Below are 115,343 nucleotides of genomic sequence, written 5' to 3'. Positions count from 1 at the left end.
CTACTGTGCAAAAAGTGGAAGATTACACAGAAACGAATCCTGAATTTGCACCCAGCTATATGGATCAACCGGAGTTTCACAAAGATGTGGCCGTGGTCAATGGTCTTTCCCCACTTCGCAATTTGGCAAACCAGTTGGAATCAGATCTCAGTGACACTATTATGCTGGCAGGAAATGAAGCTCTTCTCTCTGCTCTCCTATATTACGGGTCTGTAAAAGAAGCATCCAGCAAAGGTGTTGCGACGGCAAAACCAATCTACGAAGACCTCAGCAAGAGATTTTCACGAAAAGGCAACAGACCAGCGCCGAAAGAGTAATCATTTTAAGCTTCAAATTTCAAAAACGATCCTTTTAGGCTCAAAAACCAGCCAAAAAGGGTCGTTTGTCATGCAAAAAGGGTGGATTTCCAGCCCAAAAGGCTCACCAACAAACCAAAAAGGATGGAAAACGATGCAAAAAGGGTGGTTTTTGATGCTAATTGGATGGATGGTGATGCAAAAAGTTGGTTTGTGAGAGTTTTGGGGTGGATTAGTAAATTAAGTAAATGTTATATATAAGAAAATAATCAATGTTTGATTACTAATGTTAAGTAAATTACTAATAATATGCAGTAATTTTAATATGTTAGCTTGAAATTAAATAACTATGTCTATAAAAGAGATAATTGATTTATTTGGTAAAGAAAAAATTTCAGAATGGGTATTAGAGATGCCAAAATTCTACATCTCTCCATCGTCATTTTTTAAAAAGCTATTTGGAAAAAATGACGATGAAAAATTATCGATTTCAATTTTTTACATTTTAATTACAATTGGATTAACATATATATTCTCGAATGACACTTTTAAAAATGTTACGAAAGTTATCATTTTAGAAGTATCAATATTAGTCATTACTTTATTAATTTTAAACACCTCAAGCTATTTAGTATCCAAAATATTTAATTATAGAGTCAAAACATTAAACATTTTTTTATTCTTATTAATTACTAAATTATTCACACTCCCACTTCAAATAACTTTTATCTATTTATTTGAAAAGACAGAAATGTATGAATTACTTTTTATTCATAACACTATACTATCATTATTAATCTTTTTTCTATTCGTATATTCACCTAAATTCTTTTACCCCAATCTTAAGCAAATTATTACAGCGGTGGTAATAAACTTACTCTTATATAATCTTTTTATAATAAGCATCAGCATTTTAAAATTCGACAAGTATCAATATCAATTTGAAAATCCAATTTTTTCAGATAAAATATTCAATGAATTTGACGAAAAACTTGCTCCCCTAGACAGTTTAACTCTTGACATTCCCAAAACAAAATACTTAATTATATTAAGAAATGAGCCTACAATTGTATATTCATTTAGTAATGATTCCTTATCATCAATTTTTTCTAATGCCGTTAGTGAACATAGAAAAAGCATTATGTACGAGACACGCCTGATAGAAAAACTAGCAAAACATAAAGATATTAGAAAGAATTTACGTTTTAAAAGAAACAAAATGCTTTGTGACACTTTGGTTGCATATCTGAAAACGATGGAAAATGATTTTCGTAATCCAGTTGACACTTCTTACACATATATAGTAGACAAAATAACATTAACAACTGAAAATAATAGATATGCTGGGGAAATAAAGCAATTAACAATTAATCCAAAATTGAATACCACATATATTTCTTATTTGAAGAACAAAAATGATTATTATAATTCTGTTACAATATCAAATTACCCCACATATATTGTACAACTAATGTTATTCCCAGCGTTAAAATTAATTCAATAAAGCTATATCCAAACTTACCTCACCGATATCGCGGATTTGCAATCCGTGACTGATACAAAAGCACACATTATAAATCCGCGCTACCCAGTTGCTCGCTACCATTTTATAAACAACCATTATGAATACAAAACTCATTTTTCTTTTCATCCTTTTTAGTCAGACAGTGTTTGGTCAGTTTAGGACTTTTTCGGGTAAAAGCATTAGCAATAAAAAGTTTGACACACTGATAGGCAAAGCGATGGATTCCCTGGGCGTTCACGGGATGTCTATAGCAGTTATCAACAATGGAAAAATTGTTTACTGTAAAGGTTATGGTTTTTCAAACGTAGCGCAATCCGAGAGAGTGGACAATCGAACTTTTTTTGAAGCAGCTTCTTTATCAAAACCTGTATTCGCTTCTTTTGTTTTGACATTAGCCAACGAAAACAAAATTGATTTGAATAAACCTTTGTATGAATATCTGCCACCAACCAATATGATAGATGAACGGTATAAGAAAATAAATGCTGCAATGGTGTTAAGCCATACTACGGGTTTACCAAACTGGAGCGAGTCTGACACCATCAACTTTTTATACAATCCGGGTGAAAAATTTTCTTACTCCGGAGAAGCTTACACCTATCTGGCTAAAGTAATTGCGAAGCAAAACAATTTGACGCTGGAAACACTGGACAATTATTTCCAAAGTGAGCTGGCTAAAAAATTTGGCTTAAAAGATTTTCATTTTATACTCACTCCAACAATTAAAAATAAACTTGCTACAGGATACCAAGATAGTTCTGTGGTTTATGATGACAGAGACAGAAATCGTTTTGACTCTGCCGGCGGTCTTTACGCTAACGCTTCAACGTATGCAAAATTCCTTACTCAACTCATGAAACGAGAGGACCTGTTCAACGATATGTTTGTGCCGAGAATTGATTTAGAAAGCAACGATATAGTAAAAGAAATATTTGGTATTGAAGCCTGGACATCAGGACTTGCAGTGATAAAAATTAAAAACTCAGTCAATTTTTGGCATGGCGGAAATAATCTGGGATTTACATCGTCGTTCATGATTAATCCCGAAAAGAAATTCGGTTACGTCTTTTTTACAAATGCAGACCAATGTAATGGAATGAAAAAAATATTAGAAGATATACTTTGGCAATAAAAACGTTACACCGATGTCGCGGATTTGAAATCCAAGACTTTCATTCTTAACATTAAAATGATAGACAAAAAGAAGTACAAGCTAACGGTTGGTAATACAACCTCTGCAATTGGTTTAATCATCGGTATTTATTTTGTCCTCAATCCTGGCTATGAAGGATGGGGCTACGCCTTTGCTTACGTCATATTTATCGCCTGTACACTTTATTTTTTACTTGACTGGCTACTGCAAAATGTTGTTCCAAAGCATTTTTACATTAATATAACGGAGGTAATCATTGACATATTTATTCTCATCTGGTACTTCAATATGTAAAAAACGCTACGCAAAGTCTCCCGACTTTGTATAAACATCGCCAATCATAGTTTGGACCTCCTCCTTTTTTGCCAAATGACAAATAATTAAAAGGCAACGATTTTTAACTTTGCCTAATGGACACATTTATTGACTATATTTTACAATTTGGCAATCTGAACCAACAACAAATTGACCTGATTACAAGCAAGGCGACAGAGATAGAACTTTGCAAAGACGACTATTATTGGGAAGCAGGAAAAGCAGTTAAACAAATTGGTTTTCTTACGGACGGTGTTCTTCGGGTCTATTATTACAACAACAAAGGCGAAGAAATCACACGCTACTTTATTGACAATAAGCATTTGATTTTATCTGGGAACAACGTTGATGAACTGTATACGCCCTCCGAGTATCTACAAGCAATCACAGATTGCAAAATGGTGGTCTTTAAAAAACAAGACTGGAAAGAGATTTCAGAAACCATTATCGGTTGGGAAACTATTATTCAGAAAATAATCGCCAGACACCACACCGAAAAACTTAAAAGAAGAAGTGATTTAGTTTCACAAGACGCTACCGAACGCTATCTTGACTTTATTGAAAAATTTCCGACGCTTGCCAACCGTATTCCGTTGTCATACATCGCTTCTTATTTAGGTATGACAGCATCATCTTTGAGCAGAATAAGAAAAAATATCCGCTAAATTACTTTTTGCCATTTGGCAAGTGCTTTCGTTTTTTATTGAACAACCTTTGCAGTGTCAAATTTTAAAATCAATAAAAATGAATACAAGAAAATTAGGAAACGGACTGGAAGTATCTGCACTGGGATTTGGATGTATGGGATTAAGTTTTCCCAATGCACCGACAAAAGAAGAAAATATAAAGTTGATCCGTACGGCAGTTGAACAAGGCATCACTTTTTTTGATACGGCACAAGCTTATGGCGAAAACGAACTGCTGGTTGGCGAAGCACTTGAACCATTACGCAAAGAGGTGGCAATCGCAACAAAGTTTGGTTTCAAGGACGGCAACGTAAGAGCTGGCTTGGACAGTCGTCCTGAAAATATAAAAGCAACTGCCGAAGCCTCTTTGAAACGATTGAGAACAGATACAATTGATCTGTTTTATCAGCACAGACCCGACCCGAATGTTCCGATAGAAGATGTTGCAGGAGCGGTAAAAGATTTGATTCAACAAGGAAAGGTAAAACATTTCGGACTTTCAGAAGCCAATGCGGAAACCATTCGCAAAGCTCACGCTGTTTTACCTGTAACAGCTTTGCAAAGCGAGTACTCTATGTTTTGGCGTGAACCTGAAAACGGAATCATTCAGACACTGGAAGAATTGGGCATTGGTTTGGTTTCTTTCAGTCCGTTGGGCAAAGGATTTTTGACAGGAACACTAAAAGAAACGGAATTGAAAATGGGATTTCCCCGCTTCAGCGAAGAAAACAGAGCCACCAATCAGCCATTGGTCGATTTCGTTGCTTCCATTGCGAAAGACAAAAACGTTACACCTGCACAAATTGCATTAAGTTGGTTGCTGGCTCAAAAACCTTTCATTGTTCCGATTCCAGGGACATCAAAATTGCACCGCTTACAAGAAAACATTGGCGCGACAAACATTTCATTGACAAATGACGAATTGAACACAATTAATTCCGCACTGGCGACAATCAAAATCGTAGGCGAACGCTATCCTGCTCAAATACAAAACACTGCAGAAACAAAATAACCTCCAGACAACAGACAGAAAATTGCTTTTACATTGGTTTTGCGCCATACGGGTGACGTGAGGAATCTGTACGGTATAGATCTCTGCCGAATAATAAATAGTAATAGTATGATTGTTGCGGTTCAAATCCAAAAGCAACACAAAAAACCCTTTCAGAGTTTTAAAACTCTGAAAGGGTTAAATATTTATAACAATTAGTTTACTTCTTCTTCGCCGGCGCCTTCTTCGCAGCAGGCTTTTTAGCAGTTGCTGTTTTCTTGGCGACAGGTTTCTTTTTCTCCGCAAAAGCTTTCGGATCTTGGGCGCTGATCCACTTTTTCACCTCATCCAGGGAGATGTCTTTCAATTCGTCGGCTTCATATTTAGAATCATCTTTCTTTTTCGGAATCTTGAAATTCGCTTTTCCAAACTTGATGAATGGTCCCCAACGTCCGTTTTCAATGGCAATTTTTTCTTTTTCCCATTGCTGGATGTAACGGTTGGCTTCTTTGTCCAGCTTGGCATCAATCAGTTCATTGATATCACTTTGGGAAAGATTATCGAAGTCATATCGCTTTGGCACATTCACAAAGATGCTTTGGTATTTGATAAACGGCCCGAATCTTCCCGTTCCTTTGGTCACAGGTTCACCTTTATAAGTCGCGATTGGTGCGTCTGCTTTTTTCTTTTCGTTGATGATCTCTTCTGCTCTTTCCTGGTTCACAGACAATGGATCCTCGCCTTTTGGGATGCTGATAAATGTTTCGCCCCACTTCACATATGGCCCGAATCTTCCCACACCCACAGAAACCGGCTGACCGTCAAACTCCTGAAGGTCAAAAGGCAGCTTGAACAGCTCCAAAGCCTCTTCCAGCGTAATAGTTGCGATATTTTGGTTGGACATCAGTGATGCAAATGTCGGTTTCTCCTCATCATCCTGTTCCCCAATCTGGATCATCGGCCCGAATCTTCCGATTCTGGCGTGGACATTCTTGCCTGTTTTCGGGTCTACACCCAGGATTCGCTCGCCGGTAGCGCGGTCTGCGTTCTCCTCCACATCCTCGATTCTCGGGTGGAACTTGGAGTAGAAATCCGTCATCATCTCCTTCCACTTCTGGTCGCCGTTGGCAATCTCGTCAAAGCCTTCCTCAACGCGTGCCGTGAAGCCGTAGTCCAAGATTTCGGCAAAGTTATCCGTCAGGAAGTCGTTAACTACCTCGCCGATATCCGTCGGCACAAATTTATTCTTATCGCCACCAAACTTCTCTTCGAGGACTTCTTTCTTAACACCGGATTTGCCCAATGTCATCTTGACAATCTCTCTCGTTTGCGGCTCTATTTCTCTTTTATCTACATACTCACGGTTCTGAATAGTCTGGATCGTAGGAGCGTATGTCGAAGGACGGCCGATTCCCAATTCTTCCAATTTCTTGACCAATCCTGCTTCGGTAAATCTCGCAGACGGTCTTGTGAACTTTTCTGTAGCTGTGATTGTTTTATAGTCAAGGATTTCACCAACTTTTACTTTTGGCAACAGCTTTTCGTTGCTTTCATCGTCGTCATCTTCTGTTTTGACAATGCCGTAAGCTTTTAGGAAACCATCAAAAATAATGACTTCTCCCTGCGCTTCAAAATGCTGTGGTAATTTCGGATTCCCGATCTCGATCACTGTTTTCTCGATTTTCGCATTCTCCATTTGAGATGCCAGAGTTCTTCTGTAGATCAGCTGATATAGCTTGTTCAACTGCGCATCACCGATTGATTTTACTGAGAAATCTGTCGGACGGATCGCCTCGTGTGCTTCCTGTGCGGAAGAAGATTTTGTGGTATAATTTCTCGGCTTGGAATAGTTCTCGCCGTATTCTGAAATAATTTGCGCTTTTGCACCATTGATTGCTTCCTGAGAAAGATTCACAGAGTCCGTTCTCATATAAGTGATAAATCCTTCTTCATAAAGTCGCTGTGCCAAACGCATTGTAGTCGTTACGTTGTAACCCAATCTGGAAGAAGCTTCCTGCTGCAAAGTAGACGTTGTAAAAGGTGCAGATGCTGTGCGGGTCCCCGGTTTGGTTTCCACGTTTAGAACTTTGAAGTCTGTCGTTTTGGATTCTTCCAGGAACTTCTCGGCGTCCGATTCTTTTTCGAAATCCTTTTTAAGCTTGGCCGCAATCTCCTGTTTCCCGTCATTCAGGAAAATCCCTTCCACTTTGAAGCTTGGCTTCGGTACAAATTCACGGATCTCTTTTTCTCTCTCTACAATTAATCTCACCGCCACCGACTGGACTCTACCTGCCGACAATCCGGTTTTTACTTTTTTCCAAAGCACCGGCGACATCTCGAAACCAACAATTCTGTCCAAAACTCTTCTGGCCTGTTGTGCGTTAACCAAGTTTTGATCAATATCTCTCGGATTTTCAATCGCTTTGAGGATCGCATTTTTGGTAATCTCGTGGAAGACAATTCTTTTTCTGTTCTCGGGCTTCAGCTTTAATTCCTCTGCCAAATGCCAAGCAATCGCTTCTCCCTCGCGGTCTTCATCGGAAGCCAGCCAAACCATTTCAGCCCCTTTGACAGCGCTCTTTAGTTCCGCTACCAGCTTCTTTTTGTCAGCAGAAACTTCATAGTCGGGCGTGAAATTGGATAAATCAATTCCCATCCCTTTTTTAGGCAAATCGCGGATGTGTCCAAAGCTGGACTTGACCTCGTAATCCTTACCTAAATACTTCTGAATCGTTTTTGCTTTTGCCGGAGACTCGACGATGACTAAATTTTTTGGCATCCTAGAAAAATTTTTGCAAAAGTAGCAGTTTTTTTATTACCAATCATTTTAAGAATCATTTCTCTTGTCTATACCTTATATATATTATTGATTTTATAATATTTTTTAAACTCAGGATTCTAACTTTTTTACTAAATTCGCAGACTCAATTTGACAAAAACATCAGTTTTATCTATTGAAAATGAATAAGTTCTAAGAATAACAAAAAAAACTTTAACCTTATCAAACTGCAGAACTATTGCAGTCTAATCAAAATGCATCGTCTTTTCATTTATTTATATTATCTGATTGTCAAGAACCGGCTCATTTCCATCGCAGCAGCATTGGGAATCCTTGTCATTTGTGGATTTTTTGCTTCTAAAATTAATTTTGAAGAAGACATCAATCAGATTATTCCGAAAAACGACAAATCTGATTTGACAGCAAAAGTTCTAAAGCAATTGAACTTTTCAGACAAAATCATTGTCATCATTGAGAACAAATCGAAAGATGATAATTTCCAGCTTTCAGAAACTGCAGATACTTTTTTACATAAAATCGAACCTTTACAAAAATACATCAGTTCGGTTCAGGGAAAAGTAAATGACAACGAAATTTCCGAAACTTTTGATTTTGTCAATCAGAATCTGCCTTTATTTCTGGATGAAAACGATTATCAGGAAATTGAAAGAAAACTTAACAAAGACAGTATTGCAAAACAGGTAGAGAACAATTATGTTTCGCTGGTTTCGCCAACAAGTTTAGTCACCAAAGAATTTATCAAAAAAGATCCTCTCGGAATCACTTTTCTCGGAATCAAAAAACTCAACGCTCTAAATATCGGTAAAGATTTCAAGCTGGAAGACAATTACATTGTTACCAAAGACGGCAAAAACCTCCTGCTCTTCATCGATCCTAAAAATAAAAGCAACGACACGAAAAACAACGAAGTTTTCGTCAATCATTTAAATGAAATTAAAGACAACCTCAACAAAGAATTCAAAGGAAAAACTGAAATCAGCTATTTTGGTTCGCCGGTAATTGCGGTTGCCAATGCCCAACAAATCAAAAAAGATATTCAGAATACGGTTATTATTTCGATGACGGTTCTGTTGATTTTGCTGATGTATTACTTCAGGAATTTCTTTACACCACTCATTGTTTTTTTACCGACTGTTTTTGCCGTTTTCATTTCACTGATGATTTTATACTTTATTAAAGATAAAATCTCAGCAATTTCACTCAGCGTCGGAGCAATTTTAATTGGAATTACCATCGATTATGCCCTTCATATTTTAACGCATTACAAGCACAATAACAATATTGAAGAGCTTTACAAGGAAATTACACAACCGATTATTCTGAGCAGCGCAACAACGGCGGTTTCATTTTTGTGCTTGGTTTTCGTCCGCTCAGAAGCGTTGAAAGATCTCGGACTTTTCGCTGCGATTACAGTTTTCCTGTCGTCTTTTACCGCTTTGATCATTGTTCCACAACTGTATCATCCGAAAGAACAATCCGATAAAGTTAGCACGAATTTCATCGATAAAATCGGAAATTACCCTTACGAAAAGAACAAACCGTTGATTATTGGTTGTTCAATTATGATAATTGCGTGTCTTTTTGGTTTCCGTCACGTTGGTTTTAATGAAGACATTGGTGATTTAAATTACATTCCAAAAGATTTGAAAATCAGCGAAGCGAAACTTGAAAAATTATCAGACCTTACTTCAAAATCGATTTACACGATTTCTTATGGAAATTCTGAAAATGAAGCTTTGGCGAGAAACTCTCAGCTGAGCCGGTTTTTGGAAAAAGAAAAGCAGGAAGGAAAAATCCTAAGCTATAATTCGCTTGGAAATGTTGTTTTATCGAAAGAAGACCAACAAAAAAAGTTTGAAAAATGGAATCAGTTCTGGAATCAGAACAAAAAAAATCAGACAATCTCTGAATTGGCTCAAAATGGGAATAAATTCGGATTCAATGCTTCTGCTTTCGATCAGTTTAATGAAAATTTAAATAAATCATATTCAACTTTAAGTTTAAGAGATTACGAAAAAATTAAAGCACTTCAAATCTCAGAATTCCTAAGCAACGAAAATGGATTTTACACCGTTTCGAATGTGGTGAAAGTGGACGAAAAGAAACGCGATGCTTTCATCAAAGATGTTGAAAAAAATCACGATGCTTTGGCAATCGACCGCCAACAGATGAACGAGAACTTTTTAGGTTTACTTAAAAATGATTTTAATACGCTAATCAATTACTCACTTTTAGCCATTATTCTTACGATTATTGTTTTCTTCAGAAATTTCGAATTGTCTGTTTTAACGATGTTTCCGATTGTTTTAACGGGAGTTGTGACTGCAGGAATTTTGTATTTTCTTGGATTAGAATTAAATATTTTCAGCACCGTTGTCTGCACTTTGGTTTTCGGAGTCGGAGATGATTTCAGCATTTTCCTTACAAAAGCAATGCAGAAAGAACATACAACCGGTAAAAACGAACTTCCAACATACAGAATTTCGATTATTTTGGCAGTTTTCACAACGATTTTATCCATCGGTTCTTTGATTTTTGCGAAACATCCGGCTTTACATTCTTTGGCTTTAGTCGCTTTAATCGGAATGTTTTCTGTGATTGTGATTACCTCAACCTTATATCCGTTTTGGTTTAGATTTTTAATTATCAACCGACAGAAAAAAGGTTTGTCGCCGATTACTTTCAGATTGTTTTTAAATTCTGTGCTATCATTTATATATTACGGCTTAGGCGGATTTTTATTTTCGGTCTTCGGAAGTATTTTTGTGAAGAATGCAAAAGGCAACACTTTGATTTTCATTAAAAAATTCATTGCAAAGTTTCTTGCTTCGGTTTTATACACCAATCCTTTTGTTAAGAAAACTGTTATCAGAAATCCGAATGAAGACTTTAGCAAACCTTCTATTATTATTGCTAATCACACATCGTTTCTTGACACATTAGCAATGGCAATGACGACTCACAAAATCGTTTACCTTGTTAATGATTGGGTTTATGAATCTCCAGTTTTCGGAAAATTGGTGAAGGCTTTAGGCTTCTATCCCGTTTCTCAAGGCATCGAAAATGGAATGGATAAACTGAAGGAAAAAGTGAAAAATGGCTATTCACTAATGGTTTTTCCGGAAGCGAAACGCTCTTTCGACAATGATGTTAAAAGATTTCACAAAGGCGCTTTTTATCTTGCAGAGCAATTTGATTTGGACATTGTTCCGGTCTACATTCACGGAAATTCCGAAGTGCTTCCGAAAGGAGATTTCATCATTTATGACGGCGCTATTACGATAAAAGTTGGTGATAGAATTAGTAAAAATGATTTGAGTTTTGGGAAAAATTATTCTGAAAGAACGAAGAAAATCAACGCATTGTTCAGAGAAAAATTTTCTGAATTGAGAACAGATTTGGAAGATGAAAATTACTTCAGAAAGAAATTATTTTTAAGTTTCCTTTACAAAGAAAATGAAGTTGTAAAGGAAATCAAACGAGATTTTGAAGCGAATAAATCGGTTTATTTTGAACTGGACAAACATATTTCAAAAGAAGCAGTGATTCTACACATTTCAGATGACTTTGGTCAAAAAGATGTTCTTTTAAGTCTTTATCATGCAAGCAGAAAGATTTTCAGCTTTATCAGTAATGAGGAAAAGCGAGAAGTTGCCGAACAGAGTTATGTTGTCAAAACAAGAAAAATCAATTACATCAAAAACATTTCTGAGGTCAATAAAAACATTGATGTACTTTTGATTTCCGATGACCACTTCGATCTTTCAAAAATTGTTGATTTTCCGGAAACTGTTATTTTATTAAAAACAAAAGCATTATTGTTCTCTAATGAGAATTATTCTTTAATATTTGACTCAAACACCATAAAAGTTTACAAAAAAAATGAGAATAAGGGCTAAATATCATAGTTTTGTATAAAACCATTTTTTTAATGCCTAAAAAAATTCTTGTCATATACTATTCACAAACCGGACAACTGAAGGATATTGTGAAGAATATAGCTCAGCCTTTTGAGGAAAAAAAAGACGAATACAGTGTCACTTATTACAACATCCAGCTCAAAAAGGATTTCCCTTTTCCGTGGCCAAGTGATGTTTTTTTCAATACATTTCCGGAGTCTTATCTGCAAATCCCAAGCGAAATCCTTCCACCACCCGAAGATGTTATTAATCAAAAATTTGATTTGATTCTTTTCGGCTATCAGGTTTGGTATTTAACACCTTCTATTCCGATTATTTCGTTTCTGAAAAGCGGTTATGCAGAAAACATCCTGAAAGATACTCCTGTTGTTACAATCTCAGGAACCAGGAATATGTGGATGCTTTCTCAGGAAAAACTGAAAGTCTATCTGCGTGATTTAAAGGCTCAACTGGTCGGAAATATTGCATTAGTTGACAGACACGACAACTACACAAGCGTTCTTACAATCTTGCGTTGGCTAACAACTGGACAAAAAGAAAAATCCGGAATTTTACCTGCTGCGGGAATTTCTGACGAAGAAATTGCCGGTTCTGTAAAGTATGGTAAGATTATTGAAGGGCATTTGCGCGAAAATAACTTTAAGGATCTTCAGCCCGATCTGGTCAAAAACGGAGCGGTAGAAATAAGACCTTTTTTGGTAAGAGTAGAGAAAGTCGGTAACAAAATTTTCACCGTATGGTCCAATCTGATTATCAAGAAAAAAGAAAAGCGTCCTTTGCTGATAAAATTCTTTAAGGTATATTTGATGGCAGCGATCTGGATTATTTCACCCATAGTTTTGGTCCCACATATCCTTATGACACCAATATTGTGGTTTAAAAGAAAAAAACAAAGAGAATATTTACAAGGAATTAATTTAAAATAAAAAATGAGTAACGTTTATATCACCAAATCTTCTACATACCTACCAAACGAACCGATAGTCAATGACGATATGGAAAGCTATCTTGGTTTGGTAAACAATACACCTTCTAAAGCAAGGGCACTGATTTTGAGAAATAATCAAATCAAAACCAGATATTATGCGCTTGACAAAAACGGACAACCCACTCATACCAATGCTCAGATTACAGCTAATGCAATTAACGGACTTTTTGATGAGAATTTCAAAAAAGAAGATATGGAACTGTTATCTTGCGGAACAACGTCTGCAGACCAAATACAGCCGTCTCACGCATCTATGGTTCACGGTGAATTGGGTATGAACAAATCCGTTGAGATCAATACATCAATGGGACTTTGCAACTCTGGGATGAACGCGCTTAATTACGGTTTCCTGTCTGTAAAAGCAGGTGTTAAAAATAACGCTGTTTGCGTAGGCTCTGAGAGATTTTCTTCTTGGATGACAGCGGACAAATTTGATCACGAAGCAGAAAACCTGAAGCTTTTGGAAGAAAGACCAATCGTAGCATTCAAAAGAGAGTTTCTGAGATGGATGCTTTCTGACGGTGCTGGTGCATTCTTATTAGAAAACAAACCAAGAGAAAACCAGACTTCTTTAAGAATCGAATGGATCGATTTCTATTCTTACGCTCACGAGATCGAAGCTTGTATGTACTCCGGGTGTGAAAAACAGGAAGATGGAAGTCTAAAATCTTGGGCAGATTATCCTTCTGACGAGTGGTTAAAGCAATCAATTTTCGCTTTGAAACAAGACACAAAAATTTTGGATCAATATATTCTTGTAAAAGGAGCGCAAAGTTTGAGAACGTCTTTTGATAAACACGAGTTGGATCCGGAATCTGTAGATCACGTATTGGCGCACATTTCTTCCGGTTATTTTAAAGACGGATTGAAGCAAGAATTTGCCAATGTAGGTTTAGATTTTCCTTGGGAAAAATGGTTCTATAATCTTTCTGAAGTTGGAAACATCGGTGCTGGATCCATCTTTATTGCTGTAGAACAATTGATGAATTCCGGAAAACTGAAAAAAGGAGAAAAAATCCTTCTTTGTGTTCCGGAAAGTGGAAGATTTGCTTATTCTTGTGCATTATTGACGGTTTGTTAATGGAAATCAAGTTACCAAACTCTGACAAAGATTTTATAGAAAGTCTGATTCCGCAAAAGTTTCCTTTTGTAATGGTAAGCGGACTCTTGGAATATTCGGAAAATCATTTGATTTCCGAATTTGTCATTAAAGAAGACAATATTTTTGTTAATGAAAACACATTTCAAGCCTCTGGTTTGATTGAACATCAGGCGCAGAGTGTTGCTTTGCATACAGGTTACAAATATTTTCTTTTAGGCAAAGAATCTCCGACAGGTTACATCGGCGCTATCAAATCTTTTGAAGCTGAAAGTTTACCTCAAACTGGAGATGTATTGAAATCAGAAGTAACTATCATTAATGAAATGATGGGCGTAACTCTGGTAGAGATCATTACAAAAATCAATGATAAAGTGATTGCAAAATCGCAGATGAAAACCGTTGTGAAATAATTAAAAAATAAACCACAAAAGTCACAAAAGAAAAAGTAATTATCTAGGTTCAGAAAAAATAGTTTTAAGATGATAATCTTTTTGAACTTTTTGAAATAAAAAAATGGCTAAAACTTTTGTGACTTTTGTGGTTAAAATAAAATATGGAACTGAAGACTGAAAACTTAATCAACATCCACAATTTTCTGCCGCATCGCAAACCAATGCTGATGACAGATTACATTTTGGAATTGACGGAAGAAAAAGTCATCACATCATTTAAAATTACCGAAGACAATATTTTTGTTTCTGATAATGACTTTGTTGAAGCTGGATTAATAGAAAACTTGGCGCAAACGTGTTCATCGATCCTCGGACAAAGTTTTTTCCAGAATCCGAATATTGAGACAAAAGTAATCGGTTTCATTACGAATATCAAAAAAATAGAGATTTTCGCATTGCCAAAAGTGGATGATATCATCATCTCAAAAGCATCATTAATCTCTCAATTTGAAAACATCTGCAACATTTTTTGCGAAACTTTTCTTGATGATGAAATATTAATCAGAGCTGAAATTAATTTGTTTATTCAGGAAATAAAACAATAACGATGAAAAAACAGGATATTCCCCAGGACGAAAGTAATTTGCAGTCTGCAAATATGACCGAAGTGTTATATGTGACGGATGAAAATAACAATTACACCACAGCTCAAAGCATTGGTTGGGAAGCTAAAAAAGCGGCGTTGGACGAATCAATGGAATTGATTTACGAGCGTATCGCAGAAGCTAAACAGAATGTTGCAAATGGAATCGTAAGTCCCATCATCTATTTTATGGAACTTAATAAAATGGATCTACAGGTTCTTGCAGCCTATGTTGACAAATGGCAATGGACTGTGAAAAGACACGCAAAACCAAACATTTTTAAAAAACTCAGCGATTCTACCCTGAAAAAATATGCAGATGCATTCGGAATTTCAGTAGACGAACTAAAAAACTTCGACGGTAAATAACAATGAAGATCAACTTTGAACACCATCAGACCGCACATTGCGAAAACGGTGTTGCCTCCAATCTATTACTCAACAAAGGTTTAAAACTCAGCGAACCAATGATTTTCGGAATCGGTTCAGGATTGTTTTTCGTGTATTTACCTTTCCTGAAAGTGAATTTTGCGCCGGGATTCAGCTACCGTCCAATGCCGGGTGCGATTTTCAGCAAAGCCGCAAAAAGACTGGGAATTAAAATCAAGAGACAAAAATTCTCCAATCCAAAAGATGCGCAAACTGCTTTAGAGAAAAATTTAGAACAAAATATCCCGACAGGTTTACAAGTTGGCGTTTTCAACCTGACTTATTTCCCTGAAGAATATAAATTCCATTTTAACGCTCATAATCTTGTCGTTTACGGAAAAGAAAACGGAAGATTTTTAATCAGCGATCCTGTAATGGATTTCGCAACTTCCCTTTCAGAAGCCGAATTGGAAAAAGTTCGATACGCAAAAGGCGCACTTCCACCGAAAGGTCATATGTATTTCCCGACGTACATTCCAGAAACTGTAAATTTGGAAGAAGCGATAAAAAAAGGAATTAAAGACACCTGCACAAATATGTTAGCTCCCGTTCCTTTAATCGGAGTAAAAGCAATGCGTTGGGTGGCAAAAAGCATCCCGAAATGGGCGGATAAAAAGGGAACAAAAGTGACCAACCATTATCTTGGACAACTCATCAGAATGCAGGAAGAGATTGGAACTGGCGGTGGCGGATTCAGATTTATTTACGGCGCTTTTTTACAGGAAGCTGCTGTGATTCTAAAAAATGACGAGTTGAAAGAATTATCCAAAGAAATTACCGCAATTGGTGACCTTTGGAGAGATTTTGCCGTGGATATTGCAAGAGTTTATAAAAACAGAAATTCGAAAAGCGACATTTACAATCAGCTTTCAAAATCGATGTTACATATTGCTGATTTGGAAGAGGCTTTTTATAAAAAACTGAGAAAAGCAATCTAGTTTGGAGAATATAATAGAAATAAAAAATCTTTATAAGAAATATAAAAATGCAGAAGAATTTTCTGTAAACGATATTTCTTTAAATATATCTAAAAACGAAATCTACGGAATTCTTGGACCAAACGGAGCCGGAAAAACCACATTGATTTCTATGCTTTCAGGTTTAATTAAACCAACTTTGGGAAGTTTTACCATCAACGGACTTTCGCCTCAGAAAAACAGTTCAAAATTGAAACAGATTATTGGAGTTGTTCCACAGGAATATGCATTGTATCCGACTTTAACGGCCAAAGAAAACCTGATGTTTTTCGGAAGTTTGTATGGTTTAAGCCACAAAAAATTGAGAGACACCATTGATGAATCTTTAGAATTGATGGGCTTGTCAAAATTCGCAGGTAAAAAAGTCGACCAGTTTTCGGGAGGAATGAAACGCCGTTGCAATCTGATTGCCGGAACACTTCACAATCCGAAAGTATTGTTTCTGGACGAACCTACTGTTGGCGTTGATGTTCAGTCTAAAAAAGCGATTATCGATTATCTCTTAGATTTAAATAAAAAAGGAACTTGTATCATTTATACTTCGCATCATTTATCGGAAGCTGAAGAATTTTGTACCCAAATCGCCATTATCGACCACGGAAAAATTCACGCAACCGGAACACCTGACGAACTGGTGCAAAGAGTTGCCAACGCAGAAAACCTGGAAGACGTTTTCATATCATTAACCGGAAAAGAACTGAGAGATGTTGTATAAACTGTGGAGAAGTTTTTTTAAGGAAATCCTTTTACTGAAGCGTGATATCGGAGGAATTGTCATTATATTTTTAATGCCTTTGCTACTGATAATTACCATTACATTGATTCAGGATTCGACATTTAAAAATCTGGAAGGTTCAAAAATCCCGATTATTTTCATCGACAACGACCATTCTGAAATTTCAAAAAGAATAGAATCTGAACTGAAAGCCAGCAAAAGTTTTCAGCTTTTGACAGATTACAACGAAAACTCGGCTAAAGAAGCTGTGTTTTCTGGCGAATATCAAATGGCGATTGTCATTCCTCAAAATTTGACGAAAGATATTAATTCAAATATTGATTCAAAGGTTCAGACGATTGTCAGTTCATTTGGATTAGAATCCGATTCGACCGCAACAAAAGTTGTAGCCTCCAAAGCGAAAGATATCCATTTATATTTTGATCCCGCAACCAATGCCGGATTTAAAAATTCGGTGATGAATGCCATCAATAAAATGGTTTTCGAGATTGAGAATAAAAAAATCTACAAAGCATTCCAGGACCAATTGGGAACAACGGAGGATTTGGACAACAAAAGTTTGATTACTTTTAAGGAAATCGTTCCGAAATCTGCTTTGGAAGCCAAACCAAATTCCGTTCAGCACAATGTTCCAGCTTGGGCATTGTTTGCGATTTTCTTTATTGTGGTGCCTTTGTCGATTAATTTAGTTAAAGAAAAAAGTCAGGGAACGAGCGTGAGAGTTCGTGTGAGCCCGACTCCGTATTACATTCATATTTTAGGAAAAACATTTACGTATCTGATTATTTGCGTCATTCAGTTTTTATTGATGGTTGTCGTAGGTGTGTGGCTTTTCCCCTATATGGATTTGCCACAATTTGATGTGACCGGGAAAATGTTTAATCTTATCATTGTCACTTTGTTTGCAGGATTAGCCGCCATCGGATTCGGAGTTTTATTGGGAACAATTGCCGACACTCAGGAACAGTCTGCTCCGTTTGGTGCAACCTCTGTTGTTGTTTTGGCAGCAGTCGGTGGAATTTGGGTTCCGGTATTTCTGATGCCTGAATTTATGCAGAAAATCGCCGCATTTTCTCCGATGAATTGGGGATTAAATGCTTATTACGACATTATTTTAAGAAACAGCGGAATCGGTGAAATTGCCAAAGAATTGATTTTCTTATTTTTATTTTATGTAGCGATGGTTGCCATTGCATTATTTTACGAAAGAAAACAAAATGCAGTCTAAAAATTTAACTTGTACCGAAGAAGTACGTGTAAGATTCAACGAAACAGACCCGTTAGGAATTGTTTGGCACGGTCATTACATCGTGTATTTTGAAGACGGAAGAGAAGCTTTTGGAAGACAGCACGGTTTGACTTATCTTGACATTCAGAAAGCGGGATTTGTAACACCTATTGTAAAAAGTACCTGCGAACATTTTCTGCCTTTAAAATATGGAGAAACTTTTAAAATTGTAACCACTTTCGTGAATTCAAATTCAGCGAAATTGATCTATAAATACGAGCTTTTTAACGAAGAAAATAAATTGGTCTGCTCAGGAGAAACCATTCAGGTTTTCCTGGATTCTGACAATAATTTATGTTTGTATAATCCTGAGTTTTTTCAGGCTTGGAAAGATAAAATGGGATTATAGTGAGGAAGGAAATTTATATTACAGATTACAATTGCGTCACACCTTTAGGCTTCGATGTTTCTTCGAATTGGAATGCTCTTTTGGAAGGAAAATCCGGCGTAGCTTTACATAAAATCATAGAAAATCAGGAGCCTTTTTATGCTTCAATGGTTGATTCTGAAAAGTTAAACGAAGAATTCAATAAAAACTTCGACAATCAGAATTTCACACGACTGGAAAAAATGTTTTTGCTGAGTTTAAAACCTTTAATTGAAAAACATCAGATTTCAGACGAAACGGCTTTTATTTTATCAACCACAAAAGGAAATATCAGTTTATTAAAAAACCAGAAAACTTTACCGGAAGGCGTTTTTCTTTCCAGCTTAGCTCAAAAAATTGCTGACTTCTTCAGATTTAAAACAAAACCGATTGTTGTTTCCAATGCCTGTGTTTCTGGAGTGATGGCAATTGCTGTTGCCAAAAATATGATTCAGGCTGGAAAATACAAAGATGCTTTTGTAGTTGCCGGAGATGAAATTTCAGAGTTTGTGATTTCAGGTTTTAATTCTTTCCAAGCGATTGGAACGGAAATCTGTAAGCCTTACGACAAAAACCGTGACGGAATCAACATTGGGGATGCGACGGCTGCAGTTTATGTTACAAGTCATTGCGAGGAACAAAGTGACGAAGCAATCTCAAACGAAAAATTTAGTTTTAAAATTTTAGGAGATTCTGCCATCAATGATGCCAACCATATTTCCGGACCTTCAAGAACCGGTGACGGATTATTTGCAAGCATTAAAAATGCAATGGCAGAGGCCAATATCCCAACAGAAAAAATTGATTTTATTTCTGCACACGGAACGGCAACAATATATAATGACGAAATGGAAGCCATCGCTTTCAACAGAATGGGATTACAGAATGTTCCTTTAAATAGTTTGAAAGGGTATTACGGACATTGTTTGGGAGCTTCAGGATTGCTGGAAACTATTATTTCAATGGAAAGCGCTTTACAAAACACTTTAATTTCGTCTAAAAATTTTGAAGAAACGGGAACTTCCCAACCTTTGAGTATTATTAAAGAAAACCAATCTGCGGAAATCAAATATATTTTGAAAACAGCTTCAGGTTTTGGAGGGTGCAATGCAGCAATCGTTTTGGAAAAATGCTAAAATAATTTTGTAATTTTATAGAATTAAAGTTTAGGAAATGGAATCTACCATAGACATTAGAAAAAGAATTCACGAGTTTATCGATATTGCAGATGAAAGGATTTTACGCATCATCAACGGAATCATAGATGTTGAGGAACAGGAAGACAACTATCCTGCTGTTCCCGATTGGTATTACGAAAAGCTTGAACTTGAAAGGGAGAAACATTTAAAAGGTGAGACTCCTTCATATACCTGGGAAGAAGTGAAGCAAAGGCTGATGAAGGATTATGACTTATAAATTAATTTTAAAGTCAAGAGCTCACAAAGATTTAGCAGAAGCAATTGAATATTATCAACGTAAAAGAAAAGGTTTAGATAATGAATTTCTGAAATGTGTCCACAAGTTTTTTGATAGAATTGCCAAAAATCCGCTTCATTATCCTTTGAAAAGTGGTCAGTTTCGTGAAGCATATATCCAAAAATTTCCGTACGTCATTATTTACGAAATTATAGACAACGAAATTGTGGTGTTTTCTGTTTTCAACACGCATCAAAATCCAACGAAAAAGCCTTAAACTTTAGTAATGAAGAAAACAGATATTTGTACCATACAAAACTCAAAAATCATTCTCAACAACGAGGCTATTTTTGAAACCCCAACCGAAAATTTTTCAGATTTTGCGAAAGAAGCTTATAAAAGTTTAGAATTAAATTATCCTAAATTTCATAAAATGGATAACTTAAGCAAACTCGCTTTTCTTGCTTCTGAAATGATTTTAAAAGACGAAGACCATAGCAGAACAGCTTTAGTTTTTGCCAACAGATCATCAAGTTTAGATACCGATTTCAAATATCAGGAAAGCATCAATTCTCAGGAAAATTATTTTCCAAGTCCTGCCGTTTTTGTTTATACCTTACCGAATATTTGTGTAGGCGAAATCAGCATCAAGCATAAAATGCAGACAGAGAATGCTTTTTTTGTGTTGGACGAATTTGATGAAGAATTTTTAAACAATTACTCGGAACAGATTTTGCAGTCTGGGAAAGCCGAAAAAGTATTGTGCGGATGGGTAGAGCTCTATCAGGAAAGTTATAATGCTTTCGTATATTTGCTAAACAAGTAAAAATTAAACTATAATATAAGTGTATCAGACAAGCATTTATACACTGACAAATAAAAAATTATGAGCGACTTAAAATTAGAATTAAAAAACAAAATCGTAGATGTTCTTAACCTGGAAGATGTTGCTGTAGAAGACATCAAAGACAACGATCCGCTTTTCGGAGGTGGTCTTGGATTGGATTCTATCGACGCTTTGGAATTAATCGTTCTTCTTGAAAAGGAATACGGAATCAAATTATCTGACCCGAAAAAAGGGAAAGAAATCTTCCAATCTATTGAAGTAATGGCGAAATTCATTGAAGAAAATCGTACAAAATAATTTAATATACCAATGTATCAATTTAGCAGTCTAGCAATTGGTAAACTGTTATATCGATACAATGTTACATTTTGTAGAAGATGGGTCAAAAAATTGCCATAACAGGAATGGGCATCATCTCCGCGATTGGAAACAATGTGGAGGAAAATTTGAGGTCGCTGACAAACGGAAAACACGGAATTTCAAACATTAGTCTGTTTGAAACGCGCCATTCCGGGAAAATAAAAACCGGCGAAATCAAATTGTCTAATGATGAATTGGTGCAAAAACTTCAGTTAAATGAAGATAATAATGCGACAAGAACATCTTTATTAGGAATGATGGCTGCCAAAGAAGCTGTAGAAAGTGCCGGAATTTCCGACATTAATGAGTATAAAACTGGATTCATTTCTTCAACAAGCGTTGCAGGAATGGATGTTACCGAAAAATATTTCTACTCTTACGAAGACTTTCCTGAAAAGCAAAAATATATTGACGCACACGATGCCGGAAATTCATCTTTGGTGATTGCGGATTATCTGGGTTTGAAAGGTATGGTTTCGACCATCAGTACAGCTTGTTCATCTGCAGCCAATGCTATTATGATGGGCGCAAAATTGATTAAAAGCGGCATTTTGGATCGCGTAATTGTCGGCGGAACAGATTCTCTTTCAAAATTTACTTTAAATGGTTTCAACACATTGATGATTCTGACGGATTCCTACAACACGCCTTTTGACAACAATAGAAAAGGTTTGAATTTAGGAGAAGCGGCGGCTTTTCTGGTTCTTGAATCTGATGAAATTGTGAAAAAAGAAAACAAAAAAGTTCTGGGCTATCTTTCTGGATACGGAAATGCCAACGATGCACATCATCAAACGGCTTCTTCGGAAAACGGACAAGGTGCTTTTTTGGCGATGGAAAAAGCATTGAAAATTTCTGGCTTAGATAAAGAAAACATTGATTACATCAACGTCCACGGAACAGCAACTCCGAATAATGATTTGTCAGAAGGTATTGCAATGATCCGAATTTTTGGAGAAAATAAAGTTCCGGAATTCAGTTCTACTAAAGCTTTTACAGGTCATACTTTGGCTGCAGCGGCGGGAATTGAAGCGGTTTATTCGTTATTGGTCATTCAAAATAATCTTATTTTTCCGAATCTAAATTTTAAAAATAAAATGGAAGAATTTGATTTAACACCTGTAACTGAGCTCAAAGAGAAAAAGATTAACCACGTTCTTTCCAATTCGTTTGGCTTTGGAGGAAATTGTTCAACTTTAATTTTCTCAAAATCGTGAGTGCCGTTTACATCAACAGTGTAGCCTGCATATCTGCTCAGGACACTTTAAACGAAAATTTTTTCCAAAATCTTAAGCCTGAAAATTCATCTCAGGTTTTAAAAGCGATCGAACCCAATTACAAGGAATTCATTCCACCCGCAGCAAGCAGAAGAATGTCTAAAACTGTAAAGATGAGTTCTGTAGCTTCACAATATGCTTTAAAAGAAGCGGGAATTGAAAATCCTGATGCCATTATTGTTGGAACAGGAATGGGTTGCTCTCAGGATTCTGAAAAGTTTTTGAAAAACGTGATTGAAAATAATGAAGAGTTTTTGACGCCGACATTTTTTATTCAATCCACACATAATACGGTTGCGGGACAAATTGCGTTAGGTCTGCAATGTCACGCTTACAATTTCACGTATGTAAACACTTCTTCGTCCTTAGAATTTTCTATGTTAGATGCGAAGCTTCAAATCAATGATGGCGAAGCGGACAATGTTTTGGTAGGTTCAACAGACGAACAAACTGAAAGAACGATGGAATTGTACAAACTGAACAATACCATTAAAAAAGTAGAAAATCTTCCGGCCGATTATCTGAATTCGACAACAGAAGGTGTGATTTGGGGCGAAGGTTCGAGCTTTTTTGTTCTAGGAAAAGAAAAAACGGAAACGTCTTATGCTCAGCTGACGGATATTAAAATCTGTAATAAATTAGAATTAACAGAAACCCGACAATTCATTGAAGATTTTTTAGTTAAAAATAATTTGAAAAATGATGAAATTGATACTGTGATTTTAGGTTTCAGTGGAGATTCTGAATCTGATAGTTATTACAAAAATGCTTCTGAATTATTCCAAAATTCATCACAACTATATTACAAACATTTGAGCGGAGAATTCAATACAGCAAGTGGATTTTCAACATTTATGGCTTGTCATATTCTTAAAAATCAAGAGATTCCGGAAGTGATGATGATTAATTCTGTGAAGAAGAAAGAACTGAAAAATATTTTGCTTTATAATCATCTTGGTGGGAACGACCATAGTCTGGTTTTGCTGGAGAAAGCTTAAACAATGCTTAGATGAAACATTATTCATTCATCCTACTTTATCTTTTTTGGAACATCTTCGTTTATGTTTTCAATGGAAGTATCTGGATGTACGTTTTCTGTTTCATTCTCTTTTCAGCAACGGTTGTTTGGGGTTCTTTTGATATTCAATTAAAATATTTCATTAATTCTATCACTCAAAAAAGAACAAAAATCAAAGAAGTGGCTCTGACCTTTGACGATGGACCAACAGAATTTACTCCGAAATTTTTAGATATTCTGAAAAAGAATAATGTAAAAGCCACCTTTTTCTGTATCGGAAAACAGATTGAAAAATTTCCGGAAACATTTCAAAGAATCATTGCGGAAGGTCATATAATAGGAAATCACACTTATTCCCATTCCAATAACACTGGATTTTTATCAAGTCCAAAAATGATTGAGGAAATTGAAAAATGTGATGAAGTAATTTCTAAAATCGGGAATATTAAAACCGATTTGTATCGTCCGCCCTTCGGAGTAACCAATCCGAATATTGCAAAAGCCATCAGCAAAACTCAGAAAAAAAGTATCGGCTGGAATGTCCGCTCTCTTGATACTGTGATGGATAATGAGAAAAAGATTTATAACAGAATTATTAAGAATCTGAAACCCGGAAGTATCATTCTTCTGCACGACACATCTGAGAAAACCTACCTCGTTTTGGTCGAATTATTGCTATTTTTGAAGCGCGAAAATTATTCAACTTTTACGGTTGATTCAATGATTAATTCTACAAATAATGATTAAGAATATAGCTTTAGGCACATTTTTATTGATTTCAGGCTTCTTTTTTGGCCAAAATACAACAATGTCCGCAGCAGAATCAAAAGCGTTCGTTTCCAAAGTTTCTTCTGAAACCAGAAATATAAAGACATTACAAAGTGATTTTACACAAACCAAAAAGATGGATTTCTTAGACAAAAGTATCGTGACTTACGGTAAAATGTCTCTGAAATCTCCGAACACTCTGAGCTGGAAATACACAAAACCTTATCAATACAGCATTATTTTCAAGGACAACAAAATCTTCATCAACGACCAAGGAAAAAAATCTTCGGTTGATGCCAAGAGCAAAACCTTTGAAAAAATCAACAAGCTGATTGTTGGAAGTTCGAACGGGCAAATGTTCAACGATCCGGAATTTTCTGTAAGCTATTTCAAAAATACGAATTACAATATCGCCAAATTCACCCCGAAATCTGCTCAGTTATTGAAATACATCAAACAAATTGAACTCCAGTTTCCAAAAGATGAATCCACAGTTTCGCAAGTGAATATGACAGAAGCTTCCGGTGACACAACCAACATTGTTTTCAAAAACACCAAAATCAATGCGCCGATTTCTGCTTCAGAGTTTTCTTTATAGTCTGATTTTTTTATGGTTTGTTTCGTGCAAAACCTATAAGCTGACAGACATAAAATCTGTTCCAAATTCTGAAACAAAGGTTGAAAATCTCTATTTTTCGTCGAACGAAGATTATGTTTATAAATGTCAAATGGATATTTATAATAATCACGTCAGCGGAATTTTAATTATTAAAAAGATCAGCCAAACAACACATCGCGTCGTGATGACGTCGGATTTTGGTAATAAACTGATAGATTTTGAGATTGCTGATCAAGATTTTAAACTCAATTACGTTCTTCCAGATCTGGATAAAAAATTGGTGATTAATTTCCTTAAAAATGATTTTCAAAGATTATTGAAAAGAGAATATCCTGTCGCAGAAAGTTTTGAAGACGACAATTCTAAAATTTATCTCTCCAAAATCGACAATCAATCTTTTTATTTGTTCTATAACAAGAATAATTCTCTATTGAAAAAAGTGGTTTATACGAAGAACAATAAGGAAAAAATCGATTTTACTTTTGATGCGAAAAAACATATCTTCGCAGATAGTATTGATTTGCAACACAAAGATTTCAATATCAACATCAAACTATTTCAAATCACGGATACCGAATAATTATGCAGAGCATTCTTAATGATTTTTATGCTGTTACCTCTCACGAAAAAACTGAAAAAGGTTTTACGGCTAATATTACTTTAAACAAAGACCACCAAATTTTCAATGGCCATTTCCCTGGAAATCCGGTGACTCCAGGTGTTTGTATGATGCAGATTGTGAAAGATTTGACAGAAGAATTTACCAATTCTAAACTGTTCCTGAAATCGGCTTCTAACGTGAAGTTTATGGCCATCATCAATCCATTTGAAACGCCGGATTTGGTTTTAGAAATGGACATCAACGAGAACGAAGACGAAATAAAAGTAAAAAATACCACCACTTTTGGCGAAACTATTGCATTGAAATTGTCAGTTACCTATAAAAAAATATAGTTATGAAACTGATGCTATCCTTACTGGCAGCTTTCGTGATGTTCTTTCAATCTTCGGATTTGGAAGCTTTGAGAGACAGTTACGCTGTTGCCAATCAATCCAAAGAAAATGCTAAAAACTTCATAGAAATTGCTGACAAAAAAACATCTTCTGATCCTGTGGTTTCCGGTTACAAAGCAGCGGCAAAAGTTTTGGAGGCTAAAGTGTCTACAGAGGGCAAAAGAAAAGCGCTCGTAAAATCCGGAGCAACTAGTTTGGAAAGCCTAATAAAAAGTAATCCTAACAATACGGAATTAAGATTAATAAGATTAAGTGTTCAGGAAAATGTGCCTAAAATTGTAGGTTATCATAAGAACTTGAAGGAAGATAAAGAATTCGTCCTCAACAATTACAGCAAGCAAAATGCTGCACTGAAAAGCTATATCAAAAAATTTGCTGCACAATCCAAAACAATGACGGCAGCAGAAAAAGCGACCTTAAAATAAAACAATGACCATCTCCGAAGTACAAAACGCCATTTCTGAAAAGAAAATATGTGTTTTAATACCGACTTACAATAACGAAAAGACTCTGAAGAGAGTGATTGACGGTGTTTTGGATTACACCGGAAATATTATTGTAATTAATGATGGTTCGACAGATTCTACGCCGAAAATCCTTAAAAATTATCCTCAAATTACAGTTGTTTCTTTACCCGAAAACAAAGGGAAAGGAAACGGTCTGAAAATCGGTTTCAGAAAAGCTCAGGAATTGGGTTATCATTATGCGATAACCATTGATTCTGATGGGCAGCATTATCCTGATGATATTCCTGTTTTTGTAGAAGCTTTGCTTAGCGAAAAAGAAGATGTTCTGCTGATTGGAAACCGAAATATGTCTCAGGACGGAATTCCCAGAAAAAGTAGTTTCGGGAATAACTTTTCTAATTTTTGGTTTTGGTTTGAGACTGGAATTAAGTTACAAGATACACAATCCGGCTACCGCCTTTATCCTTTAAAAAAGATTCCAAAAAAATTTTTCACACCCAAATTTGAGTTCGAAATCGAAATCATCGTGAGAACAGCCTGGAAGCATGTTCCTGTCAAAAATGTTCCTGTAAAAGTACTTTATGATCCTGCGGAAAGAGTCTCACATTTTCGGCCATTTCGCGACTTTACAAGAATCAGTATTCTGAATACTATTTTGGTTTTCATTACCATTTTCTACATTATTCCGAGAAATTTTTTCAGGAATTTCAAAAAAAAAAGTCTTAGAAAATTTATAAAAGAAGATGTGCTGGAAAGCGACGGCAGCAACCGAATCAAAGCGTTTTCCATTGCGCTTGGAACCTTCATTGGTTTATCTCCGTTTTGGGGATTTCAGACGTTGATTGTCATTTCTTTAGCAGTCGTTTTTAAACTGAATAAAGTATTGGCTTTTGTATTTTCAAATATCAGTTTGCCACCTTTTATTCCGTTTATTATTGCAGCTTCTTTGTTTATCGGAGCGCCGTTTGTGAGTGGAGAAAGCGATTTTCTGAATCACGATTTAGATTTCGAATTGGTAAAAAACAATCTGCTGCAATATGTAATTGGGAGTTTTATTCTTGCGACTACTGTTGCCACAATTTTCGGATTGGGATTTTATTTTTTCCTGAATAAAGTGAATCCTAAACAGGGATAGAATATTTTAGGCAACTTATCCGCCTTCCACTCCCAATCTTTTTTGCAGAATTTTTCAATTTGAATAGAACTTTAGCCAAAGCAAAAAAGGATTTCCGTTCAAGTCGGGTTGCAAGATTCAACATAAAACAAAGTACGTTTACAACCACGAAGTTTGTCATTTTACTTCAATTTCTTCAAAGTTTTCTTCAAGTATTTTTCTACATTTTCTTTATCTGGAACTGTTGTGATTTCCTTTGTCAATGCCATTTCAAATTCAACTTTAGCTTTAGAATATTCTTTTTGTTTGAAATAATATTTTCCGGCTAAATAATATCCCAACCAAAAATCAGGATTCAAAGATTGGTATTCTTTTGTAAAATCTTCACTCAACAAAACATCATCTTTTTCAATTGCTGAAATAATCTCTGATTGCATTAATTTATAAATCTCATAATTTTCAAATTCCTGAGAATCGACAAAAGGATCTTTTGCGATATTCAGTTCTGACTTGGCAAATTTTCCATTTTGCAAACGTTTATCAGTAAAGATTTCATTCAAATCATAACAGACAAATTCTCCCAACTGATAAGGATTTGAGGAAACCCAAACCAGTTTTTTCTGAGGTGAAAAAATTACAGCGTGATGTGCTAAAAGCTGATTAAGCGCTTTCTCATTTCCATAACCAATTTTCTCTCCTTTAAGACCCGATTTATCTCTTAAAATCGCAGCCATTTTTTTAGGATTAAGCTTTTGATTTTCCTGCAGAAGTTCCTGTAATTTTTCATAGCGGTATTCCGAATGGCTTTCTACAATATGTTTTTGATTTCTTTTATCTTCTTTATAAGCTTCAGATTGAAAATGATTCGTACAGAAAATTTTACTTGAGTTTTCAACTTTATAAACACCAAAATTATCCGGAGAAACTTCAATAATCACAGCATTTTTATCATTCGCACTTCCAACTAAAATCGATTCGGAAACAAAAACTCTCCGCTTATTTGCAATCGCAATAGCTTCATCAATATTTCTAGCATATTGAAGAATTTCTCTAGTCACCAGAGAAATCGGTGTTTTTGCCGTCAACGGAATTTTTGATTTTCCTGCATTGATTGTCACTGTAATTCCTTCTTTATTCATTCCGGAGACTACACCAATCATTCCGGGCCAGCTAACTGACATATAAGGAATTCCGTTTTCTGGTTCTACAAATTCGATGAGTTTATTTTTAGCAAATTCATCGCCCACATAGAAATCGAAGTTCCGTCCAATCAACAGATCGCCATCTTCTGAGTTTTCATTCCAAACGGCAAGAGAAGAGCATCCAACCATCATCAAATCCTGCATCGCGTGGCCGATATCGTGCGCGCCGTGCAGATACATACTTCTCAAGAATTTGGGCGCAATAAAATCATATTTATCCGATGAATATTGAGATAATCCGTACAATTCAGCCTGATAATCATCACGGACATTCAGGTACATTTTCCGGTTATACCATTTTAAAAAACCCCGTAATAATTTTTGTTTGAATTTTGACGGCACAAAACCTTCAACCTTGGAAAAGAAAATCTCTTCCTGTTTCTGCATCAGATCTTGTGTCAATGCACCATTATTGTAACCTAACTGCAAAGGATTTCCTTTGATGTAAAGCTCCCAAAGCTGTTGTTTATTTTTTGTTAAATAATTTTGACTGAAGCTAAAAGTTGAATCGTTGATTTTGTTAACCTTCGGAATTTCAAGAGAATATTGTTTTACATCCGGAATGTAACGAACAGACTTGGAAGTTCCACAGGAAGTGAGATTCAGAATTAATAAAAAATATAGTAATGCTTTTTTCATCAATTCTTATTTAGAGCTTGCATCAAACGTTCGTCTAAAACTTCTTTCCCAATAATCTCCGAACAAGTTACAAATGCGCCAATGGTTACGCCCAAAATGCCGTGCATATTAACGGTTTGACCTGTCAATAGAAGATTCGGAATTTTTGTTTTGGCAGAGAAAACGGTTTTCAACGGATTGTGAGAATCTTTTACATAACCGTAGATTCCGCCTTCGTAACAGCCGATATAATCACGATATGATAATGGACTTGAAGTATAAATCTCTTCTACCGAATCTAAAATATAAGGATGCTTTTCTGCCATTTTCTGAATCAGAATTTTAGCTTTTTCACTTTTAAATTCTTCGTATGCTTTACCTCTATCTTCGCTTTCAGCAAAGGTATTTTGTGTTTTTTCCCATTCTTTAACCTCATCAAAATTCATATAAGCAAGAGCAGTAAGACTTTCGGCAAAATCTGGATTATGCTTGGATTGTGTGGCGGAAAGCATATACCATTCCGGCCAATTTTTAGTTGATGGAGAACTGGCATTCCAGACTTTTTCTATGGAAGAATAATTATAAAAGTTGCAATTGAAATAAGGTAATGAATTATCTTTCAATTTAATATAAACCGAAAAACAAGACACAACCGGTTCCAAATCATTGACACGATTGAGGTAAGATTTTTTCAGCTTATCTTCTCCAATAAGCTCGACAGTTCTTCGTATGTCGATATTAGAAATAAACTGTTTTGCGAAGAATCGTTTCCTACATTTGGTTTCAACAGCTTTCAGATGATTTTCTTCGTTATAAATAAATTGGCAAACTTCAGAATGTCTATAAACTTCAGCACCGTGTTTTCTGAGTTCTCTGATTAATAATTTTGTGATCTGACTTCCGCCATTGATGCATTTGAAAGCACTTTCGATATAAGAATTGACCGTGAGTGCGTGAACATACAAAGGCGTTTTCTCTCCAACTCCTGCATATAGAAAATTAGAACCTGCCAAAACAGCTCTCAACTTTTCGTTTGAAGTGACAGAATCTATAAAATCTTTAGCATTAGTGTAAAGAATTTCGTCACTATACTTTTCTTTTCTGTAAAGGCTGTAACGTGGAAATTGAGCGCAAACTTCCTGAATTCCATCACAATACTTGATGATATTTTCTTTTTCTTCAGGGAAAAATTTGGAAAGTTGCTCCACGAAATTGTCATAATCTTGAGAGTGTGGATACTCTAAATCGTCATTATCAAAAGTGATTTTATCAAAGCCATTTTCGTCTAATTTTTTCAGACTCAGCCCTTCCATTATTCCAAGATAAGTGAAATATTGATTAAGGTTTTGACCTTGTGACAATCCGCCTAAATAATGAACACCTGTATCAAAAATGAGTTTGTCTCTGGAAAAAGTCTGCAAGTTACCTCCGTATTGATTATTCTTTTCCAACACGCACACTTTCAGACCTTCTTTCGCCAAAATAAGCGCCGAAACAAGACCTCCTAAACCGCTTCCGATAACCAATATGTCGTATTCTTTTTCCAATTTAGCTTTTTCTGGTTATTAATTTTTAGCGTTGAATCGCGCGCAGCCCGACTTGAGCGGAAATCCTTTTTGTTTTTTTGCTAAAAAATAAAAAGATTGGGAGCGGAAGGCGGATTAAGCTGCCATAAAAATATTGAAAATTAATCAATATCGTCCCAAAAGTCAAAGTAATTGAACCACTGGAGCGGATATTTTTTGAGCATCGTTTCCAGATTTTGAACATATGAATTGAGCAAGCCCTGAGAATCGCGGTTTTTGATGTTCTGAGCCACTCTTGCGTACAAGTGATAATGAAGATTTTTTTCCTTCATCACATAAACATAAACAACGGGAACACCCAGTCTGGATGCAATGAGAAATGGTCCGGTGGGAAATTTGGCGGTTTTACCTAGCAATTCTGCTTCAAGAAATTTGGAACCTTCGAAATAGCGATCGCCCGTGAAACAAATCAATTCGTTGTTTGACAAAGCCTGATTGATGTCGAAAATGTGCGACATATCGTCTTTGACATTGATGAATTTGATATTGCTTTTTTTAATTGCAACGCTATCCAAGTATTCTTTTATGATGGTAACTTCCTGATCTGTAGTAACTAAATTAATCTGCGCATCAAAATCGATATCTGCAAAAAAGTGTTCTGCAATCTCAAAATTACCGATATGTGCACTAATCAAAACGCCTCCCTTTTTTTCGTTAAGAAGGTTTTTGAGATTTTCTATTCCGTCAAATTCATAAGTAAATCGGTTTCGTAAACCTACTGAAATGGCCGTTTTGTCAATCAAAACTTTTCCAAAAACAAAGTAGCTTTTGAAAACCGACAACTTCGATTTCCAAAAACTATAACCTAATCTTTTTGTGAAATAATAAGAAATGTATTGGTTGCTCTTCTTAAGAAACAAGAAGTAATAAGTGGCTACAAAATACAACACAAAATATGAACTACGGACGCCAAGATTCTTGATGCTCCAAACGAAAATCCTGTAACCGAGTATCGTTCCTTTGGATTTACCTTTCCACTTGTTCATATAATGATGTTTACCAATTTATCCTAAATATTGGTATATCGTTGAATTTATTAATTATGCTACTTTTTCAGAAATTTTGGTTTCTATTGTATCATAAAAATCATCGAAAGTAACAACTTTTTTGAAGTCGGCTTCGCCTAATTTCACACCAAAATTAGACTCAATTACAACAACCATATCGATATAATCCAGACTGTCTAAGCCCAGTGTTTCCTTAAAATTGGCATCGTTAACGATATCATCGCGATCGACCTCAAACTCATTGACAAGAAAATCATTAACAACCGTAACAATTTTTTCTCTTTCCATAGTGTTTTTAAACAAATTTTTTAACAATTAGTGACGAATTGGTTCCTCCAAAACCAAAAGAATTCGACAAAAATACGTCAATTTTTTGATTTTTTGTTTCTGAGATCAAATTTATCTTTTTTGCGTCATCGTCCGGATTTTCGAGATTGATATTCGGAGCGATAAAATCATTCTGCATCATTAGAATTGAATAAATAATCTCACTTGCACCAGCCATCCAACATTCGTGACCTGTCATAGATTTGGTAGAACTTACAGGAATTTCATTACCGAAAATTTCATAAATCGCTTTGGCCTCGTTCGCATCGCCTAAGGGTGTAGATGTTGCGTGAGCGTTGATATAATCGATATCTTTTGCTGTTAATCCAGCTTGATTCAGAGACCTTTCCATTGCCAAAGCTGGCCCGTCCACATTAGGTGTAGAGATATGTCCGCCGTTGGATGAGAAACCGTAACCGACAATTTCTGCAATGATGTTTGCGCCTCGTCTTTGCGCAGATTCCAGACTTTCTACAATCAAAGTTGCTGCACCGCCACTCGGAATCAATCCATCTCTTCCGGAATCAAATGGTCTTGAGGCTTTTGCAGGTTCATCTTCTCTTACCGAAAAAACGCCTAATCCGTCAAAACTCGCCATTGAATATTTGTTGGTTTCCTGAGCTCCTCCACAAACCACAACATCTTGCATTCCGTTCTTAATCAATAGATAAGCCAATCCTAAAGAATGCGAGCCACTGGCACAAGCTGCACTGATGGTCAGGTTGATTCCTCTTAATTTAAAAATCGTGGAGAGGTTCATTGTAACGGTGGAATTCATAGATTTGAAAATCGCACCAGAACCCATTAATGTTGTATCTTTTTTCTCTCTTACAATATCAGTCGCCTCGACAACTGCCTGAGAAACGCTATCATTACCATAAAGAATGCCTACTTCATTAGCATCCAGAAAATCCTGCTCAATCCCAGCTTGTTTCAACGCATCGATGGTTGCCAGATAAGCATATTCGCTTTCCTCGCCCATGCTGATACGCTGTCTCCTGTTGAGAAGACTTTTGAGATCCGGCTTCGGAACACTTCCTGTCAAACCTGATCTATATCCAAACTCTTTTCTATCCTGATCCAGAACAATTCCGGATTTACCCTCATAGAGTGACTTCTTTACCTCTTCCAAAGAAATCCCAATACAGGAATAAATTCCCATTCCGGTAATCACAACTCTATTTTCCATTCTTTTATTTTTAATAACGTAATCGGATTACATTATTTTATGAGTAGATACCTCCGTTGATGTTAATGACTTCCCCAGTGATGTAAGACGATTTTTTTGATGCTAAGAATGCTACCAAATCAGCCACCTCTTCTGCTTCTCCAAACCGGTTAGCTGGAATCATTGCTTTCAATTCATTCTCATTAAAATCCTGAGTCATATCGGTTTTGATAAAGCCTGGCGCCACGGCATTAACTGTAATATTTCTCTTAGCAATCTCTTGAGCCAAAGCTTTCGTCGCACCAATTACCGCTGCTTTTGCTGCAGAATAATTGGTTTGCCCTGCTGTTCCCTTCACTCCGGAAACAGAAACCATATTGATGATTCTGCCATATTTGTTACGCAACAATTTCTGAATAAAGAAATTAGTCACATTGAAAAACCCATTTAAACTGGTGTTGACAACATTGTTCCAGTCCTCGTGTTTCATCCACATAAACAACCCGTCTCTTGTGATTCCTGCATTATTGACAATAACTTCAACTACAGAATCCGGATTTTTTTCCTGCCAATTTCCAAGAACCGATTGTACTTCTTCTGCATTTCCTACATCAAATTTAAGAATTTCTCCAGTAGAACCCAATTCTTTAACCCTTTGTAGAGTTTCCTCTGCAGCAGCCTGATTGGAAGTGTAATTGATCAAAATATGATAATTCTTTTCTTCTGCCAGTTTCAAACAGATTGCTCTACCAATTCCTCTGGAACCTCCAGTTACAATTGCACATTTCATAATCTTCTTTTATTATTTGATTATTGATGTAACGCTTCGGTTTTCATCAGATATTCTTTTACTTTTTGCAAGTATGGATACATTACCATATCATCAGAAAAAGCCGGAATTATTTTTCTAATCTCATCATACAATTCTTTTGTTGAAGATGAAATCCTGTCTTGAAAACCAAGATATTCAATAGCTTGAACAATGGTAATTAACTCAATTGATAATACTTCGAAAGCATTTTCTATCACTTTTCTACAGATCACTGCCGCATTGGTTCCCATACTTACAATATCCTGATTATCATTATTGTTAGGAATACTATGAACGTACATTGGATTCGACAACATCTGGCTTTCCGCCGTTGTAGAAGTTGCCGTGAACTGAACACCCTGCATCCCGAAGTTGAAACCTAATTTCCCCAAATTTACAAACGGAGGAAAGATTTCATTGATTTTAGAATTCAAAAGATAGTTCAATTGTCTTTCTGCTAACATTGTCAACTTTGTAACAACGATTTTCAGCTTGTCCATTTCCAACGAAATATAATCCCCGTGGAAATTACCGCCGTGATAAACGTGTTGATCTTCAACATTGATAATAGGATTATCATTAGCAGAATTGATCTCGTTTTCAAGTACATTTTCTGTGTATTCCAATGTATCTAGAACTGGCCCCAAGATCTGAGGAACACATCTTAATGAATAATATTCCTGAACTTTTTCTTTGAAAACTTTATCTTGCTCCTCAAAGCTTGTATATAAGTGGTCTTCTCTTTTTCTTATCAATTGACTATCAGACAAATAAGCTCTCATTTTCTCTGCAACCTTTTGTTGTCCGAGATGTTTTTTAGTCGCATTCAAAGATTCTGAAAAATGGTCATCATAAGCCTGAACCAGTTCATTGATTGCACAAGATAATTTAATAGAAATGTCAGTTAGTTGATTGACTTTATATGCATTTACGATCCCGATTCCTGACATCACAGAAGTTCCGTTCATCAAAGCCAAACCCTCACGGATCTCGACTTTTATCGGTTCTAGTCCTAGCTCAGTAAAAACATCTTTTGTTGATCTTCTTTCGTCGTTATAAAAAACCTCACCTTCACCAATAAGAACTAAAGCCAAGTGTGCCAACTGAACCAAATCACCACTTGCACCAACACCGCCGTGCTCGAAAATCAAGGGTGTAATATCTCTATTGATCAATTCTTTAAGCAAATTCACAACGGAATCGTGAACGCCGGAATGTCCTAATGACAAAACATTCAGTCTTGCCAACATACAAGCCTTAACTTCATCCGCTGGCAAAGCATTTCCGATACCTGAAGAATGGCTTCTTATCAAATTGTACTGAAGCTGATGCGTATCACTATCGTTGATTTTGAACTGTGCCATTGGTCCAAAACCAGTATTGACACCATAAATGACTTTGTTCTTTGAAAACTCTTTTAGAAATTGGAAACTGGCATTAACTCTTTGCAAAAGTGAATCATCCAACTCAACATTTTCATTTTCAATAATCACCCTTTGGAAATCCCGAATGCTTAAATGGTTGCTAATTTTCATTAATTATAGGAATAAAAGACAAATTTGGAATATAATTAAATATTTGTCATTAATTTTGCGCAAAGATAAAAGTTTTATTAAACAAATGAGTAAAGAATTTGTTGATGTTCTCGTAATTGGCGCAGGACCTTCGGGTTGTGTTTCCTCTGCATATCTGAAAAATAACAACATCAACGTTAAAGTTGTTGAAAAAACAAAATTCCCAAGACTGGTTGTTGGCGAGAGTTTGATTCCCCGCGTGATGGATCATTTTGAAGAAGCTAGACTGTTTCCTGCCTTGGACAAAATGGGATTTGAGAAGAAATTGGGCGCTCGTTTTATGCGAGGTGATGAAGTTTGTATTTTCGATTTCAGCAACAAGTTCGGAGAAGGTTGGGACTGGACCTGGCAGGTTCCGAGAGCCGATTTTGACAATACCTTAGCTCAGGAAGTTATTAAAAAAGGAATCGATCTTGAATTCGAAACCGAAGTTGTTGGAATAGAATTTAACGGAACTGATTCTATTACAACAGTCAAGAATAAAGACGGCGAAACCAAGGAAATTCACGCTAAATTTGTTATTGATTCCAGTGGTTATGGACGGGTTTTACCGAGACTTTTAGATTTAGAAAAACCTTCGAAACTGTCTCCACACTCAGCGATATTTTCTCACGTTGACGATATTAATAGAGAAGAAGGTGTTGAAGGCACTTTGATTTCTTTTGACATTATTGAAACTGAAGTCTGGCTTTGGGTAATCCCTTTCTCAAACGGCAACACAAGTTTGGGAATTGTTGGACCAACTGAATACATTGAAAATTTAATCGAAAACGGAGACACAGCAGCTGCATTAAGAAAAGCAATTTCCCTTTCTGACTATTATGTGAAGCGCTTTGGTGATGTTGAATTTATTTTTGAGCCGAGACATTTGAAAGATTATTCCTGCTCTGTAAAAAGTTTGTTTGGAGACGGATTTGCTTTAACTGGAAATGCGTCAGAATTCCTGGATCCGGTTTTCTCATCCGGAATGGCTTTCGCTACAGAATCCGGAATGCTGGCTGCAAAATTAGCTTTAAGACAACTGAACGGTGAAACGATTGACTGGCAAAAAGAATATTCGGATTATATTCTATACGGCGTGAACGTTTTCACAACCTACGTGAAGGAATGGTACACGGGAAATCTTCAGGAATTATTTTTCCATCAACCCGAAAATCCTGATGTTAAAAGAAAAATTTGTGCAGTTCTGGCAGGTTATGTTTGGAACAAAAAGAATCCGTTTGTAAGATTACACGACTCAGCAGTTATTAATCTTGCGAATTATATCAAAGTAGAAAAGCTCGAACAGCAATAAAAAAGACCGCGATTGGCGGTCTTTTCATAAAGTATAATTTAATTATTTTACTTTTTTATCAATCATATTAGCTAAGGTTTTAGCCGTTTTGGCATAACTTTCAGATATTCTGTCATTATTATTTGGAAGGCCAACAAAATTGTCTCCTGGCGCATTTTTACTATCAATCTCTAAAAGAACATTTGAAGGGTTCGATGTTTCCACAAATTTTAAAATCATACTTACTTTAGAAGGCTGATTCATCACACCGGCAAACCAACCTGGATATATCCAAACCGTTTGAGCAACAAGAGTATATTTAGCTTTTTTATTATTTACAGATGTTTTGATGTCTGTATTTTTATTCATAGAAGCCAAAAATTTATCAACAAACTGGGTATTTTTGGAATATTCCCAATCTTTTTTCCATTTTGTAAATTCTTCAGGATTTTTATTCGCTTTTTGGATATCTTTCTCCTGTTTAGCAATATAATCCGATTCATCCATGTTTTCCTTATAGAATTTCATTTGGTTGTAATCCATTTGTAGATTTAGCTCTTTTTCTCCTTTAAGAAAATCAAAATTTCCAGATACGACTTTCATTTTCTGTGACATTACAAAAGTCGACACAGATACTAATCCTAGTAATAAGAGTTTTTTCATAGTTTTTTATTGAATATAATTTTAAGCTCGTAAATCTATAAAATTAATTGGTTTCCTGCTGTTTGGATTAAAGACATTTTTCGACAATACATCAAAATCCACAACTTCAATCTTCGGGCTCACTCTCAATTTCGCCCGGAAATGATCTCTGACTTCATTTACAAAATTCTCATCCTCATTGTCTGTACTTAATTTGATAATGATCTCATCCAAGCCGATTTCATCCGACTGAATAACGATCTGATAACATAAAATATTATTAAAATCATTCAGAATATCATTCATCGCCGGTGGATAAAGTGTCGTTCCTTTGTACTTAATCATTTGTTGTTTTCTTCCGATAACAGGACTTAAGCGCATTGTATTTCTACCACATTTACACGGTTCGTAATGCGCCTTCACAAGATCTCCGGTTTTGAATCTCAACAACGGAAGTGCTTCAACACCCAAAGTTGTAATTGTCAGTTCTCCACTTTCTCCTTCTTTTACAGGATTTTCGTTTTCATCAAGAATCTCAGTGATAATTAATTCCGGATGATGATGTCCACCAACTTGAAACTCACATTCCGTAAAAGCCGTGCTCATTTCTGTTGAAGCATAAGTAGAAAACAACTGAATATTCCATCTTTCTTTAATTTTCTTCGAAAGAATATTATCGCTAAAATCCTGATTTTTGAGTCCTTCTCCAATACAAATTGCGCCGTAAACGCTGGAGTTTTTATAATCAATATGATGTTTCTCAGCGTAATCTATCATTTTCAAAAGAAAAGATGGAACGGTTATCAAATATTTTGGCTTGTATCTGAAAATCGAATCCCATTGCAATTCCGGAATTCCGGGTCCCATTCTCACGACACTTGCGCCCATTTTTCTGAGTCCTAGAAAATAAGCCAAACCGGCCATAAATCTTTTATCAATGGTCGTAATCATTTGCACAACATCACCTTTCTTAACACCTGCACAGGCAAAAGAAATGGCTTCGTTATAAGCTAATCTCTCCAAATCTTTATCCGAAAGTCCGAAAGTTACAGGATCACCCAAAGTTCCCGAGGTCGTACTATAATCAACAATCTCGTTTTGCGGAACACAGAAAAAATCATCATTATTCTGTTGAATATCATTTTTAGAAGTCGTAGGGATTTTCTGTAGGTCTTCTAAAAAATTAATATGACTTATATCGATATTATTTTCTTTAAAAAGCTTCTGATAATAAGGCGAATGATTTTCCAGATAAATCAACAGCTCTCTCAATTTGCCTTCCTGAAAGCTTTTGATTGAATCTGAATCTGATTTTTCAATAATTGGGTATAGTTCCAAGGATTATAATTTTTTAAATTTTCATTAACCACAAAAGCCACATAAGTTTTTTTTCTTAACATTCCAAAAATGCAAAAAGAGAAAGGATAGGACTAACTTTTTCACTCCTTGATTCCTTTAAACAATTATTTCTTTTGTGCCTTTTGTGGTTTTATATAAGTCACAAATTTATAAAACATAATACAATTTTATGATTCTGAATTTGAAGTTTTTAACATTCAAAAACCAGCCAAAAGATGTGCTAAAAATCGACAAAAATCACTAAATTCGCAAACTTAATCTACAAGAAACAGATTTGACACATTAAAAATGAGCAAGTTTACCGAATATAAAAATCTTAGCCTTACCGAAACTGCTAAAAACATTGCAGAATTTTGGAAAAATAACGACACTTTCAAAAAATCCGTAGAACTTCGTGAAGGACAACCGGAGTTTGTTTTTTACGAAGGACCGCCTTCCGCCAACGGAATGCCTGGAATTCACCACGTTATGGCAAGAGCGATTAAGGATATTTTTTGCCGTTACCAGACGCAAAACGGGAAACGGGTTTTCCGTAAAGCCGGTTGGGACACGCACGGACTTCCTGTAGAATTGGGTGTGGAAAAAGAATTGGGAATTACTAAAGAAGACATCGGTAAAAAAATAACAATCGAGGAATATAACGAGGCTTGTAAAAATGCCGTGATGCGTTACACCGACGTTTGGAACGATATGACCGAAAAAATTGGTTACTGGGTCGATATGGAAAATCCATATGTAACTTACCAACCAAAATATATGGAAACCGTTTGGTGGCTTTTGAAGCAGATGTATGACAAAGGTCTCATCTACAAAGGTTACACAATTCAGCCTTATTCTCCGAAAGCTGGAACTGGATTATCTTCTCACGAAGTGAATCAGCCTGGCGCTTACCGTGATGTGACGGACACGACTGTTGTAGCCCAGTTCAAAACTTTGCCGGAAACTTTGCCTTCATTTTTACAAGGTTTTGGCGATGTTCATTTCTTGGCTTGGACAACGACGCCTTGGACTTTGCCATCAAACACTGCTTTGACTGTTGGTCCAAAAATCGATTATGTTTTGGTTAAGACTTTTAATCAATATACATTTGAGCCGATCAATATTGTTTTGGCTAAACCTTTGGTTGGGAAACAATTTGGAAAGAAATATATTGAAGGAACCGATGAAGATTTCGCGAACTATACTTCAGAAAGCAAAACAATTCCTTATCAGATTTTAGCCGAATTCAAAGGTGCTGATCTGGTTGGAATCAAATATGAGCAACTTTTAGATTACGCTTTACCTTACCAAAATCCAGAAAATGCATTTAGAGTAATTTCAGGAGATTTCGTAACAACGGAAGACGGAACGGGAATCGTTCACACAGCTCCAACTTTTGGTGCAGATGATGCAAAAGTTGCAAAAGAAGCTTCGCCAGAAGTTCCGCCAATGTTGGTTTTGGATGAGAATGGAAATCCGGTTCCTTTGGTAGATTTGCAAGGTCGATTCTTATCGGTTGTTAATGATGAGATCTACGGTTTTGCAAATGAATATGTGAAGTCTGAATATCTTAATGATGACGAAAAAACTGCAGAATTTAACATTCAGAAAGAGAAATTAAAATCGATCATCTCGGATTTAAAAGTCTATTTGTCCGTAGATGAGAGAATTGCACTTAAATTAAGAAAAGAAAACAAAGCTTTCAAGGTTGAAAAATATGTCCACAGTTATCCGCACAGTTGGAGAACCGATGAGCCATTGTTGTACTATCCGTTGGATTCCTGGTTCATCAAAGTAACAGATGTGAAAGATAGAATGTTCGATTTGAATGAAACCATCAACTGGAAGCCAAAATCTACAGGTGAAGGCCGTTTCGGAAATTGGTTGAAAAATGCCAACGACTGGAACCTTTCCCGCTCAAGATATTGGGGAATTCCGTTACCGATTTGGAGAACAGATGACAAAAAAGAAGAAGTTTTAATCGGTTCTGTTGAGGAATTATACAACGAAATCGAAAAATCAATCCAAGCTGGTTTCCAAAAAGAAAATCCTTTCAAAGGTTTTGTGATTGGTGATATGTCGGAGGAAAATTATGCTAAGGTTGACCTTCATAAAAATATCGTAGACCAAATTACGCTGGTTTCAGCTTCCGGAAAACCTATGAAGCGCGAAAGCGATTTGATTGATGTATGGTTCGATTCCGGTTCGATGCCTTATGCGCAATTGCACTATCCTTTTGAAAACAAAGAGCAAGTTGATAACAACAAAGCGTTCCCGGCAGATTTTATCGCGGAAGGCGTTGACCAGACTCGTGGCTGGTTCTATACTTTGCACGCCATCGCAACTACGGTTTTCGACTCAGTCGCTTATAAAAATGTAGTGTCAAATGGTTTGGTCTTAGACAAAAACGGACAAAAAATGTCTAAACGTTTGGGGAACGCTGTTGATCCGTTCGAAACGCTGGCGGTTTACGGACCAGATGCAACGCGTTGGTATATGATTTCGAACGCGAATCCTTGGGAAAACTTAAAATTCGATATTGAAGGAATTGATGAAGTGAGGAGAAAATTCTTCGGAACACTTTACAACACTTATTCTTTCTTTGCTTTGTATGCTAATGTTGATGGTTTCAAATATCTTGAAAGCAATGTAGAAAACCGCCCGGAAATTGATCGTTGGATTTTATCCGAATTAAACTTATTAATCAAAGAAGTAAAATCTTTCTACGAAGATTACGAACCTACAAAAGCATCGAGAGCAATCAATACGTTTGTTAATGATAACCTGTCCAATTGGTACGTGAGACTATGCAGAAGACGTTTTTGGAAAGGCGATTATTCCGATGACAAAATTTCCGCTTATCAGACTTTATACACTTGTCTTGAAACTGTTGCTAAATTGTCTGCACCAATTGCACCATTCTTTATGGATCAATTGTTCCAGGATTTGAACAAAGTAACCGGAAGAGATTTGGTAAACTCTGTTCACCTGACGGATTTCCCTGTTGCAGATGAAAGTTTGATTGACCAGGATTTGGTTGAGAAAACCCATCTGGCTCAGCAGATAACATCGATGGTTTTTTCATTGAGAAAAAAAGAAAATATCAAAGTTCGCCAACCGCTTCAGAAAGTGATGATTCCTGTTTTGGACAAAAAGACAGAAGAGCAGATTCTGGCAGTTTCAGAATTAATTAAACAAGAAGTGAACGTTAAAGAATTACAACTCATCAACGCAGAAGAAGCATCGCATCTCATCGTAAAACAAATAAAACCTAATTTCAAAACATTGGGTTCACGTCTTGGAAAAGATATGAAAACGGTTGCTGGAGAGATTTCAAACTTCAGTTCTGAACAGATTGCTGAATTTGAAAAATCAGGAAAAACAGAGGTTGAAGGATACGAAATTACGATAGAAGATGTTGAAATTTCCACAAAAGACATCCCAGGCTGGACCGTTGCAAGCGAAGGAAAAATCACAGTGGCATTAGATTTGATACTTACGGACGAACTGAAATCGGAAGGAATCGCAAGAGAATTCATCAACAGAGTTCAAAACTTGAGAAAAGACAAAGATTTTGAATTAACGGACAGAATATCAATCCAATTGGAAGAATCCTGCCCTTTCCGACAGGAATTTATCAACAATGATGCATATATTTCTACGGAAGTATTGTCGGATAAAATAGATTTTGTAAATTCACTTTCAAATTATGAAGAAATAGAGATAGATGAAGAAAAATTCAAAGTAAAAATTGAGAAAATACAATCCATATTGCTTTATTATTAAGGATTTGTTAATTGAATTTTTAACTGGATTATTTTCAAATTTTATCTTTATTCTTGCTGATTGAAAAAATGCATGATAATAAATAGAATAAAAGTTAAACAATAAATAACCGCTGGAAATGGCTGACGAAAAATTACGATATAGCGATGCTGAACTTCAGGAATTCAAGAAACTGATTCAAGACAAAATCGCAAAAGCTGAAAACGACCTTGGTCTTATAAAAGAGAGTTTTATTAATAATCAAAATAACGGAACGGATGATACGTCGCCAACTTTCAAAGCTTTTGAAGAAGGCGCTGAAACACTGAGTAAAGAACAGAATGCTATTTTAGCTTCGAGACAGGAAAAGTTTGTGCGTGATTTGAAACACGCGCTCATCAGAATCGAGAACAAAACTTACGGTATCTGCAGAGTGACTGGAAAACTAATTCCAAAAGAAAGGCTCCAGGCTGTTCCGCACGCCACACTTAGCATTGAGGCTAAGAATATGCAAAGATAAATCACTGTTTATCAAAACTCAAAGTCCGAATTTCTGATTCTAAAGATTGGAAATTGGGACTTTTTTCTTATAACAAAAATGACAATTCTAATTATTCTACTTCTGATTGCAGCAGTTGGTTTTGCTGTAAGCAGAAATCAATCGGTAAAAAACATCTTCAAGCCCGGACAAAAATATTATTCCATTGATGATGAGTATAATGCCCAGCGAAAACAAAGACAAGACGAGATTGATCGTCTTCTAAGCAAAATTGGAAAAAACGGTCTAAATGATCTGACGCAAAAAGAACGCAAAAGACTGGACGAATTGTCCAAGAAATAAGTTATTTGAATTACATTTGCAAAACTCTTTTTGAAGGAAACAGATCTCAAAAATTTAATCAATGGAATCTATTATTGTACATCCAAAAAACTCTATGGAACTGACAGCACTGAAAAGCGTATTGAAGGACATGGGCATTGAGTTTGAAAAATTTCATACCAGAAATCAATTTCATAATAAGAAAACGGTTCAAAAAATCAACGACAGAAAGGAGAAAAAAATTAATAAAAATCAAAAACCCAAAGGATTGTAATGAAAAAAATAGTACTCATCACTTTTCTTATTCTATTAATAGACCAGTTTTCTAAAATCTATGTTAAAACTCATTTTTATCTTGGAGAAAGCATCAACGTTTTCGGACTGAGCTGGTTCAAACTGACTTTCGTAGAAAATCCCGGGATGGCATATGGTCTGCACTTTGGCGGATTATGGGGTAAATACACATTAATTCTTTTGAGAATCGTCCTGGCAATCGGAATGGTTTTTCTGTTCAAAAAGTGGTTGAGAGAAGGTGCATCTAATTATCTGATCATTCCAATGGCGATGATATTTGCAGGCGCAATCGGCAACGTTTTTGACGGTATTTTCTACGGTGTCATTTTTGACAGCGGTACTTTTTATGATGCAGAATCCGGAAGATGGATTGATTATGGCGGAATTTCTAAACTGACACAATTCGGACACGGTTATTCCGATCTGATGAAAGGCTGTGTGGTAGATATGCTCCATTTTCCCCTGGTTGATACAACCTGGCCGGACTGGGTTCCAATCTTTGGAGGTAACAGGATTGAATTCTTTAAGTATATTTTTAACGTTGCGGACAGTTCTATTACGCTGGGTGCATTATTTTTGTATATCTTCAGAAAGAAAGCTTTCCCCAATGGATTGGATTTTTAAAGAATTCTAAATTAAACACAAATGAAATTACTTAAAAACTTACTCAAAATATTCCTGTTGCTTATTGTAGCAGGATTTCTTTTTATCGTTTTTGCCAATTATTCCATCAAAAAAGACAGCGAGTCTTTTATTTCGTATTCGGTTTCTGACCTTCCGAAGGTGAAAACTGCAGTAGTCTTAGGAACTAATAAAAGCCTGAGTAATGGAAATCCCAATCTTTATTTCAAATACCGAATCGGTGCTGCCACAGAATTATACAAATCTGGAAAAATAGAATCAATTATCGTAAGCGGAGACAATTCTGTAAAAGGTTATAACGAACCTGAGCAGATGAAACTTGACCTTATTGCCAATGGAATTCCAGCTGACAAAATCTATGAGGATTTTGCAGGTTTCAGAACTTTGGATTCTGTTGTGAGAGCCAAAGAGATTTTTGGACAAAACAAAGTTATTTTCATTTCACAGAAATTTCACAATGAACGGGCGGCTTTTTTGGCTCAAAAATTTGGGATAGAAGCTTTTGGATACAATGCAAAAGACGTGAACAAATATGCTGGACTGAAAACCAATCTCCGCGAATATTTTGCAAAGGCAAAGGCTTATTTGGATATTTGGTTTAATGTTGAACCCAAGTTCGGCGGCGAGAAGATTGAAATCAAATAAATCCTTTCGTTTTTTTTAAGTTGTCCAAACTTTTTATCTTTCTTATTTTTACAATCTGAAAAAATTATAATGTCAAGAATACTTACAGGTATACAAGCCACGGGTACGCCACATCTCGGAAACCTTTTGGGAGCTATTATTCCCGCAATCGAGTTATCAAAAAAAGCAGAGAACGAATCGTTTTTGTTCATTGCTAATCTGCATTCTTTAACACAAATCAAAGATGCAAAGAAACTGAAGCAGAACACCTACGAGATTGCTGCGGCTTGGCTTGCCTGCGGACTGGATACAGAAAAAACATTTTTTTACAGACAAAGCGACATTCCGGAAACTTGTGAATTATCCTGGCATTTGTCGTGCTTTTTCCCTTACCAGAGACTGACTCTGGCACATTCTTTCAAAGATAAAGCAGACCGATTACAGGATGTCAATGCCGGATTGTTTACTTATCCGATCCTGATGGCAGCAGATATTTTGTTATATGACGCAGAGATTGTTCCCGTGGGAAAAGACCAGCTGCAACACTTGGAAATCGCACGCGATGTAGCATCCAGATTCAATAATCAGATGGGTGAAGTTTTTGTTTTACCAAAAGCCGAACTGGAAGAAAATACGAAATATGTTCCGGGAATCGATGGACATAAAATGTCAAAATCCAGAGGCAATATTATTAATATTTTCTTGCCCGAAAAAGAATTAAAGAAACAAGTAATGTCCATCGAAACCGATTCTACACCTCTCGAAGATCCAAAAGATCCTGATACAGATAAAGTTTTTGCTATCTATTCATTAATTGCGACACCGGAACAAACTGAAGAATTGAGAGCCAAATACTTAGCCGGGAATTATGGTTACGGTCACGCCAAAAAAGAATTATTAGATTTGATTTTAACCAGATTTGAGAAGGAAAGAGAAACCTTCACTTATTATATGAATAATCTGAACGAGTTGGAAGCAAAACTACAGGAAGGTGCTGGAAAAACCAGGGTTATCGCAAATCAAACAATAAAAAGAGTAAGAGAAAGTTTGGGAATATAATTTCAACTTAAAATATAAAAAGCCTTTCAGATCTGAAAGGCTTTCTTTTTATAGATATTGTTTGATTTCCGATAAATGTTTGATGAATTTCAATCCTTCTTCCTGAGGATTTTCATCCAAAACGTCAAAGAAAATAATATCAATCCCAAAATTCTGCGCCCCTTTTACATCAGCAATCCAGTCGTCTCCAATTAAAATACTTTCGTCTTTTTCAGCTTTTGCAAGATCAAGAGAATATTCAAAAATCTCGGGTCTCGGTTTTCTTATATTAACCGAATCCGCACTGGTAATGGTTTCGAAGAAATTAGAAATTCCAGACAAGATACATTTCCTTTCTGTCACTTCCTGAAAACCGTTGGAAATAATGTGCAATTTATAGTTCTTAGATTTCAAATAGTTGAGTAGATCCAGTGCACCGTCAACCAACTCATTATATTTCAGGATTTCGTCCAAGAAATGATGTTCGAAGTAATCGGCGAGACTAGCATCATCCACTCCAAAATTCAGGAACGTATCATAAAAACGGTGTTTTCTCAGATATTCCTTATCAATTTCACCGTCACGGATCTGTTCCCAAAGTTTTTCGTTGATGATATGATAGGTACTGTGAAATTCTTCAAAATCAATTTTATACTTCTCAGATATTTCCTGATTTTTAAATAATTCTTTGATGGTTAAATAAGCATTCTTGCGATGATCCCACAACGTATTATCGAGGTCAAAAAAAATGTGCCTTACGTTTTTCATAAGGCACAAATCTAGTCAATTTTTTTTGTCCACGTAGGAAAGCTCAGTCATAAAATTCAATTATTTAAAATCTAAAAATCTCAGTTCTTTGAAACTAAAACAATTTTTCTATTTTTAGTTTTTATCGGTTGAATATTTTTCGAATAATTCAACAGAAAATCGATGATTTCTTTTTTAGGCGTCAAAGCTTTTGTTGTTAAAGTGTCGTTTTTTTTCATAGGCAGGCTTTTACAACATAACGCCAAAAAAAAATGTTTATTATTATTTTGTCAAAATAATTTTATTTTCTTCCATAATTTTTCTAAGGTTGATCAGTGCATATCTCACTCTGCCCAGCGTTGTATTGATACTTGTATCTGTATGATCTGCAATCTCTTTGAAACTCAAACCATCAAAAAATCTCAGCTTGATTACCTCTTGCTGATTATCCGGAAGCATTACCAGCATTTTTAGCAAATCCTCATTTATTTGATCTGCTATTAGTTTATCCTCAATATTGTTTTCCGGCTCTTTAATGATATCAAATATGGAGAATTCTTCATTATCAAAAGAAGTTTCCGAGATTTTGATATTTTTGGATTGCAGCCTGAAATGATCGATGATCAGATTATGAGCAATACGCTTTGCCCAAAGGATGAACTTGTTTTCTTCTTTGTAACGACCTTCTTTTAAGGTCACAATGATTTTAATAAAGGTATCCTGAAAGATATCGTTTGCCAAATCTTCATCCATCAACTTGTAGTAGATGAACGTGAAGAGATCTTTTTTGTGTCGGTTGATCAGTGTAGAAAGGGCCTTCTCATCGCCATTCTGATATTGGAAAATCAGTTTGCTATCCGTTTGCGTTTTCATAACTATACTCTTAATTTGTGAACCCAACCATACACTCAGATACTGGTGTAACTGATTTGACAGGTTCGATTCTGTTATTATTTTTTAAGAGTAAATTTTTTCTATACGCAAGTTTTTAAAGAGGTGTAAAAATAATAAAAAAGATTAAACAAAAAGTTAAAGGATTGTTAAATTTTCATTTTTCTTTAATTTGATTCAAAAAAAACCAAATAGTTAAATCAATTAAGTAAAACCAATGGGATATTTATTGTGAAATTGATATTAAGTCCTTTCAGCTCTTTCCCATTAATTCCGTCTTTATTTAAAGAAAATCCATAACCTCCGGTCAAATCTAAAATCCCGAAAAGACTAAAGCCGGCTTTTGGTGCAATATATTTATTAGTTGCTTCTGCTCCTAAAACAAAATAATGAGCGTGATAAAAATCCACGTTTTTCTGGAAATTCAATAAAATGTCAGCACTTACTTTAGGCATTATAGCAAATTTTTGTTTCGATGAGCCCATCAAAGCAGAAACTCCTGTCCTGAAAACGACATCATCATTACTCAGAAAAAGTAGTTTTCCGCCGACTTCACCAAAACTTTGATTCTGATAAACATAACCTGCGGTCAACAGCTTATGAATGGTAAGCTGAGATTTTGCAAGTCCACAAAAGGTAAAAAGCAAGACAACTGTATATATAATTGATTTCATTGATTAATTTTTTAACAGAATTATTTATTCCTGCACAAAAGTAGCAAAAGTGATGCAATGATTTGATAAAATAAAAAACTGCTTTACCCAAAGATAAAGCAGTTTCCAGATTTCTAAAATTCCGAACCTTACAATCCGAATTCTTTTTTGATATCCTCTACCCGATCCAGTTTTTCCCAAGTGAAAAACTCAAGATCTTTTAGAGTTAATTCGTTTTTCTGTCCTTTGTTAAAAGTTTTATCAGCTACATAATAATCTTTTCCCATATGTCCGTAAGCTGCAGTTTCTATATAGATAGGGTTTCTCAGCTTAAGATTTTTCTCAACGGCATAAGGTCTAAGGTCAAACAATTGCTGAACTCTTTTCGCCAATTCTCCATCATTGATATCCAGTTTTGAAGTGCCGTAAGTATTGATGTAAAGTCCACAAGGCTCTGCAACACCAATCGCATAAGAAACCTGTACCAAAACCTCATCTGCAACGCCCGCAGCTACTAAATTTTTCGCAATGTGTCTTGTTGCGTAAGCTGCACTTCTGTCCACTTTACTTGGATCTTTTCCAGAGAAAGCACCACCTCCATGAGCACCTTTTCCTCCGTAAGTATCAACGATAATTTTTCTTCCCGTCAAACCTGTATCGCCGTGAGGACCACCGATTACAAATTTTCCAGTTGGGTTGATATGATATTTGATATCGCCGTTGAACAATTCCTGGATTTCCGGCTTTTGTTTAGCCTTAACTTTAGGAATTAAAATTTCGATAATATCTTTTTTGATTTTAGCTAACATCGCTTCTTCACTTCCGAAATCGTCGTGCTGTGTAGAAACCACAATACTGTCGATTCTGATTGGCTTGTGATCGTCAGAATACTCGATAGTTACCTGAGATTTTGCATCCGGACGCAAGTAAGGAATTGCGTTTCCTTCTCTTCTTAGATCTGCTAATTCTTTTAGAATCTGATGCGCAAGATCCAAAGCCAAAGGCATATAATTTTCAGTTTCGTTGGTAGCATAACCGAACATCATTCCCTGATCTCCAGCTCCTTGAGCATTAGCTCTCGCTTCGAAGTCGGTTTCGTCCAAAGTTCTGTCAACACCCTGATTGATATCCGGAGATTGTTCGTGGATTGCGGAAATCACACCACAAGAATCACCATTGAACATATATTCACTTTTCGTGTAACCAATTTTATTGATCACATCTCTCGCGATATGCTGTACATCAAGGTAAGCATCAGACTTCACTTCACCAGCCAAAACTACCTGACCAGTCGTAACCAATGTTTCGCAAGCTACTTTTGAGTTTTTGTCATAAGCTAAGAAATGATCGATAAGCGCGTCAGAAATCTGATCTGCAACTTTATCAGGATGCCCTTCAGAAACTGATTCGGACGTAAATAAATAAGACATAAATAAATTCCTTTTATATTAATTTGTTTAAGGATAAACCACTGATTGTAAAAAGGAACTAAAAGAGAAAAATCTGTTTTAGCATTTTTTATTGAGGTTGCAATCAGTCAAAGTTCTCCTCCGTTTATTCAAAAATCGAGGGCAAATTTACAAAGTAATTCTTAAACTTCAAAATGAATTCCTATTAAACCAGTATGAATTTATTCAGGTTTTATGCTGACATAGTTTTCAGAATCCTTATAATAATTAAGTCTTTGTGACATCGATTCTCTGATTTCTGAAATCAGTTCATCAATAATTTTCTGTTTATAAGTCGGTTTATAATAGATGATGCTGATTTCTCTGAAAGGAAACGGTTTTATAAATCTGGAAACTTTTTGCTTCTGTTCGGTCGACAACTGCTCAACGCCCATTTCCGGAAGAATTGTGATACCACCTACTTTATCGACCATTTGAATCAATGTATTAATATTAGAGGCCAAGAATTCTAAATTATTGGGTTTCAGAGAATTTTCTTTCAAATGACATATATTTTCAAATTGTGTTCTCAAACAATTTCCTTCTTCCAAAAGCCAAACTTTGTCCACATCGATGTCATCAGGAACCACAAAACAATCCTTTTTTGCACCAGCTTCCTGGCTTGCAGAATACAACATCAGTTCCTCGTTGAAAAGAAAATCCTGGTAAAACTCATCAGCCGCAGAATATGGTGTAGAAATAATTCCCGCGTCCAATTCTCCGGATTTCAAAGATTTGATGATACTTTCAGTTGTCATTTCTTTGATATTCAGTTCAATCTGGGGATTCTTTTGAAGGAAACTAAAAATCTCATTCGGGAGAACATAACTTGAAACGGTTGGGATAATTCCTAGATTCAATTTACCGGCAAGAATATTATTGAGAAAATTAGCCTTGTTCTTGAGTTCCATTACAGAATCAATGACTTTCTGAGCTTCTTTGATAATTTCCGCTCCGGCGTCTGTTGTTCTGATTGGATGAGTTGTTCTGTCAAAAACCTTCACATCAAGCTCATCTTCAAATTTCTGAATCATTGCACTAAGTGTTGGCTGAGTAATGAAACACGCTTGCGCAGCTTTACCAAAATGTTTATATTTATCTACTGCAATCAGATATTCTAGTTGTTGGATATTCACGATTTCTAATTAATTTTATCTATTACAAATATACTTATTAATTTGTTTCATAAATAGGTTTTTTTATCGAATTTAGCATCACAATTAATGAATTAAATCATAAATCTGAAATATGGAAAATAAGAGAAAACTCACAAACGCCGTTGGCGCACCTTATTATGAGCATCAGGATTCGCAAACCGTAGGACCTAGAGGTCCGGTTTTGTTACAGGATTTTATACTTCAGGAGAACCTTGCTCATTTCGTAAGAGAAAGAATCCCGGAAAGAATTGTTCACGCCAAAGGTTCGGGTGCGTACGGAACTTTTACGGTAACACACGATATCAGCCAATATACAAGAGCAAAACTGTTTTCCAAAGTCGGGAATTCCTGCAGGATGTTTGCGAGATTTTCTACAGTAGGCGGAGAAATGGGAAGTGCCGATACGGAAAGAGATCCCAGAGGATTTGCTTTGAAATTCTACACCGAAGACGGAAACTGGGATCTGGTTGGAAACAATACACCGGTTTTCTTTATTAAGGATGCAAAAAAATTTCCTGATTTTATCCATACTCAGAAACGTGTCCCGAAAACCAATTTGAAAAGCAAAACGATGATGTGGGATTTCTGGTCGTTGAATCCGGAATCACTTCATCAGGTTCTGATTCTGATGTCTGACAGAGGAACACCCTATGGTTACAGACATATGCACGGATTCGGGTCTCACACTTTTTCTATGATCAATGAAAATAATGAGAGAACCTGGGTCAAATTTCATTTCAAGACGCAACAGGGTATCAAGAATTTTTCTGATGCCGATGCGACCAAAATGAAAGGTGAAAACCCGGATTTTGCGCAGGAAGATTTAGTCAATGAAATAGAATCTGGAAATTTCCCGAAATGGAAACTTTACATCCAGACTATGACAGAACAACAGGCAAAAGAATGGCGCTGGAATCCATTTGATGTGACAAAGGTCTGGTTTCAGGACGAATTCCCACTACAGGAAGTCGGCGTAATGGAACTGAATGAAGTTCCAAGAAACTACTTCGTTCACGTGGAGCAGTCGGCTTTTGCGCCAAGTCACTTAGTTGACGGCATTAGCTTTTCTCCGGACAAGATGCTTCAGGGCAGATTATTTTCTTATGCTGATGCGCACCGATACAGAGTTGGTGTGAACTCGCATCAGCTGGAAGTTAACAGATGTCCGTTTGCTGTAAATAATTTCCAGAGAGGCGGTTTTATGGCAGACGATTCTAATTACGGTGACCAACCGAATTATTACCCAAACAGCTTCAGTGATATAGAACCAACAGAATCATACAAATCTTTCGAATATGACCTGGACAACAATCACGTTGCCAACTTTAACAGGAACCAAAACGATGATGACCATTATACACAACCAGGATTGTTCTATACAAAAGCTCTGAATCAGGAAGCGAGAACAGCTCTGGTCAACAACATCGTTGGCCATATGAGCGGAATTGACGGACCAAAACGAGATGAGATCATCAACCGTCAGCTTTGTCATTTCTTCCGCGCTAATATAGAATTAGGAATGAGAGTGGCGCAAGGTCTTGGAGTTAACATCGATGCAAATGCAATGAATCACACTAAGTAGACCCAGAGATAAAAGACTGATAGAAAATAGATTTACAGGAGACCTTTCGATTTATTTCGGAAGGTTTTTTTATTGATTATAAGCGAATTAATAATTATTTTTCTAAATTCGCTTCCCTTTTAATTTATCTATGAAGAAAACTTTATTCTCCTTAACATTTGTTTTATTATCAGTCTCATTGTTTGGGCAACAACAGAAAATTTCTTTTGAAGCTTCCGAAGGTTATAATCTTGGAAGTGTAATTGGTCAAAAAGAATGGACAGTAAAAACAGACAATGTTCCAAACAGCAGCTTCCAGGTTGTTACTGGAAAATCAACAGACGGCAATAATTCTGTGGAAGTCACAAGCACGAATGCTTACACAGAAAATATGACTTATCTCTTCAAAAAAATCCCGGAATACAATAGACTTTCCGTTTCAGCAGATGTAAAATTGGAAAAGCTGAACAGTTCAGAATACTATATGCTTTCATTGTACTATAACAATAATGGTAATTATTCTTGGGCAGGAGGATTTAATTTTTTAATCAGTGGAAATTTTTATGCTGATAATGATCTCAATTTTCAAGCACTCGGAACCTGGATTCCGGGAAAATGGTATAATCTGAAAATTGAAATTGATCACGTTACTGAAAAAAATATAAAATATTATCTGGATAATCAATTGGTTCACACCTCTCCGCTCAGCTCCAAAGTTGTAAGGGCTAATGATTTGAATTTCGAATTCGATAATGATGGAAGCGGTTTTATAGTCGACAATATTATTGTAAAGGATATGGATTACCTTGAGGTTTCTGATGTTGTTAAAACCGAGGTTAATGTTTTTCCCAATCCGGCTTCAGATTTCATCAATATCAAATCCAATGAAACAATCAAATCTGTCAAATTATACAATGCTTCCGGAACTTTAGTTAAAACTGAAAACAACAATTCTTCGAAAATAGATATCTCATCTCTTCCCAAAGGAAATTATCTGATTTCCATAGAAACAGATTCTGGAGTTGAAACTAAAAAACTCATAAAAGATTAAGCTGAAAATTCTTTAAATTTTAATATCGGTTGCTAATCATTTGGCAACCGTTTTAATTTCCCAAAGCCGTTTTTTTTCTTTACTTTTGTAACTATGAGTCAAAGATGGATTTATAAACCCGAGCCTGATGAAGAAATTGTTGACGGACTGATTTCTTCGATTGGATTTGGAACTTTAGAATCCAAAATCCTGGTGATGCGTGAGATTGATAATTATCAAAAAGCACGCGAATTCTTCAAACCAAACGGCTCCGACATTCATAATCCTTTTCTGATGGCTGATATGCAAAAAGCGGTAGAACGCATTGCAACGGCAATAGAAAATGGCGAAAAAATATTAGTTTACGGGGACTATGACGTTGATGGAACAACAGCCGTTGCGCTGATGTATCTTTATCTGAGCAAAATTGTTGATAAAAAATACCTTGATTTTTATATCCCGGACAGAAATGTAGAAGGTTACGGCATTTCTGATGAAGGCATTTATTTCGCCAAAGACAACGGATTTTCTTTGATTATTGCACTAGATTGCGGAATCAAATCGGTTGATAAAATAGATTTGGCTAATTCTGTAGGTGTTGATTTCATTATTTGTGACCACCACTTACCCGGAGAAAAGCTTCCCAATGCAGTTGCTGTTCTGGATCCCAAAAGAAAAGACTGCAGGTATCCTTATAAAGAATTAAGCGGTTGTGGTGTTGGCTTTAAGCTTTGCCAGGGCCTTAACACCATTTATAAAATTCCGGAAGGTGAATTATTTGAGCTAACGGATCTTCTGGCAATCAGCATCGCTTCAGACATTGTTGCAATGACCGGTGAAAACCGTGTTTTGGCCAAGCAAGGCCTGAAATTTCTTAGAAAAACAAGAAAATTTGGTTTAAGGCTTTTGATTCCGGAGGAAAAATTAGCGCATTTTGAAATCTCGAATATTGTTTTTGATATTGCTCCGAAAATTAATGCTGCGGGAAGAATCTCACACGCAAAAGCTTCTGTGGAACTGATGATTTCCGATAATCTGAAACAGGCTCAACAGATAGTAGACGAGATTATCAACCTGAATGATGAACGCCGTGAGATGGATATCAACATTACGCAATCGGCGATGAGCCAGGTTCTTGAATTGCAAAAAACCGAACGTTTTTCAACCATCGTTTACGATCCCAGCTGGAACAAAGGGGTTATCGGGATAGTAGCTTCCCGTCTTATCGAAACCTATTACAAACCGACTTTGGTTTTTACCGAGGGAAATAACGGAGAATTGGTAGCTTCAGCAAGATCCGTTTCAGATTTTGATATTCACAAAGCCTTGGAGTTTTGCTCAGATCTATTTATGAAATTCGGTGGACATCAAGCGGCGGCCGGGCTTTCTATGGAGAAGGAATTCTTCGAAGAATTCAAAGAACGTTTTGAAGATTTTGTGAAAAATAATATTCAGGATCATCAGAAAGAACCGTCTATCTACATTGACAGCATTGTAAAACCCGAAGATCTTAACCGCGAGTTTTTTAATTTCCACAGAAAGCTGGCACCTTTCGGACCGCATAATATGAAACCTATTTTGGTTTTGAAAAATGTGAGGGTAAACGGTTATGTAAAACTGATGGGAAAAGAGAGTTCTCATCTGAAATTCAATATTCTCCAACCGAATACCGGCAGAAACATCGAATGTGTTGGCTTCAGATTCGGGCAGTTTGCAGATGATTTTAAGACTAAATCTTTTGATTTGGCTTTTACGATAGAAGAAAATCATTGGAAAGGTAATGTCTCCCATTTTCTGAATATCAGAGATGTGAGGTTTTATAATTAAAAATCCCGATTCAAATTAAATCGGGATTTTTTTTCATTCTATTCTTTGATTATCTTCTTCACCGAAGTTCCTTTTCCAGTCTTGATCTTCAGATAATAAATGCCTTTGGGAACATTAATATTTAATTTAAACTCTTTCGAAGGCGAACTATCCATCTGCTTTTGAACTATTCTTCCGGCAACATCATAAACTTCTACAGCATTCATTTTTTCATCAGAAATAACATTAATTAATCCTTTGGTCGGAATTGGATAAACCTGCATTCCTGGGTTTTCAGAATCTTGATCGCCCAAAGTAGGCTGCTTCTGCGTCAATCTATTGCCAAACATTAAGCCTGTTGAAGAAGAAACCAGCGCATTAACATCTATAGATTGTCTCACCGCACCGTTATTAGAATACAACAGAACTTTGATATAATATCTTCCGGGTGATAAGCTATAATTCTCAACCTTCGGACTTCTGCTGTTCAGCCAGCCTTTGAAGCCATCACTCATCCATTGGGTCTTTGTGATTTCTGTTTCTTCCTCGCTTCCATCCGGATTGATCCTCACAAGGTAAGTCCAGTTTCTTACAAATGATAATGATCTTAAATTCAGCTTAGCATCGGTTGCATTATCCGGAATTGTAAATTCTCTACTCTTGTAAGTATAATAACCTTCTGTGTTGTTAAGTGTAATCCACTGGCTGTTAACTCCTGTAGAGAGGTCAGCGTAGCTCCAGCCCGTATAGGTTTGTCTTACTTTTGGAATAATTTCGGTCCCATTAATATCATAACCTTTCCAATCATCTTCGTCCGCATCAATCGTAATAAAATTATTTTCAGAATTTTTACCTGTTGACAGGTCTGCGACATTCCCTCCAACATTGAACGTAGTTGTCTGTGAAGAAGACATTCCATTTGAATCAAAAACAGTGAGTTTAGCTGTATAATTTCCAGGAACGGTGTAAGTCACTATTGGCTTCACAAGTGTGCTGGAACTAATTGACGGATTGCCAGAAAATTCCCATTGGTAACTTGTAATGTTACCTGTACTAAGGCTGGCATCAAAATTAACCTGATAATTATTTGGACTGAAGTTAGACGCTGAATAATTGATTTTAGCTGCAAGAACATTACTCGCATTGTAAATCGTGGTCACATAATCATTAGTCACGATAGGAAAATTATAATCAAAATAGATCTCCGCCGCATTATTAACGGTATCGCCTTCAACAAGATCTGACTTCGATCTCATTTTTAACAACACATTGCCGTGTCCACCGCTTTGCAATTTTATTTTTTTGAATGCGAATTCTACCTGATTTCCAACGATTTTCGTATCAACACTTGCTGAAGCATTTTGTAGCTGTAATGTATTAATATCGAATTCGTTCGGATCCACTTCCATTTTCACTACAATATTTTCCGCTTCTGCATTTCCTGTATTTTCAAAATTGATGACATAATGCAGATACTTCCCCACAGTTGACACAGGAACGGTTTCCCCTTCCAAACATACAATATCATTGGGATCAAAAGAGTTAACAACAGTATGATTGAAACCAAAAAGGTTATCTTCTGGAGTAATGTCTGCATTGGTAGGCGTAATCTGTGCATTAAAAGCCAATACATCTCCCATATTCACAGGATTAGTTGAATCTGTTGGTGTATTGATTTTGAATGTAATTTCCGAAGCGGTGTTAGCAAATGGTTTCAGGTCGGTATAATTAAATTCAATCGATCCATTGCTTAATATAGAATAGGGTAAAGAACTGCTCTGGAAAGTCATCTTATTGGAATCGTAATTCATTATCACTTTTCCAGATAAAGTCGTGTTTCCCTTGTTTCTCCATACCAAATTATAAACAGCATCGAACCCTGGTCTTGCACTGGTCAGCGGTGCAATTACTACTTCCGCATCATTCTGACTTCCGTTAGCTGTTACACAAATATCCTGTGTGAATACATTATTGTTAGCATCTGCAAAAGTAGTAGAAAAATTAGCTGGCGAAACGGTAAACAGAGCTGGATTTTCTGCAAGTGCTACTATATTAAAATTACCTGCTTGTGTATAAAACTCATATTTCCCATCATTTTGGACAAAAGTTTCGCCCACATTGGTTCCATCATCAATTTTCAATTTTAGATATTCGAATGGGTTATCTGTAGAATCACAACCATTGTTATCAGTATCAATTTTTGCTGTTCCAGAAATAGTATTGTAATTTCCGCCTGGTGTGAATGAGCAGTAAGAGTTGACGTTAACGTTCGTCAAACCGCTTTGAAAAAGTATATCCTTTATGATCTTTGTATCCATTTCATCAGCACAGATGAACTTTAAGTTTGGAGTATTAAAAAATGGGCTGTAGATTTTGTCTTTAATCCCATTTTTCATATATATGCTTTTTAGCAATGGCATATCGCTAACTTGTTCTATGCCCATACTCGAGCTACTCAAATCTATCGTTTCCAAATTTTGACATCCGACTAATGCTATACCTCCAGATGGACAAACAATTTTAAATGTGGATGATTGAAGCCCATTTGCAAGAACAATTGTTGAAAAAGAAGTATTCGAATTAAAATTTAAATATCCTAAACTCGTATTTGAAATATCTAAATAATCCCAAATAGCAAGACTTGGCATATTAAACTCCGTAATAGGATTATTAGCTATACTAAGTGTTCCTAAATTATTAATAACATTTAAATTAACATTCTCCAGTTGATTATCACTTAAAGAAAGATATGCTTGCCCTGTCCAACTTGACAGTTGTTCTAAAACTCTAAAATCTGAAATTTTATTATTACTCAAATCTAAGGATGCAAAACTTACAGGAAACGAAAAAATAATATTCTGATCAAACTTATTGAAAGACAGATTAATATTTCTATTAATATTTTTTATTGCAAACAATTTGGTAAAATCCAAACCATTATTTTCTAATAAATTGTTGTTGGCGTAGAATGTACTAATGTCTGAAATAGTAGGAAGTAATATGGCTTTAATCTGGTTAGCAGAACAATCAAGATATGTCAATTTAGAATTTTGGGATATGTCTAAAGAATTCCCAATTTTATTGTTCTTACAATTTAATATTTCCAAAAGTGATGCTTGAGTTAAGTCCAAATTGCTAAGCAATTGATTATTTACATTAACATATTTTAATTTTGACAATCCAGTAGTATTCAAGCTGGAAAGTGTTGGATCAAAATTAGCTTCGCCAGAAATTGGTCCCCAAGTCTGTTGATTATTGGACAAATCAAGATCTTCAAGGTTTACAAGTTGTGATGCATCAAAAGCAGATATAGAATTCCCTCGTAGTTCCAAATGGATAAGACTTGGGGAATTAGTAATATTTGCCTTTCCTAAATTATTATTGGTCCATATAACTTTTTGTAACTGTGGACAATTATCAATCGTCAATTCTTTTGTATTTCCATGAATATCGAAAGCTGACGCATTATAAGAATCAGCGTAAGCAGAACTTACATCCAAAACATTAGGACAGTTCTTGATGCTTATTTTCCCAATATCACATCCTGATAAATTAAATGTTTTGAAATTGCTAAGTCCATCAATATTAATATCATCAATTTTCCCGTGAATATGGGAAGAGGAACCATCATTCTCATACTGAATCGTTTCCAGATTAACAAAGGAATTGATTCCTTCCAGAGTTGTATAATTTGATCTTTGAAAAAACACCATTCTTTTTACCAAAGATGCTTCTGACATTTGGATTTCGCCGTCTTGATTTTGATCTAATAGGAAACTGGTGTTATTGTGATCATAGCAAATAACGTAATTGTTAAAATTTGTTCCCAATAAAGCTGCCTTAAAATTCGCATCCGGAAAATTGATGTTTTGTGACTTGGCTCCCCAAGAAAGGAGAGCCAACATCACTAGGAGTAATTTTGTTTTCATCATTTGTGTTTTCAGAGTTTAAAATTAATTTTTATCGTTATGTTTTGTTTGTTACATTTAGAATTCGGAAGGTTTGAGTTAGAATTTATAATCTTCCAATCACTTCCTGTAATCTTTCTTTTTTTCTTTGAGAAACAGGCACCTGTACATTATCTGACATGATGACGAATCCGCCATCTTTTTTGATATAAGATTTCAGCTCATTCAGATTAATGAGATGGGATTGATGTATTCTTTCAAAACCTTGATCAGATAACAATTCCTCATATTCTTTCAATGTTTTGGAGATCAGAACTGTCTTGTGATTTTTAAAATGAAATTTGGTATAATTATCAACAGACTCACAGCGGATAATATCCTTAATCTCAAACAGATGAATTCCATCCGACGTTGACAGGGCAATTTTTTTGAAACTATCTGCCTTCTTCGAGATATTTTCCAACAGAAGTTCTATTGTTTTATTTTCCGAACTGTTATCTGTAATATTTTTAATTTTCCGGATGACACCTTGTAATTCTTCCGGATCAATCGGTTTCAGAAGAAAATCTAAAGCACTGAACCGAAATGCTTTTATAGCAAACTTCTCGTGCGCTGTTACAAAAACAATATGAGAAGAGATTTTTCCATACTTTTTATTAAGCCGTTCCAGAATATCAAAGCCTGAACCATCATTCATCATAATATCCAGAAAAACAATTTTCGGATTATGTTCCTCGATCAATTTTATTCCTGTTTTTACGCTGTCTGCTTCGCCTAAAATATTGATTTCAGGAGCATACAGCGCCAGCATTGCTCTCATCCCATTGCGGAGGTTATGATCATCGTCTATTAAAACAGCTGTTATCATTTTTCTATAAATTCTAATGGTAATTTTATCAAAACCTGAGTTCCCAAAATCTTCTCGTTATCTCTAAGTTCTGTGATACTCAGTTCTATTTTTTTATTTTCCAGTTGTTCCAGAGTTTCCAATCGTTTTTTAGAAATTTCCATTGCCATAGACTTATGAGCGTTGACAAATGTTTCTTTCTTTTTTTTCGATTGTTCTATTCCAACACCATTATCTGTGATGATACAAATCAGCTGATCCTCAATTTGACGAAAAATAATATTGATAAAGCCTTTATCTTCTAAAGGAACCACACCGTGGATAATTGCATTTTCTACATAAGGCTGTAGAAGCAAAGAAGGAATCGCTGTATCATCTTCAATATTGGATTCTTTGGAAATATTAAAATCGAATTTATTATTAAACCGCAATTGCTCCAGTTCAAGATAATTTTGAAGTGCTTCGATTTCTTTATCTAAGGTAATACTAGATTCTTTTGAAAATTCCAACGTCAGTCTCATCAATTTGGAAAACTTCGCCAGATAACGGATCGCCTCATCTTTTCCGTTTTGGACTACGAATGCAGAAATCGCCGCCAGACAATTAAAAACAAAATGAGGATTCATCTGCAGATGCAGCGCTTTATGTTCAAACTCTGTCAGTTGTTTTTGTAGAAGCAAGGTTTTTTGCTTTTCCTTATTTCTGTAAAAAAGAAACAATCCGAGTAAAAGTAATCCGATTATTAAAACGGTAAAAATCCATTTCAGTCTTTCCCTGCTTGCATTTTCTCTTTTTTCCAACTGCTGTTTTTCATATTGAAAATTGAGTTCCGTATTCAGGCGTTGTTGCTCATTTTTAACAGCGTCAAATTTTTCCTTTTCGATATCATAATTCTTAAGATGATACAGAGCCAACTTCTGATCTTCTTTTTGATCATAGATTTGAGAAAGTAATTTTTCGGCGTTCATTCGGGCTTCTGTCAAGTCCAGTTCTTTAGCAAGTTCAAGGCTTTTGTTGGAAAACTGAAGGGATTTTTCAAGATCATTTTCACCCAAATAAATCCTAGCCAAAAACATATAAGTATCAGATAAACCAAACTTATCGTCAATCGATAAAAATACTTCTTCCGCTTTTTGAAGACTATTTTTGGCTGCTTGTTTCTGATTTTTACGAATATAATATTGAGAATAGCTGTTATAAAGTTCTCCTAAACCTCGTGGATTTTCATTTTCCTGGTAAGATTTTAGACTCTCATCAAAATATTTTTTCGCCTGATCCAGCTTATTCTGAAACAAATAAATCAATCCAATATTAGATGCACTTGCAGCAAAAGTTTCTGGGTTAATTTTCTTCGAAGTCTGGTTGGCTTTCAGAAAATATTCTAGTGCTTTTTCTTGATCATCAATGGATTTATAAATCACTCCAATATTGTTATAAAGCTTTGAAGCCTGGAGATTATTTTTGGTTTCTTCATAGATTTTCAAAGCCCGGAAATCATTTTCCAAAGCCGCAGCATAATTGTTCTGTTGAGAATAAACAACGCCTTTGCTTCCCAGAGTTTTGGCTAATGTTTCTCTGATTTCTTTTTTCTCAGAATTGATTTTTAAAAGAATCTTTTCTGATGAATCCAAATTTTGTAGTGCTTTTTCGTAATCGCCATGAATAAAAAATGAAACACCAATATTCTGATAAGCAACCGATTCCTGATAAACATTCTTATTTTTTCTGGAGTTTGTAAGCGCCAACAATGCAAATTTCTGCATCTGTTCAGGATCCGAATGTTTATAAGCATCCGAAATCTGATTTTGTAAAGCCGTAATTTGGTTTGGATTTTTTTCTTTTTTAAGAACCGTCAACAGAGAATCTACCGCAGATTGCGCAGAAATCCAGATGGCAGGAATAAGCATCAGAAAAAGTAGAATTTTTCTCATCAATTATGTTTGTTGCAAAAATAATCATAAATTATTGACTATTAAATGACCAATGAGAAAATTAATGATTTGACTTAGAATTCGATTTCAATTATTATTTTCTAAATTTGAAAAGTAAAAGACCATTCTATCTTGGAAAAACGTAAAAAAATCGGACTATTTTTTGGCTCATTCAACCCGATTCATATTGGACATCTGATTCTCGGGAATTATATTTTGGAGAATTCTGATATGGAAGAATTGTGGTTTGTGGTGAGTCCGCAAAATCCATTCAAGGATAAAAAATCATTACTGAAAGATCATAATCGATTGGATATGGTTCAACTGGCCATCAAAAATTATCCGAAAATGCGTGCTTCCAATGTAGAGTTTTCTTTGCCAACACCAAGTTACACGATTGATACGTTAACTTATCTGAATGAAAAATATCCGGATTATTCTTTCTCTTTGATAATGGGAGAAGACAATCTGGGAGGTCTTCACAAATGGAAAAACTATGAATTGCTCTTAAAAAATCACCAGATCATTGTTTATCCTAGAATTTTCGGAGAAGAAAAAAACGAGAACTATTTGCAGCACGAGAATATTTCGCTCATCAAAGCACCCATTATAGAATTGTCTGCCACGGAAATCCGGAATATGATTAAGGAAGGCAAAAATGTGCGTCCAATGCTTCCTCCTGAGGTTTTTGAATATCTTGACGGTTCTTCATTTTATAAATAAATTTGGAATGAAAAGAATTCTTCTTCTCTCGGTTTTTTCAATATTTCAAACGTTACTTTTTGCTCAAAACAAAGAGCTTATTAAAATAAACTGTGATTCAATTTTCAGTAAAAAAGGTTATTTAGTTTCTTTGGAATTTGATCCGAAGGATGAAAGTCAATTCAATGTACTATTCACTTTTTCAAAAAAAATCAACGGAAAGGATAAAATTATTTATCAGGAAAAGTTGTACAGCCAATTCCAAAATGTTGAGTTTACAGATTTCAATGGGGATGGAATCAGAGATATCCTAATTGAAAATACTGCAGATGTAAGGAGTAATGAGACTTACCATCTTTTTATTGTCGATTTCAAGAATCAGAAACTAAGGAAAATAGATGGCTTCAAAGAAATCAAAAATCCAAATTATCTGGAAAAATATGACCTCATAGATTCTCTTGTGATATCTGGGAGAAACTGGACAAGCTTTTATAAAATCGAAGACAATAAAATCAAAGATTTTGGCTATATTGTAGAAGACGGCGAAGATGAGAACGGTAAAGATTAGGAATATGATAAAAATTACGAATTGACGCTGGCAAAAATCCTTAAATCCGAAAAAGAAAAAAGATGAACTTTATAGAAAAATACTACGCAAAATATCCGGAAGACAAACTTATCAAATGGTTTAAGCAGATTTGTTTTGCAGAAGCTGTTTCCTGGCTTTTATTATTCTCAGCGATGATTTGGATTCGGGTTGAGCCGGAAAATATTTTTGTTATTATTTACATCAGTACTATCGGGAGTATCCACGGACTTTTTTTCACGCTTTATCTTATCTTTCTTCCCGCGATTAGAAAAATATACCATTGGGATGATGAGGATTTTATCTTTGCATTGATGGGTGCTTTCTTCCCTTTTGCGACGATTTGGGTTGATAAAAAATTAGCCCGAAAAAATCGGTTGAGTGACGAATAGCAACTAGAAATTATCCTTTTTAAAATTAAAATTCATTCCACAAAAATCACAAAAGGAATGATTTAAATTTAAACTCACATTGATATAGAGAGCAAAAAGGAAATCTCTAATAAAACTAATTTGCACATTTTCATAAGCAGAAAGATGATAATATTATGTGACTTTTGTGGTTAAAAAAAATTTAATAACGTTAAATATGAAAATTACATTCTTCTCTTCCAAGCCTTACGACAAAGAATTTTTTGACAGAGCGAATCAACAATTCAACTTTGAATTGGACTATTTTGAGACCCATCTTGGTCCGCACGTTCTTAATCTTATCGAAAACACCGATGTTGTTTGTGCTTTCGTCAATGACAAGCTGAACGCGGAAGTTTTAGAATCTCTGGCAAAAAAAGGTGTGAAATATATCGCTCTGCGTTGTGCCGGTTTCAACAATGTGGATTTGGAAGCTGCAAAACGTCTTGGACTAAGAGTTTCCAGAGTTCCGGCTTATTCTCCCGAAGCTGTTGCGGAACATGCAATGGCAATGATTCTGACACTTAACAGAAAAACTCACAAAGCTTATAACAGAGTTCGTAAACAAAATTTTGCATTGAATGGATTAATGGGTTTCAATCTTTATCAAAAAACAATTGGCGTTATAGGAACCGGAAACATTGGTGCTGCGTTTGCTAAAATTGCAAAAGGATTTGGAGCAAGAGTTTTGGCTTATGACATTACGGAAAATCAAAAACTGAAAGACTTAGGAATCGAATATGTTTCTCAGGAACAATTACTTTCTGAATCTGATATTGTGTCGCTTCACTGTCCTTTGATGGATTCTACGCTTCATTTGATCAATGAAACTACGATCCAAAAAATGAAACACAATGTAATGATTATCAATACCAGTCGTGGCGGATTGATTGATACCAAAGCTGTGATCGGTGGTTTGAAGTCTAAGCACATTGGCTATCTTGGGATTGATGTTTATGAGCAGGAAGAAAAATTATTTTTCCGGGATCTTTCTCATACAATTATCGAAGATGATACAATCCAAAGACTGATGAGTTTCCCGAATGTTTTGGTTACGGCACATCAGGCTTTTTTCACGCAGGAAGCACTTGAACAGATTGCTGATTCTACCTTAACAAGCCTTTCTCATTTCGAAAAGAATGAAAAATTTGAAAATCCAAATGCGGTTTTGATTTAATATTAAAACCACAAAAGACACAAAAGTTTTTTAAAATGAAATATGATTTGAAACAAAAACCTTAAAAATTCCTTTCCGAATTTACGGATAACGAAGTATGCCCACTAAAACAAAACGACCAAAAAAAAAAAGGCGGAAAAGCCACAAAAAGCCCATAAATAAAGGAAATCAGCCAAATAAGACCTGAAATGAAAAGTGCAAACTAATTGTCATTAAATACATTTTAATTACCGTTTAAACCTTCTTTAAATACTAGCGAACATCCTCAAAAGGGGTGTTTTTCCTTTTTTACTGTTGATAGCTACCGGAAGCTTGTTAATAGAAGGAAAAACACTTGTGAAAAGAGCGAAAAAAAGCATTAAATATATGGTGCAATATAGTTTTGCTTTGACAGTGTCAAAATCTTACAAAATGTCGGTGGACATACCTTTGGACATACCTTTGGACATACCTTATCTAAGTGAAAATAGATTGACTGGATTACGTATTTTAGTCGAAAAAAGATAAAATATGTAAGTTTTTCACAAACTCAACACCCTATTTTGCAAGATAAAAAAGTAAAAAACTACCATCAATAGGCGGTTTTTGAAAGTTTCAGCAATAAAATGGGAGTTAATTGATGAGCTTGCGTTTCATTTCCTGCATTTCTGCTTCCAGATCGTTCATTCTGTCATAAAGATCACCTGGATCAGGAAGATCAAAGTTTAAGTGGAGTTTTACTTCCCAAACTTCTTTGATTGTAGATGGATCGATGTTTTGATTTGGATAGTTTCTACGGTTGTCTGACTTACAGATCAAATTATTGTACTTCTCGATTCTGTTGATACATCTTTTTACCAAACCATCTTCCAATTGATTTGAAATGATAATATAAAGACGGTTGTCTTTTATCCCGGTGATCCAATTGTCGACAAATTGCCCAACGACGTAGGAATTATTTGTTAATGTTGGGAACATCGAATTACCCTCTACCGGAAACATTCTAAAAACACCATTATTAAGACCAGGCATTCTGTATGTCGGTAATTTTGAAATAAATTTCTTGTTATCGAAGCCTTCCAGATAACCAGCTTTAAGAGCTTGTGGTACTAGTACAATATTGTCTTTATCATTAGAATCTACAGTAACAATTTGTGGGACTTTATTGTAATCACTTTTAGTTTCAAAAACAAAATCAACGTCACTAGTTGAGTCAATCTTCGTTATTTTTTTCATTGATCCACCGCCAGAGATTAGCCAATTCAAATTAAAACGTTCAGAATATTCTGAATTCTCAAGCTTTTCAAAGAAGTCAAAACTTGGTTTTGACTTACCATTTATAATGTCGTAGATAACTTGAGAACGGTTATACCCTAATTTCTTAGCGAATTCGTTTGGCGTAACATCAACACTTTCAATCATTTGCGAAATTCTTTCAGAAATATTTGTATTATTTTTCATTTTTTCTTGTATGATTCAGAATATTCTGTATATATTTGTGATAACAATTAAACAAAGGTAGTAAAATATTGTAATGTTATGACATTTGAACAAATAAAAGAGAAAATCGAGTATGGAGATTACAATCTACTTCAGAAAATTCTGAACTCTCCAACAGTCGCAGCAGCAAGAATGAAATTTCTTAGAGGTGATGCAGATGCCATCAATGCAATGCAAGCCATCCAAGAAAACAGAGAAGAATTTATCAAAAAATATCAACCTCAAACTACTTAGATATGAAAAAACTATTTCAAACAGTATTCTCCCACAAAACAATTGACGTGGTAGATGCTACAACAGGGAAAAAAGAAAAAGCGACTTACTTAATGCTTTTCGGAGCCTCAATAGACGTCAAATACAAAAGTGCAGGAACACCGGAGATAGCACACTAAAAAAGACTATGGTTGGCAGCTCGGAAAGACGGCGTTGGGGAAGTAGCTCAGTTGGTAGAGCGTTGCGTTACAGCGACTGGTCAGCGGTTCGAGTCCGTTCTTCTCCACAACCTATTAGATGCGTGATTATTAGTAATCCAGAGAGAGACGAATGTAAGTAGCTTATGTGAAACGAACCGGAATCGTGAAGCAACCGGAGACATCTTGGAAAGAATAGTGATATGACAAGACAGACAGGTATTAGTTCACTAAACGGCAAAAGCATTCTGACAATTGGAAAGACAGTTGACCGCTGGGAAAGACCAGCATTTTTAAAAGTATTTTAAATATGTATAAATTCTTTCAAAACACTTTAACGATCCCTGCAAAGGCTTTGTATGACGATTTGGACGTAATGTCTAAGTCCAACTACGATAAGCAGTGCCGGATTGGTAAAATCAACAGAGTCAGAACCGGTGGCGGTTTGGATAATACTGCTTTGATAGAATTTGACAGCATCCCGGAAAGGTTCAAGGTTCAGATCGTTAAAAAGCTTGGATATCCACCAAAGAAAAATACTCAGAATCTTATCCTGAACTATTACAAAGATGATTATGAGGCTCAGGATTTCTATGCTAATTATCTTCTGGATGATTACCGAACACTTCCCGGAGATACTCAAAAAGAATACACGATAAACGCACAGATGCTTACGGCTCTGGACGATTATATCAAAAATATGGTGACTTTCCGCAAGTCCCGAGGTGGAAAAGCTGCACTTACAAAAATTTGGGAAGATGCAGCTCTTTCATCCGAAGATGTGAAAGAACAAATCGGTCACTCGCTTCCAAAATCAGTGAGAAGGTTGAAAGAGAAATTGGAAGAGTTCAAGAAAGAAGGTTATTCGGCATTGATCTCTGAGAACTTCGGAAATAAGAAAGCTGTCAAAGTAAAAGACAGCCAGCAGGAGGCAACACTTCGCCAATTGTTGAGAGATCACAGGAATTTGGACAATGAGCAAATCTGTAACATTTATAATACAGTAGCGAAAATCCAACAATGGTCAGAACTATCGGCTTCAACAGTTGGAAACTATAGAACAAAATGGAATCTACTAACAATCGCCGGAACCAAAGGCGTAAAAGCATTTGACAACAATGTTGCAATGCACGTTAAAAGAGTTGCGCCATCTTCACCGTTGCTTTTCTGGACGGTAGACGGCTGGGATGCAGAATTGTTGTATCAGAAAACGGGAACAGGTTTAAAAGGTCAGTCAGTTACAACCTATCACAACAGATTGACTATGGTGGTTGTACTAGATCCTTCCGTAAAATATCCGGTCGGTTATGCCATCGGAACGCAGGAAAACGCGGCATTAATCAAGTCAGCGCTTAGAAATGCAGTTCAGCACACGGAAGAGTTGTTCGGGAAAAAGCATAAAGTGTTACAGATCCAAGCGGATAACTACGCTAAGAAGGAAATGACTTCTTTTTACGAGATTCTATCTGACAAATTCACGCCTGCAAAGGTTGGAAATGCAAAATCTAAAGTCATTGAGCCGTGGTTCAAATACTTCAACAAAACATATTGCCAACTCGCACCAAACTGGAGCGGTCAAGGCGTAAAATCGAAATTACAGCCGAATGACGAGTATCTGAACAAAATCAGACATTCTTTTCCAGATCAGGAAGGCTGCACAATGCAACTGATTAGAATGATGGAAATGGAGCGTGAAAGATTGCGAGATCAATACATTCAGGCTTACGAAGAAATGCCTTCTGATGCTAAAAAAGCAATCACTCAACAGGAATACCTGCAACATTTCGGAGAAACAACAGGTTTCACAAACAGAGTTTCTCACAATGGGTTACACGTTGCGATCAATGGAAAGAAATTGGAGTTTGACAGCTTCGATGTTAATTTCAGAATGCACGCACACCTCGATTGGACTATCAAATTTGATTCAAATAATCTGAATGAGGTTCTTGCCTACAACGAAGAGAAAAATATCTCTTTTATGCTATCTCAGAAGTTTGTTCAGCCGATGGCGCTCTATGATAGAAAGGAAGGCGATTCGGAAGAGTTGGCAAAAGTAGGACAGTTCAACAAAGCTACTAAGGAATTGATTATCGATTCAGTTGTTGAAGATTCTGCCACGGTAAATCAGATGTTTATTCAGAATCCTGAACTGAACGACACGCTCGCAAAAATGCTTCTGGTTGACAGCAAAGGACAGCACAAAGACCAACGAAATGCCAAACGTCTGCAACCGGCTCAGAAGTTACTCAAAAAGCAGGAAAAACAGGAACAAAAACAGCAGGATCAAAGCTGGAACGCAGAACAAACAGAATACTTAACTAATAAAATTGACTTCACAAAATACCTAAAACAAGATGAATAAGAATACCAAAGACAGCATTATTGAAGCGCTTGAAGCTTGGATGAAGGAAAACGAATTTTCCGCCAATGAATTCTCTGTTAAATCTGGCGTTCCTTCAAATTATCTCTCTTATATGAGACGTAACCTTTACTCTCTACCGGTTGGAGATAAAGAAACCATAATTGATGACAAATATTTCAGAATGGTAGCTGAAGTTATCGGATTTAACTTCGATAACAGAATCATTTGGGAAGCAAGACAGACACCTCAATTTATGCAGATGATTTCTTATCTGGAAGATGCGAGAACTTTTGGATATACGACAATTATCATTGGCGAAACCGGAAGCGGCAAAACCTTCAGTTCCGATATTTTCGTTAAGTCCAATCCGAAAGATCTTTTCAAAGTAACGGTTGGTTCTATGGACACCATCGGAGATCTGCTTGATAAACTTGGTGCAGCTTTGAGAATCCCTTTGACCGGTTCAAAGTCCAAAAAGCTCAATGCTATTACCAAAGAACTTTTGAAGATGAAACTGGACGGTAGAACACCGACTCTGATCTTTGATGAGTCTGAATATATGAAGCAACCAACGCTTTGCAATATGAAGGAAATGTATGACCATCTAGTCGGAAAATGTGGACTTGTGATGATTGGGACGAATCAGCTAATCTCCAAGATTGAGCGATTGAAAAACAAAAATAAGGACGGAATGCCACAGTTCTACAGACGTATCAAATATAACATCCGTGAGCTACGTCCTATTGATACCAGATTTGAGCAGTTCCTTACGAGTCTCACCGACAAAAATCTAGTGAGATTCCTACAGAGTGAATGTCAGAACTATGGTGAGCTTAAAGATGTTCTACTTCCGGCAATGCGAGAAGCTCAGCGATTAGGTGAGCCATTGACCGAAAATCTGGTAAGAAAAATCCTTAACAGACCGAATGCAGCATAATGAAGAAAGCTTGGTCATCAACAGACCTGCTGGCGACCAAATACGATGAGATCAATTGGGATGGCGAATGGTTTGACAACTTCGATAATCCTGAAACTCGGGGTGTTTGGTCAGTGAGTGGAAGATCTGGAAACGGAAAAACAGCTTTTCTCCTGCAACTAGCAAAAGCATTGACAAAAGCAGGTTTAAAAGTTCTATATGATTCTATGGAAGAGGGTAATTCCAAAACAATGCAAAATGCTTGGAAATTGCACGGTATGGCGGATTGCGGTCGAAAATTACAGCTAGTACAAGAGAGCATTGAAGAGGTAGATGAGAGATTGAGTAAACGACAAAGCGCAGATGTGGTTTTCTTTGACAGTTTTCAGTACACAGATTTGAGCTGGAGAGAGTTTCTAGCATTCAAAAAAAAGCATCATAAAAAGCTTTTGATTTTCAATATGCAGATGGACGGTAACAAGATTATGGGAAAGACTGCCGATAGGGTGAATTTCGATGCTGATTTGAAAATTTGGGTAGAAGGTTTCAAAGCATTTTCCAAAGGTCGCTACTTCGGGAAGTTTTGGCAAGATGGATATACAATTTGGGATGAGGGCGCTGTAAATTATTGGGGTAAATAATAACAAAATATATGAAAAACGAAATACTATTTAAAGTTTTACAGCTTGACAGCATCTTTGGTCTATTGGATTGGACGGAAAGAGCCTTCATTCACCAGTACATCATTGGAAAATCAAAAACCCTGACTGAAAAAATATTGGATGCTTATGGTTTTATAGAGGATCACGATTGGGATGCTCCGGAAATGCGCTATATGGATGACAGGCTTTTATACTTCAAACACAATGGCGAGTGGCTTCTAATAGCAGAATATAAAAAATTAACAACATAGAAATGACTGCGATACAAATTATAGACGAGATAATGAAAAGAGTTTTAAGTATTCCGGCAAATGGAAGCTACTCCGAAACTTTAAAACTACAACAACAGGCACTAAAAGAATCCGAAAACTTGATATTACACGAACTGGAAAAGAAATATGATAAAGGCTATCAGGATGCGACGAAATTTTATGACGAAATGAAAGTAAGAAAACAACAAAAAGAAAACTGATTATGGCAAAGCAACAATTTAAAAACGGCGAAAAAGCAAAAGTGAACTGCACATTGTCACAGCTTTTATTACTCCAGATAACAGGACTGCAACCAGGTGACGAAATCTACATCGTCCGAAAAAGCTTCAGAGATAAAGACCGGGATTTTTACATCGTTAATCCAGAACCTCTGAAAACGGAAGGTCAAACCATTCCAGAAAATTACTTAACAAAAATTGAATAATGGACAACGAAATGTTCCCACCAACAGAGAAAGAGCTGGAAGACATCATCGCAGGCCTTAAAGCTCGACTAGAAGATGACAGTTACCAAGAAGAGTGGATAAAAATACACGATGAACTGATGTTCAGACAAAAACAATTACAAGAATTAACAAATACAAATAACGCACTATGACACATCAAGAATTTCAAGAACAACTAGAAAACCTAGTAGCAAACGCACCAAAAGACATCAAAGCTCTTATCCTAGTTAAAAACGAATTTCACTTTTCTAATGTTTTAATAGGCAGCCCTTTAGAAATTGCAACGCTTATTACGCTGGCTGGTTTCAAAACGCCAATCATTAAAGAAGTAGTGAAAGTAGCCAATAAAGGTTTGAAGAGTGATTATCTGAAAAATGAATTAAAAAAATAAGATATGACAACAATTGACATTGCACAGCTTACACCAGAGCAATTAGAAAACATCCAAGCCCAACTGGAGACGAAAAAAAAGGAAGCAAAAGCAAAATTACACGAAGATAAGAAAATCCTCAAAGGTCTCAAAAACGACTTTGTTCTCGCTAATGTAGATTTCTTCATCGATAAGAGAAACGACGTAGAAGAACGCATCGTGAAGATGTTTCAAGACTTGCAAAGCATTATCAAACTGGATGCAGAAATATTTGGAGACAAAAAAGCAGAGCAAGACAGCTACAGCCACACATTAGAAGACGGTTCTGCTTATATGCAAATCGGTTGGAACGTCTCGCCAACATTCAACGGCACCGAAGCGCACGGCATCAATCAACTGAAAGAATTTATGGCAGGATTGGCAGGCAACACAGATAACGAAAAATTGCTGATGAAGTTTTTGAACATCGCTTTGAAAACTGACAGCAAAGGCGATTACAACCCAAAAGCTGTAAGAGCATTAGACCAATTGAGAGCGGAAGCCAACAGCGAGGTTTTCAGTTCTGCAATGGACATCATCAATGAGGCGATGATTGATATCAGAACATCACGTTACGTGCGAGGCTACAAGATGGTAGATTTTGGCGACGGAATTATGAAGCGAGTTAATTTCAAATTCTCAATTGATTGATTATGGATGCGCTAATTATAACTATCGGAGTGATTTGCCTTGCAGGTGGTTTCTGTCTCGGAGCATTGGTTGTTTCTTACTGTGAAAATACAGCACCGCATTTAGTTGAAATGGAAGATTCTTACCAGCCAATAGAAACGGTTTGCTTAGATGATTTTGACAATTCTGCAAAACCATTGATTAAATATCTGGCTGAAAACCATCATCCACACACGACAGTAATTGTCACCAATAACAATGCACAATTACTGGAAGGCATCACTTCTACAGGAGAAATTACAGAATTTTTAAAAGATTAATCCCTAACGGTTTCTCGGAGGTTCGATTCCTCCGATGGGAACAAACAAAATTAATAGATATGACCCCAACACAAGAACTCAACAGCTATCTGGTGCGCAAAAATCCACAAACTGTGGCCGTGCTAATCGATAGCATCACCAATCACAGAACTACCGCTGTAGAAGACCTTACCAATTCAGAAATCGGAACGCTTTTACAAATCTTCCGTCCAAAGACCATTGAAGAGAAAGCCAATGCGCTGGTAGATGAAGCCATTATGAAGCAATGGCGCTCCAACATCATTGCACTGGCAGAACGAACCGGGATTAAAAAGCTCGGACAATGGTCGGAGTTCAATAACTGGATGCTCCTTTCATCAGTCTTTAAAAAGCATTTAAACGCTCACAGTCTGGAAGAGTTGAAAGCCCTTTATCAACAGTTGAGAGGCGTGGAAAGAAACAACGAGCGATCCGCCAGCAAGACAATGACAAAGGCTTGGTGGAAAAAGGCGGAAGATAACAAAGCGTGGAACTGATGCAGGCGCTCGAGATAATGAGAATCTACAAGGCTCTCAAATACGAAAGAATCAGCCTGAAAACGGCTTACGCCAGATTAGATAAAGTATTAAACAACCAACGGTCATCTAGCACCAATATATATACTGGTGCTAGATGACAGTAATATAAAATTAATAGATATGAATAACGAAATAAAAGATAAAATTTCCAAAGTTTTAGAATTGGTCAATCAAGGTGTTGACGGAGAAAAAGATGCCGCCAAGAATGCACTCAACAGGTTAATGAAAAAATATAACCTGTCAGACGAAGATTTGGCAAACATAAAGATGAAACATTATTTTTTTAAGTATAAAACGAATCTTGATATGATGCTTTTCCAGCAGATTCTAAGTTACTTTTTTCCCGGACAAAACTTCCGTGTTGTGAGATACACAGCAGCCAAAAAAGAATTAAGAATTGAGCTTGAATATTTGGATTGGGTGACTCTTGATAGTGCCTATGAGTATTTCCGCAGACACGCAGCGAAACAATTTTCAGATTTTTGTTTGCCACACATCAAACGTTGCAGAACTACCAAAACCAAAAATGCTAAAAGAGCTGAACTGCAAGATGCTTTTTTCACAAAGTATGTCATCGCATCAAAAATCTATCATCCTGACCAAGTAACCGAAAGGCGTTATTCTGATATGAGTAATAAAGAAATAGAAGCATTGAACAAACGAGCTGCTATTCTGGGTAATGTGGAAGGTGGACAGTATCACACGCAAGTTGCTAAGGAAACTTTAAAAATTGGAATATAAAAGATGAATGAAAACATCACACCCCCAGAAATAGAAATCTTAGAATACCTCAATGAATTAGCAGGTAAAAGATTCAAGCCTATAAAGAGCAATCTGGCTCCAATAAAGGCAAGGCTAAAAGATGGTTACACAATCCAGGAACTCAAAGAGATTGTACAGGTTAAAACGCTGGATTGGAAAAACAATGAAGTGATGAACCAACATCTTTGTCCAACTACGCTTTTCAGACCAAGCAATACAGAAAAGTATCTCAACTACATTTTGACAATCAAAGAAAATCCGAAGCAATATGCAAAATACTTCGCAAAGCTTAACAAAACAAGAACTACAGCAAACAACGCTGACGATCTTAGAGAGATGTACGGAGACTAAAGTTGGTGAAAAACCAATGCCTCCAGAGCAAGTCAAAAAAAAAGTATTCAATGAGCTGGTAAAATTGGAGCGAAATATGAGCGTGGCTGACAGCATCATCAACAGTCCGCTCATCGCTACACAGGGCAAGAAAATAAACGTTGTTTCACAGATTATCAGAATCATAGAATTCTTCTTGGAAATAACCGGAAAAGAGCTGGAAGGCTACCAAATCCAAGTCCTTGCTGGCGATATCTATGAGAAATTTAAAACCGATTCTTTGGAAGATGTCGTCCTTATGTTCAAAATGGCAAGACAGGGCGAATTTGGCAAGGTTTACAAGTGCGATACTTTTGAAATAATGGATTGGGCAAACAAGTATCTTGATTACAAATCTGCAACTAGGGAACGGCTCATTTTGAAAAAGAAGAAAAAGCAAGAACCGGAAGTGATAACAGGAAAAAGCTTTCACGAACTGCCGAAAGAGTTACAAGAGAAATTTAGTAAAATAGGCAAATCCCGGCTTATCACAAGAAAAGCATCAGATATGATGACCACTGAGAAAACCCTCCGAGACTTAGAAAAGCCAAAGGAAAAACAAGAGGTTTTAAAAACAGAAAAATCGGAAGCCCTTTTCAGTTATGAAGCTTTTCTCAAAAATTTGAGTGAGACTGTTGGAAAGATGTATGACGAAGCTTTGCATAAAGCATTTGAAAACACAACACAATCAACGCATCCCGAAGTTTGGGAAATCCTTAATACAGAGATAGAACTTAGAAAAACCCAAAAAGAACTTAATGATAAATCTAACAGAAAAACCGCCAGATCTAGTAAAGATGGAAATAAAAATGCACATCCCACAAACTGAAATCTTTGAGTTTCTCCAAAAAAAGGGTTATGAAATCAAAGGTTTTGCAATCATCAATCCAGCTGTTGAAGAGTTTTTATTAAGCGAGCCGGCATTTATCTGGCACACTTTCACTGCGACGAAAGAAAGTGAAGTGCAAAGTCGAGATAACCAATACTTAAAAGTATTTGAAAGCGAGATTAAAGCTTTATTAAAGGACTTTTAATCTATGTCTCCAACATCAATGTCGGAGACATACGTATAACCGTAATAAAAACAACTTAATCAATATTAAATTTACATAATGGACTTTCCAACAGAATTTAAAATATTTCAGCAAAGCGATATCATCGATGATTTTATGACTCATCTTCTTAACGGATCAATGGGAATTGCAATGGCAAGAGATTGGTTTTATCGCCGCGAAGGCAATACAATTATTTTTACATTAAAACCCGGACATACACCCAAATTGGATGTGCTGATTTGGTTCGGATTTTATACAAGGGATTAAGGAGGATTTGCAAATACAATATCAAACAAAATCGTATCAAAAAAGTATTAGAAAAGTATTACATTTTTTTTTCGAAAACCTGTATTTGTTAATGCAGAGTATGTTTTTGGGGATTTTGTTTTGTTGTTTTGTTGCATATTTGGTTTATGCAACAACGGAAAAGGCGCCATTTCTTAAAGTTGTAAAAGTCGTACAAATCGTTTGTACAAATGGTTACGTAAATGTTGTTGTAATTGTATTACAATTTTAATACATTTTGTTTGGTTGATACAAAAATTTATGCTTATTTAGCTATAAGAAAAAGAAACTAAAACGCCCCACTAAGTGAGGCGCAAAAGTTAGAGAAAAATGGAGACTAGAATCTTCACCGCCAAATGAACAATTTCTAGAATTCCTTTTATGATCTCTACAACTTTTTTAAATTTCTCTGTTTTCATAACATTGAATTTAAAAAGTTAATACTAAAAAAGGTTCCCGATTATTCGGGAACTTTTATTTTCCCGAGAGAACTTTTTCAAAGATAGTAAACTATTGAGTTTCAAAAAAGAGTCAAATTTCATTTATCGCCATATTTCTGACAATCATCCGCAAAAGTTTTCCACATTAACTAGAAAGTATATTGTTTATTGAGTAATATAGATTCTGTAAACCCTTATTTCTCGTAAAGTCTACAAATTTTAATTAAACATATTGTAATAATATCAATTTTTAAACGTTAATTTTATTAAACACAAAAAGAACAAACAAATGAATTACGTTGATATTTTAAAGCAATTAGAGGAAAAGCGAGAGGATTTGCATTTTATAAAACAAAATCTTGAAGCAATTTTGGAAGAATTGACGAAATCAGAAATACCGAAAATTGCCTTGGAGGCTAAAGGAATGTTAAAAATCTCTCAAGTATCACAAGACCCGTACAATAAATTTGCCTTTAAGATTTATCACCCAACAGCGCTAATAAAGATTCATAAAATATTTGATGCTACAATTGATTTGCTAATTGAAAATACAAACATCTACAAAGAGTTATAAAATAAAGCGTTGCAAATTTGCAACGCTTTATTTATTTTTAGTATCTTTGCATTATGGAAACCAAAATACATCCGATTGTGAAACTAATTAATGTAGCATTACAGGAAAAAAAGATGACTGACTATGAAGCGGGAAAACAAGCTGGAATCAACAGAAGTACCGTCGGACGGATTTTGGCTGGTGAGAGTTCACCAACGTTGGACAAGCTCGAGGCTCTTGCCAAAGTTGCCGGTGTAGAAATAAAAGCAACCAAAACAAAATAACGCTATGAAAAAACTATTATTCTTTCTTTTGCTGTCTGGGATAGCTTTAGGTCAAAATTCGGTAAGTGATACAATTCTTGCCAACTCGAAAGCTAATATTTTTAAACTGGGAACTCACAAAGTCTATCTTGGCAATGCCGGTGATTTTAAATTTGAGAAAAATGCCGACGGTTTTAAGGCTTCAAATGGTAAGGTTGATATGTACGTCTATTACAGCAAGCTTTCGGAGCCAAGCAAGCAGGTAAAGGATGCGATGCTGGTTGTGAATAAATGTAAGGATGATGAGATTTCTTGCAGCATAAGTTTTGATGATTTGGACAATAGAACTTATTTCAATAATACATTCATCACGAAAAATCTGGTACTAAATGACTCTTATGTAGTTTACCTAAAGGATGGCGGCAGTATTGGTGTAAGTTTTAAAACGAAGGTTCCGGCAAAATATAATGATACAAAGGCGGAAATGGTGGACAGCTTCAGAAGTTTGATTAAAGACGGTTTAATTATCCGTGAAAATTATTACACAACTCATAAGCTGTAGCGCCAACTTGCAGGAATAAAACTAACTAATTATTTTTGTGCTAATGTCTGATAACTATAGATTTTTAGAACGAAATAAACAAGTTAGAATTTTCTTCGATAAGCTCGCAGAAAAGAATCCGGAATGGAGAATGGGAGCATTGGAGAAAAAAACAGCAGATCAGTTTTTTATTTCAGAAAGAACAGTTCGTTCAATCTTGAAAGGAAGTGGAATCTATCAAACAGCATAACAATGACACTAGACGAATTTTATACTGCAAAAAGCAAATTAAAAGCTCCTGAAAATCTTAATTTTCTTCAGGAGCGCAATTGGTATCGTGTTGAAGTTGAAAAACTGAAAGAACAATTATCAAAAGAGGATTTGGCAACGGTCAACGCCCGTCAAAATGACTGGCAGAAAAAAGTCGATTCCTCAATCAATTAAATCTCTTCCATTTCTATATGGATCGCTTCGCCATAGTCTGTGAAGCCTGTTACCTTAAATTTCTGACCGGCTTTAAATAATACTTCCTGTTCGTGCGGACTGGCTGATAATTTCGAAATCTTTGTCCCGGACTTTGATTTTACAGAAAAAGTGACATTTCCTTCAAAAGCTTCACTCTGATCTGTAGATGTTGACATAAATGTTTTCTCTGTATATGGTTTACCGTTTTCAAAAGCTTTCTTATACCCTTGCAAGACATTAGTATCATCCAGATATGTTCCACGGTAAGTCATTCCTACGTGTTTATCAGGGATGTCATCCAAAGCTTTATTGATCGTCTTTGTAATCCCTTTATAGAAATCATCTGTATAGCCACCTTTTTCGCTGATAAATGTTTCAAGACCTCGGTTGTATTTATTAATCGGATCGTAAAATTCACGACTATAAAAATTAACTGCTACAGATTGTTCTTTGTCAAGATTCGGATATGCATTTTCTTGATCCGGTCTTATTCTTTCAAAGGTGTTTTCAAAATCCTTATTGTGATGCAGATGGTTGTAATCAATTAACTTTCCGGCATCTTCTTTTTCATCTTTCGTTAGATTTTCCTCATAAGCAGAACCGCCAAATATCTTACCGCTATCAATCGGATTATTTTCAAACTCAATTTTGGTTTGAAATCCACCAGGAACATCGGTAACTTCATCATCAGTTTGCTCCAAGTCACAACGGCATCCCCAATCCAAAGGCGGAGTGTGCGATTTCCAAAACGGATCATTGAAAGGGCGGACAGTTCCGTCGAGAACTTTATGCTCAGGACGTACCCTGCTATCATTTACGCTCACCAATTTCAGGTTAGGATATAATTCCACATTTTGCTCAAAATCTTTTAATTTTGAAGCCATATTGGCGACCGCAATCGTATGATGTCGTTCGGTTTCCAACCAACGGTAATTATAATCATCAGAAACCTTCAGGGCTTCTTTCTTAAAGTCGGATTTGCTGCGCAGATGTTTCCCGTCAGTCAAAAGCGCTTCTACCTCTTTTTTGAAAGATGTCTCTTTAAAAGCGGAAAACTCGGCAATGTTGTCTTTTAATGATTTCGCCAGATCTTCATCATAGAAATCTAAGTCCGGACTATAGCCGACATCAACAGCCTTCGAAAGTTTCTCATTGTAGAAACTCCAAAGCTTCTGCCTGGTTACAAAAGAAACATTCTTTTCGTTGAAAAGTTCCTCCAGATAATCCTCAATAAGCCTGCTCAAACTGAAATCAGCGACCAGCTTAACCGGTTCGTGATTGCATTTGGATTTGTAATGGAGTTTGAGCAGGCTTAAAGCTTTCCCTGAGCTGGCTCCTTTTTCTTTCCGGATTCTGGCATACTTTCGATTTCAGAACCGTAAGTTTCTTCGAGATAACTTTGTTTAAGAACGATTCCAGCATTCATCAGTTCTTTGTCTATCTTGATCTGCTCGTTCGGGTCTTTGGTCTGAGAAACGGTTATTTTAAACCCTTCAGGAATATTATATCCTATGGCTCTCATTGCAGGAACAATCTGATGATTTAGGATTGAAAGTATTTTCTTTTCATCTCCGAAAATAAGCTCTTTCAAAGTATTCTCGTGAACATTTCCCTGTGCTTTGCTGGCTCCGTTTTCGGTGGTCATTGTCTGATGCAAAACCAGTTTGGAAAGCTCAGCATCCAAAGCCTTAATTTTTTGATAAAACACATTGAAGGCATCGGCTTTAGTATTTTCTTTTATCTCAACTTCTGTCCCGATTGGAAAAACACCATAAGCAGCGGAACCCATTTCTTCTAGCCACCCAGCTACTTCTTTTTTTACAGCCTCAGACTGAGAAGCAACCTTTGCAATCCTGATCGGAATGCCGAATAATTCCTCGAATTCGTCCCAGCTTCCCCAGGAATGTCGTTTGAGAATCGTATAAGGCGCTGCTTTCTCTAACAATCCAACAGGATCATACATCTGGCAATAGATCAGTGTCGGAAATAAATCTTTGTAATAAAGACCTTTGTTTAGTTCAAACTCAGAAAGAAGCATTCCAAGCTCCGGAACCACGAGACGGCGGTCGATGAGTTCAACGTCATTAATTTGTCCTTTCTTGTAATCCTTCAACCAAAGAAGGGAATAACCTCTGTAAGTTGATTTATGAGTTTCTTCCAATATTGTTTCAAACCACGGTTTATCTTTGATGTATTCTGTGCAGGTATCATCTTTTTTGCCTTCCTTATTGACAAAAATAAACTCTTTGTTTGTAGTTCTAAGTGTACGGTTTTCGGTGATACCAGTAAGATGACCATCCAGCATCACGTCATCATAAACCTCCTGCATTTGCCATGTTCTCGGCATCTCTACATTGTAGCGTGAGAGCCTTGCTGCCTGCCAGTGGTTAATCTCTTTTCTCCACAATTGTCTCGAACGCTTGATCTGATCCACCATAAACTTGGTAACCTTCTCAACATTATTTCTATCGCCTCCGGAAAGCTTAATTGCGCTATTGAACAAGTTACCTCCGATAGTAGCAGTCTGATGAAATTTCATAAATTTTATGTTTACTTTTTCAGAGCTTTATCCAGCTCCTTGATTAGTTTTTTTTTGATATTGTTCTCTAGTGTTTTGGACATTCCCATAAATTGACGTTTTGGCATTCCGTCCAATCCTTCATTATGTCTTTGACCGTATTTTTTGTAAGTGTAGAATGTGACACGTTGCCGGTTTCTTCTGGCACGAATGGAATTAATTAATTTATCACCGCCTGTGTCGTGTCCAACGAGAATCGCTCGCCCCTGTTCACGTTGCCCGAATTTGTTGAGACTTCCGGCAGCGCCAACCCGGTTTGTTTTGTATCTGGTCAAATCCCTGCCGTCTCTTTCGGTTTGTCTCTTTTTCCACGCCTTTTTTGTTCCGTCAACAAAACCCTGCGCCCGGAAGTTTCCTTTAATGAAATTCAGACCTTCAACTTCTATGATGATAGGAAGTTTATCCGGAATGACTTGCATCGCTTTGTTGAGTAGATTTTGAAGATCATCCAGTCCAGCCATTACCAGTGGTTTCTATAGGTTTTGTTACTTTTTAGTTTATAAAAGCCGACTTCTTTTTCTTTGCCGTCGTCACCGATTTCTTTTTTTGGAGGTAGATTTGCCTTCATTTCTCCGGCAGCAATTTTTTCCAGCCAGTTCATAGCTTCATTATAATCATCCGCTTCATCCTTGGGAACTCGCTTTCCTCTACGTTTTGGTATTTCATAAATGACCAAAGCCTTGAGATATTTAAGAAGCGTTTTGTTTCGATCATTACCTTCTTGGGAAAAAACCTCATCCATATTATAGTAGCTTCCCAGATAAGTAATCATTACATCGATGCATTCTTCGATTATATTTTTAACAATTTCATCATCACTGTTTGTGATAAGGTCAATGATTTCGATTGTTGAAACGGTATTTAATTCGGCTTTAACTAGAAATGGCATAACTAAGAAAGATTTAATTTTTGGTTGTGGTATTTTGGACTCAGGCGACGGTAAATCATTGTTTTGAAAGATTGTCTGTAACTCATCATCGGACTCATTGAGATATCTTCCGTTTCGTCTTCTGTCTGGTGCAATGGTTTGAATTGTTCACCTTTCAGGAATTGTAGTTTTTCGGCAATAGCGTCCAATAAGTCAATTTCTGTCAAACCATCATTAGGATCTGTAGTTTTGTTGTGCTGATGCATCCAACCGTCTTTACAATAAAAGATTACATCAATCAGTGTATTTCCTTCCTGATTTTGTTCGGTCATCGTTTCATACTTGATTGATGAAAGACGTATTAAAGCAGCTGTGTAATATTGACCGAAATCCTTTCCGTCATTTTCAAACTGTTTGCGGTACAAATCAACATATTCCAATTGTGGAATGGTTTTCAAAGCATCTTTGACCGCAATAAATAATTCTTTTCTTGGTGTCATATTCTTCTCCTTTTCTTTTTGCCGATCATTGGTTTGCTTGATGTACTTTGATTATCAGAATAACCGAAATAAGTCCTTCCAAGTCTTACGGCATTCTCCAATGTATCTGGAAAGTCGTCGTGTGCCTTAGTGCCTTTTTCAAATGATAATATTTGCTCCTGAGCAGTTTCCCAATCACTGGTATCCTTCAGTTCTTTTTTAATAGCTAAAAGTTTATTGAAAAAAACATCTGTCAATGTTGCTTCAATCCGGATATGCTTATCAGAATTTTGGTGATTAGGTAAAGGCACTGATGCAAATCTTTCTCTTTCGGCTGCCGAAAGCCAAGCCGTTTGAAAAATAGCGGCTTGTGATACAGTTGCATCATAGAATGAAAGAATTGAAACACCTTTCATTGCGTATTCTCGCATTTTGGCGTAATGCCATTCCATCGCTTCGGGTAAGTCACATTGCCGGCAAAAAACATCAAGTATATAAGCCTTCCCAGCTTTGAAGCCTACAACTGCGCAGGCTTTAAAATCTCCATTTCTGGTATAGGACAAATCCCAGTGAGCAATAACACCATCCCAAATAGTTTCCGTCGGAACATCTACATATTTGAGCCACTCCGCTTTAAAAAGTTTACCCTTTTCTATAGGGTTGTTGTAATCTTCTCTTTGTGAAGTGTAGTAATCGGTTTTTTTGTTGATTGTAATTACATCTTGTTTTGATAATCTTTGATGCCAACTCGGATTTCCTTTCTCATCTGAAAGATTGACAATGCTTTCGTCAAAATGGATTGAATTTTTATAAGCTTCTTTTATTCCATCAATCAGACCATTTTTCACAATGTAGTTGTTAGGAACTACCATTCTACCACGTCTCAAATGAAAAGCTTTTCCTAAATCACCAGTTACTTTTTCTGTGTTTTCTTGGATTAGGATTTGGTTTTTTGCTTGCTTTCTATCCTCGCAGTCATCAATTGACGCAAAATCAATTCTGTGCGCTCCTAATCTTAGACCTCTAAAAGGTTGGTTTAATCCTAGGCCTTTAAATATTCTCCCATCATTGGTTTGAAATTCACCATCAGACCAATTTCCATAATTGACCTGCATACCAAAATCTTTGATATACTTTTCATTATATTGTAAATGTGTTTGTAAATCTGAAAGTAACAAATTCGCAAAGTCCTGATTTCTGCCAACCAGAAGACCAAAATAAACTTCATTATTTTCCTTAAGATGGCAAATGTTACCTACATTAGTGTGTATTGATTTTGCAGAACCACGATACCATTTTCTTAATTGTACAACAAACGGATCATCAAAGATTCTTTCATAAGAAGATTGATGAAAATCGGCACAAGGAGCATCTGCCAACGACAGTGACACTCCAACGCCAAAATAATAATCAAAGAATTTTGTGTAATTCTCCGGTTTCAATAAAAATTTGATCCGCTCTTCCTGTTGTTCTGACGTTTCCGCCACAATAGAATTGAAAGTAAGCTCTTTAATCATTTTCGATTTCAGCTTGAAATTTTCCAGAGCGGTTTTAAATTCTGTAGCTGTCATCTAAATTAGAGTTTCAATATAATTGTCCTGAAGTGTACGAATAAGTTTAAGCGTTTGGAGATTTGTTTCTCTTTTGTTCCCGGTAGATTTAGCGACGATATCTGTAAACCAATCGATAAAGGAGTCAAAAGCTTCCATTGAATAAACCGCCTTCTTTTTATTATCGTCCATTTTATCCCAAGCAGCTGCCAGTTTTGAAATATCATCCGGCTTATAGATCATTTGCTTTCCTGACTTGATAGCTGCAACATTAGCACGGATCATTCCTTTGATTTCATTAGGTGAAATATTTTCAAGCTGTTTCTTTTCATCCCAATTATGAGTTTTTTTCCAACTTGTTAATGTTTTTACACCAACCTGAATTGTTTCAAACTCTGAAATAGATTGAAGAGAAAAGCCTCGGATATACAAAGCCTCAGCATCTTTTATCTTACGATCTCTTTCCGCATTACGCATTCTGCCCTGTTGTTTGACATCTTCTGTGTCAACCGTTTGAACGTCTATAACTTTTTTCTTTGCCATTAGCTTTTATATTTTCCGTCAACTTTTAATTTGCCTTCATCTGTGAAATAGACGTTTTTCACATCAACACCGTCATACTGTAGATTTTTCTTTGCTTCTATCAGGATAGGTGTAATGTCATCTTCATTCAACATCTGATCTATCCCGACACCTATTTCCGGATATTGTTTGTATTCGCCTTTGTAAGCCATAAGAATGTGTTTCTGATGCTGATTGTCGGAATCATCAATAACGAAATCGCCGTCTTTTATTTCCAGATCATCCGTGAACTTTAAGTCTTTCATATCCACAAAATTCGCTTCTATATATGTCATAAGAAATTTAGGAAACAACCATTGCCAAACTGTTGGAAATCATTGCCAAAATATTGGAAACCATTGTAATACGATTTTTTTTCAGTGTTGAAATCATTCAATTTTGTCATCACAATAAGAGTGAAAGCTCACAGAATTAAATGGAATATAAGTTCATAGTAAACACTGAAAATGTAAACTCTTACGGATACAGAATTATCACGGAAGGCATAGAGACTACACAATACGAAAGAAATCCGGTTGTATTGTTTATGCACCAGCGCCCGGACTATAAACCGACAGGTGATGAAGTGATAGGACGTGCAAGATTGGCAAAAGAAGGCGATCAGCTTTTAGCATACATCACTTTTGATACGGAAAATGACTTTGCAGCGAAAATTGAGAAAAAGGTTAAAGGTGACTTTATCCGTATGTGTTCAATGTATGCAGATGTTATTGAGGCTAGCTCCGATCCAGCATTAGCAATGCCAGGGCAGAAATATGAAACTATTACCAAATGTAAGCTGATAGAAATCTCAATTGTTGATATCGGTGGAAATGATGACGCAATCAGACTTTCATCTGGTGGTTCTACTCCAAAAATTAAACTCTTAAATCAAAAAAAAATTATAATGTCAGAACTAAAAACAATCGCTTTAGCTTTGGGAAAGCCTGCTGATACTAGCGAATCTGAACTGTTAAATACAGTAACCGAATTGAAATTGGCGAAAACCAACGCCGAAAATAAAGCTTCTGAATGGGAAGGTAAATACGTTGCACTTCAAAAATCCGAAGCGACAACTATCGTAAACAAAGCTGTTAAACTTGGACTTATTCCGGAAGATCTTGCAGAAGGGCAAATCTCTTTATTCGAAAAGGATTTCGAAGGTCAAAAAGTGAAGCTTTCCAAACTCATCGAAGAAAAAGAAGAGTCTGATGTTAAGGACGGAACCAATGCAGCCATCCAAGCGGTTGTTTTAGCAGGTGGAAAAAAGACACCTGTCAACACAGGCGGCGAAGAATCTTTCGATTATTTGCAAAAAAATGATCCTGTTAAGTTGGCAAAAATAAGAGCGGAAGAGCCTGTAAAATATGCTCAGCTTTCAGCAGCTTACGGTCAAGGTGTAAGATGGACACCAGCTCAAAAATAATTACTCACTCAAAAAATACTCTATTAATATTATGAAAAAGAGACTTTCATTATTGGCTTTGTCCATTAACTTCATTCTGGCTTTTACAGCATCCTTTGTTTTTGGTCAAGCTATGCCGGATATACAATTTAATCCGGTGGTTTCCGCTGCCATCATCACAGTTGGTCACGCTTCACTTACCTACTTCCTGCCGCCTTTGTACAAGGGTAATCTTATGGAGGGACTCCAAACTGAGGTTTGGATTGCCGATATCAAAGAAAAGCCACTACCAGACACTTCTTTTATTGCACAATCTCAGGATTTATCAGCTTATGTTAATAATAATGTTTTACATCTTGCTGAAGCTGGTGTAGACCCGGACGTTCATCTCAATTACTTTACAGATAATACTGACGAATTGCCAATCCAAGATATTGCCGATATTCCTCACGAAGTTGTGTTGCAAATCTGGTCAACTTCACAAACACGCCATAATAACTTGTTAGAAGCTGAATTGAGTTATGATAAAAGAGCATCAGTTCTTAATCGACATAGAGCAGCATTAGCAAAAAATATGGCTCAGAGAACTGCCTTCGCTTGGTCTGCTGCAACTAATGACGAATTTAATAAGATTCTAAATCTAGGCGCAAATGACTCCGTTATCGATGCATTTATCGATATGCGTGCATTTTTCAAAAAATTAGATATTGATATGTCTAATATGAATGTTATTCTGCAAGCCGATCACGAAGCAAGAATCAGAAAAGAGGACAAAAAGCTATACAAAGAGATTATCTCTGAGAAAGGAGCAACTCTTCACGATTTCAAGATTTTCAGTTATTCCAAAACGCCATATTATACGGCAGCAGGTGCGAGAAAGCCTTGGGGCTCTACAGTGGAAGCTACTGATAAACAAGCGTCTGTTATTTGGGATTCTACAGAGGTATTTAGATGTACTGGAGATGTAGAAATCTATCCAACATTGAAACATTCTGGCTGGCAGGCTGATTTGTTCTCAATGGGACAAAGAGCCTTGAACGGTAAAATTAGAAGCAATTCACCGAAATACTTCGGAGCTATTCTCTAACCTTTAAAATCTAACAATGTCAGATACAAAACAAAAAGCATTGGACTACTTAGAGTCCAATGCTAACATCAAAGAAGTTTTTGGAACAACAGATGGTTTCATTTTTCTAAAGAAAGGTGATGCTTTAAATCACGCAAAAGCTTTGGATCCTGATAATCCAGAGGTTGAAACTTTTACACGTGATGAGCAACCTGCGAAAAAAGATGATGCGCCAAAATTGTCTCCAGCAGAATTGAAAGCTTTAAAAGAAAAAGCAACTGCTGAATACAAAGAATTGTTTGGAACTGATCCAGATTCTAAACTTTCCGGAGCAAAAATTCAAGCTTTGAACGATGCTAAAAAAGCAGAAATAGCGCAAAATCAAAATCCAGAGTAAATGTTATTAACAAATTTTGGAATTCAGCTCATCAATGAGGGCGAAAAGCAAAAAATGTTTGACATCTCCGGACAGAACTTTCTCAGTGATGTCGAAGGTGTAAAATATAAAGCATACAAAGATACAGGAGGCGTTTGGACAATTGGACGAGGTATCACCTATTATGAAGACGGAACTAAGGTAAAAGCTGGTGACACGATCACCAAAGAGAGAGAACAGAAATTGTTCTTAAATACGCTAAACTTCTACGTAAACAACGTCAATAAAAATGTCAAAAAAAGCCTTACGCAAAATCAGTTCAACGCCTTAGTATCTTTTTGTTACAATATCGGTGTAAGTGCTTTTAACGGTTCGACCCTTCTTAAAAGAGTTAACGCCAATCCGAATGATCCAGATATCAGAGTTCAGTTTATGCGTTGGGTAAAAGACAACGGAAAAACTGTTCAAGGGCTTATCAATCGCAGAAAAAAAGAATCTGATCTATATTTTTCAAGAGTAACCAGATGAAAACTTATAACATTATCCTTGTCTTTGTGGTGTTGTTTGTTTTGGGAGCTTGCCGGACAAATCGGCAGGTTTCCCAAACCAAAGAAACAACTAATGGCAATAGCACTGTTAAGATAACAAAGTATAGAGATACTATTCTCACTGCTCCGGGATCTTCAACAGGATTTCAACTGCCTTTAAACGCACTTACAAAGTGTCCCGATGGTTCCGCTCCAAAAAGTGCAGATAAAACCTACACGCAAAAGAATGGCAATGCCACAGCAAAAGTCATAGTGAAGCACGACACAATTATTGTGACTGCTGAATGTGATTCTATTGAATTAGCTACGAAGATCAGACAGGATTTTGAAAGTAGAGATTCCTTCACATCAGTCAAAGAAAATACATCGTCTCAAACAACTACCGGTTATGTGTTTTGGGATTTGGTTAAGGCTTTCGGACTCGGATTTCTGGCGTGTATCATCATTTTATTCATTTTAAAATTTTACTTAAATGTTACCATACATAAAGTTTAACATCTCAACCAACGGACTCGGACAGAATGCTGCCGATATCCAGAAGATTCCCGGATTGGTAATTACCGGAGCAACCGTTGCAGGAAAAGCAACTGTTGGGAAGTCTTATCAGATTTTCTCTTTGCAGGAAGCAAAAGACCTGGGAATCGAAGAGACCGGAACCAATGCCTTTGCATACAAACATATCAAAGCGTTCTACGATTACGCAGGAAGTAACGCAGAAATCTGGTTTATGTTGATTTCTGATGCTACAACAATGACATCAGCTCTTGATAAAGACTCGGGTGTTGCAAAACAATTAATTGCTGATGCAGGTGGAAATATTAGAGTATTAGGGATTGTGAAACAACCAACAGGAACGCCAACAATCACCAATGGTCTTGATGCCGATGTTTCCACAGCTGTAGAAAAAGCACAAGCTTTGGCAGATGAATTTGCAGACAAATACTTCCCTTTAAGAGTGATTATTTCGGGTAACAATTTCTCAGGCGTTTCAACGGCTTTGAAAAATTATGTTGCTGATAGTAATTTCAATAGGGTTTCAATTTTCTTATCTAATACTGATGCAACAGCAGAAGCTTCTATCGGTTTGGCGCTTGGAAGATTAGCAAGTATTCCTGTTCAAAGAAATATTGGAAGAGTTCGAGATGGCGCAGTTGAAAATACTGCTGCTTACTTCACCTCTGGAGGAAAAGTGGAAAGCTTATCAGCACAATGGAACGCTATTCACGATAAAGGTTACATCTTCTTGCAAAACTATGTTGGTCGTTCAGGGTTTTACTTTTCCGATGATCCGACACTAACACAAGTTGATGATGATTTCAAATCGTTGGCTAACGGTTTTGTGATGGACAAAGCGGTTTTACTTGCTTATGATGTTCTCTTGGATAATCTGAAGGATGAAGTACCAATCCAACCCAATGGAAGCATACATCCGGCAGTTGTAAAATCGTGGCAAGCATCAATCGATACGAGAATTAGAAATCTGATGGTTGCTGTAGGTGAACTTTCAGACGTACAAGTAAAAATTGATGCCAATCAGAATGTAGTCTCTACAGGTCAACTATTGGTTTCAATTGCCCTTTTGCCAGTTGGTTACGCTAAATATATAACCGTGAACATCGGGTTCACAACTAATACAGAAGCTTAATTATGCCAGATACATTTGATTCAAAACAATATAGTTGGAGCGATGTCTCCATTTCATTAGGTGGTAGAATTGTTACAGGTGTTACATCTGTAGAATATTCAAGAAAACAGGAAAAATCGATCCTTAGAGGTCGAGGCAGTAAAGGTCATAAAATAGTACGTGGTAATGAAGATTTTGAAGGAAAAATTACAATCTGGCAGTCTGAGTTCGAAGCGATGACGAGAGATGCTCCGGGAAAGAATCATCTCAGATTGGAATTTGACTTAACAATCGCTTACGTACCTGAGGACGGCGGACAGACTGTTACTGATACCTGTAAGACCTGTGAGTTTACGGAAGGGAAAAAGACATTCAATCAGGGAGATGGGAATATGTTAGTTGAACTACCATTTATTTTCCTTGACTTGATACCTCAGTCATAAACATTCATATCTATTATTTTTCAAAAAGCCTGTGCTAATTGGGTACAGGCTTTTTCAAACAAACAAAACAACATTATGCAAGCAACACAAGAACAAATCCAGGAATGGAAAGATAAATATGGCGGTGTTTACGAACTGCCAATTGAAGATAAATCCGCTTTTCTGAAAGAACCAAAAATGCAGGATTTCAAAAGAGCATTCACAGCAATGCAAAAAGGTGGTGACATCGCTTTCGGTGAAGAAATGATTAATGCACTTTGGATCGATGGAGATGAGGAAATCCGAAAAGATGATGAATATTTCTTACCAGCCAGAAAGGAGTTGGTCGATTTCTTCAATTATCCGGATGCTGTCATCAAGAAAAAAGGAACCGGACACGAAATTACAATTGAAGACTTCAAATGCGTTGTCAGAGTAATCACAAGAGAAGATATCAGGCTTGCCGAAAAGAAAAATCCGGCTAACAAGCCATTCCAGACACAAGAACATCTCTTTGATATGATCGTCACTTCAAAGGATGAAGCTTTCAACGACAAGAATAATCCTGAAGTGCGATTCCCATTATATCAGGCTATTGAAAAACTGCAAAATCAAAAGATTGGCAGACTAAAAAAGCTTTAGACGATGCTATCGTAGACATAGACGATGCATCGGCAAAAGAATACGGAAATAACATTGATATTAGACTTTTCAACGCTTATCTCAATTACTATATGCACATACCATCACCTGATAAGTTATCGGACGATGATTGGGCTGAAAAAATACAAGACCTACACTTTATAAGACAACAGGAGAAAAAAGCTTCTGAAGCCACCTAATGAACGTTTACGAATTTATTGTCAAAATGAAAGATTACGCCAGTTCGCAACTGAAAAATGTTGCTAACAGTGTCGGTGTAGCGTCCAGAAAGGCAAAAGATTTCATTAAGGATTTGGTGAATGTTGATAAACAATCTCAAAAAGTTGCTAGTGGATTAGGAAGTCTAAAACAAGCTTTTCTTGGAGTTTTTGCCGTCGCCACATTACAAAGCTTTGTGGGAAAGGTCGTCGAAGCCCGGGCGGAATTTGAAAAGTTTGATGCCGTCCTGACCAACACTTTTCAAAGTGAGAAGATAGGTTCTGGTGCTTTAGCACTTCTAACAGAGTTCGCAGCCAAAACGCCTTATCAGCTCAATGAGTTGACTGGTGGTTTTATCAAGCTTGTAAATAGGGGCGTTTATCCTACTTATCAAGAGATGACCAAATTAGGAGATTTGGCAAGTTCCCAGGGAAAATCCTTTGACCAAATGGTTGAAGCTTTACTCGATGCTCAGACTGGAGAATTCGAAAGGATGAAAGAGTTTGGTATCAAAGCTTCTAAGGACGGCGATAAAGTGAAATTGACTTTCAAGGGCGTAACAAAAGAAGTTGCCAATAATGAACAAGCGATCAAAGATGCAATCATTGCCTATGGTGGAATGAAAGGTGTCGCTGGCTCAATGGAAGTGGTATCTAAAACGCTTGGTGGTCAGATTTCAAATCTGGAAGACCAATGGTGGGGATTTTTAGTGGCTGTAGGAAGTTACGGCGGTGGAATATTTGGTGATGTGCTTGGTGGAGCTGCTGATTTACTGCAAATTCTACAGGATAATTTGCCTCTAATTGCACATTGGTTTGACTTGCTTTGGCAAAATATATACCCCGTTGTTACAGCGTTTAAAGAGTTTTTAAAAATCGCTGCTGAAGGTGTATTCGGGTTATCATCAAGTTCCGATGCATTAGGAATGTTTGGAGATATTATGGTAAGTGTTCTTCTAGCGGTTAATTGGTTTACAACAGGATTAATCGGCTTAATAAATTGGCTAAAGCCTATTGCTCCTTATATTTTAGATGCTGCAATAGCTTGGGGAATATTGAATGCTGTTATTGCGATTTCTCCAATAGGCTGGATTGTGATTGGTATTGTTGCCTTGATAACCGTCATTGGAATGGCGATTAAGTACACATCCGGTTGGGGCGATAGCTGGCACGCATTGAAAAAGATCTTTCAGATTGTTTGGGAACAGATCAAAGCCGATTTCAATTTTGGTGTCCTAAGTTTCAAAACAGGATTTAATTTAATGATTCTTTATGCGAAAGATGCAGCACAAACAATTGTAGGGATTTTCAGCAAAGTTGGTGATGCTATCAAGATGGCAATGGATGGTGATTTTTCTGGAGCTTTTAATAAAGTCACTGAAAAAGTAAAAACCGAAGCGTCCGGGCAAATTGATGCTTTGAAAAAAGAATATGCAAAACAGACCGCCGATTATTCAAAAGGTACGGACAATCGGGAAAAAGAATTGGTTAAGGCTGCCGGAAATATAGGAATTACCACAAACAAAGAAAGTATCGCTAATGATTTCAAAAAGCTTAAAGATTCTTTCAAAGGTTTAAAAGGCGAACAAACCGGGAATTCAAAAGATTATCTCGATGCAATTCCTGGTTTAACAGGAAAGGGGAAGCCGAAAGAAGAGGATGACGATAAGAAAAAAAAGAAAAAAGGCGATGGAATCACCGACGGTGGAAACCGCCTAACAAATATTACAATCAACATCAACAAATTGCAAGATCATACGATTATTAATGTTGACAAAACAGAAACCGGACTTAGTGGTCTTGGTGATAAGGTTCAGGAAATTTTATTAAGAGCTGCAAATAGCGCATTACAAATGCAAACAGGATAATGGAATTTGATTTTAAAGAATTGGTCGCTAGGGCGCACTTTGATTATGTCGGACCATTATTTCCGAATTGGTGGAAAAACAATAAAACAAAATTTATTCTACCCAATTTAATGGGGATTGGAAAAGATTTGGTTTTGGGCGGTCGCTATTTCACCACTTTGAGTGTTGCAGATAAAGCAGGTAATCAATATTTATTTCCTAATGAACCACTGTTATCAATTAGTCTTGCAAAAACGATTGTAGAAACTGCGACAGTTGGCAAAGAGCGGAAAGGAACCGTAAAAGAATATATCTGCACAGAAGATTACAATATCAATATCAAAGGTGTATGTGTTAATGAAAATGATCCAGAAACCTATCCTGCTGAGCAGGTCGCAGAACTGAAAAGGATGTTTGAAATAAATGATTCTTTAGAAGTGATTTCAAATCCTTTTTTGGAATTGTTTGAAATAAGAAATATTGTGTTGAAAGATGTTCAGTTTGATGAAATGGCAGGAGAACAAGGTTTGCAAAAATTTACAATGACGGCGGTAAGCGATCAGGATTTTTATGCTGATCTCAACGAAAGAGAAAAAACTTTAAAATCATTGCTGTAATGTTTATTCTATCATCAAAAATAGAAATAGGAGATTTTGTTTTCAATTCTGTTAATGAGGTTGAAATTACGAAGAGTGTTTTGGAGTTGGTTGACACAGCGGTCATCAAGATGCCTACAAAATTTAAAATCAGGTCAAACAATGAACAAAAATATATTGAAGAGGTTATTATGCCCGGCGATCCTGTCAAGATAACATTGGGATATGAAGGTAAGTATGAAGGAGTTGAGTTTGTTGGTTTTGTTAAAAAAGTTAATCCGAAAATTCCTATGGAAATCCATTGCGAGGATGCCATGTGGCTATTGAGAAGAAAGAATATTTCAAAATCTTGGAAGAAAACTACCTTAAAAGAGATTCTCCAAGAGATCGTTTCCGGCACTGGAATAAAGCTTTCTAAAAGAGTTCCGGACGTAGCTCTTGAAAGTTGGATAATCCGCTCAAAAAACGGGACACAAGCTTTGCAGGATATCAAAGAAAATATGGCAATGACTATTTTTCTGGAAGATGACGGAACGCTTTACTGTGGATTGCAACAGGCTACTAACATTGGACAAAGAGTAAAATATGACCTTAATTATAATCTTGTTGAGAATAATCTTGAATTCAAAACAGCTGACGAAAAAAAAATAAAAGTCATCTATACCTGGACGGATAAGAAAACCAACAAAAAGAAAACATATACAGCTGGTGACGACGGCGGTGAGGAGCGACGGTTCAACTTGAATGCTGTCTATGATGAGAAGATCATGCAGAATATGGCAGATAAAGTTTTAAAAGAGGCAAAATATGATGGTTTTGAAGGTGATGTAACTTCTTTTCTTTTGCCGTATGCAACTCGAGGAATGGCAGCGGAATTAATTGACAAAGAGCATAAAAACCGAGAAGGCAATTACTTCATTAAATCAGTGGTAACAACTTTTGGAATGTCTGGAGCCAGGAGAAAATCAACCCTCGGAAATCGATTGTAATGGATGATCTACAGAAACTATTTGCTAACCTAAAGGCGAGAGGTGTTTCCACATTTGCCGCTGAGGTACTTGAGGTCGATAAAGAATCGGGAACATGTACTGTTGTTGATGACGGAATTGAATATTACAATGTGCAGTTATCATCATTGATAGATGGCGCAAAAAAGCAACTTTTTATTTATCCTGTAATTGGTTCATCAGTTCTGGTATCGCCAATAGAAGAGAAGCTGGATTGGTTATATGTTGAGGTTTATTCTGAAGTGGAACAAGTGGACTGGAACATTGAGAACGTCAAATTTAGTTTTGATAAGGACGGTTTTCTGCTAAAAAAGGAAAATGAAACTTTAAAAAAATTGGTAGTTGACATACTAAAATTTGTTAAGACCGCTGAGAGAAAAACTTCAAGTGGTGTCACGCTCGGATTGATAGAACCACAAAAGATAATTGCAGACGAATTAATTAGTAGGACAGAAAACCTTTTGAAATAATGGCAACTCGTGAACAGTTAAAAATCAGAATAAAAAATAAAATTAAAGAGCTTCAGGAAAAGGAAGATGAATTAGAACTGGATGAACTAATTGCAGAAATCTATCTGATAATCTATGATGACTTTCTTGAAGATAAAATTGTAACCGGTGTTTGCCCTTCAGGAGGCGGAGCTTTAACGCAGGGAAAAATTATACAACTATGAAAGAACTAAACACTTACAAACATCATCTAATCCTGCTTTTTACAGCGGTTAAAAAACCAGCTGTTGCAGTTCCGGCAGTTAGCCTGGTCTCGCTTTCAAGTTGCCAGCTCGGAATGATTCTACTGTCAGGATTGATGGTTTTGGATTTCATCACAGGTGTTTTAGCCAGCTGGAATCTTTGGAAAGATTCTAAGATTCAAAGCAATTTTTGGAAGTATGGTTTTTCATCTCAAAAAATCCGTTTGTCCATTGTTAAGAGCGTGACTTATTTTTTATTCATTCTCAGTTCTTATGGCATCGAGTACCTGTTCCGGATCAAATCATTCGGAAAAAACAATTATACAGATCACGAAATCACCTTAACGCTTATTGCAATAGCAATAACCTGTGCGATCGAGTTTTATTCGATATTTTTTGAAAACCTGCCGAAAGCCGGATTTGATATTGAAAAGAAGGTGAAAATCATTTTCGTAAAAGTTAAAAAAGCAGTTACATCAGTAAAATCATTGACCGATGGCAATAACGGTAATAGTTCTTCATAATCAAAGCTTGCTTGATGTTGCAATCCAGCACACCGGAAGTGTTCAGAACGCTTTCGAGATTGCTGCCGCAAATGAAATGAGCTTAACAGATCAGCTGACTGCCGGAAAAGAGCTTATAATTCCTGATTCAATTACACAAGACGTAGACATAAAGAATTATTATCAATCAAGGGCAATACAGCCGGCAACGGACATCACACAAAATGGAGAATCTGAAGAACAGCCGGAAGGTATTTCGGTCTGGATTCTAAATCAAAATTTCATAGTACAATAATGGCAAGAAGCGTAGAAACAATATATTCAGATTTAGTCGCAAAAAAAGAAGCGGACGAAAGATTGAACGCTCTTAACTCGACTTCAAAAGTGGCGATTTGGCGTCTTTGGCTTTGGGTGTTTGCTTATGGTTCCTGGGTGCTGGAGACAATATTCGACAAACATCAGCAATTGATTGAGCAGCTACTCTCATTGCTGAAACCTCACACTTTGCGCTGGTATCGAAACAAGGTTTTGCAGTTCCAATACGGTTTTGACCTGATAGAAGATACAGACGTTTTTAATAACGGTTCTGCAACTGATGAAGAAATTGCTGCATCCAAAATCATCAAATATGCAGCGGTCACAGAATCAACGACTGAAAGTCGATTGATTGTTAAGATTGCCACTGAAGATGGTTCCGGAGTTCTGGCTCCGATTCCCGATGAAGTTTACCCGGCGTTTTCTGCGTATATGGAAGAAATAAAGGATGCAGGTGTGAAAATTACTGTCATTAATTACCTGCCGGATATCCTGAAGCTTTTAATGACAATATACTATGATCCATTGCTCTTGACTGCTGACGGTGTATCTATCAGAACCGGACGTAAACCGGTAGAAGATGCCTTAAAAGAGTTTATGAAGGAATTACCGTTCAATGGTGAATTAATATTAGCATCATTGATCGATAAGCTTCAGGCAACGGAAGGTATTAAAATTCCCCATCTGGTTAATGCACAAAGCAAGTGGATTGCTAATAATGGTGTGACTTACGGAAATTTTGAAAATATATCGGTGAAGAAAATTCCGACATCCGGATATTTTCAAATCGAAAACTTTGACAACATCAGTTATGTGGCATATAGTTAATTGGCGAAAATTGGCAGTTCTGTTAACTCCAACGTTTCTCAGAGGCGAACTGATGAAAGCTTGGTTAGAGCTGATTGTTGATGACATAGACAGCATACATTATCAATGGTTACAGTTCCGGAGTGACAACCTTTATAAACTGGCGCACAATAGCCAAATCTGTTACTTGAGAAAAGCCCTCAACGATAGGTTTGACCCTTCGCTCAGAAGGATTGAAATTTCTTCCGGAAATGCTTTTACAAGACAGTATATCTACACAGATGCTGAACAAAAACCAAAATGGCTGGGAACTATGTATCTGTATGGTGATGAAGATTACGAAGATACAGGCGTTGACTTTATTGTTAAAGTGCCAACAGATTTGGTTTTCTCAGTATATGCAATGACTGCTTTGGTCGATTATTATAAACTCGCATCGAAGCGATATAAAATTATAAAAGTTTAAAATGAACAAAATAGATTACAATCAGCCGGGTGGTTTTGGGTTGTCAACACAAATTCTTGATGCTGCTCAGGAAGCTTACAAGACTTTTAACGCTTATGGTAGTATGGCTGGAGAAATAGCAATTATCACAGGCTGCGAAGTTGGTGGCAGCGGTTTTGTTAACGATGGTTTTGTTTCGATTTATGGTGAATTATTGCCGTTCAAAGGCGGTCAACAATCTGCTAATGTAGCTATCGTTGAAATTGCAGATGCGAGAGGCTTTGAGGATGGTTCAATCAAGCCGGTTATCTACACCCGTTATGCAACATTCGGCGAAGGGACGCCTTCTTATCCGTGGTCAAGTTTCAGAAGACCTCTCACACTTTTTAAAATCGAAGATGAATTAGTCAAATTAAGAAAGTCCGTTCCAATTGGATTAGTAGCAGTTTGGGGCAAATTTACAGAAGATATTCCAGAAGGTTGGGAGCCGTGGGATATTGCAGCCGGATGCGTTATTGCAGGAAGAAAAGTAGGAGATGTGAATTTTGGGGCGGCACAAGGTAGTAAAATTGGAGCAGCACAAATTACATTAGACATCAATCAGATTCCAGCTCACAATCACGATAGTGAAATTAATTCTTCAGGCGATGACGTGGATAGTGATGGCTTTGGCTCAGCTGTAGTTACATCAAACCGTGAAATTACAGGAATTAACCGTCAGAATGTTATAAGAATAAAAAACAGAGGAGGCGGACAACCACACAGTAACATCCAACCTTCACTAATAGCAGATCACATAATCTTTGTAGGATTTGATTAAAAAACAATGGCAAAAGTAGATATTAATATCATCAAAGAATGGTTCCGCAACTTTAAAAAACCGGATCAGGATCAGTTTTGGTCTTGGTTGGATTCATTCCGTCATAAAGATGACAAAATTCCGATGGCAGATGTAGATAATCTCACTCAAACATTAGCAAAAAAAGCTGATCTTGTGGATGGCGTTGTTCCGGAAAACCAATTGCCGTTCACAATAAACACAAATGAGGTTATTGCGGTTGGAGAAATCACAACGACTTCAAATAACGTAAATGTAGGAGTGCATTCATCGGGAACAAATAAAGTGAGAATCGGAGGTAAAGTATTAACAAGAGCTTTTGCTAATGATCTACCTTTTACCGCCGTAACTGACGGACAGAAGTTTGTTCGTGTAGTTGCTAGAGATCAAGCCGGATTGTTTTTTTTAAAAGAGGGTGTGGAATCGGACGAGCCTAAAGAGCCTTCGATTGATCCGGGCGAAGTTCATGTATGTTTAATTTTGATCACACCGGAAGGGTCTTACATTGATCCGGAAGTTTTGAACGGATTCAAAGAAAAAGCAGAAGATAACTGGAAAGTAGTCTATCCAAACAAACTATCCTACTATGCACTCGTGTATAGTGATGCCAGAACGTGTTTTTCTTTGGAAGAAAGAATACCTTCATCTGTAGATAAATATATTAATACGATTGAATTTTCTGAAGAAACGACTAGGGATGTCCTATTCACTATCAAAAACAATTCAATTGGAAAAGTAATAATCAGCAGTGTAGTTACTGATGGACTTTATAAAGGAATTGTTGACAACACACCATTTACAATACCTGCAAAGTCAACAGTTTTATGTAAATATAAGCATTCAACTGATGTTGTAGAGATATTGAAGGTTGGAAGTTCTGACAGTATTACTTCAATTGTGACAGATACAACGCTGAAAGGTAATGGAACCGCCGGAAACCCTGCCGGTTTATCTGATGCTAAAAACGCTGAGATTGCAGGAAAAGAAAATGCTATTACAGCTGGTACAACATCGCAATATTACAGAGGAGATAAGACGTGGCAAAGTCTTAATAAAGCAGCTGTAGGGTTAGGGAACGTTGATAATACTTCTGATGCGAATAAACCGATAAGTACCTCGGTTCAAACAGCGCTTAATCAAAAAGTAAATAATCCTACAGGAACTGGAACTGCTTTGGCGCAAATCAACGCCGATAATTCTCTTTCAAGAATTACTGTTGGGGCAACACCGGTTGTCAATGTTTTCGGTGAAAATGCTTCAGGCGGATATTCAAAGCAAGCTACAAAGAGTTATGCTTCTATTTCTGCTATAACTGCAATGCCAACGTTTGCAGAACTGGAAGCGTACGGCACCGATGAAGTTCACGCCCAAAACTTAAATGGATTTTTCAAAAAAGTAGGTTTGCACTGGCATTTTTACGAAGCCAAAACCGTAATAATGTAGTTATGCTCAGAGATAAAAATGGAAATATAATAACAGATGTTGCTGGTAAAATCTTAAAACCAATCACGCCTCCAGACATTGAATGGGAAATCAATTCCAATACCTTCCCTCCACAAGGTCAGGCTACGCCGTATTTTAGACTTCAAACGAAGTCTGGGTCCAACACCGTTTACTTTGATTATGGTGATGGGAGTCCAATCGCTTCAATCCCTTTTACAACAGCCGTTACTTCTATACCAACTTATGTATATCCCTCAGGAGTGGCTGCGAGAACCGTTAAAATGTGGTTTGCTGACAACAATAATGTTTCATCTTTAAATGTTGCTAGACAGAATTTCATAGGAAAATTTCCTGAAAATCTTCTTTTTTACAGAATAAATACTATTGCTTTTAGCAATTTAATTTTTGATGATTTTCCATTAGGATTAGGTGGAGGAATATTTCCAGTGTTAACGTTAATTAGTATCACAAGAAATGTTATTAATTACATTCCTAATTGGATAACTAATTCTCGGGTTTCAGTATTGCAGATTTCAGGATTAAACTTAGCTGATAAGACAACAAATCGATTAGATAAATTAATAAAAATTCCCAACCTTGCACATTTAGGTTTAGGATCAAGTGCAATAACAACCGCTTCGTTACCCACTAACTTTAAAAACATTGAACCTTTAAGAACATTAGGTTTTAATTTTAATCCAGTCACTACAATAAGTCAAGAAATTAATGATTGCAAACAAATTACTAGATTAAGTTGGGGTTATGATACTACTGTAAATTGGACGAGTTCTGGAAACTCAGTTCCGATAACTGACTGGGGTGTTGGAATAGGAGGAATGAACTTAAATAGTTTTGTTATTTGCGGAAATACTTCGGGACAATTAACAACAACACCTCCAAAGGGTATCGAAGATTGTCCAACGTTGAGAACAATCGATTATAGAAGTAGTTATCGTGCTAATCAGGCACGAATGGATGAATTGGTCACCAACTTTTATAACAAAACAGTAGAATTTGCAACATTATCAAATAGTTCAGCAGTTAATGGTGTACTTAGAAAAATCAATTTTGATATAAGCTGGATCAATGGAGCATCCGGCGCAAATAACAGACCATCGGGTACATATCAAGCTCCATCCGGATTTTCTTTAGGTGTTAATAACGGAATTCCAGCAAGCGCAATGGAAATGCTTTATGTATTGGTGATGCATTATAAGTGGGTTATAACGATAATGAATACAGCTTTAAGTGGAACTCAAATATTAAGTTAATTATATATGAAACTAACAGTTATTTATGACGGCACAGTAATATTAGCCGTAATGGAAAAGTCAAACACAGAAATAATATCAACAGATTCGACTTCTGATGTCGCCACCGGGACAAAGGAAAATCTATTGCTGATGTTCACAGCATTAGGAGCTGATGTAACAGCGTTGCAAGACTATGTTGTTAACGTCTAGCCAGCCTATTAAAAAGCCTTTAAATATTCTTTAAAGGCTTTTATTTTTGGACGTTCTGTTTTAATTTATTGGACATTTTGATTTGCCGATTATAGAAGCCTTTGTAAAATCACACAAAGGCTTTTTTATTTTTTTTTTGATTGTTGATGTAACAATTCTTTATCAACAGTTGTCTTACTAATAAAATCTGATAAAATTTTTAACATTGATAATCAATGAATTAAAATCAATAATAAATTTTATTTACTACTTTGTATTGCATAATACTTAAATTAATACATATCTTTGCAATGTAAATTATTAGAAACTACAAACTACTTTACTAAAACCAAGTATTATGAAAGCCAAAATCCTAATTGCAGCAATTTTTTTCTCAGGAATGATTTCTGCGCAACAGACTCAGAAAAAAACCGAAGAGACAAAAACGATAGAAGAAGTGAAATTGAGTAAGAAAGTTTTTGTAAAAAAATCTGATCGATTTGTTTATGATGTTGCTTCATCTCCTATTGCAAAAGGGACCAATTCCTTCAACCTTCTGCAGCAGACACCAATGTTGTCCAGCACGGATGGGAAGACTTTCAAAATAATGGGAAAATCTAATGTTGTTTTTTACATCAATGGTAAGAGAACGCTGATGGATGCAGAAGCCATTACCGAAATGCTGAAAAATACACCGTCTGAAAACATCCAGAGAATAGAAGTGGTAACAGTTCCGGGCAGTGAGTTCCAGGTAGAAGCGAATGAAGGTGTCATCAACATCGTGATGAAAAAAAGCAAAACGAATGGCTATAACGGAACTTTGAAAATGAGCAACAGCCAGACTTTTTACAATAACCCTTCGTCCGGAATCGCACTTAACGCAAGACAAAATAAATGGTCTTTCAGCACCAACTTCAATATGGGAAGCTGGAGAGAAAGAGAAAAATATACGCTGACCAACGGGAACGATACTTTCCAGAATAATTCTTTAGGAACGATGGACGACCCGAACAAAAACTACGGTGGAAGTGTGAATATCGATTATGAAATCAATAAAAAACAAAATCTAGGTTTCAGCTACAATATGCGTTACAACAAGAGCTTCGGGTCTGTTTTGGATATGACGAATTTTGAAAACGGCGTGTTATCCAATAGAACTGTTAACCAGGAAGATGCGCAGACCAGAAATCATAACTTCAACCTGAATTATGAAATCAAAACTGACACGCTCGGAAGTAAATTGACCTCTAACATCTCTTACCTGTGGTTCAACAGAGATAAAGTGAGTCTGGGCGAATCGTTCCCATTAAAAGCTGACGGAAGATATAGCGCATTCCAGCAGGCCGTTCCTCAAATCATCAACAACTATGCGGCGAACATTGATTATATCAAGAAATTCCGAAAAGAAAGCACTTTGGCAATAGGAACAAGTTATAATCACACCAACACAGACAGCGATACAAGACAAAATGATTTTGACGGAACTCAATTTGTGACTAATAACACACTTTCCAATCATTTCATTTACAAAGAAAATATCATCGGCGCTTATGCGACTTTCGAGAAAAAATTCTCTGACAGATTCTCTGCAAAAGTAGGAACAAGATTCGAAGCAACCTTGAGTACGGGCGATGTTGTTGGAAAACCAGATATCGGTTTTGAAAGAAATTATAACAATCTTTTGCCTTATGCGACTTTGAATTATGCCATCAACGACAATAACAATATCACATACAGCTTTTCCAGCCGGGTGAGAAGACCTGGATTCGGACAACTGAATCCTTCCAGAACTTACTTTACTCCAAATAATTATATTCAGAACAATCCTTTTATGCAGGCTTCCAAGAATTATAATCAGGAAATCAACTATATGTATAAGAATGCGTTCTATGCGAACCTGAGTTTCAATTTTGCAGAAAACGCTTATGGACAATTGCCTCTGCAAGGTGTTGAAACCAAACTTGTAAGAGACGAAAATGGAAATCCTACATATGATGCGGACGGAAATCTAATAAAAGTCACAACCAAATTCCTTAGATACATCAGAACCAATTACGGCAACAACAAACAATTGGGATTGACTCTGGGAATGAACAAAGCCTGGTTTGGCGATATCTGGACAACAAACTATTCTGCCAACTTCGAATATGCAATTTATAAAGGAAGTGTAACGAAAGATCCAACTTCACAACAAATCCCAGGAGACACAGAGGAATTGCAGCCTTATACAATTGATGTAAAAACGTTGAACACGTTCTTCCAGGCGAACAATATGATAAGATTGTCTGCGAAAAAAGATTGGTACCTGGGTGTTAATTACTGGCTGATGCCAACAAGAGAAATGGAGATCGGAAAACTTCATACGCAACAAAGCCTGGATTTGAACATCAAAAAAATAATGGGGAATTTCACATTCTTAGTTGAATTAAATGATATTTTCAATCAGAACATCGATGATGTCAGAACGATACAAAGTAACGGAAGTTACAACACTGTGAGAAGCTTCCAATACAGAAGAGAATTCAATATCAATGTGACTTATAACTTCGGAAACCAAAAATTGAAAAAAGCAAGAGAAGTGAAATCGGCTAACGATGCGATCCGCTCCAGAACTTAATCATAAAATCAACTTTCAAACACCAAATCAACTCTATAACTCTCAAACCCTAAAACTCTCAAAATGAAAACTAAGACTCTCATCGCTGCCATATTTTTCTCAGGATTGATCTATGCTCAGGAAACACCTAAAAAAGATTCTGCTGAAACAAAAAGTATAGAAGCTGTTACTTTAACCAAACAGGTTTTCAAGAAACAAAGCGACCGATTTGTTTATGATGTAGCTGCTTCGCCCGTTGCAAAAGGCAATACAGCATTCAGTTTGTTGAAGCAAACGCCGCTGGTTTCTTCGACTGATGACAAAACGTTGAAAATCATTGGAAAAAATAACGCTGTCATCTATATCAACGGTAGAAAAACCAATATGGATGCTGAATCATTGACCCAATTTTTGAAAAATACGCCGGCAGAAAATATTCAGAAAATCGAAGTAATTACTTTACCTGGAAGTGAATATCAGGTGGAATCTTCTGACGGAATCATCAACATCATTTTGAAGAAAAAAATGACAGATGGACTGAACGGGAATATGAGAATGGGAAATTCACAAAACTATTACAACTCCACTTACGCCGGTGTTTCGCTCAACTACAGAAAAAATAAATTGGGAGTCAGCGCGAATATTAATACCAGCGAAAACATCCAGGAGCAATATTATATCCTGAGAAACGGGAATGATAAAGCCAGCAATCAGTCGGAAGGACGAGTAACCGATCCCAACAAAAACTTAGGTGGTTATCTGAATATCGATTATCAATTAAATGATAATAGTAATCTTGCTTTGACCTGGAATTCCTGGGCGAACAGAAGTTATGGTTCTACATCCAATTTATTCAATACCATTAATTCAAAAAATGATGCAGGTATAGCATTACCTACTAAATATAATTATACTAAAAACCTGGAAAATGCCCGTTCTTACAATAATTCCCTGAACCTGAATTATGAATGGAAAACTGATACATTGGGAAGCAAATTAAATCTGAATGCAGCCTATCTCAACTACAAACGTTTTCAAAATGCGGACAACAAAACTTTTGACTCCGATATATTTCAAAACTTAAGTCAATATCCAACCATTGAAATCAAACAAAGCACACCTCAGGTTATCAATAATTTTTCTTTCTTAGGCGATTATATCAAGAAATTTAAAAATGATTTCACAGTTTCGGTTGGAGGAAACTTTAACAAAACAAAAACCGACAACGATACGCAAAGCACTACAACTGTTTTTGATGCCAGCGGTAATCCTGCCGAACTGTTCGAAAACGGCGTAAGAATCGACAATCCAAAGGAAAATCCAAATCATTTTATATATGACGAAAATATCTACGGAGTCTATCTGACATTGGAAAAAAAATTTTCAGACAAGTTTTCAGGAAAAATAGGTAGCAGATACGAGATGACGAATAGTGTCGGTAAATCAGACAATACAAAAAACGAATCTCTCAGAAATATTGAAAGAAATTATAATAATCTGTTGCCTTATGTAAGCCTTAATTATGCTATCAATGATAATAATAACATCTCTTACGCTTTTTCCAGCAGAATGAGAAGACCAAGCTTCTGGGAACTGAATCCTGTTAAAAATATTCTGACCGATGTTAATTATACTCAGAATAACCCTTTTGTGAAGGCATCTTCGGTTTACACCAATGAGTTTACATATATGTTTAAGAATTCTTATTTCCTGATCATCAACCATTCATTTACGAAAAATGTGATTACACAAGTACCTTTACAAAGAGAGATTGTGAAAGATGGAATAAATTATAAAGAGCTAAGATACATCAGAACCAACTTCGGAGACAAGCAAGAGATGTCCGCGATGATCGGGATGCAGAAGTCTTTCTTCAAACAATATCTGACCTCTAATTTCAATATCGGAATGCAGCGAAATGTGAACAACGGTTTCCTGAACACAGACCCGATCACAGGCGATGTTTTCCCGGATTATGTCAACAAAATCAAATCTAACAGCTTATTGATTCAAACCAATAACACTGTGAGATTAGACAAAAACAAAACCTGGTTCTTAGGCGTCAACTATTGGTACGTGGACAACCAGCAAATCGAATTAGGAAGACTAAAATCACTAATGAGTCTGGACGCCAACATCAAAAAAGTCTGGAACGACTGGACTTTTGCTTTGGAAATCTATGATATTCTGAAAACGAATAAAGTCGTGATTACCGATTATCAGGACAATGGCAACTTTAATTACATTAATCAGAATCAATATAACCAAGGTTTGAACTTCAGCGTTACATATAATTTCGGGAACAAAAAAGTTCAGAAAATCCGGGATATCAGCAGCGCAGACAAAGACATAAAAAACCGCACCAGATAACATACATTATATTTTTCTTATCAAATCATTATTTTCAAAAGAAATCCCGAAGAAAGTCTTCGGGATTTTTATTTCTATTTAAATGATTTTATTTCCTCGGCAAGAAAACCTCAGCCAGCATACATCTCGCACTTCCGCCACCGTTGGTTTCTATTACTTCTAAATCGGAGTAGATGATATCACAATATCTTTTGATGGCCGCAACTTGTTCCTGATTCAAAGAATTGTACGCACTTTGGCTCATTACTAAAAACTTCTCTCCAGAATTATTCTGAACCTGAAGCATATTTCCGGCGAAGTTTTGCATTTGGTCTTCGGAAATTTCTATTAATTCTTTTCCTGAGTTTTTAATTGTTTCGATGACTTTTTCTCTTTCCAGTTCGTCATCGATGCAATCCAAGCAAATCACAACGAATTTATCCGCAACACACATCATTACATTGGTATGATAAATTGGTAATCTTTCTTCGCCAGCCGTCTGATAAGAATGAAAGACCACAGGTTGAAAACCAAACTCACTACAGAATTTTCTGAATAAATCCTCATCCAATCTTAATGAAACAGAACCGTAAGCAATCTTATTATCGTGATCGAAAATCATACTTCCTGTTCCTTCCAGGAATTTGTTGTCTTTTTCAGTTTCAGAATAATCGATGATTTCTTTCACCCCAAATTGTTCTTTAATTTGATTGATGATATCCTCACGTCTCTCCAAACGTCTGTTTTCAGCAAACATCGGGTATAGAACCACTTTTCCATCTCTATGAAAACTTACCCAATTATTTGGGAAAATTGAATCGGGTGTTTTTGGGTCAAGCGTATCTTTTATCGTAATGACATTGATGCCTTTTGCTCTTAGTTTTTCAACAAAAGAATTGAATTCTTTCAAAGCTTCATCCTGAACATTTCCTTCTTGCTGAACCTGAAAATAATTATTAACCGCTGTCTGCTCGTTGAATCCAAAAGCAACTGGTTCTATCATCAAAACTGTATCTGTAGTCTGCATTTATAAGTTTGAGTGTTTTAGAATGAGAGAATTGGAGAGTTATTTTTCTGATGGGAATGAGCACCATTTATTGGATTGACTCATCATAGTTACTAACATCCCAATTACTTCATTATATTGATTGTTCAAATTATTAAATTGTTCTTCATTTATGTAATCACAAGCCAATGAAAACTGAAGCCAAGTTTGAGTTTCTCTTGGTTCGCCTTCAGAATCTGTCAGCTTTGCGACAAATGATTTTTCATACTTCCGTCTCCCCCAAGCTTCGCTAATATTTGCAGAAACCGACCGAGAAGAACGTCTGATTTGGTCTTTGAGAGAATATGTTTCTTCTTTTGGAAATGTTTTTGAGAGTTCAAATATTTGCATTGCAACATCAAAGGACTTTTGAAAAACTTTCAAATCTTGATGAAATTTAATTGTTGACATCTTTTGTATTTTAAACTAAAATACAAAATCTCAAATAACTCTCAACCATAAAAACCCTTCTACTCTAAAACTCTCAAACCCTCCTACTCTCTAACCAGCGGAAGCGTCGAACATCTCAACAATCCACCCATTTTAGAAATCTCGCGGTAAGGAATTTCTTCTACAGTAATTCCCCATTCGTTTCGGAAATGGTCATTCATTCTGGTGAAAGCTTTGTCGGAAACGACTACATCTGGCGCAATTGAGAAAACATTCGGGAACATTTGGAACATTTCTTCGTCATTGATATTGAAACAATTTTCTTCGCCAAAAATATCTATCACCAATTGATAGTCATCCTCATCCACAAATCCATTTTTGTAAATCACACATTTATCTTCGCCAATCGGGTTGAAAGTGCAATCCAAATGTAATATTCCTTCATAAGGTTTGGTATCATTTTTCTTCAAATCGAGGTCGATGATTCTCTTTTTGGGGAAATATTCTTTCAGGATTTCAATCGCATATTCGTTGGTTCTGGCAGTTTTCAGATTCCGGTAATCCGGGCTATAGCTTGTTCCAATGAAAAGAAACTCATCCCAAACGATGACGTCGCCCCCCTCGATATGTGCTTTTTCCGGAAGATTGATGACATTCCTCCAGGAAACCTTGTCAATGATATGTCGGTAAGCTTCCTGTTCATCGGCTCTGTCAGGAATGATGTTGGAAATAATCATTTTGTCCTCTATCACAAAAGCTACATCGCGGGCAAAAACCTGATTGTAATCTTTGATAATTTTCGGACGAAAAACCTCAACATCATATTTCTTCAACACTTTTTCGAACTCTGTCATCTCGAAAACAATAGCTTCTTCTGTTGGGTAGATATTATTTTCAATCGTGTTGTAAGATTTTGCATCATAACTCTCTGCAAGCGTAGGAACTGGTCCATTGGATTTTGGTTGTCCTAAAACTACAGATTTCAGTCTTCCTGTTTCGTTTTTGATATTAAGATTCATAAATTCTGAGAATTGAGCAAATATAAATAAAGCTCGGCAATAAAGGCTAATTCAGTAATAATATCTGTTGATATATTTAATGTTCAAATTTTAATTTTTCAATTCTAATTATTATAAAAAAACAATCCCCAAAACTTACATTCCGGGGATTATTAATTTTCATTAAATATCTTATCTGTTCTTGATATCTACATAATCTCTTTTTTGAGCTCCTTGGTAAACCTGTCTTGGTCTTCCGATCGGATCTCCTTTCAGTCTCATTTCTTTCCACTGAGCGATCCATCCCGGTAATCTTCCTAATGCGAACATTACGGTGAACATTTCTGTTGGAATTCCCAACGCTCTGTAGATGATACCTGAATAGAAATCTACGTTTGGATATAATTTTCTTTCGATGAAGTAATCGTCTTCCAAAGCTACTTTTTCCAACTGCATTGCAATGTCCAAAGCTTTGTCCTGGATTCCTAATGCTTCTAACAAATCGTCAGCCGCCTTCTTAATAATTTTAGCTCTTGGGTCGAAGTTTTTGTAAACTCTATGTCCGAAGCCCATTAGACGGAAACTATCGTTCTTATCTTTGGCTTTAGCAACATATTTAGAAACATCGCCGCCATCTTTTTCAATCATTTCCAACATCTCGATAACCGCTTGGTTTGCTCCACCGTGAAGTGGTCCCCAAAGTGCAGAAATACCTGCTGAAACCGAAGCAAAAAGACCTGTGTGAGCAGAACCTACCATTCTTACAGTAGATGTAGAACAGTTTTGCTCGTGGTCAGCGTGAAGGATTAACAATTTATCTAAAGCAGCCGTTACAACCGGATTGATTTCAAACTCTTCGTTTGGTAGTCTGAAGGCCATTTTGTAGAAATTCTCTACATAATTTAAGCTATTATCTCCGTGATTTAATGGTAAACCAAGCGTTTTTCTGTAAGTCCAAGCCGCAAGATGAGCAAATTTAGCAATCAGCAATTCAGCAGCAAGGTCCATTTCTTCTTTTGACTGAACATTAACCGCTTTAGGGTTAAAGGCCGTCAACGCAGAAGTAAGCGTAGACAAAACGCCCATTGGGTGGGCAGAACGAGGAAAAGCATCAATGATTTTCTTCATCTCCTCTGCTACGAAGTTATATTTTTTGATGTTACCGTTGAAGGTATTAAACTGCTCTGTTGTTGGTAATTCTCCGTGAAGTAAAAGATACATTACCTCCGTAAAATTGGATTTCTCAGCAATCTGCTCTATTGGATAACCTCTGTAGAACAATTCACCCTGATCACCATCTAAGTATGTAATTTCACTGATTGTAGCACCTGTGTTTTTATAACCAAGATCCATAGTAATCAAACCTGTTTGGTCTCTCAGTTTGGAAATATCAATTCCTCTGTCTCCGATAGTACTATCTACGATTGGATATTCAAAGCTTTTCCCGTCGTAATTTAATATAACTTTATTATCTGACATTTTAAAAAAATTTATTTGCTAAATATAATACTTTCAATCTTAATGCTCAACTGACAAAAGTCATATCTCACCATCGATTCTGTTAATATCAATAATTGAATAAAAAAAATAATTATTTATGAAAAAATCAAATAATTAACAAATTGAATTTCAATTAAATAAAAAACAAAAAGCATCTGGAAAATTCCAAATGCTTTAAATTATAAATTTTTGTTAAATCTTATCTTTTGATTTTGAATGCATCCAAACCAGGGAAAATCGCCGTTTCTCCAAGAGCTTCTTCAATTCTCAACAATTGGTTATACTTCGCCATTCTATCAGATCTAGAAGCAGAACCAGTTTTGATTTGTCCACAGTTTTGTGCCACTGCCAAATCAGCAATTGTAGCATCTTCTGTTTCACCAGATCTGTGAGACATTACTGTTGTATATCTGTTTTGTTGAGCCATTTGTACAGCTGCCATTGTTTCAGATAGAGAACCGATTTGGTTAACTTTTACAAGGATTGAGTTAGCTGTATTTTCTTTGATACCTCTAGCCAATCTTTCAACATTAGTTACAAATAAATCGTCTCCAACCAATTGAACTCTGTCTCCGATTTTATCTGTCAATTCTTTCCAACCAGCCCAGTCATTTTCCTGCATACCATCTTCGATAGAGATAATTGGATATTTGTTAGCCAATTCAGCTAGGTAAGAAACTTGTTCGCTGCTTGAGAATACTGGCGCATCCGGAGTTTGGAATTTTCTGTAATCGTAAACACCATCTTTATAGAATTCTGAAGCGGCACAATCCAAAGCAATCATTACATCATCACCAGGTTTGTAACCTGCTTTTTCGATAGCTTGTAGCAAAGTATCCAAAGCATCTTCTGTTCCTGTGAAAGTTGGAGCAAATCCACCTTCGTCACCTACGGCTGTAGACAAACCTCTTCCGTGAAGAATAGATTTTAAGCTGTGGAAAATCTCAGTTCCTTTTCTCAAAGCGTGAGAGAAAGAATCTGCTTTTACCGGCATCACCATAAATTCCTGGAAAGCGATTGGCGCATCTGAGTGAGAACCACCGTTGATAACATTCATCATCGGAACAGGAAGTGTATTAGCGTTTACACCACCCACATATTTATAAAGAGGCATTCTCAATTCAGCAGCAGCAGCTTTTGCAACCGCCAAAGAAACACCTAGAATTGCGTTAGCACCTAATTTTCCTTTATTAGAAGTTCCATCAAGGTCAATCATCACAGCATCGATAAGATTTTGTTCGAAAACTGGCAATCCAATCAATTCCGGAGCAATCACTTCTTTCACATTTTCTACCGCTTTCAAAACACCTTTTCCTAAGAATTCCGGCGCACCGTCTCTCAGTTCTACCGCTTCGTGTTCACCTGTAGAAGCACCGGAAGGCACCGCTGCACGTCCCATTGCTCCACTTTCCGTGAAAACATCTACTTCTATTGTCGGATTCCCTCTGGAATCTAAAATCTGTCTTGCTTCGATAAATGAAATGTAACTCATTGTCTTGATGTTATTTATTTAAGATTTTTATTTTGTCGCTTTTTCAAAAGCATTGCAAATTTAAGAAATTTAAAATATTATGTGATGAATCATTTTTTAACAATGATTTTTAAGTAAAATTATTTTATTTGAGAATTCTGTATTTCACTTTTACGATGCCGTCATTAAGGTTGGCAATGCGCCGGAATGCACCTTGACTGATATCAAATTCGCGGGAAGGTTTCAGCGGACCTCTGTCATTGACAGTAATGATAACCGATTTGTTTTTCTCAACATTTACAATTTCTACCCGTGTTCCGAATGAAAGTGATTTGTGAGCGCCCGTCATTTTAGAATGTCTGTAAGTTTCGCCACTTGCCGTCTTTTTACCATCAAATTTATTAGCATAATAAGATACAGATGTGGATTTGTAACCAGAACCTCCATTGGATGAATTTCGACTTCCGCAAGAAATTACGAATACCATCAGTAACAAAATGTATATTTTAAAGACATATTGGGATATTCTGTAAAAAGTTTTCATTATTATAATTTACAAAGGTTAATAAGTGAAAAATATAAATGTTAATTATTCATTAATATTTTGTTTATATTGCAGGAATTTCTAAATTAGATTTCTAAATCATTTTAGAATTAATCAAATCTTCTTTTGAAATGAGTTACGAAAGTATAAAATTAACGATAGACAGAAAAATTGCAGTTGTAACCATCAACAGACCGGAAAGCTTAAACGCTTTGAATGCTCAGGTTTTTAATGATTTGGAAAATGTGTTTGATAGTTTGGCTTTTGATAAAAATGTAAACTGTGTTATCGTTACAGGAAGCGGAGAAAAATCTTTCGTGGCTGGTGCAGATATCAAAGAATTTTCTGCTTATAGTTCAGAAAAAGCGAAAGAACTATCAGAAAGGGGACATTCTGTTTTTCAAAAAATAGAAGATTTGAACAAGCCTGTGATTGCTGCAATCAATGGTTTTGCTTTAGGCGGAGGATTGGAACTGGCGTTATCCTGCCACATACGATACGCTTCGGAAAATGCAAAATTAGGTTTACCGGAAGTTACTTTAGGATTGATTCCTGGTTATGGAGGAACACAAAGATTGCCAAAACTGGTAGGAAAAGGCTTGGCTAATGAGATGATTTTCTCAGCAAAAATGATTACTGCTGAAAAAGCCAAATCTATTGGTTTGGTGAATGAAGTTTTTTCTTTGGAAGAATTGCTAGCAAAAACTCAGGAATTAGCGGAGCAGATTGTGAAAAATTCGCCATTAGGCATTACAAAAGCGATAAAAGCGGTGAATGCAAGTGACAAAGACAATGGAATGGAAACTGAGATTGATTCTTTTGGAGAATTATTTTCAGGAGAGGATTTTAAAGAAGGTGTTTCAGCTTTTCTGGAAAAGAGAAAGCCTGCCTTCAGCTAAATTGGAGTAATGAATTATAACAAATTCGATATTGCTTATCTTAAGATGGCGTCCGAATGGGCAAATCTGTCTTATTGTAAGAGAAAAAAAGTAGGTGCGCTAATCGTAAAAGACAGAATGATAATTTCTGATGGATACAACGGAACACCTTCTGGCTTCGAGAATAATTGTGAAGATGAGGAAGGAAAAACCAATTGGTTCGTACTTCACGCAGAAGCCAATGCTATACTTAAAATAGCCAGCAGCACACAATCTTGCAAAGGTGCAACGTTATATATAACGATGTCTCCGTGTAAAGAGTGCAGTAAATTGATATTACAATCCGGGATCGAAAAAGTGGTTTATATGACCGGCTATTCTGATGACAGTGGATTAGAATTTTTAAAAAACGCAGGAATTGAGATTTTAAACATTACAGAACAAGAATTATATAATCATATATGAAAAAGTAAAAATTATTTTACAAAACAAAAACAAATAAAAAAACACAAATATGAATTGGTCCGAAAAAATTACAGATTTCTCAAATTTTCTAAAATTTGAGAAAAGTTTCTCCGACAATACACTTGATGCGTATATCAGAGATATCAAAAAGCTAGAAAGCTTTGCTACAACCGAACTTGAAAATGTTTCTCCTCAGAACATCACCTACGAAAACCTTCAGGAATTTATCTATCAGCTTTCCAAAAAGAAAATAAGTGAAAGGTCACAGGCCAGAGGTATATCTTCTATCAAAGCTTTTTTCAAGTTTCTTCTGGAAGAAGAATATAGGACAGATAATCCTGCAACGCTTTTGGAAGGCCCAAAATTAGGCCTTTACTTACCTGATACATTAAGCGAAGAAGACATCAACAGGATCATCAACTGCATCGATTCTAATACAGATATTGGAAAAAGAAACCAATGTATTTTAGAGGTGCTTTACGGTTGTGGTCTCCGCGTATCTGAGTTAGTGGATCTTAAAATCTCTAACATTAATTTCAAAGAGAACTTTATCATTGTAGAAGGTAAAGGCGAAAAGACGAGATTAGTCCCTTTAGCCCGATCCACGGCAGAATTTATCAAGGATTACATACAGACTGTAAGGAGCAAGAGCAAAATCAATAAAAAACATGAAGATATCCTTTTCCTGAACAGTAGAGGGACTAATATGTCGAGAGTGATTGTTTTCATTATCATCAAAGAATTGACTCAGAAAGCAGGAATCAACAAGAGCATTTCTCCGCACACATTCAGACATTCTTTTGCAACGCATTTGCTACAAAATGGTGCAGATTTGAGGTTTATCCAAGAGATGTTGGGACACAGCAGCATTACGACAACACAAGTTTACACACATCTGAAAACTGAGGAATTGAGAGATGTGATTTTAAATTTTCACCCAAGAAATAGAAACATAGCGTCTTAGTTTTTTCTTAAATTTATCCAATGGAAAATTTAAGATTCTGCCCAAAATGCGGTCAGGAAAAACTGTTATGGAATCACATTACCAAATGGAGTTGCAGCAATTGTGATTTTGTTTTATATCACAATACAGCTGCAGCTGTTGCGGTAATTATCAAACATAAAGATGAATTATTCTTCACAGTACGAAATCAGGAACCTGGAAAAGGAAAATGGGATTTGCCCGGTGGTTTCACAGACCCAAAAGAAACATCTGAAGAAACTTGTACCAGAGAATTGAACGAAGAACTCGGATTAACAATCAATCCGCAAGAATTTAAATATCTCGGAAGTCAGCCGAACATCTATCCTTATAAAAATATTGATTACAATACTTTGGATTTGTTCTATCTATATGAAGTTGAGGAAAAATTTGAAATCCAATTAGAAGAATCTGAAATCTCCGAAACCATTTGGATAAAAGCTTCAGAGCTTGATTTGGATAAGATTGCTTTTGAATCTCAGAAGAAATTTTTAAAAAGCTATTTGCAAAAATAATGTTCTCATCAGAACAGTGTTTTTTTAGTTAAACAGAAACTCCGGAAAGTAATTTTCCGGAGTTTCGATTTTATTTCCATTTGATATTGCAACCTAAACTCGGTCTTTGGAATTCTTCCTGTTCTGCTCCGGCTAAAAGATTTTCAAAAGCGACAATCAAATCTTCACCTGTAATTTCCTTTTGATTTCCTGGTCGGGAATCATCCATTTGACCACGATAGATCAGACTTAGATTTTCATCAAAAAAGTAAAAATCCGGCGTGCAAGCTGCTTCAAAAGCTTTTGCGACATCTTGAGATTCATCGTATAAATAAGGAAATTTGATACCTCTTTCATCTACAAAATCAACCATCATCTCCGGAGAATCCGCAGGATATCTATCAACATCGTTAGAATTAATCCCGATAAATTCAATGCCCTGAGGTTTATAATCTTCATACAATTCTTCCAATTTATCGATGATGTGAAGCACAAACGGACAATGGTTACACATAAAAACAACCAAAGTTCCTTTCTTTCCTTTTAAGGATTCAAGGCTTTGTAATTCATTATTTTTTGAAGGATTAGGAAGTTTAAAATCCGGAGCTTTTGTTCCTAAAGCCAGCATATTAGAAGGTGTGTTTGACATAATAATTTATTTAATATAACAATATAAAAGTGTATCAATTTACCATTTTAAAAAATCCGATTGGTAAATTGGTAAATTATCACATTGGTAAATTTGATAACAAAGATAAGGCTTCTTGCATAGAATTATCATAGTTGAGCCAATTTACATTTTCCAGCTTTTTGTTCCACGTGATTTGTCGCTTGGCGTAACGTCGGGAATTTTTCTTGATTTCATCAATGGCGAAATCCAAGTTCCATTCTCCATCAAAATATCGAAACAATTCTGAATAGCCAACCGTTTGCAGAGCCACTTTATCTCTGTCAGTAATCAAACCTCTTGCTTCTTCCAACAATCCGTTCTCTATCATTTTATCAACACGAAGATTGATTCTTTCATAAATTACTTCTCTCGGCGCATCAATTCCTATTCTAATGGTTTCAAAA

General features: G+C 36.2%; 130 protein-coding genes and 1 tRNA gene (2 of these 131 only partly in view). 95 read left to right on the top strand and 36 right to left on the bottom strand.

Annotation, left to right across the window (positions count from 1 at the left end; genetic code table 11):
* The 6 genes from BXY58_RS03365 to BXY58_RS03340 all read left to right on the top strand — a co-directional run.
* Positions 1-317, top strand: partial view of a hypothetical protein gene (locus BXY58_RS03365; RefSeq protein ID WP_120212379.1) — the 3' portion only. It extends 160 nt beyond the left edge of the window; 317 of the gene's 477 nt are visible here — the last part of the coding sequence; its start codon lies beyond the left edge, outside the window; it ends in the stop codon at positions 315-317.
* Positions 318-645: 328 nt separating this feature from the next.
* On the top strand, positions 646-1,800 hold the full coding sequence (locus BXY58_RS03360) for a hypothetical protein (protein ID WP_120212378.1): 1,155 nt from the start codon (positions 646-648) through the stop codon (positions 1,798-1,800).
* A 118-nt stretch (positions 1,801-1,918) separates the two neighbouring features.
* Positions 1,919-2,953, top strand: coding sequence for a serine hydrolase domain-containing protein (locus tag BXY58_RS03355; RefSeq protein WP_120212377.1), 1,035 nt, complete (start codon positions 1,919-1,921; stop codon positions 2,951-2,953).
* Between the two features lie 24 nt (positions 2,954-2,977).
* Entirely contained in the window at positions 2,978-3,268 is a 291-nt protein-coding gene (locus BXY58_RS03350; protein WP_147366794.1) for a hypothetical protein, read from the top strand.
* Positions 3,269-3,384: 116 nt separating this feature from the next.
* The gene (locus BXY58_RS03345; RefSeq protein ID WP_120212375.1) at positions 3,385-3,954 is read left to right on the top strand and encodes a Crp/Fnr family transcriptional regulator; all 570 of its coding nucleotides are present in this window, start codon (positions 3,385-3,387) and stop codon (positions 3,952-3,954) included.
* 79 nt (positions 3,955-4,033) lie between these two features.
* Positions 4,034-4,987, top strand: a complete 954-nt coding sequence (locus tag BXY58_RS03340; protein ID WP_120212374.1) for an aldo/keto reductase — start codon at positions 4,034-4,036, stop codon at positions 4,985-4,987.
* 199 nt (positions 4,988-5,186) lie between these two features.
* Here the strand turns inward: BXY58_RS03340 and topA are convergent, their stop codons facing one another.
* A complete protein-coding gene (gene topA, locus BXY58_RS03335; protein WP_120212373.1) occupies positions 5,187-7,745 on the bottom strand; it encodes a type I DNA topoisomerase in 2,559 nt (852 codons plus the stop codon).
* Positions 7,746-7,999: 254 nt separating this feature from the next.
* Between topA and BXY58_RS03330 the strand changes: the two genes are divergently transcribed.
* From BXY58_RS03330 to BXY58_RS03220, 23 genes are all read left to right on the top strand, one after another.
* Entirely contained in the window at positions 8,000-11,665 is a 3,666-nt protein-coding gene (locus BXY58_RS03330; RefSeq protein WP_120212372.1) for an MMPL family transporter, read from the top strand.
* A 32-nt stretch (positions 11,666-11,697) separates the two neighbouring features.
* Positions 11,698-12,612: a dialkylrecorsinol condensing enzyme DarA gene (locus tag BXY58_RS03325; protein WP_120212371.1), complete on the top strand. Its 915-nt coding sequence runs from the start codon at positions 11,698-11,700 to the stop codon at positions 12,610-12,612.
* A 3-nt stretch (positions 12,613-12,615) separates the two neighbouring features.
* Positions 12,616-13,755 carry a dialkylresorcinol biosynthesis protein DarB gene (gene darB / locus BXY58_RS03320; RefSeq protein ID WP_120212370.1) on the top strand — a complete coding sequence of 380 codons (1,140 nt, stop codon included), beginning with the start codon at positions 12,616-12,618 and terminating at the stop codon, positions 13,753-13,755.
* On the top strand, positions 13,755-14,186 hold the full coding sequence (locus BXY58_RS03315; RefSeq protein WP_120212369.1) for a hotdog family protein: 432 nt from the start codon (positions 13,755-13,757) through the stop codon (positions 14,184-14,186). The genes darB and BXY58_RS03315 overlap by 1 nt, the downstream gene beginning before the upstream one ends.
* A gap of 143 nt (positions 14,187-14,329) precedes the next feature.
* Positions 14,330-14,773: a hotdog family protein gene (locus BXY58_RS03310; RefSeq protein WP_120212368.1), complete on the top strand. Its 444-nt coding sequence runs from the start codon at positions 14,330-14,332 to the stop codon at positions 14,771-14,773.
* A 2-nt stretch (positions 14,774-14,775) separates the two neighbouring features.
* A complete protein-coding gene (gene DarG, locus BXY58_RS03305) occupies positions 14,776-15,180 on the top strand; it encodes a flexirubin biosynthesis protein DarG (protein WP_120212367.1) in 405 nt (134 codons plus the stop codon).
* A 2-nt stretch (positions 15,181-15,182) separates the two neighbouring features.
* The gene (gene darH, locus BXY58_RS03300; RefSeq protein WP_120212366.1) at positions 15,183-16,178 is read left to right on the top strand and encodes a BtrH-related acyltransferase DarH; all 996 of its coding nucleotides are present in this window, start codon (positions 15,183-15,185) and stop codon (positions 16,176-16,178) included.
* A 1-nt stretch (position 16,179) separates the two neighbouring features.
* A complete protein-coding gene (locus tag BXY58_RS03295) occupies positions 16,180-16,932 on the top strand; it encodes an ABC transporter ATP-binding protein (protein WP_120212365.1) in 753 nt (250 codons plus the stop codon).
* Entirely contained in the window at positions 16,922-18,181 is a 1,260-nt protein-coding gene (locus BXY58_RS03290) for an ABC transporter permease (protein WP_120212364.1), read from the top strand. The genes BXY58_RS03295 and BXY58_RS03290 overlap by 11 nt, the downstream gene beginning before the upstream one ends.
* Positions 18,171-18,590, top strand: coding sequence for an acyl-CoA thioesterase (locus BXY58_RS03285; protein WP_120212532.1), 420 nt, complete (start codon positions 18,171-18,173; stop codon positions 18,588-18,590). The genes BXY58_RS03290 and BXY58_RS03285 overlap by 11 nt, the downstream gene beginning before the upstream one ends.
* Positions 18,590-19,744 (top strand): beta-ketoacyl synthase N-terminal-like domain-containing protein, encoded by a 1,155-nt coding sequence (locus BXY58_RS03280; RefSeq protein ID WP_120212363.1) that lies wholly within the window; start codon positions 18,590-18,592, stop codon positions 19,742-19,744. The genes BXY58_RS03285 and BXY58_RS03280 overlap by 1 nt, the downstream gene beginning before the upstream one ends.
* 37 nt (positions 19,745-19,781) lie before the next feature.
* Positions 19,782-20,024, top strand: a complete 243-nt coding sequence (locus tag BXY58_RS03275) for an addiction module family protein (RefSeq protein WP_120212362.1) — start codon at positions 19,782-19,784, stop codon at positions 20,022-20,024.
* Complete coding sequence (locus tag BXY58_RS03270) at positions 20,014-20,301, top strand: type II toxin-antitoxin system RelE/ParE family toxin (protein ID WP_120212361.1); 288 nt, start codon at positions 20,014-20,016, stop codon at positions 20,299-20,301. The genes BXY58_RS03275 and BXY58_RS03270 overlap by 11 nt, the downstream gene beginning before the upstream one ends.
* 9 nt (positions 20,302-20,310) lie before the next feature.
* On the top strand, positions 20,311-20,850 hold the full coding sequence (locus BXY58_RS03265) for a 3-oxoacyl-ACP synthase (protein ID WP_120212360.1): 540 nt from the start codon (positions 20,311-20,313) through the stop codon (positions 20,848-20,850).
* Positions 20,851-20,910: 60 nt separating this feature from the next.
* Positions 20,911-21,168: a phosphopantetheine-binding protein gene (locus BXY58_RS03260; RefSeq protein WP_074236227.1), complete on the top strand. Its 258-nt coding sequence runs from the start codon at positions 20,911-20,913 to the stop codon at positions 21,166-21,168.
* A gap of 80 nt (positions 21,169-21,248) precedes the next feature.
* Entirely contained in the window at positions 21,249-22,448 is a 1,200-nt protein-coding gene (locus BXY58_RS03255; protein WP_120212359.1) for a beta-ketoacyl-[acyl-carrier-protein] synthase family protein, read from the top strand.
* Positions 22,445-23,506 (top strand): beta-ketoacyl synthase N-terminal-like domain-containing protein, encoded by a 1,062-nt coding sequence (locus BXY58_RS03250; protein ID WP_120212531.1) that lies wholly within the window; start codon positions 22,445-22,447, stop codon positions 23,504-23,506. The genes BXY58_RS03255 and BXY58_RS03250 overlap by 4 nt, the downstream gene beginning before the upstream one ends.
* A gap of 11 nt (positions 23,507-23,517) precedes the next feature.
* On the top strand, positions 23,518-24,273 hold the full coding sequence (locus tag BXY58_RS03245; protein ID WP_120212358.1) for a polysaccharide deacetylase family protein: 756 nt from the start codon (positions 23,518-23,520) through the stop codon (positions 24,271-24,273).
* Positions 24,266-24,892 (top strand): flexirubin biosynthesis/transport protein LolA2, encoded by a 627-nt coding sequence (gene lolA2 / locus BXY58_RS03240; RefSeq protein ID WP_120212357.1) that lies wholly within the window; start codon positions 24,266-24,268, stop codon positions 24,890-24,892. Before BXY58_RS03245 ends, lolA2 begins: the two co-directional genes overlap by 8 nt.
* Positions 24,858-25,493: a flexirubin biosynthesis protein LolB2 gene (gene lolB2, locus BXY58_RS03235; RefSeq protein WP_120212356.1), complete on the top strand. Its 636-nt coding sequence runs from the start codon at positions 24,858-24,860 to the stop codon at positions 25,491-25,493. Before lolA2 ends, lolB2 begins: the two co-directional genes overlap by 35 nt.
* A gap of 2 nt (positions 25,494-25,495) precedes the next feature.
* Entirely contained in the window at positions 25,496-25,867 is a 372-nt protein-coding gene (locus tag BXY58_RS03230; RefSeq protein WP_120212355.1) for an ApeI family dehydratase, read from the top strand.
* 2 nt (positions 25,868-25,869) lie between these two features.
* The gene (locus tag BXY58_RS03225; RefSeq protein ID WP_120212354.1) at positions 25,870-26,352 is read left to right on the top strand and encodes a hypothetical protein; all 483 of its coding nucleotides are present in this window, start codon (positions 25,870-25,872) and stop codon (positions 26,350-26,352) included.
* Between the two features lie 4 nt (positions 26,353-26,356).
* Complete coding sequence (locus BXY58_RS03220) at positions 26,357-27,529, top strand: DUF2062 domain-containing protein (protein WP_120212353.1); 1,173 nt, start codon at positions 26,357-26,359, stop codon at positions 27,527-27,529.
* Between the two features lie 161 nt (positions 27,530-27,690).
* On the opposite strand, the gene BXY58_RS03215 is transcribed toward BXY58_RS03220, so the two are convergent.
* From BXY58_RS03215 to flxA, 7 genes are all read right to left on the bottom strand, one after another.
* Positions 27,691-29,349, bottom strand: coding sequence for a C45 family autoproteolytic acyltransferase/hydrolase (locus BXY58_RS03215; protein WP_120212352.1), 1,659 nt, complete (start codon positions 29,347-29,349; stop codon positions 27,691-27,693).
* Positions 29,349-30,875, bottom strand: a complete 1,527-nt coding sequence (locus BXY58_RS03210) for a phytoene desaturase family protein (RefSeq protein WP_120212351.1) — start codon at positions 30,873-30,875, stop codon at positions 29,349-29,351. Before BXY58_RS03210 ends, BXY58_RS03215 begins: the two co-directional genes overlap by 1 nt.
* A gap of 140 nt (positions 30,876-31,015) precedes the next feature.
* Positions 31,016-31,900 (bottom strand): lysophospholipid acyltransferase family protein, encoded by an 885-nt coding sequence (locus tag BXY58_RS03205; RefSeq protein ID WP_120212350.1) that lies wholly within the window; start codon positions 31,898-31,900, stop codon positions 31,016-31,018.
* 54 nt (positions 31,901-31,954) lie between these two features.
* On the bottom strand, positions 31,955-32,209 hold the full coding sequence (locus BXY58_RS03200) for an acyl carrier protein (RefSeq protein WP_116034323.1): 255 nt from the start codon (positions 32,207-32,209) through the stop codon (positions 31,955-31,957).
* Positions 32,210-32,216: 7 nt separating this feature from the next.
* Complete coding sequence (locus BXY58_RS03195; RefSeq protein WP_120212349.1) at positions 32,217-33,437, bottom strand: beta-ketoacyl-[acyl-carrier-protein] synthase family protein; 1,221 nt, start codon at positions 33,435-33,437, stop codon at positions 32,217-32,219.
* A 37-nt stretch (positions 33,438-33,474) separates the two neighbouring features.
* A complete protein-coding gene (gene flxB / locus BXY58_RS03190; RefSeq protein WP_120212348.1) occupies positions 33,475-34,206 on the bottom strand; it encodes a flexirubin biosynthesis SDR family reductase FlxB in 732 nt (243 codons plus the stop codon).
* A 20-nt stretch (positions 34,207-34,226) separates the two neighbouring features.
* Positions 34,227-35,762 carry a flexirubin biosynthesis tyrosine ammonia-lyase FlxA gene (gene flxA / locus BXY58_RS03185; protein WP_120212347.1) on the bottom strand — a complete coding sequence of 512 codons (1,536 nt, stop codon included), beginning with the start codon at positions 35,760-35,762 and terminating at the stop codon, positions 34,227-34,229.
* 85 nt (positions 35,763-35,847) lie between these two features.
* Between flxA and BXY58_RS03180 the strand changes: the two genes are divergently transcribed.
* Positions 35,848-37,095, top strand: a complete 1,248-nt coding sequence (locus BXY58_RS03180; RefSeq protein ID WP_120212346.1) for an NAD(P)/FAD-dependent oxidoreductase — start codon at positions 35,848-35,850, stop codon at positions 37,093-37,095.
* Between the two features lie 42 nt (positions 37,096-37,137).
* Here BXY58_RS03180 and BXY58_RS03175 read toward each other — a convergent pair whose 3' ends face one another.
* Positions 37,138-37,737: a hypothetical protein gene (locus tag BXY58_RS03175; RefSeq protein ID WP_147366793.1), complete on the bottom strand. Its 600-nt coding sequence runs from the start codon at positions 37,735-37,737 to the stop codon at positions 37,138-37,140.
* A 21-nt stretch (positions 37,738-37,758) separates the two neighbouring features.
* Positions 37,759-39,054: a flexirubin biosynthesis putative acyl-CoA ligase FlxY gene (gene flxY, locus BXY58_RS03170; protein WP_120212344.1), complete on the bottom strand. Its 1,296-nt coding sequence runs from the start codon at positions 39,052-39,054 to the stop codon at positions 37,759-37,761.
* Between the two features lie 309 nt (positions 39,055-39,363).
* On the opposite strand from flxY, the gene ileS reads away from it, so the two are divergent.
* From ileS to trpS, 7 genes are all read left to right on the top strand, one after another.
* The gene (ileS, locus tag BXY58_RS03165) at positions 39,364-42,840 is read left to right on the top strand and encodes an isoleucine--tRNA ligase (protein WP_120212343.1); all 3,477 of its coding nucleotides are present in this window, start codon (positions 39,364-39,366) and stop codon (positions 42,838-42,840) included.
* Between the two features lie 118 nt (positions 42,841-42,958).
* Positions 42,959-43,339 carry a TraR/DksA family transcriptional regulator gene (locus tag BXY58_RS03160; RefSeq protein WP_072997529.1) on the top strand — a complete coding sequence of 127 codons (381 nt, stop codon included), beginning with the start codon at positions 42,959-42,961 and terminating at the stop codon, positions 43,337-43,339.
* Positions 43,340-43,417: 78 nt separating this feature from the next.
* Entirely contained in the window at positions 43,418-43,660 is a 243-nt protein-coding gene (locus BXY58_RS03155) for a DUF6576 domain-containing protein (RefSeq protein ID WP_120212342.1), read from the top strand.
* A gap of 61 nt (positions 43,661-43,721) precedes the next feature.
* Positions 43,722-43,913, top strand: a complete 192-nt coding sequence (locus BXY58_RS03150) for a DUF2683 family protein (protein WP_120212341.1) — start codon at positions 43,722-43,724, stop codon at positions 43,911-43,913.
* Positions 43,913-44,557, top strand: a complete 645-nt coding sequence (locus BXY58_RS03145) for a lipoprotein signal peptidase (protein ID WP_120212340.1) — start codon at positions 43,913-43,915, stop codon at positions 44,555-44,557. The genes BXY58_RS03150 and BXY58_RS03145 overlap by 1 nt, the downstream gene beginning before the upstream one ends.
* 21 nt (positions 44,558-44,578) lie before the next feature.
* Positions 44,579-45,220, top strand: coding sequence for a SanA/YdcF family protein (locus BXY58_RS03140; RefSeq protein ID WP_120212339.1), 642 nt, complete (start codon positions 44,579-44,581; stop codon positions 45,218-45,220).
* A gap of 69 nt (positions 45,221-45,289) precedes the next feature.
* Positions 45,290-46,258, top strand: a complete 969-nt coding sequence (trpS, locus tag BXY58_RS03135; RefSeq protein WP_120212338.1) for a tryptophan--tRNA ligase — start codon at positions 45,290-45,292, stop codon at positions 46,256-46,258.
* Between the two features lie 48 nt (positions 46,259-46,306).
* Here trpS and BXY58_RS03130 read toward each other — a convergent pair whose 3' ends face one another.
* The 6 genes from BXY58_RS03130 to BXY58_RS03110 form a co-directional block, all read right to left on the bottom strand.
* A complete protein-coding gene (locus tag BXY58_RS03130; RefSeq protein ID WP_120212337.1) occupies positions 46,307-47,005 on the bottom strand; it encodes a YjjG family noncanonical pyrimidine nucleotidase in 699 nt (232 codons plus the stop codon).
* Positions 47,006-47,085: 80 nt separating this feature from the next.
* Positions 47,086-47,223, bottom strand: coding sequence for a hypothetical protein (locus BXY58_RS16895; protein WP_170144185.1), 138 nt, complete (start codon positions 47,221-47,223; stop codon positions 47,086-47,088).
* A gap of 43 nt (positions 47,224-47,266) precedes the next feature.
* Complete coding sequence (locus BXY58_RS03125) at positions 47,267-47,857, bottom strand: RNA polymerase sigma factor (protein ID WP_120212336.1); 591 nt, start codon at positions 47,855-47,857, stop codon at positions 47,267-47,269.
* Positions 47,858-48,075: 218 nt separating this feature from the next.
* Positions 48,076-48,549, bottom strand: a complete 474-nt coding sequence (locus tag BXY58_RS03120) for a hypothetical protein (protein WP_120212335.1) — start codon at positions 48,547-48,549, stop codon at positions 48,076-48,078.
* A 128-nt stretch (positions 48,550-48,677) separates the two neighbouring features.
* Positions 48,678-49,958, bottom strand: coding sequence for a methionine adenosyltransferase (gene metK / locus BXY58_RS03115; RefSeq protein ID WP_120212334.1), 1,281 nt, complete (start codon positions 49,956-49,958; stop codon positions 48,678-48,680).
* 200 nt (positions 49,959-50,158) lie between these two features.
* The gene (locus BXY58_RS03110; RefSeq protein ID WP_120212333.1) at positions 50,159-51,112 is read right to left on the bottom strand and encodes a hydrogen peroxide-inducible genes activator; all 954 of its coding nucleotides are present in this window, start codon (positions 51,110-51,112) and stop codon (positions 50,159-50,161) included.
* 112 nt (positions 51,113-51,224) lie between these two features.
* Between BXY58_RS03110 and BXY58_RS03105 the strand changes: the two genes are divergently transcribed.
* From BXY58_RS03105 to recJ, 3 genes are all read left to right on the top strand, one after another.
* Positions 51,225-52,715, top strand: coding sequence for a catalase (locus BXY58_RS03105; protein WP_120212332.1), 1,491 nt, complete (start codon positions 51,225-51,227; stop codon positions 52,713-52,715).
* Positions 52,716-52,845: 130 nt separating this feature from the next.
* The gene (locus tag BXY58_RS03100; protein ID WP_120212331.1) at positions 52,846-53,745 is read left to right on the top strand and encodes a T9SS type A sorting domain-containing protein; all 900 of its coding nucleotides are present in this window, start codon (positions 52,846-52,848) and stop codon (positions 53,743-53,745) included.
* 93 nt (positions 53,746-53,838) lie between these two features.
* Complete coding sequence (gene recJ, locus BXY58_RS03095) at positions 53,839-55,551, top strand: single-stranded-DNA-specific exonuclease RecJ (protein WP_120212330.1); 1,713 nt, start codon at positions 53,839-53,841, stop codon at positions 55,549-55,551.
* A gap of 38 nt (positions 55,552-55,589) precedes the next feature.
* Here the strand turns inward: recJ and BXY58_RS03090 are convergent, their stop codons facing one another.
* From BXY58_RS03090 to BXY58_RS03080, 3 genes are all read right to left on the bottom strand, one after another.
* The gene (locus tag BXY58_RS03090; protein ID WP_170144184.1) at positions 55,590-59,459 is read right to left on the bottom strand and encodes a DUF7619 domain-containing protein; all 3,870 of its coding nucleotides are present in this window, start codon (positions 59,457-59,459) and stop codon (positions 55,590-55,592) included.
* 85 nt (positions 59,460-59,544) lie between these two features.
* Complete coding sequence (locus BXY58_RS03085; protein WP_120212328.1) at positions 59,545-60,306, bottom strand: LytR/AlgR family response regulator transcription factor; 762 nt, start codon at positions 60,304-60,306, stop codon at positions 59,545-59,547.
* Positions 60,303-62,216: a tetratricopeptide repeat-containing sensor histidine kinase gene (locus BXY58_RS03080; RefSeq protein ID WP_120212327.1), complete on the bottom strand. Its 1,914-nt coding sequence runs from the start codon at positions 62,214-62,216 to the stop codon at positions 60,303-60,305. Before BXY58_RS03080 ends, BXY58_RS03085 begins: the two co-directional genes overlap by 4 nt.
* A gap of 132 nt (positions 62,217-62,348) precedes the next feature.
* Between BXY58_RS03080 and nadD the strand changes: the two genes are divergently transcribed.
* The 4 genes from nadD (at position 62,349) to BXY58_RS03060 (ending at position 65,091) form a co-directional block, all read left to right on the top strand.
* Positions 62,349-62,939: a nicotinate (nicotinamide) nucleotide adenylyltransferase gene (gene nadD / locus BXY58_RS03075; protein ID WP_120212326.1), complete on the top strand. Its 591-nt coding sequence runs from the start codon at positions 62,349-62,351 to the stop codon at positions 62,937-62,939.
* 7 nt (positions 62,940-62,946) lie between these two features.
* Entirely contained in the window at positions 62,947-63,486 is a 540-nt protein-coding gene (locus BXY58_RS03070) for an XAC2610-related protein (RefSeq protein ID WP_147366792.1), read from the top strand.
* A gap of 62 nt (positions 63,487-63,548) precedes the next feature.
* Entirely contained in the window at positions 63,549-63,896 is a 348-nt protein-coding gene (locus BXY58_RS03065) for a DUF3817 domain-containing protein (RefSeq protein ID WP_120212324.1), read from the top strand.
* A 196-nt stretch (positions 63,897-64,092) separates the two neighbouring features.
* A complete protein-coding gene (locus BXY58_RS03060; RefSeq protein ID WP_120212323.1) occupies positions 64,093-65,091 on the top strand; it encodes a 2-hydroxyacid dehydrogenase in 999 nt (332 codons plus the stop codon).
* 612 nt (positions 65,092-65,703) lie between these two features.
* On the opposite strand, the gene BXY58_RS03055 is transcribed toward BXY58_RS03060, so the two are convergent.
* Positions 65,704-66,531 (bottom strand): LexA family transcriptional regulator, encoded by an 828-nt coding sequence (locus BXY58_RS03055; protein WP_120212322.1) that lies wholly within the window; start codon positions 66,529-66,531, stop codon positions 65,704-65,706.
* A 78-nt stretch (positions 66,532-66,609) separates the two neighbouring features.
* Between BXY58_RS03055 and BXY58_RS03050 the strand changes: the two genes are divergently transcribed.
* The 24 genes from BXY58_RS03050 (at position 66,610) to BXY58_RS02945 (ending at position 78,265) form a co-directional block, all read left to right on the top strand.
* Entirely contained in the window at positions 66,610-66,804 is a 195-nt protein-coding gene (locus BXY58_RS03050; RefSeq protein WP_120212321.1) for a hypothetical protein, read from the top strand.
* Between the two features lie 2 nt (positions 66,805-66,806).
* Positions 66,807-66,962, top strand: coding sequence for a hypothetical protein (locus tag BXY58_RS16890; RefSeq protein ID WP_170144183.1), 156 nt, complete (start codon positions 66,807-66,809; stop codon positions 66,960-66,962).
* Between the two features lie 36 nt (positions 66,963-66,998).
* Positions 66,999-67,069, top strand: a tRNA-OTHER gene (locus BXY58_RS03045).
* 221 nt (positions 67,070-67,290) lie between these two features.
* A complete protein-coding gene (locus tag BXY58_RS03040) occupies positions 67,291-69,342 on the top strand; it encodes a hypothetical protein (protein WP_120212320.1) in 2,052 nt (683 codons plus the stop codon).
* Entirely contained in the window at positions 69,335-70,279 is a 945-nt protein-coding gene (locus BXY58_RS03035; RefSeq protein WP_120212319.1) for an AAA family ATPase, read from the top strand. The genes BXY58_RS03040 and BXY58_RS03035 overlap by 8 nt, the downstream gene beginning before the upstream one ends.
* Entirely contained in the window at positions 70,279-70,899 is a 621-nt protein-coding gene (locus BXY58_RS03030) for an ATP-binding protein (RefSeq protein WP_120212318.1), read from the top strand. Before BXY58_RS03035 ends, BXY58_RS03030 begins: the two co-directional genes overlap by 1 nt.
* 11 nt (positions 70,900-70,910) lie before the next feature.
* Complete coding sequence (locus BXY58_RS03025) at positions 70,911-71,171, top strand: hypothetical protein (protein ID WP_120212317.1); 261 nt, start codon at positions 70,911-70,913, stop codon at positions 71,169-71,171.
* A 32-nt stretch (positions 71,172-71,203) separates the two neighbouring features.
* Positions 71,204-71,392: a hypothetical protein gene (locus BXY58_RS03020; protein ID WP_147366791.1), complete on the top strand. Its 189-nt coding sequence runs from the start codon at positions 71,204-71,206 to the stop codon at positions 71,390-71,392.
* Between the two features lie 2 nt (positions 71,393-71,394).
* Positions 71,395-71,616, top strand: a complete 222-nt coding sequence (locus BXY58_RS03015) for a hypothetical protein (protein WP_120212315.1) — start codon at positions 71,395-71,397, stop codon at positions 71,614-71,616.
* Positions 71,616-71,789: a hypothetical protein gene (locus BXY58_RS16885; protein ID WP_170144182.1), complete on the top strand. Its 174-nt coding sequence runs from the start codon at positions 71,616-71,618 to the stop codon at positions 71,787-71,789. The genes BXY58_RS03015 and BXY58_RS16885 overlap by 1 nt, the downstream gene beginning before the upstream one ends.
* Entirely contained in the window at positions 71,786-72,028 is a 243-nt protein-coding gene (locus BXY58_RS03010; protein ID WP_120212314.1) for a hypothetical protein, read from the top strand. Before BXY58_RS16885 ends, BXY58_RS03010 begins: the two co-directional genes overlap by 4 nt.
* Positions 72,029-72,031: 3 nt before the next feature.
* Positions 72,032-72,697, top strand: a complete 666-nt coding sequence (locus tag BXY58_RS03005) for a DUF3164 family protein (protein WP_120212313.1) — start codon at positions 72,032-72,034, stop codon at positions 72,695-72,697.
* A 2-nt stretch (positions 72,698-72,699) separates the two neighbouring features.
* Complete coding sequence (locus BXY58_RS17040) at positions 72,700-72,996, top strand: hypothetical protein (protein ID WP_221408284.1); 297 nt, start codon at positions 72,700-72,702, stop codon at positions 72,994-72,996.
* A 59-nt stretch (positions 72,997-73,055) separates the two neighbouring features.
* A complete protein-coding gene (locus tag BXY58_RS02995; protein WP_120212312.1) occupies positions 73,056-73,511 on the top strand; it encodes a hypothetical protein in 456 nt (151 codons plus the stop codon).
* Positions 73,512-73,673: 162 nt separating this feature from the next.
* The gene (locus BXY58_RS02990) at positions 73,674-74,294 is read left to right on the top strand and encodes a DUF2786 domain-containing protein (protein ID WP_120212311.1); all 621 of its coding nucleotides are present in this window, start codon (positions 73,674-73,676) and stop codon (positions 74,292-74,294) included.
* A gap of 3 nt (positions 74,295-74,297) precedes the next feature.
* A complete protein-coding gene (locus BXY58_RS02985) occupies positions 74,298-74,666 on the top strand; it encodes a conserved phage C-terminal domain-containing protein (RefSeq protein WP_120212310.1) in 369 nt (122 codons plus the stop codon).
* Positions 74,584-75,513 (top strand): hypothetical protein, encoded by a 930-nt coding sequence (locus BXY58_RS02980; RefSeq protein WP_170144181.1) that lies wholly within the window; start codon positions 74,584-74,586, stop codon positions 75,511-75,513. Before BXY58_RS02985 ends, BXY58_RS02980 begins: the two co-directional genes overlap by 83 nt.
* Entirely contained in the window at positions 75,494-75,718 is a 225-nt protein-coding gene (locus BXY58_RS02975) for a hypothetical protein (protein ID WP_229728378.1), read from the top strand. The genes BXY58_RS02980 and BXY58_RS02975 overlap by 20 nt, the downstream gene beginning before the upstream one ends.
* A gap of 78 nt (positions 75,719-75,796) precedes the next feature.
* A complete protein-coding gene (locus BXY58_RS02970; protein ID WP_120212307.1) occupies positions 75,797-76,006 on the top strand; it encodes a hypothetical protein in 210 nt (69 codons plus the stop codon).
* A gap of 747 nt (positions 76,007-76,753) precedes the next feature.
* Complete coding sequence (locus BXY58_RS02965) at positions 76,754-77,038, top strand: hypothetical protein (RefSeq protein ID WP_120212306.1); 285 nt, start codon at positions 76,754-76,756, stop codon at positions 77,036-77,038.
* A 53-nt stretch (positions 77,039-77,091) separates the two neighbouring features.
* A complete protein-coding gene (locus tag BXY58_RS02960) occupies positions 77,092-77,301 on the top strand; it encodes a helix-turn-helix domain-containing protein (RefSeq protein WP_120212305.1) in 210 nt (69 codons plus the stop codon).
* Between the two features lie 4 nt (positions 77,302-77,305).
* The gene (locus tag BXY58_RS02955) at positions 77,306-77,842 is read left to right on the top strand and encodes a hypothetical protein (RefSeq protein WP_147366790.1); all 537 of its coding nucleotides are present in this window, start codon (positions 77,306-77,308) and stop codon (positions 77,840-77,842) included.
* A gap of 43 nt (positions 77,843-77,885) precedes the next feature.
* Positions 77,886-78,071: a hypothetical protein gene (locus BXY58_RS02950; RefSeq protein WP_120212303.1), complete on the top strand. Its 186-nt coding sequence runs from the start codon at positions 77,886-77,888 to the stop codon at positions 78,069-78,071.
* Positions 78,072-78,073: 2 nt separating this feature from the next.
* Positions 78,074-78,265: a hypothetical protein gene (locus BXY58_RS02945; RefSeq protein WP_120212302.1), complete on the top strand. Its 192-nt coding sequence runs from the start codon at positions 78,074-78,076 to the stop codon at positions 78,263-78,265.
* Here the strand turns inward: BXY58_RS02945 and BXY58_RS02940 are convergent.
* The 8 genes from BXY58_RS02940 to BXY58_RS02905 form a co-directional block, all read right to left on the bottom strand.
* The gene (locus BXY58_RS02940) at positions 78,262-79,530 is read right to left on the bottom strand and encodes a phage minor head protein (protein WP_120212301.1); all 1,269 of its coding nucleotides are present in this window, start codon (positions 79,528-79,530) and stop codon (positions 78,262-78,264) included. The genes BXY58_RS02945 and BXY58_RS02940 overlap by 4 nt on opposite strands.
* 68 nt (positions 79,531-79,598) lie before the next feature.
* Entirely contained in the window at positions 79,599-80,825 is a 1,227-nt protein-coding gene (locus BXY58_RS02935; RefSeq protein WP_120212300.1) for a phage portal protein family protein, read from the bottom strand.
* Positions 80,826-80,836: 11 nt separating this feature from the next.
* Positions 80,837-81,325, bottom strand: a complete 489-nt coding sequence (locus BXY58_RS02930; RefSeq protein WP_120212299.1) for a phage morphogenesis protein — start codon at positions 81,323-81,325, stop codon at positions 80,837-80,839.
* Complete coding sequence (locus BXY58_RS02925; RefSeq protein ID WP_120212298.1) at positions 81,325-81,753, bottom strand: phage protein Gp36 family protein; 429 nt, start codon at positions 81,751-81,753, stop codon at positions 81,325-81,327. Before BXY58_RS02925 ends, BXY58_RS02930 begins: the two co-directional genes overlap by 1 nt.
* 2 nt (positions 81,754-81,755) lie before the next feature.
* The gene (locus BXY58_RS02920) at positions 81,756-82,232 is read right to left on the bottom strand and encodes a hypothetical protein (protein ID WP_120212297.1); all 477 of its coding nucleotides are present in this window, start codon (positions 82,230-82,232) and stop codon (positions 81,756-81,758) included.
* A complete protein-coding gene (locus BXY58_RS02915; RefSeq protein ID WP_120212296.1) occupies positions 82,229-83,782 on the bottom strand; it encodes a hypothetical protein in 1,554 nt (517 codons plus the stop codon). Before BXY58_RS02915 ends, BXY58_RS02920 begins: the two co-directional genes overlap by 4 nt.
* Positions 83,783-84,304, bottom strand: a complete 522-nt coding sequence (locus tag BXY58_RS02910) for a terminase gpP N-terminus-related DNA-binding protein (RefSeq protein ID WP_120212295.1) — start codon at positions 84,302-84,304, stop codon at positions 83,783-83,785.
* Positions 84,304-84,618, bottom strand: a complete 315-nt coding sequence (locus BXY58_RS02905; protein WP_229728377.1) for an oxidase — start codon at positions 84,616-84,618, stop codon at positions 84,304-84,306. The genes BXY58_RS02910 and BXY58_RS02905 overlap by 1 nt, the downstream gene beginning before the upstream one ends.
* 140 nt (positions 84,619-84,758) lie before the next feature.
* Here BXY58_RS02905 and BXY58_RS02900 point away from each other — a divergent pair, with 140 nt between their 5' ends.
* The 23 genes from BXY58_RS02900 to BXY58_RS02790 all read left to right on the top strand — a co-directional run bounded on the left by BXY58_RS02900 (position 84,759) and on the right by BXY58_RS02790 (position 105,523).
* Positions 84,759-85,748, top strand: coding sequence for a hypothetical protein (locus tag BXY58_RS02900; RefSeq protein WP_120212294.1), 990 nt, complete (start codon positions 84,759-84,761; stop codon positions 85,746-85,748).
* A 31-nt stretch (positions 85,749-85,779) separates the two neighbouring features.
* Positions 85,780-86,814: a hypothetical protein gene (locus BXY58_RS02895; protein WP_120212293.1), complete on the top strand. Its 1,035-nt coding sequence runs from the start codon at positions 85,780-85,782 to the stop codon at positions 86,812-86,814.
* 16 nt (positions 86,815-86,830) lie between these two features.
* Positions 86,831-87,190 carry a hypothetical protein gene (locus tag BXY58_RS02890; RefSeq protein WP_120212292.1) on the top strand — a complete coding sequence of 120 codons (360 nt, stop codon included), beginning with the start codon at positions 86,831-86,833 and terminating at the stop codon, positions 87,188-87,190.
* Positions 87,191-87,697, top strand: a complete 507-nt coding sequence (locus BXY58_RS02885) for a lysozyme (protein ID WP_120212291.1) — start codon at positions 87,191-87,193, stop codon at positions 87,695-87,697.
* On the top strand, positions 87,694-88,212 hold the full coding sequence (locus BXY58_RS02880; protein ID WP_120212290.1) for a hypothetical protein: 519 nt from the start codon (positions 87,694-87,696) through the stop codon (positions 88,210-88,212). The genes BXY58_RS02885 and BXY58_RS02880 overlap by 4 nt, the downstream gene beginning before the upstream one ends.
* Positions 88,190-89,362: a DUF2586 family protein gene (locus BXY58_RS02875; RefSeq protein ID WP_120212289.1), complete on the top strand. Its 1,173-nt coding sequence runs from the start codon at positions 88,190-88,192 to the stop codon at positions 89,360-89,362. Before BXY58_RS02880 ends, BXY58_RS02875 begins: the two co-directional genes overlap by 23 nt.
* A 2-nt stretch (positions 89,363-89,364) precedes the next feature.
* A complete protein-coding gene (locus BXY58_RS02870; RefSeq protein WP_120212288.1) occupies positions 89,365-89,784 on the top strand; it encodes a hypothetical protein in 420 nt (139 codons plus the stop codon).
* 75 nt (positions 89,785-89,859) lie between these two features.
* The gene (locus tag BXY58_RS02865) at positions 89,860-90,405 is read left to right on the top strand and encodes a hypothetical protein (RefSeq protein ID WP_120212287.1); all 546 of its coding nucleotides are present in this window, start codon (positions 89,860-89,862) and stop codon (positions 90,403-90,405) included.
* A gap of 199 nt (positions 90,406-90,604) precedes the next feature.
* Positions 90,605-92,491: a tape measure protein gene (locus BXY58_RS02860; RefSeq protein WP_120212286.1), complete on the top strand. Its 1,887-nt coding sequence runs from the start codon at positions 90,605-90,607 to the stop codon at positions 92,489-92,491.
* Positions 92,491-93,087, top strand: coding sequence for a DUF6046 domain-containing protein (locus tag BXY58_RS02855; RefSeq protein ID WP_120212285.1), 597 nt, complete (start codon positions 92,491-92,493; stop codon positions 93,085-93,087). The genes BXY58_RS02860 and BXY58_RS02855 overlap by 1 nt, the downstream gene beginning before the upstream one ends.
* On the top strand, positions 93,087-94,055 hold the full coding sequence (locus BXY58_RS02850; RefSeq protein ID WP_120212284.1) for a late control protein: 969 nt from the start codon (positions 93,087-93,089) through the stop codon (positions 94,053-94,055). The genes BXY58_RS02855 and BXY58_RS02850 overlap by 1 nt, the downstream gene beginning before the upstream one ends.
* Positions 94,055-94,543, top strand: a complete 489-nt coding sequence (locus BXY58_RS02845; RefSeq protein ID WP_120212283.1) for a hypothetical protein — start codon at positions 94,055-94,057, stop codon at positions 94,541-94,543. Before BXY58_RS02850 ends, BXY58_RS02845 begins: the two co-directional genes overlap by 1 nt.
* On the top strand, positions 94,543-94,746 hold the full coding sequence (locus BXY58_RS02840; protein ID WP_120212282.1) for a hypothetical protein: 204 nt from the start codon (positions 94,543-94,545) through the stop codon (positions 94,744-94,746). Before BXY58_RS02845 ends, BXY58_RS02840 begins: the two co-directional genes overlap by 1 nt.
* A complete protein-coding gene (locus BXY58_RS02835) occupies positions 94,743-95,288 on the top strand; it encodes a phage holin family protein (RefSeq protein WP_120212281.1) in 546 nt (181 codons plus the stop codon). The genes BXY58_RS02840 and BXY58_RS02835 overlap by 4 nt, the downstream gene beginning before the upstream one ends.
* Positions 95,260-95,562, top strand: a complete 303-nt coding sequence (locus BXY58_RS02830; protein WP_229728376.1) for a hypothetical protein — start codon at positions 95,260-95,262, stop codon at positions 95,560-95,562. Before BXY58_RS02835 ends, BXY58_RS02830 begins: the two co-directional genes overlap by 29 nt.
* Positions 95,562-96,410 carry a nucleotidyltransferase gene (locus tag BXY58_RS02825; protein WP_120212280.1) on the top strand — a complete coding sequence of 283 codons (849 nt, stop codon included), beginning with the start codon at positions 95,562-95,564 and terminating at the stop codon, positions 96,408-96,410. Before BXY58_RS02830 ends, BXY58_RS02825 begins: the two co-directional genes overlap by 1 nt.
* 10 nt (positions 96,411-96,420) lie before the next feature.
* The gene (locus BXY58_RS02820) at positions 96,421-96,855 is read left to right on the top strand and encodes a hypothetical protein (RefSeq protein WP_229728375.1); all 435 of its coding nucleotides are present in this window, start codon (positions 96,421-96,423) and stop codon (positions 96,853-96,855) included.
* Position 96,856: 1 nt separating this feature from the next.
* Positions 96,857-97,654: a hypothetical protein gene (locus tag BXY58_RS02815; protein ID WP_120212278.1), complete on the top strand. Its 798-nt coding sequence runs from the start codon at positions 96,857-96,859 to the stop codon at positions 97,652-97,654.
* A gap of 6 nt (positions 97,655-97,660) precedes the next feature.
* The gene (locus BXY58_RS02810; protein WP_120212277.1) at positions 97,661-99,115 is read left to right on the top strand and encodes a hypothetical protein; all 1,455 of its coding nucleotides are present in this window, start codon (positions 97,661-97,663) and stop codon (positions 99,113-99,115) included.
* 2 nt (positions 99,116-99,117) lie between these two features.
* Complete coding sequence (locus BXY58_RS02805) at positions 99,118-100,386, top strand: leucine-rich repeat domain-containing protein (protein WP_120212276.1); 1,269 nt, start codon at positions 99,118-99,120, stop codon at positions 100,384-100,386.
* A 6-nt stretch (positions 100,387-100,392) separates the two neighbouring features.
* The gene (locus BXY58_RS02800) at positions 100,393-100,578 is read left to right on the top strand and encodes a hypothetical protein (RefSeq protein ID WP_120212275.1); all 186 of its coding nucleotides are present in this window, start codon (positions 100,393-100,395) and stop codon (positions 100,576-100,578) included.
* Positions 100,579-100,915: 337 nt separating this feature from the next.
* A complete protein-coding gene (locus BXY58_RS02795; protein ID WP_120212274.1) occupies positions 100,916-103,174 on the top strand; it encodes an outer membrane beta-barrel family protein in 2,259 nt (752 codons plus the stop codon).
* A 63-nt stretch (positions 103,175-103,237) separates the two neighbouring features.
* Entirely contained in the window at positions 103,238-105,523 is a 2,286-nt protein-coding gene (locus BXY58_RS02790; protein WP_120212273.1) for a TonB-dependent receptor domain-containing protein, read from the top strand.
* Between the two features lie 88 nt (positions 105,524-105,611).
* Here the strand turns inward: BXY58_RS02790 and ctlX are convergent, their stop codons facing one another.
* The 6 genes from ctlX to BXY58_RS02760 form a co-directional block, all read right to left on the bottom strand.
* On the bottom strand, positions 105,612-106,529 hold the full coding sequence (gene ctlX / locus BXY58_RS02785; protein WP_120212272.1) for a citrulline utilization hydrolase CtlX: 918 nt from the start codon (positions 106,527-106,529) through the stop codon (positions 105,612-105,614).
* A 39-nt stretch (positions 106,530-106,568) separates the two neighbouring features.
* Positions 106,569-106,958 (bottom strand): four helix bundle protein, encoded by a 390-nt coding sequence (locus BXY58_RS02780; RefSeq protein ID WP_120212271.1) that lies wholly within the window; start codon positions 106,956-106,958, stop codon positions 106,569-106,571.
* Positions 106,959-107,041: 83 nt separating this feature from the next.
* A complete protein-coding gene (locus BXY58_RS02775; RefSeq protein ID WP_120212270.1) occupies positions 107,042-107,956 on the bottom strand; it encodes a dimethylarginine dimethylaminohydrolase family protein in 915 nt (304 codons plus the stop codon).
* Positions 107,957-108,127: 171 nt separating this feature from the next.
* The gene (locus BXY58_RS02770) at positions 108,128-109,414 is read right to left on the bottom strand and encodes a citrate synthase (RefSeq protein WP_120212269.1); all 1,287 of its coding nucleotides are present in this window, start codon (positions 109,412-109,414) and stop codon (positions 108,128-108,130) included.
* A gap of 220 nt (positions 109,415-109,634) precedes the next feature.
* Positions 109,635-110,927, bottom strand: coding sequence for a phosphopyruvate hydratase (gene eno, locus BXY58_RS02765; RefSeq protein ID WP_120212268.1), 1,293 nt, complete (start codon positions 110,925-110,927; stop codon positions 109,635-109,637).
* Between the two features lie 124 nt (positions 110,928-111,051).
* The gene (locus tag BXY58_RS02760; protein WP_120212267.1) at positions 111,052-111,450 is read right to left on the bottom strand and encodes a septal ring lytic transglycosylase RlpA family protein; all 399 of its coding nucleotides are present in this window, start codon (positions 111,448-111,450) and stop codon (positions 111,052-111,054) included.
* A gap of 131 nt (positions 111,451-111,581) precedes the next feature.
* On the opposite strand from BXY58_RS02760, the gene BXY58_RS02755 reads away from it, so the two are divergent.
* Genes BXY58_RS02755 through BXY58_RS02740 form a run of 4 tightly spaced genes read left to right on the top strand, consistent with a single transcriptional unit; the run spans position 111,582 to position 114,290 of the window.
* Positions 111,582-112,349 carry an enoyl-CoA hydratase/isomerase family protein gene (locus BXY58_RS02755; protein WP_120212266.1) on the top strand — a complete coding sequence of 256 codons (768 nt, stop codon included), beginning with the start codon at positions 111,582-111,584 and terminating at the stop codon, positions 112,347-112,349.
* Between the two features lie 9 nt (positions 112,350-112,358).
* The gene (locus tag BXY58_RS02750) at positions 112,359-112,793 is read left to right on the top strand and encodes a deoxycytidylate deaminase (RefSeq protein WP_120212265.1); all 435 of its coding nucleotides are present in this window, start codon (positions 112,359-112,361) and stop codon (positions 112,791-112,793) included.
* Positions 112,794-112,842: 49 nt separating this feature from the next.
* On the top strand, positions 112,843-113,757 hold the full coding sequence (xerD, locus tag BXY58_RS02745; protein WP_120212264.1) for a site-specific tyrosine recombinase XerD: 915 nt from the start codon (positions 112,843-112,845) through the stop codon (positions 113,755-113,757).
* A gap of 20 nt (positions 113,758-113,777) precedes the next feature.
* Positions 113,778-114,290, top strand: a complete 513-nt coding sequence (locus tag BXY58_RS02740) for an NUDIX hydrolase (RefSeq protein WP_120212263.1) — start codon at positions 113,778-113,780, stop codon at positions 114,288-114,290.
* Positions 114,291-114,360: 70 nt separating this feature from the next.
* On the opposite strand, the gene BXY58_RS02735 is transcribed toward BXY58_RS02740, so the two are convergent.
* Positions 114,361-114,918: a thioredoxin family protein gene (locus BXY58_RS02735; protein WP_120212262.1), complete on the bottom strand. Its 558-nt coding sequence runs from the start codon at positions 114,916-114,918 to the stop codon at positions 114,361-114,363.
* Positions 114,919-114,997: 79 nt separating this feature from the next.
* Positions 114,998-115,343, bottom strand: the 3' end of a protein-coding gene (gene miaA, locus BXY58_RS02730; RefSeq protein ID WP_185140457.1) for a tRNA (adenosine(37)-N6)-dimethylallyltransferase MiaA. It continues 560 nt past the right edge of the window; the window shows 346 of its 906 coding nt (coding positions 561-906); its start codon lies beyond the right edge, outside the window — the gene reads right to left on this strand; it ends in the stop codon at positions 114,998-115,000.

The organism is Epilithonimonas arachidiradicis (genome assembly GCF_003610695.1).
GTDB classification, from domain to species: domain Bacteria; phylum Bacteroidota; class Bacteroidia; order Flavobacteriales; family Weeksellaceae; genus Epilithonimonas; species Epilithonimonas arachidiradicis.
The sequence above is the reverse complement of the archived record's forward strand: the minus strand, read 5'-3'. Positions and strand labels throughout refer to the sequence as shown.

Excerpts from the sequence above, each read along its gene's own strand:
- BXY58_RS02830 (WP_229728376.1), top strand. The coding sequence starts at position 95,260 with ATGGCAATAACGGTAATAGTTCTTCATAATCAAAGCTTGCTTGATGTT.
- BXY58_RS03070 (WP_147366792.1), top strand. The coding sequence starts at position 62,947 with ATGAAAAGAATTCTTCTTCTCTCGGTTTTTTCAATATTTCAAACGTTA.
- BXY58_RS03245 (WP_120212358.1), top strand. The coding sequence starts at position 23,518 with ATGAAACATTATTCATTCATCCTACTTTATCTTTTTTGGAACATCTTC.
- BXY58_RS02980 (WP_170144181.1), top strand. The coding sequence starts at position 74,584 with ATGCAAAATACTTCGCAAAGCTTAACAAAACAAGAACTACAGCAAACA.
- BXY58_RS03200 (WP_116034323.1), bottom strand. The coding sequence starts at position 32,209 with ATGGAAAGAGAAAAAATTGTTACGGTTGTTAATGATTTTCTTGTCAAT.
- BXY58_RS03055 (WP_120212322.1), bottom strand. The coding sequence starts at position 66,531 with ATGAAAAATAATACAAATATTTCTGAAAGAATTTCGCAAATGATTGAA.
- metK (WP_120212334.1), bottom strand. The coding sequence starts at position 49,958 with ATGTCTTATTTATTTACGTCCGAATCAGTTTCTGAAGGGCATCCTGAT.
- BXY58_RS02815 (WP_120212278.1), top strand. The coding sequence starts at position 96,857 with ATGAACAAAATAGATTACAATCAGCCGGGTGGTTTTGGGTTGTCAACA.
- BXY58_RS03360 (WP_120212378.1), top strand. The coding sequence starts at position 646 with ATGTCTATAAAAGAGATAATTGATTTATTTGGTAAAGAAAAAATTTCA.
- BXY58_RS03145 (WP_120212340.1), top strand. The coding sequence starts at position 43,913 with ATGAAAAAAATAGTACTCATCACTTTTCTTATTCTATTAATAGACCAG.
- BXY58_RS02965 (WP_120212306.1), top strand. The coding sequence starts at position 76,754 with ATGAATTACGTTGATATTTTAAAGCAATTAGAGGAAAAGCGAGAGGAT.
- BXY58_RS03330 (WP_120212372.1), top strand. The coding sequence starts at position 8,000 with ATGCATCGTCTTTTCATTTATTTATATTATCTGATTGTCAAGAACCGG.
- DarG (WP_120212367.1), top strand. The coding sequence starts at position 14,776 with ATGAAAAAACAGGATATTCCCCAGGACGAAAGTAATTTGCAGTCTGCA.
- BXY58_RS03195 (WP_120212349.1), bottom strand. The coding sequence starts at position 33,437 with ATGGAAAATAGAGTTGTGATTACCGGAATGGGAATTTATTCCTGTATT.
- BXY58_RS03220 (WP_120212353.1), top strand. The coding sequence starts at position 26,357 with ATGACCATCTCCGAAGTACAAAACGCCATTTCTGAAAAGAAAATATGT.
- BXY58_RS02750 (WP_120212265.1), top strand. The coding sequence starts at position 112,359 with ATGAATTATAACAAATTCGATATTGCTTATCTTAAGATGGCGTCCGAA.
- BXY58_RS03310 (WP_120212368.1), top strand. The coding sequence starts at position 14,330 with ATGGAACTGAAGACTGAAAACTTAATCAACATCCACAATTTTCTGCCG.
- BXY58_RS16895 (WP_170144185.1), bottom strand. The coding sequence starts at position 47,223 with ATGAAAAAAAACGACACTTTAACAACAAAAGCTTTGACGCCTAAAAAA.
- BXY58_RS03060 (WP_120212323.1), top strand. The coding sequence starts at position 64,093 with ATGAAAATTACATTCTTCTCTTCCAAGCCTTACGACAAAGAATTTTTT.
- BXY58_RS02945 (WP_120212302.1), top strand. The coding sequence starts at position 78,074 with ATGACACTAGACGAATTTTATACTGCAAAAAGCAAATTAAAAGCTCCT.
- BXY58_RS03290 (WP_120212364.1), top strand. The coding sequence starts at position 16,922 with ATGTTGTATAAACTGTGGAGAAGTTTTTTTAAGGAAATCCTTTTACTG.
- BXY58_RS02950 (WP_120212303.1), top strand. The coding sequence starts at position 77,886 with ATGTCTGATAACTATAGATTTTTAGAACGAAATAAACAAGTTAGAATT.
- BXY58_RS03120 (WP_120212335.1), bottom strand. The coding sequence starts at position 48,549 with ATGAAATCAATTATATATACAGTTGTCTTGCTTTTTACCTTTTGTGGA.
- BXY58_RS02920 (WP_120212297.1), bottom strand. The coding sequence starts at position 82,232 with ATGACACCAAGAAAAGAATTATTTATTGCGGTCAAAGATGCTTTGAAA.
- BXY58_RS03345 (WP_120212375.1), top strand. The coding sequence starts at position 3,385 with ATGGACACATTTATTGACTATATTTTACAATTTGGCAATCTGAACCAA.
- BXY58_RS03325 (WP_120212371.1), top strand. The coding sequence starts at position 11,698 with ATGCCTAAAAAAATTCTTGTCATATACTATTCACAAACCGGACAACTG.
- ileS (WP_120212343.1), top strand. The coding sequence starts at position 39,364 with ATGAGCAAGTTTACCGAATATAAAAATCTTAGCCTTACCGAAACTGCT.
- BXY58_RS02780 (WP_120212271.1), bottom strand. The coding sequence starts at position 106,958 with ATGTCAACAATTAAATTTCATCAAGATTTGAAAGTTTTTCAAAAGTCC.
- BXY58_RS02865 (WP_120212287.1), top strand. The coding sequence starts at position 89,860 with ATGCAAGCAACACAAGAACAAATCCAGGAATGGAAAGATAAATATGGC.
- BXY58_RS02925 (WP_120212298.1), bottom strand. The coding sequence starts at position 81,753 with ATGCCATTTCTAGTTAAAGCCGAATTAAATACCGTTTCAACAATCGAA.
- BXY58_RS03270 (WP_120212361.1), top strand. The coding sequence starts at position 20,014 with ATGACTTATAAATTAATTTTAAAGTCAAGAGCTCACAAAGATTTAGCA.
- BXY58_RS03125 (WP_120212336.1), bottom strand. The coding sequence starts at position 47,857 with ATGAAAACGCAAACGGATAGCAAACTGATTTTCCAATATCAGAATGGC.
- BXY58_RS02930 (WP_120212299.1), bottom strand. The coding sequence starts at position 81,325 with ATGGCTGGACTGGATGATCTTCAAAATCTACTCAACAAAGCGATGCAA.
- BXY58_RS02805 (WP_120212276.1), top strand. The coding sequence starts at position 99,118 with ATGCTCAGAGATAAAAATGGAAATATAATAACAGATGTTGCTGGTAAA.
- BXY58_RS03340 (WP_120212374.1), top strand. The coding sequence starts at position 4,034 with ATGAATACAAGAAAATTAGGAAACGGACTGGAAGTATCTGCACTGGGA.
- BXY58_RS02955 (WP_147366790.1), top strand. The coding sequence starts at position 77,306 with ATGAAAAAACTATTATTCTTTCTTTTGCTGTCTGGGATAGCTTTAGGT.
- BXY58_RS03265 (WP_120212360.1), top strand. The coding sequence starts at position 20,311 with ATGAAGAAAACAGATATTTGTACCATACAAAACTCAAAAATCATTCTC.
- BXY58_RS03035 (WP_120212319.1), top strand. The coding sequence starts at position 69,335 with ATGAATAAGAATACCAAAGACAGCATTATTGAAGCGCTTGAAGCTTGG.
- BXY58_RS02885 (WP_120212291.1), top strand. The coding sequence starts at position 87,191 with ATGTTATTAACAAATTTTGGAATTCAGCTCATCAATGAGGGCGAAAAG.
- BXY58_RS03180 (WP_120212346.1), top strand. The coding sequence starts at position 35,848 with ATGAGTAAAGAATTTGTTGATGTTCTCGTAATTGGCGCAGGACCTTCG.
- BXY58_RS02975 (WP_229728378.1), top strand. The coding sequence starts at position 75,494 with ATGCACATCCCACAAACTGAAATCTTTGAGTTTCTCCAAAAAAAGGGT.
- ctlX (WP_120212272.1), bottom strand. The coding sequence starts at position 106,529 with ATGCAGACTACAGATACAGTTTTGATGATAGAACCAGTTGCTTTTGGA.
- BXY58_RS02855 (WP_120212285.1), top strand. The coding sequence starts at position 92,491 with ATGGAATTTGATTTTAAAGAATTGGTCGCTAGGGCGCACTTTGATTAT.
- BXY58_RS02910 (WP_120212295.1), bottom strand. The coding sequence starts at position 84,304 with ATGGCAAAGAAAAAAGTTATAGACGTTCAAACGGTTGACACAGAAGAT.
- BXY58_RS02840 (WP_120212282.1), top strand. The coding sequence starts at position 94,543 with ATGGCAACTCGTGAACAGTTAAAAATCAGAATAAAAAATAAAATTAAA.
- topA (WP_120212373.1), bottom strand. The coding sequence starts at position 7,745 with ATGCCAAAAAATTTAGTCATCGTCGAGTCTCCGGCAAAAGCAAAAACG.
- BXY58_RS03160 (WP_072997529.1), top strand. The coding sequence starts at position 42,959 with ATGGCTGACGAAAAATTACGATATAGCGATGCTGAACTTCAGGAATTC.
- BXY58_RS03040 (WP_120212320.1), top strand. The coding sequence starts at position 67,291 with ATGTATAAATTCTTTCAAAACACTTTAACGATCCCTGCAAAGGCTTTG.
- BXY58_RS03140 (WP_120212339.1), top strand. The coding sequence starts at position 44,579 with ATGAAATTACTTAAAAACTTACTCAAAATATTCCTGTTGCTTATTGTA.
- BXY58_RS02800 (WP_120212275.1), top strand. The coding sequence starts at position 100,393 with ATGAAACTAACAGTTATTTATGACGGCACAGTAATATTAGCCGTAATG.
- BXY58_RS02835 (WP_120212281.1), top strand. The coding sequence starts at position 94,743 with ATGAAAGAACTAAACACTTACAAACATCATCTAATCCTGCTTTTTACA.
- BXY58_RS02775 (WP_120212270.1), bottom strand. The coding sequence starts at position 107,956 with ATGAATCTTAATATCAAAAACGAAACAGGAAGACTGAAATCTGTAGTT.
- BXY58_RS03275 (WP_120212362.1), top strand. The coding sequence starts at position 19,782 with ATGGAATCTACCATAGACATTAGAAAAAGAATTCACGAGTTTATCGAT.
- BXY58_RS03015 (WP_120212315.1), top strand. The coding sequence starts at position 71,395 with ATGGCAAAGCAACAATTTAAAAACGGCGAAAAAGCAAAAGTGAACTGC.
- BXY58_RS02810 (WP_120212277.1), top strand. The coding sequence starts at position 97,661 with ATGGCAAAAGTAGATATTAATATCATCAAAGAATGGTTCCGCAACTTT.
- BXY58_RS02960 (WP_120212305.1), top strand. The coding sequence starts at position 77,092 with ATGGAAACCAAAATACATCCGATTGTGAAACTAATTAATGTAGCATTA.
- BXY58_RS16890 (WP_170144183.1), top strand. The coding sequence starts at position 66,807 with ATGAAAAAACTATTTCAAACAGTATTCTCCCACAAAACAATTGACGTG.
- BXY58_RS03020 (WP_147366791.1), top strand. The coding sequence starts at position 71,204 with ATGAAAAGAGTTTTAAGTATTCCGGCAAATGGAAGCTACTCCGAAACT.
- BXY58_RS03090 (WP_170144184.1), bottom strand. The coding sequence starts at position 59,459 with ATGAAAACAAAATTACTCCTAGTGATGTTGGCTCTCCTTTCTTGGGGA.
- BXY58_RS03010 (WP_120212314.1), top strand. The coding sequence starts at position 71,786 with ATGACACATCAAGAATTTCAAGAACAACTAGAAAACCTAGTAGCAAAC.
- BXY58_RS02915 (WP_120212296.1), bottom strand. The coding sequence starts at position 83,782 with ATGACAGCTACAGAATTTAAAACCGCTCTGGAAAATTTCAAGCTGAAA.
- BXY58_RS03085 (WP_120212328.1), bottom strand. The coding sequence starts at position 60,306 with ATGATAACAGCTGTTTTAATAGACGATGATCATAACCTCCGCAATGGG.
- eno (WP_120212268.1), bottom strand. The coding sequence starts at position 110,927 with ATGAGTTACATTTCATTTATCGAAGCAAGACAGATTTTAGATTCCAGA.
- BXY58_RS17040 (WP_221408284.1), top strand. The coding sequence starts at position 72,700 with ATGGATGCGCTAATTATAACTATCGGAGTGATTTGCCTTGCAGGTGGT.
- BXY58_RS02880 (WP_120212290.1), top strand. The coding sequence starts at position 87,694 with ATGAAAACTTATAACATTATCCTTGTCTTTGTGGTGTTGTTTGTTTTG.
- BXY58_RS03215 (WP_120212352.1), bottom strand. The coding sequence starts at position 29,349 with ATGAAAAAAGCATTACTATATTTTTTATTAATTCTGAATCTCACTTCC.
- lolB2 (WP_120212356.1), top strand. The coding sequence starts at position 24,858 with ATGCGCCGATTTCTGCTTCAGAGTTTTCTTTATAGTCTGATTTTTTTA.
- BXY58_RS02790 (WP_120212273.1), top strand. The coding sequence starts at position 103,238 with ATGAAAACTAAGACTCTCATCGCTGCCATATTTTTCTCAGGATTGATC.
- BXY58_RS03050 (WP_120212321.1), top strand. The coding sequence starts at position 66,610 with ATGACATTTGAACAAATAAAAGAGAAAATCGAGTATGGAGATTACAAT.
- BXY58_RS03030 (WP_120212318.1), top strand. The coding sequence starts at position 70,279 with ATGAAGAAAGCTTGGTCATCAACAGACCTGCTGGCGACCAAATACGAT.
- BXY58_RS02825 (WP_120212280.1), top strand. The coding sequence starts at position 95,562 with ATGGCAAGAAGCGTAGAAACAATATATTCAGATTTAGTCGCAAAAAAA.
- flxA (WP_120212347.1), bottom strand. The coding sequence starts at position 35,762 with ATGAAAATTAGCAACCATTTAAGCATTCGGGATTTCCAAAGGGTGATT.
- BXY58_RS03130 (WP_120212337.1), bottom strand. The coding sequence starts at position 47,005 with ATGAAAAACGTAAGGCACATTTTTTTTGACCTCGATAATACGTTGTGG.
- BXY58_RS03230 (WP_120212355.1), top strand. The coding sequence starts at position 25,496 with ATGCAGAGCATTCTTAATGATTTTTATGCTGTTACCTCTCACGAAAAA.
- BXY58_RS02990 (WP_120212311.1), top strand. The coding sequence starts at position 73,674 with ATGAATAACGAAATAAAAGATAAAATTTCCAAAGTTTTAGAATTGGTC.
- trpS (WP_120212338.1), top strand. The coding sequence starts at position 45,290 with ATGTCAAGAATACTTACAGGTATACAAGCCACGGGTACGCCACATCTC.
- BXY58_RS02760 (WP_120212267.1), bottom strand. The coding sequence starts at position 111,450 with ATGAAAACTTTTTACAGAATATCCCAATATGTCTTTAAAATATACATT.
- BXY58_RS02735 (WP_120212262.1), bottom strand. The coding sequence starts at position 114,918 with ATGTCAAACACACCTTCTAATATGCTGGCTTTAGGAACAAAAGCTCCG.
- BXY58_RS03155 (WP_120212342.1), top strand. The coding sequence starts at position 43,418 with ATGACAATTCTAATTATTCTACTTCTGATTGCAGCAGTTGGTTTTGCT.
- BXY58_RS03355 (WP_120212377.1), top strand. The coding sequence starts at position 1,919 with ATGAATACAAAACTCATTTTTCTTTTCATCCTTTTTAGTCAGACAGTG.
- BXY58_RS03105 (WP_120212332.1), top strand. The coding sequence starts at position 51,225 with ATGGAAAATAAGAGAAAACTCACAAACGCCGTTGGCGCACCTTATTAT.
- BXY58_RS02755 (WP_120212266.1), top strand. The coding sequence starts at position 111,582 with ATGAGTTACGAAAGTATAAAATTAACGATAGACAGAAAAATTGCAGTT.
- recJ (WP_120212330.1), top strand. The coding sequence starts at position 53,839 with ATGAGTCAAAGATGGATTTATAAACCCGAGCCTGATGAAGAAATTGTT.
- BXY58_RS02870 (WP_120212288.1), top strand. The coding sequence starts at position 89,365 with ATGCCAGATACATTTGATTCAAAACAATATAGTTGGAGCGATGTCTCC.
- BXY58_RS03005 (WP_120212313.1), top strand. The coding sequence starts at position 72,032 with ATGACAACAATTGACATTGCACAGCTTACACCAGAGCAATTAGAAAAC.
- BXY58_RS03315 (WP_120212369.1), top strand. The coding sequence starts at position 13,755 with ATGGAAATCAAGTTACCAAACTCTGACAAAGATTTTATAGAAAGTCTG.
- BXY58_RS03065 (WP_120212324.1), top strand. The coding sequence starts at position 63,549 with ATGAACTTTATAGAAAAATACTACGCAAAATATCCGGAAGACAAACTT.
- BXY58_RS02795 (WP_120212274.1), top strand. The coding sequence starts at position 100,916 with ATGAAAGCCAAAATCCTAATTGCAGCAATTTTTTTCTCAGGAATGATT.
- xerD (WP_120212264.1), top strand. The coding sequence starts at position 112,843 with ATGAATTGGTCCGAAAAAATTACAGATTTCTCAAATTTTCTAAAATTT.
- BXY58_RS02850 (WP_120212284.1), top strand. The coding sequence starts at position 93,087 with ATGTTTATTCTATCATCAAAAATAGAAATAGGAGATTTTGTTTTCAAT.
- BXY58_RS02740 (WP_120212263.1), top strand. The coding sequence starts at position 113,778 with ATGGAAAATTTAAGATTCTGCCCAAAATGCGGTCAGGAAAAACTGTTA.
- BXY58_RS03150 (WP_120212341.1), top strand. The coding sequence starts at position 43,722 with ATGGAATCTATTATTGTACATCCAAAAAACTCTATGGAACTGACAGCA.
- BXY58_RS02860 (WP_120212286.1), top strand. The coding sequence starts at position 90,605 with ATGAACGTTTACGAATTTATTGTCAAAATGAAAGATTACGCCAGTTCG.
- BXY58_RS02970 (WP_120212307.1), top strand. The coding sequence starts at position 75,797 with ATGGACTTTCCAACAGAATTTAAAATATTTCAGCAAAGCGATATCATC.
- BXY58_RS02845 (WP_120212283.1), top strand. The coding sequence starts at position 94,055 with ATGGATGATCTACAGAAACTATTTGCTAACCTAAAGGCGAGAGGTGTT.
- BXY58_RS02895 (WP_120212293.1), top strand. The coding sequence starts at position 85,780 with ATGAAAAAGAGACTTTCATTATTGGCTTTGTCCATTAACTTCATTCTG.
- BXY58_RS03225 (WP_120212354.1), top strand. The coding sequence starts at position 25,870 with ATGAAACTGATGCTATCCTTACTGGCAGCTTTCGTGATGTTCTTTCAA.
- darH (WP_120212366.1), top strand. The coding sequence starts at position 15,183 with ATGAAGATCAACTTTGAACACCATCAGACCGCACATTGCGAAAACGGT.
- BXY58_RS03205 (WP_120212350.1), bottom strand. The coding sequence starts at position 31,900 with ATGAACAAGTGGAAAGGTAAATCCAAAGGAACGATACTCGGTTACAGG.
- BXY58_RS16885 (WP_170144182.1), top strand. The coding sequence starts at position 71,616 with ATGGACAACGAAATGTTCCCACCAACAGAGAAAGAGCTGGAAGACATC.
- BXY58_RS02985 (WP_120212310.1), top strand. The coding sequence starts at position 74,298 with ATGAATGAAAACATCACACCCCCAGAAATAGAAATCTTAGAATACCTC.
- flxB (WP_120212348.1), bottom strand. The coding sequence starts at position 34,206 with ATGAAATGTGCAATTGTAACTGGAGGTTCCAGAGGAATTGGTAGAGCA.
- BXY58_RS02905 (WP_229728377.1), bottom strand. The coding sequence starts at position 84,618 with ATGACATATATAGAAGCGAATTTTGTGGATATGAAAGACTTAAAGTTC.
- BXY58_RS02995 (WP_120212312.1), top strand. The coding sequence starts at position 73,056 with ATGACCCCAACACAAGAACTCAACAGCTATCTGGTGCGCAAAAATCCA.
- BXY58_RS03025 (WP_120212317.1), top strand. The coding sequence starts at position 70,911 with ATGAAAAACGAAATACTATTTAAAGTTTTACAGCTTGACAGCATCTTT.
- BXY58_RS03175 (WP_147366793.1), bottom strand. The coding sequence starts at position 37,737 with ATGAAAAAACTCTTATTACTAGGATTAGTATCTGTGTCGACTTTTGTA.
- darB (WP_120212370.1), top strand. The coding sequence starts at position 12,616 with ATGAGTAACGTTTATATCACCAAATCTTCTACATACCTACCAAACGAA.
- BXY58_RS03260 (WP_074236227.1), top strand. The coding sequence starts at position 20,911 with ATGAGCGACTTAAAATTAGAATTAAAAAACAAAATCGTAGATGTTCTT.
- BXY58_RS02875 (WP_120212289.1), top strand. The coding sequence starts at position 88,190 with ATGTTACCATACATAAAGTTTAACATCTCAACCAACGGACTCGGACAG.
- BXY58_RS03100 (WP_120212331.1), top strand. The coding sequence starts at position 52,846 with ATGAAGAAAACTTTATTCTCCTTAACATTTGTTTTATTATCAGTCTCA.
- BXY58_RS02770 (WP_120212269.1), bottom strand. The coding sequence starts at position 109,414 with ATGTCAGATAATAAAGTTATATTAAATTACGACGGGAAAAGCTTTGAA.
- BXY58_RS03255 (WP_120212359.1), top strand. The coding sequence starts at position 21,249 with ATGGGTCAAAAAATTGCCATAACAGGAATGGGCATCATCTCCGCGATT.
- BXY58_RS02935 (WP_120212300.1), bottom strand. The coding sequence starts at position 80,825 with ATGAAATTTCATCAGACTGCTACTATCGGAGGTAACTTGTTCAATAGC.
- BXY58_RS02900 (WP_120212294.1), top strand. The coding sequence starts at position 84,759 with ATGGAATATAAGTTCATAGTAAACACTGAAAATGTAAACTCTTACGGA.
- BXY58_RS02890 (WP_120212292.1), top strand. The coding sequence starts at position 86,831 with ATGTCAGATACAAAACAAAAAGCATTGGACTACTTAGAGTCCAATGCT.
- lolA2 (WP_120212357.1), top strand. The coding sequence starts at position 24,266 with ATGATTAAGAATATAGCTTTAGGCACATTTTTATTGATTTCAGGCTTC.
- BXY58_RS03285 (WP_120212532.1), top strand. The coding sequence starts at position 18,171 with ATGCAGTCTAAAAATTTAACTTGTACCGAAGAAGTACGTGTAAGATTC.
- BXY58_RS03080 (WP_120212327.1), bottom strand. The coding sequence starts at position 62,216 with ATGAGAAAAATTCTACTTTTTCTGATGCTTATTCCTGCCATCTGGATT.